Here is a 113,294-nt window from a genome sequence, read left to right as displayed (position 1 = left end):
CCCAGGCGTGGTTTGAGCAGGACGCCGAAGACGCGAAGGCGTGGTTGATCGAACGCGGGTTGCCAGTGGCGTAAGGCCGCGGGCGCGGTTGGCCACGGGCGCGTGGCGACGCGCCGAACCCTGCGGCGCCCCTCTTTTCACTCGGCGCGGTTCGAGCAGGACGCCGAAGACGCGAAGGCGTGGTTGATCGAACGCGGGTTGCCAGTGGCGTAAGGCCGCGGGCGCGGTTGGCCACGGGCGCGTGGCGACGCGCCGAACCCTGCGGCGCCCCTCTTTTCACTCGGCGCGGTTCGAGCAGGACGCCGAAGACGCGAAGGCGTGGTTGATCGAACGCGGGTTGCCAGTGGCGTAAGGCCGCGGGCGCGGTTGGCCACGGGCGCGTGGCGACGCGCCGAACTCTGCGGCGCCCCTCTTTTCACTCGGCGCGGTTCGAGCAGGACGCCGAAGACGCGAGAGTCTGGCTGATCGAACGTGGATTGCCGGTAGCGTGACGCGCCGCGAAACGGGGTCAGATCCCTTTTGCGCAGCAAAAGGGATCTGACCCCCTCACCCCTGCCCTGCCAGCGCACGCAGGGTGATGCCGACGATGTACGCCAGGTAGGTTCCGGTGGCGTACCCCATCGTTCCCAGCAGCACGCCTACCGGTGCCAATGCAGGATGGAAGGCGGCGGCCACCACGGGCGCCGAGGCCGGACCGCCGATGTTCGACTGCGAGCCGATGGCGAAATAGAAGAACGGCACCTTCAGCAACCGGCCCAGGCACCACAGCAGCACGATGTGCACGGCGATCCAGATCAGGCCGAGCAGGAACAGCCACGGACGGTCCAGCAATGCCAGCAGATCCATCTGCATGCCGATGCAGGCGATCAGGAAGTACAGCAGCAGCGACCCCAGACGTGACGCTCCCGCTCCCTCCAGCGTGCGCGCGCGGGTGAAACTCAGGCCCAGGCCCAGCGTGGTCGACAGCACCACCACCCAGACGAAGGGAGCATCCAGGCTGAACTGCGATGCCCAGCCGACATGGGCCTTGAACCAGGCCGCCAGCGGCGCGCCGATTGCATGCGCCAGACCGACGCCACCGAACGCAACGGCGACGATCAGCATCAGATCGGTCAGGCTGGGAATGCGCTCGTGTTCGGCCTGGAAGCGCGCGATGCGTTCCTTCAGTTCGTCGATGGCCGAGGTATCGGCACCGCTGCGTGCGTCGATCTTCGCGGCGCGCCCGGCGAGGAAGATCAGTGCCGCCATCCAGACGTAGCCGACACCCACGTCGACCACGGCGAACTGGCCGAAGGTGGTGGCGTTGACGTCGAATACTTCGCGCATCGCCAGCATGTTGGCGCCACCGCCGATCCAGCTGCCGGCCAGTGCGGCCATGCCGGCCCAGGTGTCGCCGGCAACGGTTTCCGGGTGCAGCGCGCGCATCAGCAGGAAGGCGACCACGGCACCGAGCATGATGCTGGCGGAGGCGCCCAGGTACATCAGTACCAGCTTCGGCCCCAGCCGCAGGATGCCCTTGATGTCCACGGCCAGGGTCAGCAGCACCAGCGCCGCCGGCAGCAGGATGTCACGCGCGACCGGGTTGTACAGCGCGGTGTTCTGCCCGTCGATCAGGCCGACGGTGTTGTAGATGCCAGGAATGAGATAACACAGCAGCAACGCCGGCACGAAGGTGTAGAAGCGCTTCCACGGCCCCTGCTCCCGCGAGGCGGTCCAGAACACGGCCCCCAAAGTGGCGGCGATCAGGCCGAAGACCACGATGTCGTTCTGGATCAGGGCGTTCGAAGTCATGCGGGCGCTCGGGTAGAGCCGAGCCATGCTCGGCTGCTGTTGGCGGGAAAGGAGGCACAGAGCAGCCGAGCATGGCTCGGCTCTACAAAAAGCAGAGCGCCGCCCTGGGGGGCGGCGCCGGACCGGCTTATTCGCCGATATGCTGCTTCAGCCAGCCATTGACCGTGTCATGCCACAGGATGCTGTTGTGCGGCTTGAGCACCCAGTGGTTCTCGTCCGGGAAGTACAGGAACTTCGACTCGATCCCCTGCCGCTGCGCCGCCGTGAATGCCGCCAGGCCCTGCTCGACCGGAATGCGGAAGTCCTGCTGGCCATGGATGATCAGGATCGGCTTCTTCCAGTCCGCCACGTGGTTGACCGGGTTGAACTTCTCGTAGTTCGCCGCCTTCTGGTACGGCGTGCCGCCCTGCTCCCACTCGGTGAACCACAGCTCCTCGGTGGCGTAGCCCATCATGCGCTGGTCGAACACGCCATCGTGGTTGACCAGGCACTTGAACGGGCCGTTCCAGTTGCCGGCGATCCAGTTGACCATGAAGCCGCCATAGCTGGCGCCCAGAGCACAGGCCTTGTCACCGTTGAGGAACGAATACTTCTTCAGTGCCGCGTCCCAGCCCTTCTGCAGGTCTTCCAGCGGACGATCACCCCAGTGCTGGCTGATCGCATCGGTGAATGCCTGACCGTAGCCGGTGGAGCCGTGGAAATCGATCATCACCACCGCGTAGCCCTGGCCCGCATAGGTCTGCGGATTCCAGCGGTAGCTCCAGCCGTTGCCGAAACTGCCCTGCGGACCGCCATGGATCAGGAACGCGACCGGGTAGGACTTGCCTTCCTGGTAGTTGTGCGGCTTGACCACATAGCCGTGCACGGTGTCGTTGTTCCAGCCCTTGAACGAGAACTGCTCGAAATCGCCGAAACTGACGTCCTTCAGCACGTCGCCGGCAGACGGTGTCAGCGCACGCAGCTCGCCCATCGGCTGGCCGGCGGCTGGCAGCAGGCCGACCAGTACCTGGTCGTTGCTCTTCAGGCTGTTGCGGGTGATCGCCACGCTGGTGCCGGCCACATCGACGGCGGTCACGCTGCCATCGCCGATCAGGCGGGTGGCCTTGCCGGTGGCGACATCGATCTGGAACAGCGGGTGCTCGCCCAGATCATCGGCGGTGGTATAGATGCTGGCGCCATCGGCGGACAGCACGATGCCACCCGCCGAGCGATCCCACTGCGGGGCGATCTCACGGCTCTTGCCGCTGGCCAGATCCATCGCCATCAGGCCGAAGCGATCAGCTTCAAAGCCGGGGCGCTTCATCGCACGGTAGAACAGCGTCTTGCCATCGGCACTGAACACCGGGCCCGCATCCCATGCCGGGTTGGAGGCGGTCAGGTTCACCGGTGCCTGACGACCGGCAGCATCGAAGCGATAGAGGTCGAAGTTGGTCGACCACGGTTCCTCGCGGCCCGCCACGCGGATGCTGGCGACCACGCTGCTGCCGTCCGGCGACCACACGAAGTCATCATTGCCACCGAATGGCTTGGACGGCGCATCGCCATCGAGGGTGGCGCTCAGCGCTGAAGCCCCCTTGACCGGGCCGGCCTGGGCGCCCGGCAGCGGCGCGACGAACAGGGTGTTGCGACGGCCGTCGTTCCAGGTATCCCAATGGCGCACGAACATCGAATCCCAGACCTGGCCACTGGCCTTGGCGTCCTTCTTCTCTTTCAGCTTCTTCTCGGTGCAGGCCAGGTCCGACGCGCAGGCCTGGAACACGCCGGCGCTGAACAGCACGCGGTCGTCCTGCGGCGAGACGTGGTAGCTGTCCACATCCACCGGGAAATCGGTCAGCTGGCGCGGGGCGCCGCCGTTGATCGCCTGCGCGTACAGCTGCTGGCTGCCGTTCTTGGCACTGAGGAAGTACACCGTCTGGCCGTCCGCCGACAGCGAGGCGGAATTGACGTTCCAGCCAGCTGGGGTGATCTGCTTCGGCGGTGCCGCGTCACGCGTGCGCAGGTTGCGTGCGTACAGGGCGGTGCTGGCCTTGAGGTTGGCGTCGGTGCTGCGCTTGGCGAACACCACGGTGCCGCCATCGGCGCTCAGCACCGGCGCGGAAACGCGATCCATGGCTACCATGTCGCGGATCTCCAGGCCACGGGCAGCGGCGACGCTGGGCAGAGCGGCCAGCAGGCTCAGTGGCAGCAGGGCATGACGCAGTTTCATCGGGATCTCCGCAGGACGGCAAAAAGGCGATGGTAGGCCCCGCAGCCCGGGGCTGCCAAGGCCATCGGTCATGGCCGTGATCAGGCAGCCGCCAGAAACAGCAAACCGCGCCGTAGCGCGGTTTGTGGGTGGACCCGGGGTCAGAGCCCTTCCCGGCGGGAAGGGATCCGACCCCGCGCATTACGCCTTGGCGTACTTGCCGGTGCGGTAGATCAGCCAGCCCACCAGGAACAGCACGGCCAGGCCGATCCACTGCGCGGCCGGCAGATGGAACGGCACGGCCAGCACATCGGCGCGGCTGCTGACCACGATCGGAATGGCGATGGCGATGCCCATCAGCGCCTCGCCGGTGATCAGGCCGGCGGCGAACAGCACGCCCGGCTTGTGCACGCGATCGCGGCCCTCTTCATCATCGGCACGCACCTTGTGGAAGCGCTCGACCAGGTAAGCGATCAGGCCGCCGAGGAAGATCGGCACCATCAGCTCCAGCGGCAGGTAGATGCCGATGGCGGCCGCCAGCACCGGCACCCGGAAGCGCGCGTTGCGCGCCTTCAGCCAGCTGTCGAAGGCGATGATGACGGCGCCAACCACCGCACCGATGCCGATGAAGGTCCACGGCAGCTCGCCACCGAACAGGCCCTTGGCCACCGACGCCATCAGGTTGGCCTGCGGCGCAGCCAGCGCGTTCGGGTGCAGCTCGGTCTTCACGCCGATGCCATAGGCGGTGGCCAGCAGGTTCAGCACCGGGGCCATGATCAGCGCGCAGGAGAACGCACCGATGCCCAGCATCAGCTGCTGCTTCCACGGCGTAGCGCCGACGATGTAACCGGCCTTGAGGTCCTGCAGATTGTCACCACCGACGGCGGCAGCGCAGCACACCACCGCGCCGATCATGATCGCCGCCACCGCACCCAGCGGTGCACCGCCGGTACCGACCGGCTTGAGGCCATCGGCACCCAGCAGCACGACCAGTACCGCCGAGGCGAACAGGATGGTGGAAATGGTGATGCCCGAGACCGGGTTGTTGGACGAACCGATCAGGCCGGCCAGGTAGGCCGAGACCGACACGAACAGGAAGCCGGCGACGATCATGATGATGGTCATCGGGATCGACACGTGCCACTGGCCGACGATGGCCTGGTACAGGGCCAGCAGCGGCAGCACGAAGACCACCAGGGCGACCAGCATCCACTTCATCGGCAGGTCGCGCTCGGTGTGCGCCAGCACCGGTCCGCCGCTCTTGCGGGCGGCGGCAAAACCGCTCTTGACGCCGTTGAGCAGCGACTTGCGCAGCGAAATCAGGGTCCAGATGCCACCGATCAGCATTGCGCCGACACCCAGGTAGCGCATCTTCGCGCCCCAGATGGCGAATGCGGCCTCGGTGGAGGATGCAGCGGCCACCGACGCGGCCAGTGCCGGATCGGTGTTCATGAAGAACGCCTGGTAGAGCGGGATGGCGATGTGCCAGGTCAGGATCGAACCAGACACCACCACGATGCCGACGTTGAGGCCGACGATGTAGCCCACGCCCAGCAGTGCCGGCGACAGGTTGGTGCCGATGAACGCGGTGACCTTGGAACTGCCCACGTAGGCCGAGGTGGCCCAGGCATCGGGAATCAGGCGCATGCCGCTTTCCGCGGCCAGCTTGACGAACGCGCCGATCACCGCCGACAGGCCCAGGATCTTCAGGCCCGGACCCGGGTTCTCACCGGCCTTGAGCACTTCCGCCGCCGCCTTGCCTTCCGGGAAGGGCAGCGGATCTTCGACGATCATCGAGCGGCGCAGCGGCACCGAGAACAGCACGCCCAGCAGGCCGCCCAGGCCGGCAATGCCCAGCACCCACCAGTACTTGAAGTCCGGCCAGTAGCCCATGATCACCAGCGCGGGGATGGTGAAGATGACACCGGCGGCGATCGAGGAACCGGCCGAGGCGCCGGTCTGCACGATGTTGTTCTCGAGGATCGAGCCACCGCCCAGCAGGCGCAGCACGCCCATGGAAATGACTGCGGCGGGAATCGCGGTGGCGATGGTCAGGCCTGCGAACAGACCGAGGTAGGCGTTGGCCGCGGACAGCACCACCGCCAGCACGATGGCCAGGGCCACTGCGCGGAAGGTGAGCTGCTTGGGCGCAGCGTCGTGGTTCATGGGAGCCCCTGCTGGCAAAAAATCCCTGCCACGCTAGCGTTCAGGGGGCGGCAAGTCCAGCACACCGCAGCATGACAAGCGCCAGCGGATCAGGCAGGACACGGATCAGGCACAGGCGGCAGACGCATCCGGCACATTCCGGCTGGGCATTCCGCAAACGATATGTTATATCTTTTCGATTGAACGACATCGCCGTCCGCATGCCCTCTCCGCCACCGGCCCGCCTCACCTCCATCGACCAGCTGCGCGGCACCGTCATGCTGTTGATGCTGCTCGACCACGTGCGCGAGACCTTCTTCCTGCAGCACCAGGTCAGCGACCCGATGGACGTATCCACGGTCTCCCCCGCGCTGTTCGCGTGCCGCCTGCTGGCCCACCTGTGCGCACCGGTGTTCGTGCTGCTGACCGGCCTGTCGGCCTGGCTGTACGGCCAGCGCCAGGCGGATCCGCGCCGGGCCACGGCCGCGTTCCTGCTCAAACGCGGGCTGTTCCTGGTGGTGCTGGAACTGACCCTGGTGAATTTCGCCTGGACCTTCCAGCTGCCTCCGGACACCGTGTACCTGCAGGTGATCTGGGCGATCGGCCTGAGCATGGTCGCGCTGGCCGGCCTGCTGTGGCTGCCACGCGCGGCGCTGCTGGCGCTGGCGGTACTGTTGGTGGCCGGCCACAACCTGCTCGACGGGGTGCGCGTGGCAGGCGACGGTGTGCTGCCGGTGCTGTGGAAGGTGCTGCACCAGCGGGACTGGATCGAGGCCGGTGCACTCCGGCTGCGCACGTCCTATCCGGTGCTGCCGTGGATCGGGGTGATCGCGCTCGGCTATCTGATGGGGCCCTGGTTCGCGGCGGACCGCATGCCAGCGCAGCGTCACCGCTGGCTGGTGTGGGCTGGGCTGGCAGCGCTGGGCATGTTCGCCCTGCTGCGGTTCGGCAACGGCTATGGCGATACGCCCTGGCAGTTCCAGCAGGACGCGCTGCGCACCTGGATGAGCGTGTTCAACGTGACCAAGTATCCGCCATCACTGCAGTTCCTGTTGCTGACCCTGGGCGTTGGCCTGCTGTGGCTGCGCCTGTTTGAGTGGCCTGCGATGGCACGGGCGTTGAGGCCGCTGGCAGACATCGGCGCGGCACCGATGTTCTTCTACCTGCTGCATCTGTATCTGCTGAAGCTGCTGTATCTGGCGGCGCTCGGGTTCTGGGGGCCGACCCACGGCAGCCTGTACGCTCTCGATTCGGTCGCCGGCCTGATCCTGGTGGCCTGTGCGCTGGCGGTGGTGCTGTACCCGCCGACGCGGGCATTCGCGCGGTTCAAGGCGCGTCGGCGCGACCTCGGCTGGCTGCGATACCTGTGACCCCGCTCGCCGGGCGCGACCTCATGCTGCCCGCCACGGGCGTGGCGGCGAGCCTATAATCGCGCCCTTTCCGCAGTGCCCGCCGTCGATGACCGTTGCCGCTCCCCCTTCCGACGACTTCCTTGGCCACCCCAAGGGCGTCTACGTCTGCTTCTTCACCGAAATGTGGGAGCGCTTCTCCTTCTATGGCATGAAGGCGCTGCTGCTGCTGTACCTGACCAAGTACCACCTGTTCGGCGACAAGGCCGGACTGGACCTGCTTGGCGCCTACGGTGGCCTGGTGTACTGCATCCCGGTGTTCGGCGGCATGCTGGCCGACCGCTGGCTGGGCATGCGCCGTGCAGTGCTGTTCGGCGGCATCCTGCTGGTGCTGGGCCATCTCGGCATGGCCTTCGAAGGCCACGCGGCATACCGGGTCAACGGTGAAGTGGTGCGCGACACCTCGGCGCTGGCGGTGACCTATCTGTCGCTGGCGCTGATCATCATGGGCGTGGGCTTCCTCAAGCCGAACATCTCCACCATCGTCGGCAAGCTGTACGCCAAGGACGATCCGCGCCGCGACTCGGGCTTCTCGCTGTTCTATGCCGGCATCAACCTCGGGGCGCTGTTCTCGTCGCTGGTGTGCGGCTTCCTCGGCGAGGCCTATGGCTGGAAGTATGGCTTCGGCGCGGCGGGCATCGGCATGCTGGCCGGGCTGGCGATGTTCCTGTGGGGGCAGAAGTACCTGCACGGGCATGCCGAGCCGCCACAGCCGGCCGCGCTGAAACAGCGGGTGCTGGGCCTGCCGCGTGAATGGCTGATCTATCTGTGCGCGGTGCTCGCGGTGCTGCCACTGGCGTGGCTGATGTGGGCCGCCGGTAACGGTGCGTTCGCTCTGGGCGGCGAAATCAGCCTGGCGTTGATGCTGATGCTGGTGGTGCTGGGAGGCGTGCTGGTCTGGTTCGCCTGGTTCACCGGCAGCCAGTGCACGCCGGTGCAGCGCCAGCAGATGATCGCGCTGATGGTGCTGATTTTCCTGGCGCTGGTGTTCTTCACCCTGTACGAGCAGTCCTATGGCTCGTGGGTGACGTTCACCGATCGCCTGCTGACCAAGGACATCGTTCCCTCGCTGGTGATCACCGACGGCACGCCGCTGCCCTGGTCGATCCTGTCGTTGCTGCTGGCGCCGCTGGGCTTCGTGGTCAGCGCGCGCCTGACCGAGCGTCGACCGGGGTCGGCTGCGCCGCGCCGGTTCTTCATTGCCATCGTCGCGCTGATGCTGGTCCTGCTGGTGCGCGACTGCCTGGTGATTCCGCAGACCGCCGGCTCCCTGACCTATCTGGGCGGACTGTTCCTGGTGCTGCTGGCGCCGGCCTTCGCCGCCCTCTGGACCTGGATGGACCGTCGCGGCTGGGAGCCGGGCAAGCCGGTCAAATCCGCCTGGGGCCTGGTGATCGGCGCGCTCTCGTTCGTCCCGCTCGCATTGGCCGCACAGCAGGTCGGCGCCACCGGCGAGATGGCCAGCGTGTGGTGGCTGGTCCTGGCCTACTTCCTGTTGGCCAGCGGTGAGATGTGCCTGTCGCCGGTGGGCCTGTCGGCCGTAACGCAGCTGGCCGTGCCGCGGGTGATGAGCCTGATGATGGGCACCTGGTTCCTGGCCACAGCGTTCTCCGAGACGCTTGCCGCGCTGTTCGGCAAGCTGGCGGCCATCGATGTGCCCGAAGGCGGCACGCTGGACATGGCGGCGGCGGCCGGTGCGTATGCGCACCTGTTCTGGCTGCTGATGTGGATCGGCCTGGGCTGCGCCCTGCTGGCCTTCATCGCCGCGCCGCTGCTGAAGCGGATGATGCACGGGGTCAGGTAACTGCACTGCGCGGCGGCGGATCGTGGATCCGCCGCCGCTCTGCGTTTACGGCGCCTTGCCCTTCCCTGCCGGCGCCGATGCCTGGGCGGTCTTGCCTCCCAGGCTGCGCGACAGGAATGCGAGCAGCTTGTCGTAGTACTCGGTGCGATGGGCCAGGGTGTAGAAGCCGTGCCCCTCGGTCTTGTAGTACAGGCTTTCCACCGGCGTCCCGGCACGCTTCAGTGCCGCTTCCATGCGCTCGGTGTGCTGGATCGGCGCACGCTTGTCTTCGCCACCGGCCGCGAGGAACACCGGCACCTTGATCTGCGTGGCCAGGTTCACCGGCGAAACCGCGCCCAGCTTGGCCGGATCACCCAGCCATTCGCGCAGGAAGGTCACGCCCGAGTCGCGCTCCTGCACATCGCCGCGGGCGAACATCAGCGGCAGGTCGTACACGCCGACATAGCCGGCCGCGCACTGGTACAGCCCCTGTTCGCGGGCAGCGCCCATCATCGCGGCGTAGGCCCCGTAACTGGCACCGTAGATGCAGATGCGTCTGGGATCGGCGATCCCCTGCGCGATCGCCCAGCGGGTGGCGTCGGTGACGTCATCCTGCATCGCGGCGCCCCATTGCTGGGCGCCGGCCTGGGCATGCGCGCGGCCATAGTTCCCCGAGCCACGGAAGTTGACCTGCAGTACGGCATAGCCGGCAGCGGCCAATATCTGCGTCTGGCGGTCGTACTGGCCATTGTCGAACACGTGGAACGGCCCACCATGCGGCATCACCACCATCGGCAGGTTGCGTCCGTCGCTGCCGGAGGGCACGGTGAGGAAGCCGTGCAGCGGCAGTCCGTCGCGCGCCTTGAGTGCCACCGGACGCACCGTTGCACTGCGATCGATGTCGATCCAGTCGCTGCGGCTGATCAGGTGCTCAGCCTTGCGGGCCTCCGTGTCGTACACATAGAAGTCGCCGGGATTGGTGCCTGACCAGGTCTCCACCAGCACCACGCGGCCATCCCGGGTACTGGAGGTGATGTAGACCGGACCTCCGAAGGCCGCCTCCAGGCTGCGGTACAGGCGCGCCTCCGGCGACTTCTCGTCGAAGAACCGGGTCCGTGGTGCGTCGCCCATGTACAGGGCGCCCACCGGCACATGGGTGCCGGGCCGGCGGATGATGCGGTACGGATTGACCACCTCGTCGCGCAGCACGACAGCGCGCTCACCGGTCTGCGGATTCCAGCTGAAGATGGCATCCGGCCCCTGCGCCTGCTCGGCCTGCAGGTACGCCAGGCTGCCATCCGCGGAGAAGCCGATCGCGGTCTCGATGCGCTTGCTCACTGCCTCATCGTTGATCATCTTCCAGCTGTCGCCCGATCGCTCGCGGTAGTACAGCTTGTTGACATTGTCGCTGCCAGACCCGTGGACGAACCGGACTTCGCCCTGGCCATCGGTGGTGAACTCACCGCGCCGCACCGGCGAGGAGGCCATGCGCACGCGCCTGCCGCTGGCCACGTCCATGCGTTCGACGCGGGTGAACGGATCCTCCGCGAACGGCCATACCGTCACCAGCACGTTGCGTTCGTCGCCGGGCAGATCATCGGCCAGGAACGCCGCGACCGCCTCGACTTTCTTCGGCTGGATGCGGGTACCCGGGCCCTTGCTTTCGACGCGGTAACCGACCAGCAGCTCGCCGCGATTGCCGTTGGCATCGATGGCGTAGAGCTCGCCGGTGGGATTGGGCTTATCCAGCGCGCCCCACTTCTCGGCCAGGCCGATCAACAGCCGTTCGTTGCTGACCCAGTCGAATTCGTAGGCGTGATTCTTCTGCGGCGGGCGGAAGCTGCCCACGAGCTGCTTGTCGGCCAGCCGCATCACCGCGATCGCGGTGCTGTCCTCCATCGGCACGGTGGCAGCGACATACTCGCCCCCCGGCGATATCTTGATGTCGGTGAAGGTTTCCTGGCGCAGGAACTGCGTCAGATCCACCGCCCATGCGCTGCCCGCGGCAACGCTACCCACGACGACCAGTGCGGCCGTCAACATCGTCCTGCGCATCCTTCCCCCTGCTCCGATGGACACCTTGTCCTGTACACGGATTCTAGGCAGGCGCCGTCTGTCCCGCCAGAGCCGGAAAAGACGACGGCACCGTTGCCGGTGCCGTCGTTGCCACTGCCTTGGAGAGAGAGTCAGGACGTGGGTTCGGGGGGCGTGCGCCGGGTCAGTGGACCCCGCGCACCGCCAGGGTGAGGGCCAGGATGCTGAGGATCACCGCGATGGTGCCGTCAAGCACACGCCAGGTGCTGGGCTTGGTGAACAGCGGCGCCAGCAGGCGCGCACCGAGACCCTGCGCGGTCAGCCACAGGCAGCTCGCGGTGACCACGCCGGCCGCGAAGGCCATGCGTGCGTGGCCGAAGTTCTCGGCAATGGAGCCGATGACCATCATGTCCAGCCAGAAGTGCGGGTTGATCAGCGAAAAGCCGACCGCCGCCATCAGCACCGCGCGGCGGCTGCCGTCGTCGCTGTCGGCTTCACCCATGCCACCGCCACCGGCAATGGCGCGGCGCGCCGACTTCATCGCGTACCAGGCCAGAAAAGCCACGCCGGTCCACAGCACGGCCGAGGTCAGCCACGGCAGCGCCGAGGTCAACGTGCGCAGGCCGGCCACGCTGGCGAAGATGAAGAACGCATCGATGGCCGCGCAGGTGGCGACCACCGGCACGATGTGCTTGCGCAGGATGCCCTGGCGCAGGATGAAGGCGCTCTGGGCACCGACCACGGCGAACAGGCCGATGCCGGTGGCTGCACCAGAGAACCAGGCACCGAGGCCGGTGCCGGCGGAGATGACCGAAAACATGGGATTCACTGCCTTGTCTTGCTGGGGGGACGGTGCCTCGCGAAGGCGGACAGCACCGGGTACGGGCGCCATTGTCGCGCCGCAACATAGAAAAGACGAGCTAAACTTCCTAAACCAACATTAGCGGAACTTAATACCATGCGCATCGACCATGCCCAGCTGCGCGCGCTCGCCGCCGTGATCCGCGAAGGCAGCTTTGATCGCGCGGCGCAGTCGCTGAATGTCACCCCCTCGGCCATCTCGCAGCGGGTCAAGGCGCTGGAGGATCGTGTCGGACGCCTTCTGGTGAAGCGTGGCGCACCCGCCACTGCCACCGCCGAAGGCCAGGTGCTGGTGCAGCTGGCCGAGCAGACGGCCCTGCTCGAACATGACGCCCTGCACCGGATGGGCCTGGCCGATGAAGATCTGCCCCAGGCCAGCATCCCGGTGGCGGTGAACCACGACAGCCTGGAAACCTGGTTTCCGCAGGCGGCGCAGCAGTTCGCACTGGGTACCGGCACCACGCTCGACCTGCGCGTGGAAGACCAGGACCACACCGTGGAGCTGCTGCGGCAAGGCACGGTGCTCGGCGCGGTGACCACCCTGGACGAGCCGGTGCAGGGCTGCCAGATCCATGCACTCGGCAGCATCCGTTACGCGGCCACCTGCACGCCGGAGTTCCGCGAACGGCACTTCGCCAAGGGCGTGACCGCGCAGGCGCTGGCACAGGCACCGGTACTGGTGTTCAACCGCAAGGACGAAATGCAGTCGCGCTTTGCCCGGCGCATGGCCGGCGATGACCTGCCCAGCACCGCGCCGACCTGGTGGATTCCCTCCACCCGTGCCTTCGTGCAGGCCAACCTGGGCGGCATGGGCTGGACCATGAACCCCCTGCCGCTGGTCAAGCGGCACCTGGATGCCGGCCGCCTGGTCTACGTGCGACAGCGCGCGTGGGAGGACGTGCCGCTGTACTGGCAGCACTGGAAGGGCGATGTACAGACCATGGCCCTGCTGACCCGCGCGGTGCTGGAGGCATCCTCGACGCTGGTGCGGCGCAGGCGCTGACACCGTATGCATCCCGTCCACAGCGGGCATGCCTCTACTGTGCGGAATCCGATGACAGGACGGGCCGATGCAGACCGATCCGCTGTTCCTGCATATCCGCGTGGTGATGGGCATCATCCTGGGCCTGTCGATCACGACCCTGCTGAAAGGGATTGCGCAGATCATCGAGCATCCGCAGCGACGCGGCTGCTCGGCACTCCATCTGTGCTGGGTGGCATGGACGCTGGTGTCGCTGGTCACCTTCTGGTGGTGGGAGTTCCGCCTGATCGAAGTCCACCGGTGGACGTTCGAGACCTATCTGTTCGTGATCTGCTACTGCGCGACCTGGTTCCTGCTCTGCGCCCTGTTGTTCCCGGATGACCTGCGCGACTACGGCAGCTACGGCAATTACCTGATGCAGCGCCGACGCTGGATATTCGGCGTGATCGGCGCGCTGACGCTGCTGGATCTGGTGGACACCGCGATCAAGGGCACAAGCCGGTGGCATCTGCTGGGCGCGGCGTATCCGGTCCACACCCTGCTGATGCTGCTGGTGGTCCTGCTGGGCTGGAAACTGCACTCCAGCCGGGCACAGCTGCGACTGGCCGCGGCCACCCTGCTCTACCAGATCGGCTATTTCACCGCCGAATACTTCACAATCGGCAACGATTGAACGAGACGGGCAGTTCCTTCAGCGCCCGGTCACAAGGAGGTGCCATGACCATCCGTTACCGCGATGCCCACCCCGACGATGCCGCCGCCTGCATCGACCTGCGCGGGCGTACCCGCGAGAATGCCTTCAGTGCAGCGCAGCTGGCCGAGCTGGGCATCACGACGCAGAGCTGGGCCGAAGGCATCTGCAACGGAGATTTCATTGGACGCATCGCCTGCGACGGCGAGCGCATGGCCGGCTACGGGTTTGCCGACCGCGAAAGCGGCGAGGTGCTGGTTCTGGCCCTGCTGCCGGAGTACGAGAATCTGGGCATCGGCCGACGTCTGCTGCAGGATGTGGTCAGCCTGGCCCGGGATGCCGGTCACCACCGGCTGTTCCTTGCGTGCTCGGCCGACCCGCGCTCGCGCTCGCATGGCTTCTACCGCCATCTCGGCTGGTGCCCGACGGGCGAGATCGACGAAACCGGCGACGAGATTCTCGAACTGCGTTGACCCCAAGCGGAGTGCCGGCCGCTGCGGTCAGTCGGCGTCGACCACGTGCAGCTGCGTCTGGACCACCTGCGCCTCGGCGCCGGTGGAACCGGGTGTCAGATTGATCGAGAACTGCAGGGTCACATCCATCGGGCGCAGGGCGAAGCGTGTCAGCTCCTGCGGCTTGATCGGGAAACCGATGCGCAGGGACTGGCCCGCGCGCAGCTCCTGCATCTGCTGCCGCAGCGCGGCCGAGGCCATGCCGCTGCGCAACGCCGTGGTCTTCTCGGAGTGGTTGTCCTTCACCCTGACCGACGGGCCACGGCTGCGGATGTACTCCAGCGGCAGCGACACAGGCTCGCTGCCGCTGTTGCGCAGTTCCAGTTCGACGTTGAGGGTGTCACCGCGGAAACGGCACTGGGCATCGTCCACGCAGCGCGCATGAAGTTCGATCATGGGAGGAAGCTCCTTGCTGTGGGCCGGCAGCGCTGCGGCAGCGGCAAAAGTGGCAATCAACGAAATCACTTGACGGTGCATGTTATCTCCCGGCCGATTTCCCGGCTCAGCAGTTCACGTACTTCCCGCGCGATGTTCCAGGCATGACGCGGCCGGGTCACCGCGCAGTCCACGGAATTCATGATGGTCGCCGCCGGATCGGTCAGCTCACGGGAATCCGGAACGGCAACCAGCACCTCCGGATCCAGAGTGCCATCGGGCTGGACGTAACGCACGGTCTCTTCGTCCGGGTCGTTATACGAATACTCGTCCGGCACGCCCAGGGTGTGGGCGAACTCGTGGGCGAAGGTCCAGGCCGTGGTCGACACGGAGACATCGATATCCGGGAATTCCACCTGCTCCCGGTCATAGGTGCGATGAACGATCAGCCTGTAGTCGCTGCCGCCCTGCACCCAACGCACCTCGTAGCGGATCGGGAAGCTGCGGGTGCCGCACGCGGGATCATGGACGTCCAGCGTGAACCGGCCGTTCCAGAACTGATCGATGCCGCGCTCCATGCGCGCCTTGACCGCCGCCACCTCGGCAGCGGTGACGCCGGGCTTGGGCATCACCTGCACCTTGATCGACACCACCACCTCGCCCTGGGCCTGCAGCGGAACATCGATGCGGTAGCTGACCTGGAAAGGATAGTCATGCTTGTCGCCATTGACGTCATAGGCTTCGTAGTAGCGCCCGTCCACGTCACGGTCGATCTGCGCATCATGGTCCGCCACCCAGCACTGCGGCGCGTCCTCGTCGCGCACGGCGGTGCCGGGCGCTGCGAAGGGGGGTGTCTGCAGGGTCGGCTTCAACAACGGCGCGACGATCGCTGCGATCGCCGCCACTCCGGCGCCTGCACCGGCGCGCCCTCCACCGCCGGCCACCACGTGGGCGCGCTGCTGCTTGCCCGATACCAGTGCGCAACCGCAGCTGGCCCTGTCGCCGTCGCGGGCGACCGGCTGGCCATCGATGACCAGGGTGGCATCGCCGGAAACGATCGAACCCGGACCATGGCGTGCACAGATGACACGGTCGCCGACACGCGCCACGGCGCGCCCTTCGATATCGGTATGCGGGGAACCTGTAAGGACCGAACCGCCCGTCTGCAGGGCGTCACCCACCACGATCAGCATCCGTGACATCGTTGCGCGGCCCCTCCGTGGCCGGTGGTCGTTCTGGAATCAGCCGGTAAGTCTACCCCGGAGCGACCGCCAGCAGGATGATGCATTGCACAAAAACCGGACCCGTTCCGGGTAGAATCCTCTGCAAGGATGCTGCAAGGCGTTGTTTCTTCACGCCCTTCCCCTGCCCAGCGCGCATCCTGATCTCCTCCCCTCCGCCAACGATCCCGCCCCCATGAAGAAATTTGGCAAGGCCCTGCTCGCCCTGCTCGTGCTGTTCCTGCTGGCTGCCGCCGTGTTCCTGTACTGGCCGCTGACCCAGCGCTCCGTACCCGCCGCCAGCAACGACAAGCCTGTCGACGTTGTGCTGGTCGGCGCCGGCATCATGAGCATCACCCTGGCCACCTACCTGCAGGAACTGCAGCCGGACTGGAACATCCAGGTCTATGAACGCCTCGACGGCGTCGCCGGCGAAAGCTCCGACGGCTGGAACAACGCCGGCACCGGCCACTCGGCATTCGCCGAGCTGAACTACACCCCGGAACTGCCCGACGGCAGCATCGAGACCAAGCGTGCGGTCGGCATCGCCGAATCGTTCGAGGTCTCGCGCCAGTTCTGGTCGCACCAGGTGAAGGAAGGCCGGCTCAGCGAGCCCAGCGACTTCATCAACCCCACGCCGCACATGAGCTTCGTCTGGGGCGATGACAACATCGCCTACCTGCATAAGCGCCAGCAGGCGCTGGTGAAGAACCCGCTGTTCTACGGCATGCAGTACTCGGAAGACCCGGCACAGATCCGGCAGTGGGCTCCGCTGATGATGGAAGGCCGCGATCCGAAGCAGAAGGTCGCTGCGACCTGGATGCCACTGGGTACCGACGTCAACTTCGGCGTGATCACCCGCCAGTTGACCGCCGGCCTGCAGCGCAGTCCGAACTTCAGCCTGCACCTGAACCACGAAGTCTCGGCACTGCGGCAGAACGCGGACAAGAGCTGGAACGTCACGGTGAAGGACCTCAAGGCCGGCACCGAGAGCACCACCCACGCCCGCTTCGTGTTCATCGGTGCCGGCGGCGCCGCGCTGAAGCTGCTGCAGATGTCAGGCATTCCCGAGTCGAAGGACTACGCCGGCTTCCCGGTGGGCGGCCAGTTCCTCGCCTTCCAGGGCCAGGACGTGACCTCGCGCCATGGCGTCAAGGCCTATGGCATGGCCGAGACCGGTTCGCCGCCGATGTCGGTGCCGCACCTGGATGCGCGCAAGCTGGACGGCAAGCCGGTGGTCCTGTTCGGACCGTTCGCGCTGTACAGCACCAAGTTCCTCAAGCACGGCTCGTGGTGGGACCTGTACTCGTCGGTGACCCACAACAACGTTGCGCCGATGCTGGAAGTGGGCAAGGACAACCTGGACCTGGTGCAGTACCTGATGAGCCAGGCGCGGCTGAATGATGCCGACCGCCAGGCCGAACTGGTCAAGTACTTCCCCAATGCCAAGCCGGGCGACTGGAAGCTGGTCACCGCAGGCCAGCGCGTGCAGATCATCAAGCGCGACCCGTTGAAGGGTGCGGTGCTGCAGTTCGGTACCGAGATCGTGACCGACAAGGACCACACCATCGCTGCGCTGCTGGGCGCTTCGCCCGGCGCCTCGACGTCGCCGCCGATCATGCTGGATCTGATGGCCAAGGCCTTCCCCGAGCAGATGAAGGCCGGCTGGGAAGCCCGCCTGCGTGAGATCGTGCCCTCCTACGGGCGCAAGCTCAACGACAGTGCGGCACTGGTCAACGAGATTCGTTCGATGACCAGCCAGACCCTGAAGCTGCCCTACCTGGAAGTGCCGGCCGATGCCACGGCTGCACCGGCCACACCGCCGACGCCGACGCCGGGCAAGGAAAAGCGCAACGCCAACGAGGAACTGCAGGCGCTCTGAGCCCGGGTCTTCGATGACACCTACGGACGGCCACCTTCGGGTGGCCGTTCGCATTCAGGGAGCTCGGCTCTGCCGGGGCTCGCGGTGCGTGTCCCAGGCATCGACCAGCCCGGGCGAATTGTAATGTTGTTAAGAACGATTTACATTTGCGCCTCGCGCGGACCGCCCGCGCTCACCAGACGGACCTGACCCAGCCCGAAGCCGCCGCCCCGGGTACCGCCCGGCTGTTGCCGCCCTTCCGACTCTCCCGCATCGAGCCCACCAAGATGTCCCTGCACTCCCCTACCCGCCCGCTCCGTCGCGCGCTGCTGCCGGCCGCGCTGCTCGCATCCCTGGCCCTGTCGACACCGTCAGCGTTCGCCGCCGGCGATGCCGCAGCCGATGCCAAGACCCTGGACCGCGTCAGCGTGCGCGCCGACCAGGCTGCGCCGCCCTCAAGCAGCACCCGCCTGCCGATCACCCTGCAGGAAACGCCGCAGTCGGCCACGGCCATCAGCCTGCAGCGCCTGCAGGACGAATCGCTGTTCAGCATCAACGACGTGCTGCGCAACGTCACCGGCGTCAGCGTGTCCTTCTATGACACCCAGCGCCCGCTGTACTACGCCCGCGGCTTTGCCATCACGGACTTCCAGGTCGATGGCATTCCGACCTACAGCGGCTCCACCAACCAGGAATACGACACCGCCTTCTATGACCGCATCGAAGTGATCCGCGGTGCCAACGGCCTGCTCAGCGGCGCGGGGGTGCCTTCGGCCACGGTCAACCTGCTGCGCAAGCGCCCCGGCAAGGACTTCGACGCCTCGTTCTCGGTGAGCGCCGGCAGCTGGGACTACCGGCGCATGGAGGCCGACGTCACCGCGCCGCTGACCGCAGATGGCCGGTTCCGCAGCCGCGTGGTCGCCGCCTATACCGATCGTGATTTCTATTACGACCGCTACAAGGAGAACAAGATGGCCGGCATGGCGGTGCTGGAAGGCGACCTGACCGACAGCACCACGGTCACCCTCGGCTACCAGACCCAGGACAACAACCCGGTCGGTTCGACCTGGGGTACCGTGCCGTTCTTCGACAGCCGCGGCGACTTTGCGCACCTGCCGCGCTCGACCAACCTGGCACCGAAATGGAGCTACTGGCAGCGCGAGACCAGCACGGTGTTCGCCAACCTGGAGCAGCGCTTCGGCGAGGACTGGCTGCTGAAGATCAACACCGCCCACACCCGTGGCAATGTGCAGAACATGCGCCTGTACGGCACCGGCAATCCCGATCCGGCCACCGGTGCGGGCATCTACCTGCGCACTGCCGCTGGCGACTCCGAGGACACCCGCCGCAACATCGATGCCTACCTGACCGGCACGTTCCCGCTGTTCGGCCGCGAGCATGACGTCACCCTGGGTGCCCAGTGGTCCGACCTGGAAGGCACCACCCACACCGTTGCCCTGAACTACCCGCGCGACTGGGCCACCTGCGGCCGCGAGCGCTGCTACTACATCCCCAACGTGTACGACTGGAACGGCGACATCTCCGAGGTGACCTACACCCGTACCGGCGCGCGCCGCGTGCAGAAGACCACGCAGAGCGGCGTCTACCTGGCCGCGCGCCTGCGCCTGGCCGATCCGCTGTCGTTGATCGCGGGTGCGCGCCTGAGCCGCTGGGAAACCCTCAGCCGCTCCTACAGCGTCGCCGGTGCGTATACCGGGACCAGCGGGGCCTACAAGGTCAGTGATGAAGTGACCCCGTACGTGGGACTGGTCTACGACGTCACGCCGCAGTTCTCGGTCTATGCCAGCTACACCGAGATCTTCAACCCGCAGAACTTCAAGGACCGCAACGAGAACCTGCTGGCGCCGGTGCAGGGCTCGAATCTGGAAGCGGGCATCAAGACGCAGTGGTTCGATGGGCGACTGACCGCCAACGCCGCTGTGTTCGAGGCCAAGCAGGACAACTATGCCGTGCGCGACATGGGAGTGCCGGAAGGCTCGCTCAGCGATGGCACCTCGGCCTACATCGGCGTCAACGGCACCAAGTCGCGTGGCTGGGAAATGGACGTCAACGGCGAGATCCTGCCGGGCTGGACGGTCAACGCCGGCTTCACCCATGTCAAAGTGACCCGCGCCGCCACCGACCTGCTGTACGCCAACCCGCCCGAAGACCTGCTGCAGCTCAACACGCAGGTGCGCCTGCGCGGTGCACTGGAACGCCTGAGCCTGGGCGCCGGCGTGCAATGGCAGAGCAAGGTGCAGGGCTACAACATCCCCTACCCGCTGGGCGGCACGGTAACCGTGAACCAGCCGGCCTACACGCTCGTGCAGTTCAACGCCAACTACCGCATCAGCGACAACTGGACGGCAACGCTGAGCGTGCGCAACGCGCTGGACAAGACCTACTGGGCGAACCTGGACTACAACAACTACGGCGAACCGCGCTTCGTCGCCGCCAGCCTGCGCTGGAAGTTCTGAGAACGACCGGCTGAAAGCCTGCAACCTGAATGGGCCCGCCATTGGCGGGCCCTTCTTTTTGCTGCGCTGCAGGTTGCGCCGCCTTCCGTAATTATGGCGTAATTATCTCAACGCCAATCGGAAGCCGGTCGATGAACCCGAGCTGGGACACGCTGGAACGCAGCCGCCAGGCACGTCTGCAGCGGGCTGCGCCCTGGAGCAGAGGCCGCGCAGTGGCCGCCGACGATGTGGGCGAGCTGCTGCACGCCCTGCTTGAACCCGGCGACAAGGTCTGCCTCGAGGGCAACAACCAGAAGCAGGCCGACTTCCTGGCCGAATGCCTTGCCGGGCTGGACCCCGCCCGCGTGCATGATCTGCACATGGTGCAGTCGGTGCTGTCGCTGCCCTCGCATCTGGACGTGTTCGAGCGGGGCATTGCCTCGAAGCTGGACTTTTCCTTCTCAGGCCCGCAATCGGTGCGACTGGCCAACCTGGTGGCCGAAGGGCGGATCCAGATCGGGGCCATCCACACCTACCTGGAACTGTTCGGCCGCTACTTCATCGACCTCACGCCGCGCGTGGCACTGGTCGCAGCGCAGGCCGCCGACCGCGACGGCAACCTCTACACCGGGCCGAACACCGAAGACACGCCGGTGATCGTCGAGGCGACCGCCTTCCGTGGCGGCATCGTCATCGCCCAGGTCAACGAGATCGTCGACACCCTCCCCCGCGTCGATATCCCCGCCGACTGGGTCAACTTCGTCGTGCAGGCACCGCGCCCGAACCACATCGAACCCCTGTTCACCCGCGACCCGGCACAGATCTCCGAGATCCAGGTGCTGATGGCGATGATGGCGATCAAGGGCATCTACGCCGAATACGGTGTGAACCGGCTCAATCACGGCATCGGCTTCGACACGGCCGCGATCGAACTGCTGCTGCCGACCTATGCCGAATCGCTGGGCCTGAAGGGCAAGATCTGCCAGCACTGGGCGCTCAATCCGCATCCGGCGCTGATTCCCGCGATCGAGTCGGGTTTCGTGAAGTCCGTGCACTCGTTCGGTTCGGAACTGGGCATGGAGAAGTACATCGCCGCGCGCGGTGATGTGTTCTTCACCGGCGCCGATGGCTCGATGCGCTCCAACCGCGCGTTCTCGCAGACCGCCGGCCTGTATGCGTGCGACATGTTCATCGGCTCGACGCTGCAGGTCGACCTGCAGGGCAACAGCTCCACCGCCACCCGCGACCGCATCGCCGGCTTCGGTGGCGCGCCGAACATGGGCTCGGATGCGCGCGGCCGCCGTCATGCCAGCGACGCCTGGATCAAGGCCGGCCAGCAGGCCGCACGCCCGGGCGAGATGCCACGCGGGCGCAAGCTGGTGGTACAGATGGTGGAGACCTTCCGCGAACACATGGCACCCGCGTTCGTTGACCGCCTCGATGCGTGGGCGCTGGCCGAACGCGCTGGCATGCCACTGCCACCGGTGATGATCTACGGCGATGACGTGAGCCATGTGCTGACCGAGGAAGGCATCGCCAACCTGCTGCTGTGCCGCACCGCGGAGGAGCGCGAACAGGCGATCCGCGGCGTGGCCGGTTACACCACGGTCGGCCTGGGCCGCGATCGCGCGATGGTGGAGAACCTGCGCGACCGGGGCGTGATCCGGCGACCGGAAGATCTTGGCATTTCGGTGCGCGACGCCAGTCGTGACCTGCTGGCCGCGCGCTCGGTGAAAGACCTGGTGCGCTGGTCCGGCGGTCTCTACGACCCGCCCAAGCGCTTCCGCAACTGGTAAGGGGCACGCGATGGAAACCCTCGACTATCGATTCGACGGAAGAACCCCGGTGCGGTTCCCGCACGACGCGGTGCTGGTGGGCGTGCTGGCGTCCGGCAATCTGGAAGTCCTGCTGGAACCTGCCGCGCAGGACGGCGCAATGACCGTACATGTCGTCACCGCCGCGCAGGGCTTCGGCACCATCTGGCAGGCGGTCATCGGTGATTTCGCCCGGCGGCATCCGCTGCGCGACGTGCGCGTATCGATCAACGATGCCGGTGCCACCCCAGCGGTGGTCAGCCTGCGCCTGGACCAGGCGGTGGAGACACTGCTCGCCGGAGAACCGCGATGAATCCGATGCCACGACGCAGCTACCACGAGGCCGATGCCCGTGCCCGTATCGCCGGGCTGGTCGATGCCGGATCGTTCACCGAGTATCTCGGGCCGGCCCGGCGCGCCATGAGCCCGCACCTGGCACAGCTGGACCAACCCGCCGCGTTCGACGATGGCATCGTGGTCGGTGCAGCCTCGCTGCGTGGCAGGCGTGTGCTGATTGCTGCACAGCAGGGCGAATTCATGGGGGGCGGTGTCGGCGAAGTGCATGGCGCCAAGCTGACCGGCCTGCTGCGCCGGGCCGCGCAACACAGGCCCGACGGTGTGCTGCTGCTGCTCGACACCGGCGGCGTGCGCCTGCATGAAGCCAATGCGGGCCTGATCGCCATTTCCGAGATCATGCGCGCGACCCTGGACGCGCGCGCCACCGGCGTGCCGGTGGTGGCCCTCATCGGCAGCGGCAACGGCGCCTTCGGCGGCATGGGCATCGTCGCCCGCTGCTGCACCACGGTGATCATGTCCGAGGAAGGGCGACTGTCGCTGTCCGGGCCGGAAGTGATCGAGACCGTGCGCGGCGTAGAGGAGTTCGACTCGCGTGACCGTGCCCTCGTATGGCGGGTGACAGGCGGCAAGCACCGCTACCTCATCGACCAGGCGCAGGTTCTGGTTCCCGATGCCATCGATGCATTCGCCCAGGCCGCATTCGAGGCGCTGCAGCCAGACGCCGCCAGCGCAGACGCCGATGCCGCGCTGGCCGCGCTGCAGCAGCGACATGCCGCCCTGCAGGACCGGGCAGAGGCCTGGGGGGACTGCCGCGATGGTCTGGAGATCTGGGCACGCCAGGGAATCGATCATCCCGAGCGCCTGCCGCTGCTGGACACCGACGCGTTCCTCGCCGCCACCGCCCACAGGAAACTGCCATGACCGCGCCGCTGCAGCCCCTGCTTGACGCGCTGTTCCCGCGCGGCCACGACGTAACCGTGCACGATTCCGTGCTGACGGGAAGCGCCAGTACCGAAGATGGCGAGGTCACGGTCATCGGCACCACTGACAAGCTGGAAGTCGGTGTCGATCATGCGCTGGCACTGGCGGCAACAGTACTCGCCAGCACCGCCGCACATCCGCAGCGACCGATCGTGATGCTGGTGGATACCGCAGGCCAACGCCTTTCGCGCCGCGACGAACTGCTCGGCATCAACGGTTACTTCGCCCACCTCGCGCAATGCCTGGACGTCGCGCGGCGACGCGGCGCACGGCTGGTGACCCTGGTCCATGGCGAGTCGGTCAGCGGTGGCTTCCTCTCGTTCGGCCTGATGGCGGACACGATCCATGCGCTGCCGGATGCCCAGGTTCGGGTGATGGACCTGCGGGCGATGGCTCGCGTAACCAAGCAACCGCTGGAAAAGCTGCAGGCGCTGAGCCTGACTTCGCCGGTGTTCGCACCCGGGGTGGAAAACTACGTGGCGATGGGTGCGGTACGGTCGCTGTGGTCGGGCGAGCTGGCGCAGGCCTTGCTGGATGCCCTGCGCGCGCCGGCCGACGGCGACCCCCGTGCCGCACTGGGTGCCGAACGGGGGGGCCGCCTGCAGGCGGCTGCCGTCGCGGGCGCGGTGGCCAACGGCGATGCCTGAACGTCTGGCCCGCCACACGCTGGTCTGGTTGTCGGCCCACGCCGACTGGCGGGCCGATGTGGCTGCGCAGGAACCGCGGCTCGCCGCATGGTTCGCGCAGGGATTGCCCGCAATGGTCGCGCGACGCGCGGCAGACGACCCCGATTCCCGCCTGCGGCTGGGTGTGCCGTTGCCACCGGGCGAAGGCAAACAGCGGCTTGCACTGCGGGTGCCGCTGCAGGATGTACAGCGTCGGCAGGCGCCGCCGGCACTGAGCGACATCCTGGCGGCAGGCGTATGCCCCGCCTGGCAGGCACCGTTGCACGCTCTCGCCACGCTCGCGCCGGCCCGTGTGTTCGGCGCATTCGCCTGGCAGCACGTTACTGGCCTGCCCTATGTGCATGACCGTTCCGATATCGACCTGCTCTGGGAGGTCCCGGATGCGGCACGGGCCGATGCGCTGGTGACTCGGCTGCGGGCGTGGGAAGCGCAGCATCCGCAGCGGGTCGACGGCGAGCTGTGCCTGGCCCGTGGCGCTGCGGTGAACTGGCGCGAGTACGCCGGCAGCAGCCGTCAACTGCTGGTCAAACGCCTTGACGGCGCAGCCCTGGAAGCACGCCACCGTCTATTCGAGGGCAGCGGGGTGGCCGCATGAACGCCGTCGCGCCGCGCCTTGCCGGCCGCAGCACCGCGCCCGACAGTGCACGCCTAGGCCGCATGGCGATCGCCGCGCTGCAGGCCGAGCTGGCCTGTGCGCCCAAGCCCGGCCTGGTCACGCCGTTCGACAGCGGCAGCCATGACGACATGGATGCCGGTACGTTCCTGCGCAGCCTGTTTGCCCTGCGCCACTATTTCACTGCGGTTGCCCGCGATGGCGCCGCCGAAGCGCCGTTCCATCGGCTGCGCGACCACGGCCTGGCCGCCGAAGCGGCGATGCTGCGCGCCACCGGCGGCGTCAACACCCACCGCGGAGCGATCTTCAGCCTGGGCTTGCTGGTGGCAGCGTCAGCCTCGTGCCGCACGCGTCTGGGCCGAGCCGCGACAGGTGAACAGGTATGCCAGGCGGTCTGCCAATGGGCGGACGCCTTCGCCACCTCGCCCCTGGATGTGAACAGTCCGGGGCAGCGCGCGCGCGCCCGTCACGGCGTGCCCGGCGTACGCGAGCAAGCGGCCGCTGGATATCCCCTGCTGCGTGGGCTGGCCCTGCCGGCACTGCGCCATGCGCTGGCCGCAGGGCTGCCACGCGAAGCTGCACTGGCCCATACCCTGATGCATCTGGTCGCAGAGGTCGAGGATCTGAACCTGCTGCATCGGGGCGGTGTTGCCGGACTGCGCTGGGCCCAGCAGCAGGCACGCGGATTCCTCGACGCCGGCGGTGCCTTTGCCGCCGGCTGGCGACCCCGCCTGCAGGACATCGGCGATGCCTTCGTCGCACGCCGGCTCAGCCCGGGTGGCAGCGCCGATCTGCTGGCCTGCAGCGTCTTCCTGCTGTTGCAGGAGCAGGCGTGATGCTGGCCCTGCTCTGCCCGGGACAAGGTACGCAGCATGCTGCGATGTTCGATCACGTGCGCGACAACGACGCCGCGCATGGCGTGCTGCTCGCCGCCAGCGAGGTGCTGCAGCGCGACGTGTTCACCGCTGCTGCGGCCGAGGACCGGTTCGACAATGCGCAGGCACAACCGCTGCTGTGCGCGGCCAGTCTGGCGCAGTGGCACGCCCTGCGCGATGCATTGCCGGTGCCGACCGTGGTGGCCGGCTACAGCATCGGCGAACTGGCGGCGCATGCCATTGCCGGCACCTTCGACGCTGGCAGCTGCCTGGCCCTGTCGGCACAGCGCGCGCATCTGATGGACGATGCCAGCGCGGCAGGCGCCGGCATGCTGGCGGTGCTGGGCCTGGATCGTACGACGTTGCAAGCGCTGTGCGATGCGCAGGGCACCCACATCGCCATCGTCAACGGCGAGGATCACTTCATTGTGGGAGGCATCCGGCACACCCTGCAGCCGCTGGCCGATGCGGCGCACGCGCTCGGTGCGCAGGTGCGTTCGTTGCCGGTCCACGTCGCCGCCCACACGCCCCTGCTGGCGGCTGCGGTGGCGCCCTTCGCCGCCGCGCTGGAGCGCTCGGGCATGCGGGCACCCCGCCTGCCGCTGCTGGCGGGCGTCGATGCACGGCCCGTGCGCGATGCCGCAACGGCGGTGCACAGCCTGTCGGCACAGCTGGCACAGACCATCGAGTGGGCACAGTTGATGCGGCAGGCCTTCGAGCGCGGCGCGCGGGTGTTCCTGCAGCTGGGCCCGGGCAATGCGCTCGCACGCATGGTCGCGCCGTCCTATCCCTGCTGCGAGTTCCGCGCGGTGGAAGAGTTCCAGAGCCTGCATGGCGCTGCGGCATGGGTCCGCAGTGCGCTGCAGCGCCTGCAGTAACGGGTTCGAGCAGTACGTATCACGCAACACTGCAGTACGTCGCCTTACCCCGGGGATGGCGGGTCTCCATCCGCGCTGTACGTGAGCCACGTGTCTGGGAGGGCGCATGAGTCCACAAATCGCAACGATCATCGGTCTGGTGATCATGTTCATCGTCGCCACCGCACTGCCGATCAACATGGGCGCAGTGGCCTTCGCACTGGCCTTCATCATCGGTGGTGTCTGGGTCGGCATGGGTGGCAAGGAAGTCCTCGCCGGCTTTCCCGGCGATCTGTTCCTGACCCTGGTCGGCATCACCTACCTGTTCGCCATCGCGCAGAAGAACGGCACCATCGACCTGCTGGTGCACTGGGCGGTACGCGCGGTGCGCGGCCACATCGTGGCCATTCCGTGGGTGATGTTCGTGGTCACCGCGGTGCTGACCGCCTTCGGCGCCCTCGGCCCGGCAGCGGTGGCGATCATCGGTCCGGTCGCGCTGCGCTTCGCCAAGCAGTACAACATCAACCCGTTGATGATGGGCCTGCTGGTCATCCACGGTGCGCAGGCCGGCGGCTTCTCGCCGATCAGCGTGTACGGCAGCATCACCAATGGCGTGGTGCAGAAGGCCGGGCTGGAGGTCACCGAGATGGCGGTCTTCCTGACCAGCCTCGGTTTCAACTTCATGATGGCGATCATCTGCTTCCTCGCCTTCGGCGGCATCGCGCTGATGCGACGTGGCTCGATCACCGCGGGCGGTGCGGAACTGGCAATGGCCGGTGGTCCGCAGGCGTCGTCGCGGCAGTTCGCCATCGAAGGCCATGGCGCGCTGGTGGCGGCCGGCGGCGGCACCCTGAGCAACGATCCGGCGGCGCTGGATGCAGTGGGTCTGACCCGGGAGCGGTTGTTCACCCTGGTCGGCCTGCTCGGCCTGGGCGTGGCGGCACTGATCTACAACCTCAACGTCGGCCTGGTGTCGATCACCGTCGCAGTGGCGCTGGCACTGCTCTCGCCGCAGAGCCAGAAGGGTGCGGTGGATGGCATCAGCTGGTCGACCGTTCTGTTGATCTGTGGCGTGGTGACCTATATCGGCGTGCTGGAGCATGCGGGCGCGGTCGACTTCATCGGCAACGGCGTCTCCAACATCGGCATTCCGCTGCTGGGCGCTCTGCTGGTGTGCTACGTCGGCGGTATCGTCTCCGCATTCGCATCGTCCGCGGCGGTGCTCGGCGCAACGATTCCACTGGCGGTGCCGTTCCTGATGCAGGGGCACCTGGGTGCAGCCGGCGTGATCTGCGCACTGGCAGTGTCGTCCACCATCGTCGATGTCAGCCCCTTCTCCACCAACGGTGCACTGGTCGTGGCATCGGCGGCGAAGGAAGAACGCGAGACGCTGTTCCGCCGCTTCCTGGTCTACAGCGGCCTGGTGGTGGCATTGGGGCCGCTGCTGGCCTGGCTGGTGTTCGTGGTGCCGGGCTGGATGTAGGCGATGACCGGTCGTGCCGGCTGACGGCCGGCACTACCGCCAGCGGGTACACTCTGCCAATGGCCATCGCCCCTGCTCCACGGTCCCCGAAGAAGCGCGCCCCTCTGTACGAGGAGGTCGCCGAACATGTGCGTGAGCGCATCTATGACTATCGCCTGCCCCCCGGCGAATGGATCGACGAGCCTGCGCTGTGCAGTGAACTGGGCATCAGCCGCACCCCGCTGCGCGAGGCGCTGAAGCTGCTGGCAGCCGAAGGCCTGGTGCAGATCGACGCCGGGCGCGGCAGCCGGGTAACCCGGCTGACGCTGGAGGACCTCAACCAGCTGTTCCCGGTGATGGCCATGCTGGAGGGCCGCTGCGCGCATGAGGCGGTCAGGCATATCGATGATGCGGGCGTGGCCCAGCTGGAATCCCTGCATGCCGCGATGGAAGCGGCGGCGGCTGACGGCAACATCGCCGAGTACTACCGCAACAACTACCTCATCCACGAAACCGTGCAGCACTATGCCGGCAATCCGTGGCTGATCCGCATCACCCACGACGTGCACCGCATCCTGAAGATGCATCGCGGCCGGCAGCTGCTGACGCCCGGACGCACGGCACAGTCGCTGGCCGAGCACCGCGAGCTGATGGAGTGCTTCCGTCGCCGTGATGCCGACGCGGCAGAACGCACGATGGAACGGCACCTGCTCAGCCAGGGCCAGGCGCTGGCCGCCTACGTGGCGGCCGGGGGCCTGCTGAACGTACCGGCGCCGCTGCCGACCGAAGGCGGCGCCTGAGCGAGCTGTCGCCCCGCCGGGCATGGCACGCAATGCGGGCGGTGGCTGACCCTGTTCCTGTGGCGTCAATCGCCGCAGCCGCCGCCGTCGCTGCCACCGCCGTCGCTGCCACAGTCCGCAGAGGGGGCATTGCCCTCGTGGGCGCCGTCGCTGGCCCAGATCGCGCCGTCCTGGCTGCGTGCCTGCAGTCCGAGCGGGCCCTCGGCGGCTGCCACCAGCAGGCAGACGACGGCGCCGATCAGCGGCAGCAGCCAGATCACCAGCACCTGCGCGGCCCGGTTGCCCGACGACAATTCCTGCCGACGCAGAATGACCCAGCTCGCCAGCAGATTCAGGCCCAGCACCAGCAGGACCAGCAGAAGGGTCACGATCAGCACCAGGCGTCTCCCGGCATGGATATCGACGCCATTATGGCCCGCCGCCCCGCCAATGGCCCTGCCTGTCATGAAGATGGGACAATGTAGCGCGCGCCGGCCTGCCTCTTGGCCGCCGGGCCCCCCGCACCACACGGAAGAAGAAGAACAACAACATGCTGAAAGTCATTTTCGATACCGACCCGGGCGTCGACGACGCCCTGGCCCTGCTGTACCTGCACAAGCATCCGCAGATCGACCTGATCGGCGTTACCACCACCTTCGGCAACGCCTCGGTGGAGTCCACCACCCACAACGCGCTGTACCTGAAGCAGGCCTGGGCGCTGACTGCGCCGGTCGCGCGTGGCGCGGCGGGCCCCCTGCAGCCCGATGCCACGCCGGAAGCCTGGCCGGTGCACATCCACGGCCACAATGGCCTGGGCAATCACCCGGTGCCTGCACAGCTGGACGTGACCGCCGACGCCCGTCCTGCGCACCAGCTGATCATCGATCTGGTGCGGGCCCATCCAGGCGAGGTCACGCTGGTCGCGGTCGGCCGCATGACCAACCTGGCCCTGGCCCTGCAGCAGGCGCCGGACATCGCCGGCCTGGTGCGTGGCGTGGTCATCATGGGGGGCGCCTTCCACGTCAACGGCAACATCACCCCGGCCGCCGAGGCCAATATCTGGGGCGATGCGGAAGCCGCCGACGTGGTGTTCACCGCACAGTGGCCGGTCACCGCGATCGGCCTGGACGTGACCACCCGCGTCGAGATGGACCGTGACGGCCTGGACAAACTGGCTGCGGTCGGGGGTGCCGATGCTGAACTGGTGCGTGCGCTGTCGCAGGATTACGTGGACTTCTACCTGCAGGCCGGCCACAAGGGCATGGTCGTGCACGATTGCTGCGCCTGCATCGCGCTCACCCGCCCGGAGCTGTTCCGCTTCGAGCGCGCAAGCGTGCGCGTGGCCACCGACGGCGTCGCCCGTGGCATGACCATTCCCAAGCCTGAAGGCCTGGCATTCGGCCCCAGCGTATGGGACGGCCACGTGGTGCAGTCGATTGCCATTGGCGTGGATGCCGCCGCCGTGCTGGCCGACATCGAGCAGACGCTGAAGGTGTGACCGGCTAGGATCCGCCCTGCTTGCCAGGGCGGGTCTTCCGCGTCGATGCCGTTTCCGGCAGCGTCCACAGCACCGGCAACACCAGCAATGCGACCAGCGCGATCATCGCGCCCGGTGCCGCCGCCCAGCCGCTGCGCTCCACCCACCACTGCGCCAGCCACGGTGTCGCCCCGCCGAAGACCGCCGTGGCCATGGTCACGCCCAGTGCCAGCCCGCTTACCCGGCCCTCGCCCGGAAACTGCTCGGCCGTGGCCGGTGCCGCGACCGCGCTCACGCCACCGGCCACGCAGGCCAGCAGCACCGCCGCCACGGCGATACCCGACGGCGTGGTATGCGCCATCCAGCCGAACAACGACAGCGGGAGCAACGCCGCCAGTACCGTCAGGCCCAACAGCAGCGGGCGCCGGCCGAAGCGATCGGACAACGCACCGCACAAGGGAGTGATGGCGATCACGGCCACCGCCGCGATCGTCGACAGCCACAGGGCATCGCCCTCGTCGTGCCCCTGTGCGTGCAGGAACGCGGGCACATAGGTGATGCCGACGTAGTAGGTGATCGAGCCCAGCGCGGAAATGGCGAAGGTGCGCGCTACCGCCTGCGGATGGTGGCGCAGCACGTGGCGCAGCGGCGTGGCAGGAATGCTGCCCTCGCGACGCTGCCGCTCGAACTCCGGCGATTCATGCATGCCCGAACGCGCGATCAGGATGACCAGCGCCAGTGCAGCACCGACGAAGAACGGAATGCGCCATCCCCAGCTGTCCAGTTGTACCTGCGGCAGCAGCGCGACCGTCAGTGCGGAGATCGCCACCGCCAGCAGCGCGCCCACTTCGCTGGCCGCCGAGGCCAACGAGGTCACCAGTCCACGCCGGCGTGCCGGAGCGCTTTCCAGCAGATAGGCGACTACGCCCGTGTATTCACCGCCCACCGAGAATGCCATCACGCACCGCAGCACCAGCAGCAGCACACCCGCCGTCGTGCCCGCCGTCGCGGCGGTAGGCAGCAGCGCGGTGGCCAGCATGGCTGCAGCCATCAGCGCCATCGAGGCCAGCAGCATCCAGCGCCGCCCCAAGCGGTCGCCGAGGTGACCGAAGCACAGCGCGCCGAGTGGGCGCATCAGGTAGGACACGGCAAATCCCGCAAGGGTGACCAGCATCGCCTGTTCGCCGCCGCCGAAAAACACCCGCGACAGCACCGTGGCGAAATAGAGGTACAGGGTGAAGTCGTACCACTCCACCACGGTGGACAGGCCGGCGACCCACATCGAGCGCTGCTGTGTCGCACTCATCGCCTGTTCGCCTTCGCCACCATCGTTTCCCTGTCTGCGGTCCGTGCGCAGGGTGCCACCACGCGGGTGACGGCACAGTGGACCCGCTGCACGACGGGCGCGGACCGCAGACGGCTCAGGGTGCGCGGCGCAGGGTGATCAGGGTGATCTCCGAGGGCACGCCGATGCGTGCCGGGAAGCCGGCCCACAGTCCCGCACCGTTGCTCACATACAGCGTCATGTCATCGACGCGGTACCGTCCGGAGACGAAACCGCCGTTGGCACGCTTCACCAGCTGGTCCATGCCGAGGATCTGGCCGCCATGGGTATGGCCGGACAGCTGCAGCTTGACCCCGCGTGCGGCCGCGTCCTTCGCATTGCGTGGGCGGTGGTCGAGCAGGATTACCGGGGCGGCCGGATCCGCACCCGCCAGCGCCGCCTCCAGATCGGGCAGCGGCAGGCCATAGCGCGCAGCCACCGGATCGGTAACACCGGCGATCGTCATCGCTGCATCCCCCCGCCGCACCTGCACGTGGCTGTTCTCCAGCACCTGCATGTGCAGCGCACGGAACGCCTGCATCCATTCGCTGTACTGGGCGTAGTACTCGTGATTGCCGGTGATGGCGATCACCCCGTCCGGCGCCCTCAGTTCACCCAGGGGCCGGAAGTCATTGCGCCGTGCCTGCACGGTGCCATCGATCAGGTCGCCGGTGATGACGACCAGGTCGGGCGTCAGGGCATTGCTTTCGGCCACGACCTGACGCACCCAGTCGCCGGTCAGCAGGCGGCTGGCGTGGATGTCGGTAAGCTGCAGTACGCGGTAACCCTCGAACGCGGCAGGCAGGCCGGCAATGGCCACCTCGATCTGTCGGGTCTTGGGCACCGCCATGCCCTGGCTCACGCCCCAGGCACTGACCAGCAGAGCCAGCAGGCCTGCGCCCGGGCGCAGCCACGGCGCGCGCAGCGCTGCGGTCACACGGGGCCTGCGCAGAACCCACGCGCCAAGCAGGCCCACGTCCATTACCAGCATCACCAGTGCCAGCAGCAGTACCGCAGTGGAGCCGGTGGCGAGCACGGCGATGGCCAGCTTGGGGATTTCCGGCGAGGCCATCGTGCCCCAGAACGTGGCCACGATCCGCAGCTGGACGGCGATGGCGACCAGCAGCAGGGACAGCAGTACTTTCAACCACACGGGCAGGCGCAGCGGCCAGAACAGGCGAAGGGCCACATACACGCCCATCAGCAAACCAATCGTACTCAGCACTGCGACGTTCCTGGACGAAGACAAGAGCCCGCCATGGTGACGGCTGCGGACAGCGTTGTGTAGAGCCGGGCCATGCCCGGCTGCTCAGTTCGCAGTCGAGCACGCTGGACGCTACGGAAGCCCGAGGCGCTCCACCCGCAGGCGGACAATGCGCCGCTTCTCCATGGCCAGTACGGTGATGCGGGCATCCGCTACTTCGACCGCATCGCCCACATCCGGCAGGCGGCCAAGCTGATCCAGCACCAGGCCGGAGATGGTCATGTAGTCGGCACTGCGGGGCAGCGACACGCCGGCCAGCCGTTGCAGGTCATCCAGCGTCAACGCGCCGTCGGCCTCCCATTGGCCCTCGTCCAGCGCCACTACGCCGTAACGCTCGTCCTGGGTATCGACCAGATCGCCCGCGATCGCCGCCAGCAGGTCATTGGCGGTCACCAGGCCTTCCACACTGCCGTACTCGTCCACCGCTACCGCCAGCGGTACCGGGTGCAGGCGGATCAGTTCAAGCGCCTGCAACGCGCTGGCGCTGGACAGCACGTACTGCGGCTGGCGCAGGTTGGCTTCCAGCTGCAGCGGCCTGCCCTGCAGCAGGTCGGCCAGCAGGTCGCGGCTCTGCACCACACCACGCAGGCTGTCCAGATCACCCTCGCCCACGAGCAGGCGCGTGTGCGGCGACGCCACCAGGCGCGCCACCACGTCGTCCTGGCCGCGCGCCAGATCGATCCACTGCACGTCGGCGCGCACGGTCATCACACTGGACACAGGCCGGTCAGCCAGGCCCAGCACGCTGCGGATCATCTCGTGCTCGGCCGGCTGCAGGCGTTCCTCCGGATCACCGTGGTCTTCTTCGCTGGCATCGTCGTGGCCATTGGCCGGACGGGCGCCCAGCAGGCGCAGCACGGCATCGGCAGTGCGCTGACGGAACGGCTGGCGACGCTCGTTGCGCTCGCGGTTGAAGCGCACCCACTGGTTGAAGGCTTCCACCAGGATCGAGAACGCGATCGCCGCGTACAGGTAGCCCTTTGGAATCTTGTAACCCAGCCCCTCGGCGACCAGGCTGAAGCCGATCATCAACAGGAAGCCCAAGCACAGCACCACCACCGTGGGATGCTTGTTGACGAAGCGGGTCAGCGGCTTGCTGGCCACCAGCATCAGTGCCATCGCGATGGTCACCGCGGCATACATCACGCCCAGGTTGTCGACCATGCCCACGGCAGTGATCACCGAGTCCAGCGAGAACACGGCGTCCAGCACTACGATCTGTGCCACCACCATGGCAAAACTGGCGTAGACCTTCTTGCCGTCTTCCTGGTGACTGCGGCCCTCCAGCCGCTCATGCAGCTCCATGGTGCCCTTGAACAGCAGGAACAGGCCACCGCCCAGCAGGATCAGGTCGCGTCCGGAGAAGCTGTGACCGAACAGCGTGACCAGCGGCTCGGTCAGCTTCATGATCCACGCCAGCGCGGCCAGCAGCACCAGCCGCATCAGCAGCGCCAGGGTCAGGCCGATCACCCGCGCACGGTCGCGCTGGTGCGGCGGCAGTTTGTCGGCAAGGATCGCGATGAACACCAGGTTGTCGATGCCGAGCACGATCTCCAGCACCACCAGGGTTGCAAGTCCCATCCATATCGAGGGGTCAGCCAACCATTCCATTTCGGGTCCGTTTCGTCAGTAGGTCAGGGGGAAAAACAAAAGCTTCAGTCGCCATCGTGCGCCTGCGTCGGGTCGTAGCCGAGCAGGTCGCCGGGTGTGCATTGCAACTCCCGGCAGATGGCATCCAGCGTGGAAAAGCGGATGGCGCGGGCCTTGCCGGTTTTCAGGATGGACAGATTGGCCAGCGTGATGTCGATGCGCCCCGCCAGCTCGGACAGGGTCATGCCACGCGCCTGCAGCATGCGGTCCAACGTGATCACTACGGCCATCAGGTCAGGTCCATCAGATCAGGCCATCCAGGTCGTCGCGCATCGCCGCGCCGACCGCGAACACGCGCGCCAGCACGAACAGCATCAGTACCGCGACCAGACCGGTGATGGACATGCCTCCGCCCACCTCCATCCAGGCGAAATCAGGCCCCATCCAGGCAGCGTAGAGGCCGATCACGATCGACAGCAGTTCCATCGCCAGCATCAACCAGGCCATGCGCTGCAGACGCCGGGCATTGGCATGGGTGAAGGGGCGTTCGCGGGCAGCGGACCTCAGCATCCGCGCGAGGTGTCGAAGGAACACCAGGCACAGCACCAGCAGGGCAACGATGGTGCCCAGGCCGATGCAGAAGTGCAGGAACAGATCGCCTCCGTGGGCGGCGGCAGTACGTGCATCATGCACGGCATCCAGCAGCCAGCGGCGGTCGTAGGCGACCAGCGGCACGGCCAGCAGTGCGGCCAGGATGCCCAGCCAGCACATGGCCCGCACGGCCTGCACGGCGGTCTGGGCCAGGGTGAACAAGCCTCGCGCGGGTCTGGCGCGGGCGGGACGAGCGGTCAAGCGGCCTCCGGTATTGGGGTGGCCCTGCCGCCCCGGGGTGGATTTATCGATAAACGATATACCACAGGAACCACGCGCCGTGGATGAACAGCGTGCTCCCGGCCCGCAGCAGTCCGCGACGGGCCCTTACCTCAACGCGCGTAGCGGAACACCAGATCGTCCGGATCGTTGCGCAGCGCGTCCGCATCCAGCACCCCGCCCAGCCGCCGGGCCACGGCCTGCGACGCGAGGTTGTCCGGCGCCATGTAGCTCACCAGCGTCGGCAGCCGCAGCGACGAAAACGCCCAGTCGCGCAGCGCCGCCGCGGCCTCGCTGGCGAAGCCCTGCCCTTCGTGGCCGTCGTACAACAGCCAGCCCAGTTCCTTTTCCGGAAACAACGGGCCGTGGTTGATGCCGACCTGTCCAATGCAGGCGCCGCTGTCGCGCCGTTCGATCATCAGCGCGCCGTGGCCGAACAAGGGCCAGCTGGCCAGGTCGTGACAGAACTGTCCCCAGGCCGCGACCTCACCAAATGGACCGCCCATGCCGCGCGCACGGGGCGATGCAAGAAAGCTCGCATAGGTGTTGAAATCCTCCAGCCGTTGCGGGCGCAGGCGCAACCGTGCGGTATGCAGCGTGGGAATCTCCAGCATCGCCACGGCCGATCTCACTGCACAGCCACACGACCATCACCGCGGCGCCGCAGCGACGGAGGGCGTGGCGCATCGGCGTCGGTGCGCGCCAGCACGGACGCCGGCTGCGCGCTGGCCAAGGCGGGATTGACGGACATGGCGGGCTCCTGCAGTGTCAGGCTGCAAGTCTAGGCCGCGCCCTGTGCGATGCAGATGAAGTGCGGCGCAAGGGGGCATGCTGCCCCTCCTGTACCGCCATGACCGGCATCGCCAGCGCCGTGGCACTCAGCGTGCACCGGCAATCCGTACCCGGTCGCGTCCCTGTGCCTTGGCCCGATACATGGCGGCATCGGCAGCACGCAGCAGGGAACGCCAGCCCAGTGCATCGGTGCTGCCCTCGGCCACACCGAAACTGGCAGTGACACGCAACACGCTGCCATTGCCCAGCACGATATCCGACTGCTGCAGTGCGACGCGCAGCGATTCGGCCAACCGGCCACCCGCGCCGAGATCCCCATCCGCCAGCAGCACAAGGAACTCCTCGCCACCGTAGCGGGCGATGCTGTCGGTGTGCCGCAGGTACCTGCGCAGCAGCTGCGCAACCTGCACCAGTACCTCGTCCCCTGCGACGTGGCCATGGCCGTCGTTGATCGCCTTGAAATGATCGACGTCGAGCAGGATCACCACCGCCATGCCGTTGCCTGCGGCGTGCCGCTGCTGCACGTGTTCGTCCAGCGCGCGCCGATTGAGCAACCCGGTCAGCGCATCGGTGCCGGCCAGCTGGCGCAGTTCGCTGGTCAGTGCGGAACGTTCACGTGAGGTCTCGCGCAGCACTTCAATCGCGTCGAACAGCCGCTGCATCTCTGCCAATGGATGAGTGACGTGCTGCGCGGGGCCCGGCGCGTCGGACGCGATCTGCACCACCTGTTCCTGTGCCTGCAGCAGCGGCCGGAGGATCTGCCGGTGGGCGATGCGCAGGGCCACGCCCAGCACCGCCAGCGTGCCCAATGCGGTGGCCCACAACACGGCCAGCCGCGTGGCCTCGCGATTCCGCGCCTGTTCGAAGCGCTCGATGGACACGCTCAGGTAGCCGTCGCGCAGCGCCTCCAGCGACTGCAGCGTCGGAACGTAGCGCGCCGTGAACTCCGCGGTGTTCCACGGCGGAGGCCGTCCACGGCGACCTTCCTCGATCAACTGTTCGATCATCGGCAGCGACTCGGCGAAGAACTGCCGGCGTGCCATGTCCCAGTGCCAGGACAGCCCAGGATCACTGCGGAACACCGACTCGTGACTGGCTGCCAGCCGCCACAGCTCGAGCAGGCGGCCCTCGGTCTGCTGCGCCGCGCGTACCTGCCGGACGCGCCAGGCCCCGGGAACCGCCACCGGCGCCATCACATTCGACGCCAGTCGGCCGCCATGCTCGCGCAGGTCCATCAGGATCTGGCCCTGGATCGCCGGAATCGCCGCTTCGCGGCCGGTGGCCACCAGCACGTTGATCTGCGCCGAACCCAGGCGATGCAGGCGATCGGTCACCATGAACATGCTGTTGATCGCATGCTCCACGTCGTCGACCGTCCGCGCGGCTGCGGGCTTTGCCACGACCCGGTCCACCGCCGCGCGCGCCTGGCGGAGCTGATGCTGGGCCTCGAACAGGGTGCGGCGCTCGTCAGGCAGGGAGGGCCCGGCCAGGATCACGGCATCCATCTGCGTCATCGCCATGTCGACCCGCCTTCGCGCCTGTGCCAGCCCTCCCGCCAGCCGCGCGCGTTCGTCGGTGTCGGCGCAATCGCTGCCGAGCAGGCTGTTGGCAGGCCCGCGCTCGGCCGAGGCCAGATTGGCCAGATCAAAGGTCTGTCGCAACCGGTGCAGGCTGACGAGGTTGTCCTCCGCTGCGGTGTAGCGCAGCGTGCCCTGGACCAGGGCGATGACCATCAAGGGCAGCGTGCAGACCACGAACAGCCCGGCCAGGATCCAGACCCAAGTCCGTAACCCGATCGGCGACACCTTGCGGGCCATTCACCATTCCCCTGAAGTGCCGGTCACTGTAGCTGCCGGCTGGCGGCACCCACAAGCGCCCACCGTGGCCCTGCAGTGGCGCCCGCTGGCACCGGCAACTGTCAGATCCAGCGCTGGTCCACCAGTTCCCGTTTCACATAGGCATAGAACACCGGCGCAGCGACCAGCCCCGGCAGGCCGAAGGCGGCTTCCATCACCAGCATCGACAGCAGCAGTTCCCACGCACGGGCCTGGATCTCGCCACCGACGATGCGGGCATTGAGGAAGTACTCGAGTTTGTGGATCACCACCAGGTACAGCAGCGCCACCACCGCAACGTAGAACGATACCGACAGGGCAACGATGGTGATGACGGTATTGGAGATGATGTTGCCCACCACGGGCAGCAGGCCGGCGATGAACGTGATCAGTACCAGCGTCTTCGACAGGGGCAGGTGCACGCCGAACAGCGGCAGCACCCCCAGCAGGAAAATCGCGGTGAACACGGTATTGAGCAGGGAGATCTTCACCTGCGCGAACACCACCTGGCGGAATGCGGTCGCCAGGCGGCCAGTACGGCCGATCAGTTCCTGCGCCAGCGGCCCCATCGTCGGCAGCGGAAGCTCGTCGTACAGCGCGATCATCGCCCCCAGCACCATGCCGATCAGCACGCGCACGCCGATCTGCACCGCCGATGTGCCGGCGACGCCCAGCTGCCGCTGATGCTCTGCCGCCCACTCGTTCAATGCCGCACGCAGTGCCGGCATGTCCTCGGGAATATAGGGCTGCAGCAGTGCCGGCACCTGGTGGCGCGAGGTGTTGAGGATGTCCATCAGGCGCGCCAGCAGCGCATCCGGCCCGCCGGTTTCGGTGCGGAAGAAGGACGCCACGCCGATGCCGGCCAGCACGAGCACGCCGATGATGACGGCCGAAAGCACGATCACCGCGATCGCACGCGCGCGCCCGGGCGGCAGGCGCCCCTCCACTGTCGACGCCAGCAGGTGGGTCAACTGGAACACCAGCAGGCCCGACAGCAGCGTCACCACCAGGCCCAGCTTCAGTACCAGCCACATCCCCAGCAGCATCAATGACCAGGCCGCGATCCTTGCAACGGGAGGCCGGGGCTGGGCAACGAGGGCGTCTTGCATGGCATGAGTCCGGGCGGGGTGGCCCATGGTAGTGGAACGCTCCGGACACCGAAATGAATGGAGTTGGGGCCAGCGCTTGCGATCACAGGCAATGAAACGTCCCCGGCAGGCGCAGGCCTGCCGGGGTTCCTGCCTGCTGCCTTCACCTGTGCCCGGGCGACGCTGTCGAGCCACGCAGCATCAGACTGAAGTCCAGCGTCTGCTGAAGCGGGACATCGACACCTTCGATGATGGCGAGCAGCAGTTTGACTGCGCGGTCGCCGATCTCCCGCATGGGCTGCCGGATGGTCGTCAACGGCGGCGTGAGGTAACGCGACGACGCCAGGTCGTCGAAACCGACGATGGACAGCTCCTCGGGCACGCGGACGCCCAGTTCCCGGCAGGCCGCCAGGGTTCCCAGTGCCATCTGGTCACTGAAGCAGAAGATCGCGGTCGGCGCCGACGCGGCGGCCAGCAGTGCCGTCGCCGCCGCATGGCCGGATTCGACGGAGAAGTCACCCGGCACAACACTCAACTGGCGCAGTCGGCCGCGCGCCCTGCCCGCCGCCCGTGCCCCTTCCAGCCGCTGCTGGTGCAGGGGGTTGTCGGGGGGCCCGCCCACCACGGCGATCCGCTCATGTCCCAGTCCGTACAGGTGCTCCATCACCGCACGCGCGGCGGCAGCGTTGTCGATGTGGACACTGGGGAGGCCCAGCGCGGGGTCGAATTCACAGCCGTTGACCACCGGCGCGGCGGCGCCCTGCTGCTCGACGATCGCGCGCGCGGTAGGCGGCAGGCGATGGCCCAGTACGATCAGGCCATCGGCCTCGTTGCGACGGAGCATCTGCGCATAGCGCTCCTCGCGGTCGGGTCGATGCTGGGTGTCACCCAGCAGGACCGCGTAGCCGACGGCCTGGGCCGCGTCTTCGGCACCCTGCAGGATCTGTGCGAAGAACGGGTTGGCAATGTCCGGCACGGTCACCAGGATCTTGCCGCTGCGCTGCGTCTTCAGCGTGCGGGCGACCGTATTGGGCACATAGCCCAGCGCGGCGGCGGCCTGTTCGATGCGCGTGCGCGTCGCCGGCAGCACCTTGTCCGGCCGGGACAGCGCCCGCGACACCGTACCGGCGGAGACGCCGACGTGCTTGGCGATGTCGTAGATGGTGGCCATGGCGTCAGTTCTTGTTTCCGCTGTGCAGTGCACAACAGGGTTTGCGGGAGACCCTGCTAGGGTAATGCAATCGATTGCATCGCGGGCGAACCACGTTGAAGACGCTCAAGGGTCCGGCGCTGTTCCTGGCGCAGTTCATCAGCGAAACACCTCCTTTTGATCGGCTGGACACGCTGGCCGGCTGGGCCGCGGGCCTGGGCTATTGTGGCGTACAAGTGCCGACGAACGCGCCGCATCTGTTCGATCTGGCCGAGGCCGCGCGCAGCCAGGCGTACTGCGACGACATCAGCGGCATGCTGGCCGACCATGGCCTGCAGATCACCGAGCTGTCTACCCATCTGCAGGGACAGCTGGTCGCCGTCCACCCCGCCTACGACAGCCTGTTCGACGGCTTCGCGCCGGTGGACAAGCGCGGCAATCCCGCCGCGCGCCAAGCCTGGGCGGTGGAACAGTTGAAGCTGGCCGCCCGCGCCAGCCAACGCCTGGGATTGACCGCGCATGCCACGTTCTCCGGCGCGCTGGCCTGGCCCTACTTCTATCCCTGGCCGCAACGCCCACCGGGACTGGTGGAAGAAGCCTTCGCCGAACTCGGCCGGCGCTGGCGCCCCATCCTGGAGGCGTTCGACGCCAGCGGCGTGGACCTGTGCTTCGAGATCCACCCGGGTGAGGATCTGCACGACGGTGCCACCTTCGAGCGCTTCCTCGATGTGGTGGACCACCACCCACGCGCGAAGATCCTGTACGACCCCAGCCACCTGCTGCTGCAGCAGATCGACTACCTGGGCTTCATCGACCGGTATCACGATCGGATCGGCATCTTCCACGTCAAGGACGCGGAATTCCGGCCCAGCGCGCGCAGCGGCGTCTATGGCGGTTACCAGGACTGGATCGACCGGCCGGGGCGCTTCCGCTCGCTCGGCGACGGCCAGATCGACTTCAAGGCGATCTTCTCCCGGTTCGCGCAGTACGATTTCCCGGGCTGGGCAGTCGTGGAGTGGGAGTGCTGCCTGAAGCACCCGGAGGACGGCGCACGCGAGGGAGCCGCCTTCGTCCGTGACCACATCATCCGCGTGACCGAACATGCCTTCGACGACTTCGCCGGCAGCGGCACGCCGCCGGAATCACTGCGCCGCATGCTGGGACTCTGAGCCACTACCGCCCCGGGAGGGCAAGCCATGACGCACGCCATGTCGCGCTTGGGCGCGATGATGTTCCTGCAGTTCTTCATCTGGGGCGCGTGGTTCGTGACCCTGGGGACGTATCTGGTGCAGGGCCCGCTGCAGGCCAGCGCCAGCCAGGTGGCCACCGCCTTCCTCAGCCAGTCCATCGGTGCCATCGTCGCCCCGTTCCTGGTCGGCCTGATAGCCGATCGCTACTTTGCGGCGCAGCGCATTCTCGGGGTGCTGCACCTGGCCGGTGCGGTGCTGATGTGGTTCGCATCCACGGCGACGGACTTCAACACGTTCTTCGCTTGTGTCATGGGTTACATGCTGCTTTTCATGCCGACGCTGGCCCTGGCCAACAGCGTGGCGATGCGCCATATGCAGTCGCCTGAGAAGCAGTTCCCGCTGGTGCGCGTGGCCGGCAGTGTCGGCTGGATCGTGGCCGGCGTGCTGATCGGCTGGCTGGGCTGGGAGCAGGCGCATCGGCTCGAACTGACCTTCCGCATGGCGGCGATGGCGTCGCTGGCCCTGGGTCTGTATGCCTTCACCCTGCCGCACACACCGCCGCTGGCCAGGCAGCGCGATGCGGGACTGGGGCAGATCCTGGGCCTGGACTCGCTGCGGCTGCTGAAGTCGCGCTCCTACCTGGTGTTCTTCCTCGCCTCCATCGCCATCTGCATTCCGTTGGCGTTCTACTACAACTTCACCAATCCGTATCTCAACGACCTCGGCGTGCGTGGCGCGGCCGGCCTGCAGTCGCTGGGCCAGGTCTCGGAAGTGCTGCTGATGCTGGCCATGCCGTTCCTGTTCCTCCGCCTGGGGGTCAAGACGATGCTGGCGGTGGGCATGGCCGCGTGGGTGGTGCGCTATGTCATGTTCGCCTTCGGCGACGCGGGCGGTGCGTTCTCCCTGCTGGTGATCGGCATCGTGCTGCACGGCATCTGCTACGACTTCTTCTTCGTCACCGGCCAGATCTATACCGACGCACACGCCGGCCCCGACGCGCGCAGCAGCGCGCAGGGCTTCATCACCCTGGCGACGTACGGCGTAGGCATGCTGATCGGCACGTTCCTGTCCGGTGCGGTGGTGGAGCACTTCACCACGGCGGCGGGTCCGGACTGGCAGCAGATCTGGCTGTTCCCGGCCGGCGTCGCACTGGTGGTGCTGATCGCCTTCCTGCTGCTGTTCCGCGACCGCCCCGCTGTCGCGGCCGCTCCCACCGCACCCTGAGGATCCCATCGGATGTCCAAGCTTGGAATCGCCATCGTCGGCACAGGCATGATCGGTGCGGTGCATCGCCGCGCGGCACTGCTGGCCGGGGCCGAGGTCCGCGGCGTGGCGGCCTCTTCCCCGCAGCGCGCACAGGAGGTGGCGCAGGCGTGGAACGCCGCGCATGCCTACCGCGATATCGAGGAGGTGGTCAGCGATCCGCAGGTGCAGGTCGTGCATGTGTGCACGCCCAACCATCTGCACCGCGCCATGGCGCAGGCCGCGCTGGAAGCCGGCAAGCACGTGATCTGCGAGAAGCCACTGGCCACCACCCTGGACGACGCCCAGGCATTGGCCGCGTTGGCCGCCAGGACCGGTCTGGTCGCTACGGTCCCCTTCGTCTACCGCTATCACCCGGTGGTCCGCGAGGCACGCGCACGCATCGCGCAGGGCGAGCTGGGGCCACTGCACCTGATCCACGGCAGCTACCTGCAGGACTGGCTGCTGGATCCGGCCAGCAACAACTGGCGTGTCGACCCCTCGCTGGGCGGCACCTCGCGCGTGTTCGCCGATATCGGCTCGCACTGGTGCGACCTTGTGGAATGGGTCAGCGGCGAACGCTTCGCCGAGGTCAGTGCCGCGTTCGCCACCGTCATCGCCGAGCGCGGCGCGGTCACCGGGCAGAGCTTCACCACGCCGGCCGCCGGCGGCACGACGCAGGCTGTTTCCAGCGAGGATGTGGCCACGGCGATGTTGCGCACGAGTGCGGGTACGCTCGCCTCGTTGACGGTCAGCCAGGTTTCGGCCGGACGCCACAACCGGCTGTGGTTCGAGATTGACGGCGCCAGGGCCAGCGTGGCCTTCAACCAGGAAGATGCCGAGCGGCTGTGGATCGGCCGGCCCGACCAGCGCGAGGATAGCTTCGTGCGCGGGCCCGGTGCCGGCAGCGCCGAACAACGCAGATTGTCGGTCTTGCCGGCCGGACACGCGCAGGGCTATGGCAACTGCTTCGAAGCGTTTGTCGCCGACACCTACCGTGCCATTGCAGGCAAGCAGCCGGAGGGCCTTCCCACCTTCGATGACGGCCTGCGCTCGGCGCGGATCGTCACACGTGTCATCGCATCCGCCAGGTCACGTGCCTGGACGGCCATCGATTGAATTCCCGGAGGACTGCCTGATGAACATCCGTATCCGCAGGACCGCAAGCCTTGCACTGCTGCTGCTCGTTGCCCTGCCCGCCTTCGCGCGCGATGCCAGCGACCTGCACACGCCCATCGCGGTGCAGATGTACACGTTGCGCAATGCCGGCTCGCTCGACCAGCAGCTGAAGATCGTCCACGACGCCGGCGTGCGCGCCGTGGAAACAGTCGGTACGCAGAATGTCAGCGCTGCCGAACTCAAGCAGCTGCTCGACAAGTATTCGATCAAGGCGATTTCCTCGCACACGCAGCTGGCCGATCTGCGCAGTGACCTGGATGGCGTGGTCGCCTTCAACCGGGCCATCGGCAACACCACGCTGGTAGTGCCCTATCTGGCCGAGAAAGACCGCCCCACCGACGCTGCCGGCTGGACGGCGCTGGGCAAGGAACTGGGCCAGCTCTCGAAGCAGGCCCGTGCCAAGGGCATGCGCCTGGCCTATCACAACCACGACTCCGAGCTGGTCGACTTCAATGGCACGACCGGACTGGAACTACTGTTCGCCGCGGCCGGCCCCGATCTGCAGACCGAGCTGGACCTGGCCTGGGTCGCACGGGCCGGCCATGACCCGGTGGTGATGCTGGGCAGATTCAAAGGCCGCCTGTTCGCGGTGCACGCCAAGGACAATGCCCCGAAGGGCCAGGCTGAGGATGAAGGCGGCTTCGCCGCCGTGGGCCAGGGCGTCCTGGACTGGAAGGCGATCCTGCCCGCCGCCGCGACGGCCGGCGTGCAGTGGTACATCCTCGAGCACGACCAACCCCGCGATCCAGCCACCGTCATCCGCACCGGTGCGGACTATCTGCGTGAACACCTGACTGCCCGCGTGCCTGCCGGTGCACCGCGCTAGCCCGCGAAGGAGCCCAGCTTGAAAACGATTCTGAAAGTGACTGTCGCGCTGTGCGGCACCCTGCTGGCCGCTGCGGCGTGGTGCAAGGAAGACCCTGCTGCCGGAGCGCAGCTCTACGCAACGCACTGCGTGGCCTGCCACGGTGCGGAGCGCGCCGGCGTGCCACCGACGTTCCCTGCGCTCACCGACGTCAGCAAACGGCTTCAGCCTGCGCAGATCAAGGACAAGATCAAGCAGGGCGGCGGCTTGATGCCCCCCTTCCCGCAGCTGTCGCAGCAGGAGATCGACAACATCGCCAGCTACCTGGCGAAGTAGGCATGAGGGTGCGCTACAGCTCGCGCACCCAGATGTTGCGGTAGCTCACCCTGGCGTCGTGCTCCTGCAGGTACAGCGGCGCACAGGCATGTGGCGCGTAGGAAGGCGCGCCGATGTACTCGGTCTTGCCCGCCAGCACCGTGTCGTCCTGCACCAGCACACCGTTGTGCAGCACGGTGATGCGGGCCGGCGAGGTGAGCCCGCCGCCTGCCGAGAAGCGCGGGGCCTTCCAGATGATGTCGTAGGCCTGCCACTCGCCGGGCGCACGCGAGGCATTCACCAACGGAATGGCCTGCTTGTACATCGATCCGGCCTGGCCGTTGGCATAGGTCGGGTTGTTGTAACTGTCGAGCACCTGCAGTTCGTACACCTCCTGCAGGAAGATGCCACTGTTGCCGCGGTGCTGACCGTCGAATCCGGCGGTCGCGGTGGGCGTGCGCCACTCGACATGCAGCTGGACATCGCAGAAGCGCTGCCTGGTGCGGATGCCCTTGCTGCCGGGCACCACGGTCAGCGCGCCATCGGCAACGGTCCAGGGCACGGGTCCGCCCTGCTCCGACTCCCAGCGCGACAGATCCTTGCCATCGAACAGCACGATCGCATCGGAGGGCGCGCGGCCTGGCGGCGTCGCTACGACCGCGGGAACCGGCGTCCACACTTCGGTCTTCGCCGGATCGCGCGCAGGGTCGCCGCCGTCCTGCGCGAACACGGGTGCGGTGCCCAGCAGGCAGGCCACTGTCAGGAGAGGTCGGTTCATCGTGCTTCCGGATCAAGGTGGGGGGTCGAGGCGTGGAGGCCCATCAGCTGGTCCCCCACGCCGGCGTGCCGGGCGTATAGGCAAGATCGCCGTCATAGCGACCCGGCACCGCAACGTACTTCAGCACTTCGGTCGCACCGACCTTCGAGGTGAAGAAGCCGAAGATGACCAGCTGCTTGATCATCGTGAAGTAGTGCGGCGCTGCCTCCCCCTCTTCCGCGGCACCGGTCTCGGTGACCTCGACGACGTGCGCCCGGGCTTCCGCATCCAGGGTGCGCAACAGTTCGCTGCGGGCCTGCGAGGGGAGCGACACGAAGCGGCCACCGGCACGCTTGTCGATATCGACCAGGCCGGCGCGGAATATCGCCTGCTGCCGGGGGGTGTAGCAATCGGTGACGAACAGCGCCATGAACGGGCCCACGCCGGCATCCTTCGCGCCCGGCGTTGTGGTTCGCGGCAGGATGGTTTCAGCGATCTCGTCCAGCATGCTGATGTCAGCGGCAGAGAACGCGGCCTTCGATCCTGTCGTCGCGCTCTGCCCTGCGGCCAGTGCGGGCAGGCCCACCATGGCCGCGCCGGTGGCGGCGAGGATCATCTTCAACAGTTCGCGACGGTCCATCACAGGTTCCCCGCTTTCAGTTCGCGTACGGCATGGTCGGCGGCCCGTGCCGTCAGCGCCATGTACGTCAGCGATGGATTCACGCACGCGCTGGAGGTCATGCAGGCGCCATCGGTCACATAGACATTCGGCGCATCCCAGACCTGATTATGCTGGTTGAGCACGGAGCTTCTGCGATCGCGGCCCATGCGGGCCGTGCCCATTTCATGGATGCCCTTGCCCGGGGCGTAGTCGTTGTCGTGCATCTCCACGTCCTTGACGCCGGCTGCCTCCAGCATCTCGGCAGCATCGGCCGCCATGTCCTTGCGCATCGCCAGTTCGTTCGAGCGCATCGAAACGTCCATCGCCAGCACCGGCAACCCCCACTTGTCCTTGCGCTGCGGATCCAGGCGGATCGTGTTGTCGTGGTGCGGCAGCATCTCGCCGAATCCGGTCATGCCGATGCGCCAGTCGCCCGGCAGCGTCAGCGCCTCCTTCAGGTCGGCACCGATGTTCAGCTCGGCGATCTCGCGCGACCACCCGGTGCGGCTGGCACCGCCCTGGTAGCCGAATCCGCGCAGGTAGCTGCGCTTGTCCGCAGCGACGTTGCGGAAGCGCGGAATGTAGAAGCCGCAGGGGCGGCGACCGAAGTAGTACTTGTCGTCGTAACCCTCGACCCGGCCGGAGGCACCGGCACCAAAATGATGGTCCATCACGTTGTGCCCCAGCTCGCCGGATGACGACCCCAGACCGCCCTCCCAGACATCGGTGGCCGAGTTCATCAGCATCCAGGTCGAGTTGAAGGAGGATGCGTTGAGGAAAATGACCTTGGCCGTGTACTGATAGGTCAACCCGGTCTCGGCATCGATGACCTCCACACCGCGCGCGCGCTTGCGGTCCTTGTCGTACAGCACTTCCTTGACGATCGAGAAGGGCCGCAATGTCAGATTGCCCGTTTTCATCGCCGCCGGCAGCGTCGCCGCCTGGGTCGAGAAGTAGGCACCGAAGGGACAGCCCAGGATGCACTTGTTGCGGTACTGGCAGTTGACGCGCCCCTGCTCGGGCATGGGCTGGGTGATGTTGGCGGTACGCGAGTGGATCATGTGCCGCGTTCCGCCAAACGCCTTCCTGATCCGCGCGGCCACATCCTTCTCGACGATGTTCAGCGGGATCGGCGGCAGAAATTCACCGTCCGGCAGCACGTCCAGTCCCTCGCGCGTACCGGCGATGCCGGCGAACTTCTCCACATGGTCGTACCAGGGGGCGATGTCGGCGTAGCGGATCGGCCAGTCAGTAGCGATGCCGTCCTTGAGGTTGGCTTCGAAATCCAGGTCGGAGAAGCGGTAGCTCTGCCGCCCCCACATCAGCGAACGGCCGCCTACGTGGTAGCCACGGAACCAGTCGAAGCGCTTGGTCTCGACGTACGGCGATTCCTGCTCATTGGCCCACATCCCTTCCAGATTCTCGGCCAGGCCGTAGTCACGCATCAATACGGGAAAGGCGGCCTTCATCGCCTGTGTCGGCCGGTTGCGGTGCGGGAAATCCCACGCCTCCTTCATCGCATTGACGTAGTCCTTGACGTGCTCGATGTTGCGCCCGCGTTCCAGCATCAGGACCTTCAGGCCCTTCTCGGTCAGTTCCTTCGCCGCCCAACCGCCACTGATTCCCGAGCCAACAACGATGGCGTCGTAATGATTGTCTGCCATGGGTCTACTTCACCTGGGTGGATATCGTTTCAGACGTCGCAGAGGCGGATCGCCTCGCGCAGCGAGCCGACGGGATCGGGTGCCGCAGGCATGAACTCCTGCGCCAGATACCCCTCGAAGCCGGTGTCGCGGATCGCGCGACAGATGGCTGGATAATGCAGTTCCTGCTGGTCACCGATCTCGTGCCGGCCTGGCACACCTGCGGTGTGGTAGTGCTTGAAGAAGCGGTGATGCCTGCCGATGGTGGCGATGATGTCGCCCTCCATGATCTGCATGTGATAGATGTCGTACAGGAGGCCGAAATTGTCCGATCCGAGCCGCTGGCACAGCTCGACGCCCCATGCGGAGTGATCGCACAGGTAATCGGGATGATCGACCCTGGAGTTCAGCAGCTCCATCACCAGCACGACACCACGCTTCTCGGCATGGCCGAGGATGCGCTTCAGCCCGGCTTCGGCATTCTCCAGGCCTTCCCGCGGATCCATGCCGTCACGATTGCCGGAGAAGCAGATGAGGTTGCGGTAGCCGGCATCGGCCACCAGATCGATGTGCCGCGCGTAGCGCTCCACCAGTGCATCGTGATACTGGCGGCCGGCAAAGCCTTTGGTCAGGCTGATCTCGGCGCCGTTGCACATGGAGCTGTAGACGCCATGCGCCTTCAGTGTGGGCCAGTCCGCCGGCCCCACCAGATCGATGGCGGCGAAGCCGATATCCTTCACCGTCTGGCAGAGCTGGGCGACCGACTGCTGCGGGAACGTCCAGCGGGCGACGGAATGCTTCAAGTTGCCCTTGAGTGGGGCCTGGGCGGCGAACGAGGGCAGCGCGGCTGCCGCAGCCAGGCCAAGGCCGCCAGCGAATGCCATGCGCAACGCATCGCGCCGCGTAAGCCCCGATGCCGGTCCGATCGAATGGATGGACATCCATCTGCCGGCCTCCCAACCGGTATCAAACGCAACGATTCACAGCAATGCAATCGATTGCACCATAAGGGAGGAATTCTTTTTTTTGCAAGACGCGGTGCACGAAAAATCCATGCTGCGCGGCACAACGCCGGCCTGCCGTGGAAAAAAGAAAAGCCCCGCATCGGCGGGGCTTTCTGTTTCCTGCGGACGCGCGTCCGATCAGAACGGAATGTCGTCGTCAGCAAAATCGTCCATCGGCGGCGCCGACTGCTGCGGCTGCGGGCGCGGGTTGCCGCCCTGGTTGCCGTAACCGCCACCCTGGTTGCCGCCCTGGTTGCCATAGCCACCGCCCTGTCCACCACGCTGGCCACCACCACCGCCGTACTCCTGGCGCGGTGCCTGCTGGCGCTGCGGACGATCACCGCCGTAGTTGCCGCCACCGCCACCACCGCCTTCACCGCGGCCGCCCAGCATCTGCATCTCATCGGCGACGATATCGGTGGAGTACTTCTCCACGCCGTCCTGGCCGGTGTACTTGTCGTAACGCAGGCTGCCTTCGACGTAGACCGAGCTGCCCTTGCGCAGGTACTCGCCGGCGATCTCGCCGAGCTTGCCGAAGAACACCACGCGGTGCCATTCGGTGCGTTCCTGCTGGTTGCCATCCTTGTCCTTGCGGACGCTGGTGGTGGCCAGGCTGATGCGGGTGATCGCCATGCCGCTCTGGGTGTACTTCACGTCCGGGTCGTTGCCGAGATTGCCGACCAGGATGACTTTATTGATGCCGCGCGCCATAGGTACCTTCGTCCGTTGTCCAGGGGCAGTCGACCAGTGATAGCACAGCCCCGGCCGGGGGTGCAGGACACTGGGCCGCCCCCGATGAATTTGGGGGAATGCAAGAACACCGCATCTTAGCACTGCCGCCGCTCCGTGCCCGGCCAGAAGCGACGAAAGACACCGAAAGATCCTACTGAAATCCTTGTAAGGCAATGACTTAGCCATCCGCGCCGGACATCCCGGCGCGGCCGGCCGCAGTGACGGCCGGCGCTGCGATGGCGCCCCCATGGCATCATGCCGGGGCATCTACTCATTCGTTCGCGCGCTTCCCCCATGACCATCAAAGGCAAAGCCACCTCCCTGGACATCGCCCATCTGGCCGGCGTCTCCCAGCCGACGGTGTCGCGGGCCCTGCGCGGCAGCCCGATGGTCAATGCGGAGACCCGAGAACGCATCCTGCGCATCGCCCGCGAGCTGAACTACAAGGTGGACAAGAACGCCTCCAGCCTGCGCCTGCGCAATGCCGGCACGCTGGCCCTGCTGTTCTTCGAGGACCCGACCAACGACGATTCGCTGATCAACCCGTTCTTCCACTCGATGCTGGGTTCGATCACCCGCGCCTGCGCGCTGCACGGGCAGGATCTGCTGGTGTCGTTCCAGCAGCTGTCGACCGACTGGCAGGCCGACTACGAGGACAGCAACAAGGCCGACGGCATCATCCTGCTGGGCTATGGCGACTACCACGAATCGCGCGACCGCCTGCAGCGGCTGGTCGAACAGGGCACCCACTTCGTGCGCTGGGGTGCGGCCCTGCCCGGCCAGCCCGGGGTGTCGATCGGCAGCGACAACTTCCAGGGCGGGCACGACATCACCACCCATCTTCTGCAGCAGGGCTGCCGGCGCATTGCCTTCCTCGGCCACGCCTCCAGCCATTACCCGGAATTCGAGGAGCGCTACCGCGGTCACGTGGCAGCCCTGCGCGATCACGGGCTGCATGCCGAACCGGCCCTGCAGCACGATGCCATCACCACCGAAGCGTCCGGCCAGGAAGCCTGCCAGGCGCTGCTGGCGCGAGGCGAACCGATCGATGCGATCTGCGCCGCCAGCGACCTGATCGCCATCGGTGCGATCCGTGCACTGCGCGAGGCCGGGCTGCGGGTGCCGCAGGACGTGGCGGTCACCGGGTTCGATGACATCCCGCTGGCCGCATCTGTATCGCCGGCATTGACCACCGTGCAGCAGGACACCAAGCAGGCCGGGCAGCTGCTGGTGGAACGGCTGCTGGCCTCGATCAGCCGGCAGCCGGTGGAGAGCCAGAGCATCCCGGTGAAGCTGGTGGTGCGGGAATCATCGCTGCGCGGCTGAAACAGCGGACGTGATCGGACGGGACTACGCAGTGAACCCGGCCTGCGGGCACCGGACCGGGTGCCGCAAGGCCCGCAGGTGGACGGCCCCGTCGGGTGGCCTCAGCCCTGGGCGAAATCCTTCAGGATCTCGCCAATGCCGCTGGGCGAAATCTCGAAGCCCAGCGAGGTACCCGGGTTGATCACCACGCCGTAGCCCCCCGGCACGCGGCGCAGCACGTCCAGCATCAGCCAGCGGATCTGGTGTTCAGCCTGCTGGCTGTAGATGCCCACCCGCGATGGATCGGTGAACACGGCCACGTGCAGCGTGCCCTGCTTGTCGAACAGCAGTGGGTCGAAGCCGCTGCCGTCGGGGGTAACCAGGCTGCCGGTCAGCAGCAGCACCTCGGAGGCGACGAAGGCCTCCATGAAGGCGCGGATCGGCACCGCCCCGTCCATCGCCGCCTTCAGCAGGGTTTCGATCGGGGTCTGCGGGGCGAGGTCGGACATGGTTCAGCGGTGCCGTAAGGGCCCGATAGTGTAGCGCGACGCCGGGCATGGCCCGGCGCTACCGACCCCACCCGGGTAGTCTCAACGGCGCAACCGCTGGTCGCGCTCGCGCTGATCGGCCATCGCCCTGTCCAGTTCGGCCTGCAGTTCAGGCTGTGCCACTGCGGCATCGAGCACATAGACCTTCGCGCCGTGCGCGGGCACCACCGCTTTCAGTGCGCCGTCCACCCTCACCGTGCCGCCGTCCAGCGCGTCGCGCCAGCGGCCCGCCTGCAGGTAGCGCTCCACCTGGAAAACCGTCGCCTTGTCGCCCTTGTTCAACAGCACCAATGCGGTCTGTGCCACATCCCCCTGCTGCAGCACACGGAAGAACACCGCCTCATTGCCACGCAGGCGCTCGTTCACCTGCAGGCCGCGCTGCAGCGCCGGGGTGGCCTGGCGCAGCTGGGCGATGCGCCGCAGGGGCGCGAAGATCGGGCTCTGCGGTGCGGCATCCACCCGCGCCTGGCCGAAGTAGGCACGGTTGCCGGCATGCTCGGCACGGCCCCGCATGAAGCCGGTTTCCGAGCCGTAGTAGACCACCGGGATACCACGGGCGGTGAACAGCCAGTTGTGTGCGTCGATGAAACCGTTGTCGCTGGCCTGCAGGCGTGGCATGTCGTGGTTGTCGTAGAAGCTCATCAGCTCGTACGGATTGGCATAGGGGCCGCCGGTCAGGTGCAGCGGCTCGGCCAGCGTCTCGAAGCCCTTGCCGGCGGTACCGAAGGTCTGTTCCAGCGCGCCACGCAGCGGGAAGTCGAGCACGCTCACGTTGGCGTTGCCCGGCCAGGTGTGCTCGGCAATCCTGCTGGCGTCGTAATCGAAGGCCTCGCCGAACATGAACATGTTCGGATGCTCGGCACGGATGCGGTTCACGAACTCGTGCCACCACGGGTGCGGCAGCCAGCCGATGGTATCGATGCGCAGTGCGTCCACGCCCTGCGCGGTCCACTGCAGGTACGCGCCGACGAGGTAGTCCATCACCGCCGGGTTGTTCTGGTTGAAGTCGGACAGCTCGGCCAGGTTGCCATCGAAGATCGAGCCTTCCTTGCTGTCGACCGGGCCGATGGTGTTGTAGAACGCGTGCAGCGGGTTGTGCTTTGGATCCAGCTTCTGCGGGGGCAGGTTCTGGTGGTCGGCGATCAGCTTTCCCTCCTTGTCGAAGATCTGGCCGAACTGCGGCTGCCGCGTCGGCATGGTCCAGGCCGGCGAACCGTGGTTGCCGACGATGTCCAGCACCACCTTCAGGCCGGCACCATGCAGGCCCTTGGTCAGGCCTGCAAAGTCCAGGTCCTTGCTGGGCAGGTGCTCGTCGAGTTTATAGAAGTTGATGCCCCAGTAACCGTGGTAGCCGGTCTTGCCGCGGTCGGTCAGCGTGCTGGTGCAGCTGATCGGCTTGCTGCCGGTGAACGCCTCATCCGGATTGTCGACGATCGGCGTGATCCACACCGCACCGAAGCCGAGCTGACGGATGTAGTCGGCGTTGTCGAGCACGCCCCTGAAGTCGCCGCCGAGGTAGCCGATGTTGCCGTCCACCTTGTCCGGGCAGGGCACCGGAATGTCGAACGTGCGGTGGCTGCCCCCCTGATCGCGATGATCGTTGGACGGATCACCGTTGACGAAACGATCAGTCACCACGAAGTACACGGCATCGCTGGCGAACGGTTCGAGCGTGCCCACGTAGTCCGGGCGCGATGCGGCCTGTACCGCCGTGGCGAGCAGGGCCAGCGACAGCCCCAGCGACATTCTGGAATACACATGCATCACGCACTCTCCTGATGGGCCGGCACGCGAAGCACGCACAGCCCGGCAATGAACAGACTCACTCCACCCAGCACCAGCACGTGCAGGGGATTTCCGCCCAGCCACTCGCGCAGTGCGAAGCCCAGCCCGCTGGCCGCGACCAGCTGCGGAATGACGATGAAGAAATTGAACAGGCCCATGTAGATGCCCATCTTCGCCGCCGGCACGCTGTCGGACAGCAGGGCGTACGGCAGCGACAGGATCGAGGCCCAGGCGAAGCCGACGCCGGCCATGGACAGCAGCAGCCAGGTGGGATCCTTGATGAACATCAGCGAGATCAGGCCCAGCCCGCCGAGCCACAGGTTCACCAGGTGGCTCCAGCGCAGGCCGATGGCGCGCACCATCGGCGGGATCAGCAAGGCGGCCAGTGCGGCGAAGCCGTTGTAGGCGCCGAACAGCACACCGACCCAGTTGGCACCCTCGTTGTACGCCGCCGACTGCGGGTCGGTGGAGCCGAAATGCGTGCCGGCCACCGCTGCGGTGGTGTAGATCCACATCGCAAACAACGCAAACCACGAGAAGAACTGCACCCAGGCCAACCGGCGCATGGTCACCGGCATCGCCCGCAGATCACCCACGATCGCCGCCAGCATGTGCGCCTGCGGCAGCGTACGGGCCAGCGCAAGAAGCACACCATAGCCCGCGCAGAGACCCGCCAGCACGTAGAGCATCCTGTCGCCCTGGCGCGCGGCGATCACAGCGGCCAGCAGCACGCCCGCCCCCAGCCACAACGCCACCTGCGCCCACGGTGCGGGGCCACTCGCAGCGGCGGCGGCATGGTGCGCCGGCGGCTCGGCGTCATCGAACCCGGCCAGTTCTGCCGGTGAATACTCGCGGGTACTGACCACGGTCCAGGTGATCGCCGCCAGCAGCACTGCCGCACCGAAATAGAACGCATAGCGCACCGTATCCGGCACCTCGCCGGCAGCGGCTGTGTTGGCCACGCCGAAGTGGGCCAGGATGAACGGCAGGAAGCTGGCAACGATGGCACCGACACCGATGAAGAAGCTCTGCATCGCGTAACCGGCCGGTCGCTGGCGCGGTGCCAGCTGGTCGCCCACGAAGGCACGGAACGGCTCCATCGACACGTTGATCGAGGCGTCCAGCACCCACAACGTGCCCGCCGCGATCCACAACGCAGGCGAGTTGGGCATGACCAGCAGGGCCAGCGTGGTCAGCACCGCACCGATCATGAAGAACGGGCGACGCCGGCCCCAGCGCGTCCACGTGCGGTCGGAGAGATAACCGATCACCGGTTGCACCAGCAGGCCGGTCAACGGTGCGGCGATCCACAGCCCGGGCACCGACTCCATGTCCGCGCCAAGCGTCTCGAAGATGCGGCTGGCATTGGCGTTCTGCAGGGCAAAACCGAACTGGATGCCGAGGAAGCCGAAACACATGTTCCAGATCTGCCAGAACGACAGCTGCGGTTTGGCAGGGCGGTTCATCGTGCGTCCTCCGCCGTGGCGACCGGCGCCAGCGTCAGCGCCTTCACCTGCGCCTGGTTGAGCACGCCTTCGCGCCCGCCCTTTCCGCCGGTGTAGTGCGCGAAATGCTGCAGCGCGCTCATGTTGAAGCCTTCTTCAAGCACGACCGTGCACGGCCCCTTGGGCACAGCGAACGTTGCCGAGGTCGAGTCCTGCACGGCCACGCTGTGCGGCATCGCAACCGTATGCCGCTGCAATGGCTGGCCCGGGCACTGCAGCACCAGTTGCTTGACCGCAGCCGTGACGCCGGTGTTGATCGGCCCGTTCGGGTTGCGGTACTGCAGGCGCAGGCGCACCTGCCCGGCCTTGGCCGAGGTGAACTGCCAGCGTTCCTCGCCCTTCAGCACCTGCTGCGGACCGACGCAGAGCATCGGGCTGTGCAGCGATTCCAACGTGCCTTCGCGCCGGGTCAGGCTGAGGCAATGCTGTAGGCCATCGTCGCTGATGCGCGCCACGCCGTTGCTGTCGGTGACCGCCTTGCCGTCCTTCCACAGCACCTGATCGGCTGCCACCGGAACGTTCCAGCCCGCGCCCTTGCGCAGGGCCTGCGGCGCAACCGGCGTGGCCGGCGCACGCACGTTGGCATCCGCGGTCGTGACAGCGAAACCGGTTGCCGCCGGGGCGGCGACCAGCTGCACCGTGGTGGTGCTGCCACGCATGGTGGTTCTGCCGGCCACCAGCAGGCCATCGCCCACGTTCTGCGGGCGCTCCAGCACATAGCGCTTGCCGTTGGCTTCCAACGTGATACGGGGATGTGTGCCGAACAGTTCCGGCACCAGCGCGGCCGGCAGCTTGGGCTGCACGCGGCCATCGTCCTGCACGCCGAACACGCCTTCGGTGACCATGGCCAGATAGCCGGCCACCGACCACAGCTGGCGCTCTGAATTGACCACCGGCCCGCTCAGCGCGCCTTCGTCCACATGCACGGCCTGGCTGACCAGCTCGTAGTTTTCCATGTTGGAACCAGCCAGTGCCGCCCCCTGCATCAGCGAGCGGATCTCGGCGGCGATGCGCGGCGCGTCGTCCAGCTGTCGCGCAGCACGCAGCGAATACGCACTGACGAACGGCCAGATCGCACGGTTGTGGTAGATCGGCTGCTGGGCTTCCTGTGGCCACACCACCGGGCTGCCGGCCGGCCCCATCGGGTAGTTCGCCAGCGCGCGGCGCGCCCGCGCCTCGGGCAGCACGTCGGCCAGGATGCCCAGCGACAGGCCCAGCAGGTCGACCTTGGCGTAGGGCACCGGATGCGCCGCCTCACCGATGTAGCTCATGTACTGGCCCATGTCGTCGCGCCAGAAGCGCGCATCGATCCGTACCGCCAGTTCATCGGCCCACGCCTTGTACTGCGCACGGCGATCATCGCCCCGCTGCGCGGCCATCTGCTCTGCCAGCCGCAGTGCCTGGTAGTGCAGGACGTTGGTGGACAGCGCGTAGGAATCACCGATGAAGCGCACGTTCTCCCGGGTCCAGTCCGGATACGTCTGTTCACGCCAGTCGAGGAACGAGGTTTCGCCGCGATAGAGGCCCATCTGTGGGTCGAACACCATCGCCCGGTCCTGCGCCAGCGTGCCCTGCAGCGCCTGCCAGACCTGTTCGGCAAAAGCAGGATCATCCAGCAGGTGGCGTGCGGCCAGGAACCACACCACACGGTCGCTGCTGATCGGCCAGCTGCCGCCGGAGCCGGTATCCTGCGCGACGAACAGGCCGGGCGTGCGCCCATCGCGGGCAGCCGACAACTTGAACTGCAACGACTGACGCGTGCGCTGCGGATCCAGCCGCGCCAACGCCAGGTCGGCGGCGAAGCTGACATCTCGGGTCCACACGTAGGGCCAGCGGGCGCCGGTCTGGAAGCAGTCGCATGGCACCGGCCGCCCTTCGTCAAAGGCGGGGTCGCGGATCGCATCGACCCGGTCCTGCGCCATCTCCTGCTGGGCCAGCGCGAACAGCGCGTCGAACATCACGCTTCCGGTCTGGCTGCGCATCGGCGCGGCGGCAATCGGCACAGCGCCGTTCGGCGTGTGCAGCACGAAGCTGCCCTTGGCAGCCGCTTCGGCACGCGCATGGCGGCCGTCGAATTCCAGGTCGGCCGCATGCGCGGTCGTCCCCAGCGCTGCCCCCAGGGCAGCGGTCAGGCAAATGATCTTCAGCATCGAAGCGGCAGACCGGCTTGCGCCCGTCGACCTCCCTCCCTCTCTGCACCGTTTATAGGTCCGCGCAGCCGTGACCGGCGCGCGGGCGCGGCGCCTCCCTCAAGGTGCCTTGGGCCCATGGTAGACGCGGGGCTGTCGCCTGCGTCCAGCTGCATACGTATTCATGCACCGACGCGGCAGTACGCCCGCCGGGCTGGCTTATGGTCCGGGTCTGCCAACGGCGCCTTGGGAGGGGAAATGCCGATGTCATCCAGTGTTGTACGTGCGGTGTTCGCGCGAATCATGGGCGTTGCGCTGCTGGGCCTGGCCACGCTGGCGCAGGCCGCCCCGCAGATCACCAGCGTCCAATCGCCCGGCGGCGTGCTCAAGGTCAGCCTGGTGCTGGACGGCGGCACCGCCCGCTACCGGGTGGAGCGCTTCGGTGAAGCCGTAGTGGAGGATTCCAGGCTTGGCTTCGAACTGCGCGATGGCCGCCTGGACCGGGATTTCATCCTGCTCGGGCAGCAACGACGCAGCGTCGATGAGACGTGGGAACAGCCGTGGGGGGAACGCCGCCTCACCCGCAACCACTTCAACGAGCTGACCGTGCAGTTGGCCGAAACCACCAGCAGCAAGCGCCGGCTGGATGTGGTGTTCCGCGTCTACGACGACGGCCTGGGCTTCCGCTATGTGTTCCCTGAGCAACCGAACCTGCGCGAAGCGATCATCGACGACGAGCTGACCGAATTTGCCATCGCGGCAGACTCCACAGCATGGTGGATCCCCGCCGGCGAACCGATCCACTACGAGTATCTCTACCAGCGCACGCCGCTGCGCGAGATCCCGCTGGTGCACACGCCGATGACGCTGCGCAGCCGCGATGGCCTGCACGTTGCGATCCATGAGGCTGCGCTGGTGGACTACGCCGGCATGTGGCTGCGCCGCACCGAAGGCCAGCGCCTGAGCGCGCAGCTCTCGCCCTCGGCCGAAGGGTGGAAGGTGCGCCGTGCCCTGCCCTTCGTCACGCCCTGGCGCACGCTGCAGATCGCCGACCGCGCCGGCGGCCTGGTCGAGTCCGACCTGATCCTCAATCTCAACGAGCCCAATGCACTGGGCGATGTGAGCTGGGTGAAGCCGGCCAAGTACCTGGGCGTGTGGTGGTCGATGCACCTGGACAACGAAAGCTGGGCGACCGGACCGAAGCATGCGGCGACCACCGCCAAGACCAGGAGGGTGATCGATTTCGCCGCCGCGCACGGCTTCCGTGGCGTCCTGGTGGAGGGCTGGAATCCCGGCTGGGACGGCATGTGGGTGGGCAATGGCTACGACTTCGACTTCACTCGCGCCACGCCCGATTTCGACATTGAAGCGCTTTCGGCATATGGACTGAAGAAGGGCGTGCACCTGATCGGCCACCATGAAACCGGCTGTGCCATCGAACACTATGAGGCGCAGCTCGACGCCGCGCTGGACCTGTATGCGCGGCTGGGCGTGGACCAGTTCAAGACCGGCTACGTCTGCGACGACGGCCAGGTCGACCGCCGCAACCCGTCGGGTGGCCCGCTGTGGCGAGAGTGGCACGACGGCCAGTTCATGGCGCGCCACCACCTGCATGTCGTGCAGGAAGCCGCGCGCCGGCACCTGTCGGTGAATCCGCACGAGCCGATCAAGGACACCGGCCTGCGCCGCACCTATCCCAACTGGATCTCCCGCGAAGGCGCGCGCGGCATGGAGTACAACGCATGGGGCCAGCCGCCGAACCCGCCCGAACACGAAGTCAATCTGGTGTTCACCCGGATGCTGGCCGGACCGATGGATTACACCCCCGGCATCCTCAGCCTGAAGGGCCGCCACGGCCAAGCCATCCCCAGTACCCTGGCCCGTCAGCTGGCGCTGTACGTGGTGCTGTACAGCCCGATCCAGATGGCCGCCGATCTGCCCGAACACTACCTGCAGCATCGGGAGGCGTTCCGCTTCATCGAAGACGTGGCGGTGGACTGGGAGCAGAGCCGCGTGCTCGATGGTGAAGTGGGCGACTACGTGACGATCGTGCGCCGCGACCGCAACAGCCGTGACTGGTTCCTGGGCAGCATCACCGACGAGCATGGCCGCGTGCTGCCGGTGTCGCTGGGCTTCCTGGAGCCGGGCGTGCGCTACCGCGCGGAAATCTATCGCGATGGCGACGGTGCGGACTACCGCAGCAATCCGTTCGCGTTCACGCGGCAGACGCGTGAAGTGACCAGCGCCGATGCACTGACCCTGATGCTGGCGCCGGGCGGCGGGCAGGCCATTCGGTTCACGCCATTGGAGTGATGAATGCCCCCGCGTGACGTTCGCCGGGCATGGCCCGGCGCTACCGTGGCGGGGATCTGAAAGCGATTACAACCCTGCAAACGTCATTGAATACGTATGCAGGGTGATTCCCGCGGAGAACCCGCTGCCTACCATAGCGGCGACGACAGCGGCCACCGCGTCGCACGTTCACGGCGTTGCCGGAACGACCTCGAAATGAACAACAACATTGCCTGGGAGGGGAAAATGTTGAACCACAAGCGCAGCGCGCTGAGCATCGCGCTGGCCGTTGTCCTGGCGCCGTCACTGGCGGCGGCACAGACCACGCAGAGCACCACCACGCCGGCCGGCACCGCCGCCACCAACCTGGATACGGTGCAGGTCACCGGTATCCGCCGCGGCATCGAGAACGCGATCGCGATCAAGCAGGACGCCACCTCGGTGGTGGAAGCGATCTCCGCCGAGGACATCGGCAAGCTGCCCGACGTCAGCATTGCCGAATCCATCTCGCGCCTGCCCGGCCTGGCCGCGCAGCGCGTCGCCGGGCGTGCACAGGTGATCAGCGTGCGCGGCCTGTCCCCGGACTTCGCCACCACCCTGCTCAACGGCCGTGAGGTCGTCAGCACCGGCGACAACCGTGGCGTCGAGTTCGACCAGTATCCATCCGAGCTGGTCAACGGCGTGACGGTGTACAAGACGCCCGATGCGGCACTGGTCGGCCAGGGCCTGTCGGGCACCATCGACATGCAGACCGCCCGTCCGCTCAGCTTCCCCGACCGGGTGATCGCCGTCAGCGGGCGCCTGCAGAAGAGCTCGCTCGGCGATGCGGCCAACGTCGATGAGTTCGGCAACCGCTTCAGCGCCAGCTACATCGACCAGTTCTTCGACAAGACCCTGGGCATCGCCATCGGTTACGCGCACAGCGACAACCCGATCCAGGAAAACCAGGTCGGCCTGTACGAGCCGTGGACCACCCAATACACCACGGACGGAAAACGTCCCGGCGTTGCTGCAGGCACCTATTTCTCCGACGGCATCAAGGCGCTGCGCCGTACCGGCAACAACAAGCGCGATGGCGTGATGGCCACGATCCAGTTCCGGCCCAACAACAGCTGGAGCAGCACCTTCGATGCGTTCCACACCGAAGCCGAGCAGATCGACACCGCCAACCAGTTCGAACTGAACCTCAGCAACTACAACGGCAATTACCTGCCGGGCCTGCTGATCAGCAATCCGCAGATCAACGCCGATGGCACCTTCACCGGCGGTACCGCCAGCGGCGTGTACCCGCTGGTGCGCGGCATGTACAACAAGCGCAAGGACAAGATCGACGCGTTCGGCTGGAACAACGAATTCAACTTCGGCAGCGTCAAGCTGGTCGCCGACCTGAACTACTCCAAGGCCACGCGTGACGAGCTGAACCTGGAGAACAATCTGCAGCTCACACCCATGCCGCAGCTGGATACGGTCGGCGTGCAGATCCGTCAGAACGGCTTCTCGCAGATCAGCCCGGGGCTGAACTACTCCAATCCCGATGCCCTGTTCCTGACCAATACCATCTATGGGTCCGGCTACGGCAAGGTGCCGAAGGTGGAAGATCGCCTGAAGGGCGGCAAGCTGGCGGCGACCATCGCCCTGCCCGAAGCGATGGCGTCGTGGGCACCGGACCTGGACATCGGCGTGAACTATGCCGATCGCCGCAAGGTCAAGACCCAGTCCGAGGGCAACATCCTGCTCGGTGCCCAGGGCGATGCCAACATCGCGGCGGACCTGCAGTACGACCCGGTGAACCTGGGCTTTGCCGGCCTCGGTACCATCCCGGCCTGGAACGTGCCGGCGGCGGTCGCCCGCTACATGACCTTCGATCCGGTCGACAACCTGGACTACCTGATTCCCAAGTCGTGGACGGTGCAGGAGAAGATCACCACCGCCTGGGCGCGCCTGAACATCAACACCGACATCGGCGTTGTCGGCGTGCGCGGCAACATCGGCGTGCAGATGCAGCGCACCGATCAGAGTTCGGACTCCCGCTACTGGGACGCGTCGCAGCCCGCCGGCAGCAACGTGCAGCCCTACTCCGACGGCCGCAAGTACAACGACTGGCTGCCGAGCCTGAATCTGGCCTTCATGTTCCCGCACGAACAGACCCTGCGCTTCGCGGCAGCCAAGCAGGTCGCGCGCCCACGCGTGGACCAGATGCGCGCCGGCCTGGAGTTCGGCGTGGATACCTCCACCGGCCGCCCCGGCGGCAGCGGCGGCAATCCGCGGCTGGACCCGTGGCGCGCCACCGCGCTGGATCTGTCCTATGAGAAGTACTTCGGCGAGAAGGCCTACGTCGCTGCGGCGATCTTCTACAAGGACCTGAAGAGCTACGTCTACACGCAGTCGGTGGACAACTACGACTTCAGCGGGCTGCTCGGCAACTACGTGCCGCCGCCGGGCATGGTGGTGCCCGTGCTGCCGACCGGCACCTTCTCCACGCCGGTGAACGGTGAGGGCGGTACCCTGCGCGGCCTTGAGCTGACCGGTTCGTTCCCGCTGGAGATGCTCACCGACAGCCTGCGCGGCTTCGGCGTGCAGGCCAGTGCCACGTTCAACGACAGCGACATCAAGATCCTCGACCCGGAAAGCGCCTCCAGCGTGGGTACCGATCCCATCAGCCTGCCGGGCCTGTCCAAGCGTGTGTACAACTTCACCGCGTACTTCGAGCGCAATGGTTTCGAGGCCCGCGTGAGCCAGCGCCGTCGTTCGGACTTCATCGGTGAAATCGGCAACTTCAACGGCAACCGCACCCTGCGTTATGTGGTGGGCGAGAACGTGACCGATGCGCAGATCAGCTACACCTTCAGCGACAGCAGCGCCCTGCGCGGGCTGACCCTGCTGCTGCAGGGAAGCAACCTGACCAACGAGCCGTACCGCACCTACGCTGGCACCAAGGATCGCCCGCTGGAATACATCGAGTGGGGTCGAACCTACGTGCTGGGCGTGAACTACAAGTTCTGACCCTCACCGGGCAATGCCGGCCCCAGGCCGGCAACCGCCCATCGAATGCCGGACGCTGCCCGGCAACCGCTCCATCGGTAGCGCCGGGCCATGCCCGGCGGCGAGGACCGCAGGCATGACCGGAAACCCGCTGCGCATCTGCAGCGGGTTTTCTTTTGGGCGCGACCCGCCAGCCACGGCACCGCCCATAAAAAAGGGACGGGGCGCTTCGGCCCCGTCCCCGCAAGTACCGCCACCGGAGAAATCGATCAGCTGCGTCGTGCGCAGAACACCGCACGCGGCGGCAGCTGGAGTTCGCCACCCTGCACCGTGCCCGCATCCGGGCCCGGCACATCCATCTGCTGCCAACGGCCGGCCGGCAGCGGATGGGTCACCGCCTCGCCCGACAGGTTGAAGGCCAGCAGGAGGGTTTCATCTGCAAGCATACGCTCGAACAGCAGCACTGGCTCACTGCTGTCAAGGAACCGGATGCTGCCATGCTGCAGGACGGGCTGATGGCGACGCCAGCCCAGGAATGCCCGGAAGGCCGCCAGCACCGACTGCGGGTCAGCGTCCTGCACCGCGACGGCCGCTGCCCGGTGCCCGGCCGGAATCGGCAACCACGGCTGGCCGGTAGTGAAACCGGCCAGTGGCGCATCCGTCCACGGCATCGGAGTGCGGCAGCCATCGCGGCCCTTGAAGTTCGGCCAGAAGGTGATGCCGTAGGGATCCTGCAGCGCCTCGAACGGCACCTCGGCCTCGGCCAGGCCCAGTTCCTCGCCCTGGTACAGGCAGACCGAGCCGCGCAGGCAACTCAGCAGCGCCACCAGCATGCGCGCCAGGCGCGGATCGGCCGGATGGCCGCCCCAGCGGGTGACCGCGCGCTCCACATCGTGATTGGACACCGCCCAGCACGGCCAGCCTTCAGTCATCGCGGCTTCCAGGCGCGAGACAGTCTCGCGGATGTAGGCCGCGCTGTAGTCGTCCACCAGCAGTTCAAAGCTGTAACCCATGTGCAGGCGGCCATCGCGGGTGTACTCGGCGGTGGTGGCCAGCGAATCCTCCGAGGAGATCTCGCCCAGGCTGACCGCACCGGGGTACTGGTCGAGCAGCGCGCGCAGCCGCTCCAGGAACGGCAGGTTCTCCGGCTGCGTGTTGTTGAAGTAGTGGTACTGGTATGCGTACGGGTTGTCCGGGCTGAAGCCGCGGCCAACGCGCTTGTCAGCGGGCTTGGCCGGGTTGTCGCGCAGCTGCGCGTCATGGAAGCAGAAGTTGATCGCATCCAGGCGGAAGCCATCCACGCCACGGTCCAGCCAGAACCGCACGTTGTCCAGCGTGGCCTGCTGCACCTGCGGGTTGTGGAAGTTCAGGTCCGGCTGGTCGACCAGGAAATTGTGCAGATAGTACTGTTCGCGGCGCGGTTCCCACTGCCAGGCGCAGCCGCCGAACAGCGACAGCCAGTTGTTGGGCGGCGTGCCGTCCTCACGCGGGTCGGCCCAGACGTACCAGTCGGCCTTCGGATTGCTGCGATCCTGGCGGCTCTCGCGGAACCACGCGTGCTCAATCGACGTATGGCTGAGGACCTGGTCGATCATCACCTTCAGCCCCAGGCCGTGGGCCTTGGCCAGCAGGCGGTCGAAGTCCTCCAGACTGCCGAACAGCGGGTCGACGTCGCGGTAATCGGCGATGTCATAGCCGAAGTCGGCCATCGGCGACTTGAAGAACGGCGAGATCCAGATGGCATCCACACCCAGCGTGGCGATGTGGTCCAGGCGCTGGATGATCCCTGGCAGGTCACCGACCCCGTCGCCGTTGGCGTCAAGGAAACTGCGCGGATAGATCTGGTAGATGACGGCTCCGCGCCACCATGGATAGTGCGACATCGACAGCCCCCCTCCGGGCATGCGGGACCCGCCGGAAGCGGGCCGAAAACCAAGTCCCGCAAGCTTAGCGGTGCCTCCCCGGGGATGGCGCCACCTGCATACGTATTCACGCCAGGCAGTCACGGACGGCCGGGGCGATCAGACCCGCAGGCCGGTTTGCGCCCGAATTCACGGGCAGCGCCTATAATCATCGACGAGCCTGAAAGCCTGATCGCATGACCATCACCGAAGACACCCGCCCCGCCCTGGGCCTGCCCCAGATCCAGTCGCTTGCTGCGGCCGACATGGCCGCCGTCGACGCCCTGATCCGGCGCCGGCTGTCCTCGGACGTCGTGCTGATCAACCAGATCGCGGACCACATCATTTCCGCCGGCGGCAAGCGCCTGCGGCCGATGCTGGTGATGCTGGCCGGTCATGCGGTCGGCCATGCCGGCCCCGAGCACCACCAGCTGGCGGCGATCATCGAGTTCATCCACACCTCCACCCTGCTGCACGATGACGTAGTGGACGAATCCAGCCTGCGGCGCGGCCGCAGCACCGCCAATGCCCTGTGGGGCAACGCACCGAGCGTGCTGGTTGGCGACTTCCTGTACTCGCGCAGTTTCCAGCTGATGGTCGAGCTGGACCGCATGCCGGTGATGCGGATCCTGGCCGACACCACCAATCGCATCGCCGAAGGCGAAGTGCTGCAGCTGCTGCACGTGCATAACCCGGATACCGACGAAGCGGCCTACCTGCGCGTGATCGAGCGCAAGACCGCCGTGCTGTTCGCTGCCGGCACCCGCCTGGGCGCGCTGGCCAGCGGCGTGGACGAAGCCACCCAGCAGGCGCTGTACGACTACGGCATGCATCTGGGCTACGCCTTCCAGATCGCCGATGACGTGCTGGATTACTCGGCCAACGCCGAGGAGCTGGGCAAGAATCTGGGCGACGACCTCGCCGAAGGCAAGGCAACGCTGCCGCTGATCCATGCCATGGCCCACTCCGACGACGCCACCCGCGAGCGCCTGCGCACCATCGTGCAGGAAGGCGATGCGTCGGCAATGCCGGAAGTGCTGGCCGCGATCCACGCCACCGGCGGCCTGGACTACAGTCGCCGCCGGGCCGAGGAATACGCAGAGCGCGCCGAGCGTGCGCTCGACGGGCTGGGCGACAATGATGCCGTCGCCGCTCTGCGTGGACTGGCCCGCTACGCGGTGCAGCGCACGCATTGACCGCGCTCGCCGGGCATGGCCCGGCGCTACCGGGTGCCGCTTCGCTCGCCGGGCATGGCCCGGCGCTACCTGATGCCGCTGCGCTCGCCGGGCATGGCCCGGCGAACCCGGTGCCTCAGCGCTTCTCGAAGCGCTCCTCGAAGAACTCATTCAGTGCCTTCCACGCGCGCTTCGCCGCCCGTTCGTTGTACTGGCACCCCGGCGGATTGTTGGCATCACGCTCGGCAAAGCAATGCACGGCACCGCTGTAGTTGGTGAACTCCCAGTCGACCTTGGCGGCATTCATCTCGTTCTGGAAGCTGGCGATGTCGGCCGCGGTCACGCTCCTGTCATCGGCACCATTGAGTACCAGCACCGAGGGATGCGCTCCACCGGCCTGCGCCGGCAGCGGCGAGCCCAGCCCACCATGCAGGCTGACCACGCCGGCCAGCGGCGCGCCCGCGCGGGCCAGCTCCAGAACGGTGGTACCGCCGAAGCAGAAGCCGACCGCACCGATGCGGCTGGCATCCAGCGGCACCTTGCCGGCCTGTGCCTTGAGCACATTCACCGCCTCCAGCGCACGCGCACGCAGCAGCGGCCGGTCGTTGCGCAACGCGGTGGCGACCGGCCCTGCCTCGGCATCGGTCTTCGGCCGCACACCCTTGCCATAGACATCGGCCACCAGCACCACGTAATCATCGCCGGCCAGCTGCTTGGCCTTCTCGACCGCCGATTCGTTCACACCCTTCCAGTTCGGCACCATCACCAGTCCGGGGCGCTTGTCACTGTCCCCGTCGTCATAGACCAGCACCCCGCTGAAGGTCGTGCCCTGGTGCGTCCACTCCACCGGCTGGGTCTTCATCGCCGCCCACGCCGGCAGCGCCGCCAGACCCAGGACCATCGCCACACCGCAACGCCATGCATTCATGCGCCTGCTCCAGAGAAAAGGAAACAGAGGGGTCGCCTGATGTCCCCCTCCCGTCCGCATTCTGCATTGGCGGCGTGACGCAGGTGTGGTTGGATACGCCCTGATTCCGCCCAGCCCCTGTTTGCGAATGAACCTTGTCGATCAATTCCTGTCCGGCCTGATGCCGCGCCTGCCCGCCGACGATGCTGCGCAATGGACGCATGTCCAGGGCGCCAGCGCCGGAGACCTGCAACGCCTGCGTGCGCAGTGGCTGCAGGTACCTGACAGTCTGGTTGCGCTGCTGTCGCGCGTGGATGGCACGCATTTCCGCCGGTATCCCGAGGGCGAGGTCTGCGTGCTGATGCTCGGCTCGGACGTGGAAGGCGGCGGATACCCCTACTACCTGCGCTCGGTCGCACAGATCTTCGAGGATCACCGGCACTGGGACGACAGCATCCGCTCGATCTACGAAGAATGGCTGGACGACGAACCGGAGATTCTCGGCGACGGCATCGATGCCGACGTACCGATGAGCCGCCGCCTGTGCTTCTCGCACTGCATGAACAACGGCGGCACCTCGATGCTGTACCTGGATTTCGACCCGGCACCGGGTGGCTCCGTCGGCCAGGTGGTGCGCTACCTGCATGATCCGGACAGCTATGCGGTCATCGCGCCCGGCTTCGATGCGTATCTCCAGCAGTTGATTGACGGCGACTACGCGTTCATCGAGGAAGCGTAGATCCACGCCTGCGTGGATGAATTTGCCGGTGGGTTGCCGGCCGGGATCCCGCCGGGGTCAGAGCCCTTTCCTGCGGAAAGGGATCCGACCCCCTCAGGCGATGCCCAGGCCCGGAATCGCGCTGATGCTGTCCGGATCGAATCCGGCCAGCTCGGCGAAGTGACGTCCGCGCGCAACGTAATCGCGGTAGGCCCCAAAACTTGGTGCGCCCGGCGACAACAGCACCACCCCGCCCTGCTCGCCCAGCGCAGCGCGTGCCAGCGCCATGGCGTCCGGCAGGTCGACGGCCGCATGCAGCCCGAATCGACCTGCATCGGCCAGCGGCTGCAGCATCGCGTGGATGCGCGGGCCGTTGCTGCCCATGGTCACGATCTCCACCGGCGGCACATCGTGCGCCATGTGCTGCATGAAATCGGTCCAGTCCAGGCCGCGGTCATGCCCGCCCACCAGCAGCGCGATGCGCTGGCCGCTGAAGCACTCCAGCGCCGCCAGACTGGCGTGCGGCGTGGTGCTGATCGAATCGTTGATGTAGGTCAGCCCATCGGCCACGCCGATGCGCTGCAGCCGGTTGGGCAGCGGACGGAAATCCTGCACGGCCGGCGCCAGCGCCGCCGCGTCCAGGCCCAGCGCTTCCAGCGCGGCCAGCACCGCACACAGGTTGCCGCGGTTGTGGCGGCCCGGCAGCGGCGTATTGCGTGTATCGAACACCGCCTGTTCGCCACGATGCACGATGTCGCCACGCATGTGCCAACCCTGCGGCTGGTTGAACCAGACCACCTGGCTGTGCGGCAGCGTCAGTTCCGCCAGATGCGGATCGGCGGCATTGAGCACGGCGATGCACGGAGCGGCATCGGTGACCAGCTGCAGCTTGTCCTCGATATAGCGCTGTTCGCTGCCATGCCAGTCCAGATGTTCGGGGAACAGGTTCAGCACCACCGCCACCTGCGGTCGCGCGCCACTGCGCGCCACTTCGCCGGTCTGGTAGCTGGACAGTTCCACCGCCCAATACTCAGGCGCCGGCTGCGGGTCCAGCACTTCCAGCAGCGGCAGGCCGATGTTGCCGACCAGGCCGGTGCGATGACCGGCCGCACGCAGCAGGTGCGCGACCAGCGCGCTGGTGGTGCTTTTGCCCTTGGTACCGGTCACGCACACGGTGTCATGGACGATGCCGTCGTCAGCGGCATGCTCGGCGAACCAGAGCGCGGTGCCCCCGATGAAACGCGTGCCCCGTGCCGCCGCGGCCACCGCGATCGGCTGGTAGGGACTGATGCCGGGTGACTTGATCACCACGTCGAACGCGGCCAGCGCCTCGGCCGAAGGCTCGCCACGCACCTCCAGTGACCCCTGCGTTTCCGCGCGCGCCGCATCGGCTTCGGCGGCCGGACAGAACAGGCTCAGCGGCAACGTCGGCAGGCGTGCACGCAGCACCGTGAATGCGGCACGGCCCTCACGCCCCCAGCCCCACAGCGCGACGCGCTTTCCTTCAAGCTGAGAAATCTTCACGCACCCGTTCCCACAGCGCAGCCGGAATGCGGTGCTCGCCCTGCAGCTGCAGCATCGGCGCCAGCTCCAGTTCGGCCGCGTCGAGCTGCGGCTGGATCTCGTTGCAGAAGCGCTTCACCAGCGCATCTTCCTTCCACTCCGGTCGCTGCGCCAGGGTCGCCATTGCTGCACGCGATTCACGACCTTCGCCCACGCACTCGAACGGCTTGTGATCCTGGAACTCCAGCAGCGCGTCGAAGCCACCGGCCTGCTCGACATCGTCCAGCAGATTGCGACCGAAGATGCGCACGAGGCGGGTCTTGGGCATGAACGGCGCCAGCGCCAGAAACACGAAATGGCACTTCGGGCAGACGCCGCACCAGCGGTTCACGGGGCGCTCGCCGAGGATATGGAAGTTGCGGTTGCAGCTGGAGAAATGCGCGTCGTAGAAGTCGCTCTTGGCAAACTGGCGGGCCACCGCCAGTTCCGACATCGGTCGCAGCAGCGAGTAGTACTGCAGGTCTGCGGCCACGTGCGCCTGCACATGGCTGCCGAAGGCCTGCTCGAACGCCCAGCCCTTGGACCACTGGTGGTTCACCTCGCCGGTGCCCGGAATCTGGCTGCCGTAGCTGGCCGAGCGTTCGTTGGAGAACACCACCTGGTCCACGCCCTGCAGCAGGGCTGCCAGCACCATGATCGCCGAGTTCACCGCGGTCACCGGGATATGGCCGTTCCACGCCCCTTGGCGGTTGAGCTCGAACAGCTCCGGCGCCAGCGCGCGGCCCAGGTTCAGCGTCGGCAGGCCGGTGCGTTCGGCGCAGGCACGGATCAGCTGCGAACCGCCGATCCAGGTGACCGTCTCGTCCACACCAGCCCGTCGCAGCGCTTCGATGCTGACCAGCGAATCCTTGCCGCCACCGATGGCGACCAGCGCATGCGGCTGCAGGCCCACCTCCGGTGCCTGCACCGGCTCGCCCTGCACCGGCAGGCGGAAGCGGCCACGCAGGTTGAGGCCGTTGCGGTAGGCGAACTCGCCCAGGCCGTTGAGGTAGATCGCTTCCACCAGCGCCGCGGTATCGGCATCGATGGCGTAGCTGTCGATGCTGACGATCTCCGGCACGCCGGCCTTGTAGTAGCTGACGCCGGCGATCAGGTGCAGCAGCTGCAGCGCTCGCTGCACGGCAGCGGCGCGCGCCGGGTCGAGGATGAACGGGGCGCCGGGAACGGTGATGGTTTCCACCATCTCGGGGCCATCATCGAAGGCATAGACCAGCCGTGCCACGCCGCTGTCCGCAGCAAATTCGCAGCGGACGAAGCGGAAACGGGAGACCTGGTGTTTGTCGAAAGCAGTCATGGTGTATCCGGTCAGGCACGGACCCGCGCGGTGGCGCGGGGCGTGTCGGTGGGCGGGTGCAGCGCGCGCAGGGCGATCACTCGATCACATCCTCGCGCGGCAGCGCCCGCTGGTTGTAGGTGTTGGACATCACGTAGCCATAGGCGCCAGCGTCAGCAATCAGCATCACGTCGTCCGGCGCGGTGGACACCGGCAGCTTGCGCCGCTTGCCGAACACATCGCTGGACTCGCAGATCGGGCCGACGACATCGAATGCCGCCTCGGCGTACCCGCCCTGGCGGCTGAGGTTCTCGATGTCGTGCCAGGCGTCGTACAGGGCCGGACGCATCAGCGTATTCATGCCGGCATCCAGGCCGACGCGGCGCACGCCGTCCTTCTCCACCACCTGGGTGGCATGGGTCAGCAGCACGCCGGACTCGGCCACCAGGTAGCGCCCCGGCTCGATGGCCAGGCGGAATGCGGGGTGCAGCGCCTTGACCTCGGCCAGGCCGGCAGCCCACGCGTCCAGATCGAAGGGCTCGTCCTCGTCGCTGTACGGAATCGGCAGGCCACCGCCGATGTCGATCGTCTGCACGCTGCCGATGCGGCGGGCGAAGCCTGCCAGCTCATCGCACATCAGGCGCCAATGCTGCGGGGTTTCCACGCCGCTGCCCAGGTGGGCGTGCAGGCCGACCACCCGGCTGCCCAGTTCGGTGGCGGCACGGACGAACTCATCGACGCGGGCGATCGGCAGGCCGAACTTGGACTCCTTGCCGCCGGTGCGGACCTTGGCGTGGTGGCCTTCGCCGCGCCCCAGGTCCACGCGCAACCACAGCTCGCGGTTGCGGAACAGGTCCGGCCAGCGCTGCAGGGCTTCGACGTTGTCGACGGTGACGGTCACGCCCAGTGCGAACGCGGCCTCGTACTCACTGCGCGGGCAGAAGCTGGGGGTGAACAGCACACGCCTGGGCGAAAGTTCCGGCAGGTGCTGGAACACATGCTTCAGCTCGCCATGCGAAACGCACTCCAGGCCGAAACCCTCCGACTCCAGCAACTGCAGGATGGCCGGGTGGCTGTTGGCCTTGATCGCGTAGTAACGCTGGTCGATCGGCTTGATCGCAGCCAGCGCGCGGGCACGCGCCCGCACGGTCGGCAGGTGATAGACGTAGCGCGGGGTTCCCGCGTCGGCCAGCTGCAGCAGGTGTGCCCGCTGGCCGCGCCACCAGGGCGTGCCGCGCGGGCGAACCGTGCCGGCGATCTCGCGCCAGCGCGGGCCGAACACCTCGGTTTCCTCCACCGGCATGGCGCCGCTGTCGATCAGTTCCGCATGCAGGATCGGCAGCAGGCCATCGGCATCGGCCTCATCGATGACGAAGGTCAGGTTCAGGTCGTTGGACGACTGCGAGATCATGTGCACGCGCTCACGGCCGAACGTGGCCCACACATCCGACAGCTTGTGCAGCAGCGAGCGCATGCCCAGCCCGACCAGGGTGATTGCCGCACAGGGCACGATCACCTTGACCTTGCACACCTGCGACAGGTCGGCCGACAGCGCGGCCAGCACATCGGTGTTGACCAGGTTCTCCGACGGATCCAGCGACACGGTGACATTGGTTTCGGCCGAACCGATCAGGTCCACCGACAGGCCGTGCTTCTTGAACAGGGCGAACACATCGGCCAGGAAGCCGACCTGTTGCCACATGCCGATGCCTTCCATCGACACCAGCACGATGCCGTTGCGACGACTGATCGCCTTCACGCCCGGTACCGGCGCGGCATTGCCGTCGATGCTGGTACCCGGAAGCTCGGGGCGCTCGGTGTCGAGGATCGCCATCGGTACACCGGCATCGCGGCACGGCTTGATCGAGCGCGGATGCAGCACCTTGGCACCCGTGGTGGCGATTTCCTGCGCCTCGTAGTAATCCAGGCGGGTCAACAGGCGCGCGTCCGGCACATCCTTGGGATTGGCGCTGAACATGCCCGGCACGTCGGTCCAGATTTCCACCCGGCTGGCACCGAGCAGCGCACCGAAGTACGCCGCCGAGGTGTCCGAACCGCCACGGCCGAGGATGGCAGTGCCACCGTCCGCGTGCCGCGAAATGAAGCCCTGGGTGATCAGAAGGCGGGTCGGCTGCGCACGGAAGCGCTGCGCCCAGTCCGCATCCGAGCGCCACTGGCAGTTCACCGACAGGCGTTGCGACCAGTCGCTCTGGTTCGGCTGCGGCGGCAGTGCATCCAGCCAGTGCCGGGCATCCATCCAGCCCATGTCCAGCCCGGACGCGCGCAGGTATGCAGCGCCCACGGTCGAGGACAGCAGTTCACCCTGGCCCAGCACGTCGGCCTGCCAGTCCAGCGGTCGGGTGGCCGCGCGCGGATCGTCCAGCAGGCCCTGCAGGGCGGCCAGACGCTCGGCCAGCACTTCGCGGCCTAGGCCCAGCTCGACCAGGAATGCCTCGTGGCGTTCGACCAGCGCGGCGACGCGATCACGGCTGTCCGCCGCGCCGTCGGCGATCGCGGTCAGCTCGTTGGTTACTCCGGACAGTGCCGAAACCACCACCAGCACGCGCGAGCCGGTCTCTTCCGCGCGTTTTTTCGCCAGCTTCCCGATCGTGTCCCAGCGATGGCGACGCGACACCGAGGTGCCGCCGAACTTCAGTACGATCCAACGATCGACAAGGGGGGAAGCTGACATGGATTGGCTATGTGTATTGTGGGGAAGCCGCCCCTGGGGGCGGAACCTTCGATTCTAAGCCCAATATCCCCGCCATGACCGCCTATCGTTACCTGCAGCTCGATGTCTTTGCTCCCCGTCCCGGCACGGGCAACCCACTGGGTGTCGTATTTGACGCGGACGGGCTTTCCAGCGACCGCATGCAGGCGCTGGCCGCCTGGCTGAACCTGTCCGAGACAGTGTTCTTCATCCGCCCCACCGCGCCCGGTGCCGACTACCACGTACGCATTTTCACCCCGGGCAGCGAGCTGCCGTTCGCCGGCCACCCCAGTGTCGGTGCCGCCTGGGCAGCGGTGACCAGCGGCCTGGCCGTGCCGCGCGACGGTGCCCTGGTGCAGCAGTGCGCCGCCGGGCTGTTGCCGGTGCGCGTGTCCGGCCCGGCTGCCGCACCGACGATCCAGCTCGCCAGCCCCGCAGCACGGCACCTGGATGCCGCTCCCGGGGCGGTGCCGGAAGCGCTGCTGGCCCAGGCCTCCGAGGGCCATGTGGCCGAGTTGTGGGACAACGGTCCACGATGGTGGCTGCTGCCCCTGCGTGATGCCGCCAGCGTGCGCTCCCTGGCGCCGGACATGGCCGCCGTGCGCGACTGGACCAATGCCACCGGCGCCACCGGCGTGGCCGTGTTCGCACCGGAACAGGCTGCTGCGCACGCGCTCGTGGTGCGCGCTTTCTGCCCCGGCGATGCGGTGAACGTGCCCGAGGATCCGGTGACCGGCAGTGCCAATGCGCTGATTGGCGCCTGGCTGCGGCAACGCAGCGCGCTGCCGGGCACGGACGCCGGCTACGTGGCCAGCCAGGGCCGCGAAGTGGGCCGCGATGGTGAGGTCCAGGTCCAGGTCGATGCGCAGGGCACGGTGTGGATCGGCGGCCAGGTGCAGCCGGTGATCGATGGGCAGATTCACTGGTAGCCCCCGCGATACCCTATGCCGCCTTGCCGGTAGCGCCGGGCCATGCCCGGCGACTCGCCGCGCTGCGCGCTCGCGGAGCATGGCCCCGCGCCACCGTCCCATCGTTTCCTGGAGTTGTCACTGATGTCCGCACGCCGTTTCCTGCAACTGGATGTGTTCTCCCCGCGCGCCGGTGCCGGCAATCCGCTGGCCGTGGTGCTGGATGCCGACGGACTCGACGACGACACCATGCAGGCCATCGCCCGCTGGACGCGGTTGCCCGAGACAACCTTCGTGTTCCCGCCGCAGACGGCGGGAACCAGCTACCGCCTGCGCATGTTCAGTCCGCAGAAGGAAGTCCCGTTTGCCGGCCACCCCAGCGTAGGCACCGCGCATGCCGTGCTGCAGGCGGGCCTGGCGGAGGCGGTGGATGGCCTGCTGGTGCAGGACGGGATTGCCGGTGCGCTGCCGCTGCGGGTCAGCGGCGAAGGCGCGCAGCAGCGCATTGCCATCCGCACCCCGCGCGCGCAGCTGGCCGAAACCGCGCGGGCGGACGATCCGCGCCTGCAGGCGGCCCTGAAGGGCTGGCCACTGGGTCGGTTGCCGCCAGCACGCATGCAGGGCGGGCGCAGCTGGTGGGTGGTCCAGGTTGCCGATGAATCGGCCCTGCGCGCGCTGCGCCCGGACTGGGACGCGGTGGCTGCGCTGGCCGAATCCACCGACAGCATGGGCGTGTTCGCCTATGCATTCGCCGACGGCAACGAAGGCTTCGATCTGGCCGTGCGCGCGTTCGTCGGCAACGGGCGCCGCTTCGAGGATGCCGCCTCCGGCGCCGCCAACGCCGTGCTGGCGGCATGGCTGGACCTGCGCGGCGCCCTGCCGCGGGGCCGCGAGGCATTCGACGTCAGCCAGGGCCGGGAGGTCGGGCATGACGCACGCCTGACCCTGCGCGTGGACGAGGCCGGCGAGGTCTGGTCCGGCGGTCAGGTGCAGACGGTGATCGCCGGCACCCTTGATTGGTGATGGGTGGTTGCCCTGGAACGCCGGGCATGGCCCGGCGCTACCGACCTCAGCCCAGCTCGGCCTCCAGGCTGATGGGCACCGCGCTCAGTGCCTTGGACACCGGGCAGTTCTGCTTGGCATCGTCGGCGATGGCACGGAACTGCGTCGCATCGATCCCGGGCACCACGGCCTTCACTTTCAGCCGGATCTGCGAAAGCTGTGGGCCACCTTCCATCGACAGATCCACCTTCGCCTCGGTATCCAGCGACGTCGGAGTGAAACCGGCCTCGCCGAGCTTGGCCGACAGCGCCATGGTGAAACAGCCGGCATGCGCGGCGGCGATCAGCTCTTCCGGGTTGGTGCCCTTCTCCTCGCCGAAACGGCTGTTGAACCCATAGCGGGTCTTGTCCAGCAGGCCACTCTGCGGCGTGCTCAACTGGCCCTTGCCGGACTTCAGATCGCCTTCCCAGTGCGCGGTGGCGTGTCGCGAGATTCCCATTTGCTGCTCCTGTGTGGCGGTGATGAACGGTCACCCTCGCATGGCGCACGTTATGCCTGCGTCGCTCTGCCGCATTGCAGCGTGCCCGGCACGCGTGCTCCGGTTGCTTCGCGTCAGCTCCGCGCCATGCCGTTTTTCCCTTGTTTTCAGCGGTTTCGCACTTCCACCCGGCGAAAGGGCCGGCGCTTTCCTGCCCCTCCGGGTGCCCCTGCCCCCTACCGCCGGCCATGTACTGAATCGGCCTGGATATGAAAAAACATGCACTTTCCGCGCTCCGGGCTATTGGCGGCGCCCGAGAGTTGCCCTACATTGCGCTTGCCGACGGGGTTCGGCGCCGACCAAACAACCAACCGTTCACGGAACAGGAAACCATGGCAAAGACCGCTAAGAAGGCTGCCCCGAAGAAGGCAGTGAAGAAAGTCGCGACGAAGGCTGCCGCCAAGCCGGCCGCTCCGAAGCCGATCAAGGAAGTGCTGACCAAGTCCGGCCTGGTTGCACACATCGCTGAAGCCTCCGGCGTTGTCGCCAAGGACGTGCGCGCTGTGCTGGCCTCGCTGGAAGGCGCTGTCGCCTCTTCGGTGCACAAGAAGGGCGCTGGCTCCTTCACCCTGCCGGGCCTGCTGAAGATCACCACCGTCAATGTGCCGGCCAAGCCGAAGCGCAAGGGCATCAACCCGTTCACCAAGGAAGAGCAGTGGTTCGCCGCCAAGCCGGCCACCACCAAGCTGAAGGTTCGTCCGCTCAAGAAGCTGAAGGACGCCGCGCTGTAAGCGCGCGCCATTCGGCGGATGCATGACGGGACGGCCCAGGCCGTCCCGTTTTTTTTTGGCGCCCCCGGCGGTTCCGCGCAGGCAGCGACCATCTTCCGGGCACGGCGCCGGGCATCGCAACACAGCGTTGCCCCAGCAGCGCAATCGGCCTCCCAGGCCCGCCACCAAAGGCTGCGGCCACGCTTCCCCCGCACTTCGTCCAACCGGGTGGAACACTGCGTGCAGCGCCGGCCGTCGCCGCCGGCGGCGGCCTTGCCTATGGTGGGCACATTCCCCCACAGCAACGGCGAGCACCTCTCATGGCCAGCCCCTCCACCCGCTACCGGATCTCGGTGACTCCGATCGAAAAGGACGGGTTGCAGTGCACCGGGCGCTGCACCATCGAACTGGAACATCGCGCCAGTCGCGACCTGATGCGACTGCTCGAAGCGGCACCGCGCACCGCAGGACTCAGTGGCGACGAGCGCGCCACGCTGGTGGTCGCCACCCAGTTGCTGCGCGACATCGTGCAGCGTCATGCCGACACCGACGGTCATGCACTGGCCGCACTCGCCGCCCAGGTCCTGCCGGCGCTGGATGCGCTGGATCAGCTGCCATCTTCCCGCTGAAGACCCCGTAGTCGATACACTGCCGTCCTCCAGGTCGCCTCGGGGAGGAGGCACCATGCGCAGGACCCTGCTGTTGCTGATGCCGCTGGTCGTGCTGGGCTGTTCCCGGCCGCCCCCCGCAGTGGATATCACCGCCCCGGTCGCCACCAGACCGGATGATGTACACCGGCAGCCGACGGCCGTGGGCGATGAGGCTGCATCGCTGCGGCCACCCTCCGTCCAGCCGTTGCTGGCCGCAGTGGCCGACGACGCTGAGCCGCCCGGGGACATGCTCAGCCGGTACATGACCGACCTGCTCAATCGCGACCACGCCGCGAGCGACGCTGCCTGGACCTTCCCCCCCGCCGACCCGCGGCGGGCGGATGACGCCGCGCTGCGCCAGCTGGACAACGTGCGCGCCCTGCGCCTGCGCAGCCAGACGCCGGTCGCCGTCGACGGCAAGCATCCGCCGCAGCTGCTGGAAGTTCCGGTGCAGGTCCGCGCCGTGACCGCCGACGGCACCTTCCGCTTTGGTGGCTGGTATCGCGTGCAGCCCAACGCCGACGGCAGTGCCTGGCAGATCCAGTCGGCGCAGCTGCGGCCCTCTTTGGACTGAACCGCTGCAACGGCATGCACGCTCGATTCAGCCTGCAAAGCTACTCTGTAGCCACCCCGCCCTTTCCGGTCACCGCCATGCGCCTGCGTCCCCTGATGACCCGCCTCGCCGCCGCCACCGTCCTGATCGCCGCTGCGATCGGCGCGCAGGCCGCACCTTCGATTTCCGGCCGCGAACTCTCGGTTGGCGCCAGCGACGTGCAGCAGTACCTGGACGGCAGTTTCCCGCGTACCCAGGATGTACTTGGCGGCCTGATCGCGCTGACGATGAGCCATCCGCAACTGAGCCTTCCCGCAGGCGAACGCCTGAACCTGGGCATGGACGTGGCGCTTGCGACCGCCGGCGGCAGTCCGGCCAAGCTCGGTACGGTCAAGCTCAGCAGCGGCCTGCGTTATGACGCCCAGACCCAGGGCTTCCACCTGCAGCAGCCGAGCGTGGACGATTTCACCCCGGCCAATCAGGGCGGCCGCCTCGATTCACGTACCCGTGGGCTGCTCAATGCCTGGCTGAGCGACTATGCGCAGCGTGAACCGATCTACAAGCTTGATCCGGCCGTGGCCGGCATGCTCGGTGCGCTGCAGGTGCAATCGGCACAGGTGAAGAACGGCAAGCTGGTCGTCACCTTCAACCAGAACCTCGGCAACCTGGTACCTGCGGGCCTGCTCGGCAACTGAGCCGAGCTGCAACACGGTGCCCGGCGGCGTCCAGCGGCCGGGCACGCCACGATGTCAGCTTCGAATCGTCAGGCGGCCAGCGCGCGGACGACGGCCTCGCTGAAGGCGGGAATGTCGTCGGGCTTGCGGCTGGTGATCAGATTGCCGTCCACCACCACCTCGGCATCCTGCCAGCGCGCACCGGCGTTGAGCAGATCCTGCTGCAGTGACGGCCACGAGGTGACCTCGCGGCCGTTGGCCAGATCACTGTTGATCAACAGCCAGGGGCCGTGGCAGATCGCCGCGACCGGCTTGCCGGCCGCCGCCACGTCGCGGATGAAGTCCACGGCGGCCTGATCCGTGCGAAGCGTGTCCGGATTGATCACGCCACCGGGCAACACCAGCGCATCGAACCCTGCCGCGTCGGCTTCGCTCAGGGGGATGTCCACCGCCACCGCCTCGCCCCAGTCCTTCTCTTTCCAGCCTTTGATGGTGGCTTCCTTCGCCGGCGATATCACGCTGACCCGGGCGCCTTCCGCTTCAAGCAGGCGCTTGGGTTCAATCAGTTCGGACTGCTCGAAGCCGTGGGTGGCCAGGATGGCGATCTGCCTGCCTTTGAGGCGCTGGGCCATGAGTGCACTCCCGTTGGTGAGGATGAGCACCCAGCGTGCGGCAACGTGCATTGAAGCGGAGTGACCCGCGTGTCGATGGCAGGTGCATGTCCGCGATGCGGCCGGCGATCGGCCGGCCGTACCCGGTGCCGGTCAGCGCTTGGGCTGCAGCATGGTGCCGGTGCACTTGGGGGAACCGCAGCGGCACTCCCAGATCTTCTTCAGCTTGGCCGTATGGCGCTCGGCCAGGACGATGCCGTAGTTGTAGGTCAGCTCCTCACCGGCGGCGATATCGCGCAGCGCTTCGATGAACACCTTGTCACCACGGCTGTCGCCGTCCGCATCTTCCTCGATCACCGCCTCGCAGTTGGGGTCGCAGCTGTGGTTGATCCAGCGCGCATCGTTGCCCTTGTAATTGGCATCGATCACCCAGTCGTCGTTGAGGGTGAACAGGAAGGTGTGGCCGCTTTCGACGTCACCGCTGTCATCGGCATCGACGTCGCCATGGCTGCGCAGCAGGCCCTTGTACTGGATCACGCGCTCGCCCTGCTTGATCGGGGCCACGGCGAACACACCGTTGCCATGGATGGCGGACTTGCGGGCTTGGATCTTCTTCGGCATCGGCACGGGCTGTTTGCAGCGAAAGGAACCCGGATTCTCGCCCATTCCGGGCAATTGCGAAAATCGTCCCGATGCTCCAGCATGTCGCCCCGATCGTGACTGCGGGTGAACGGCCCCGGCCAGGGTCTCCCAGCGCCGGCTGAATGCCCGGGTTGGATGCCGGCGAAGAAAAGCGTACAATTTCAGTCCGCTTTAAGAACCGCTCGCATCCCCCATGTTGCGCGTCACCAAACTCACCGATTACGCCACCGTCGTGCTGACCGTGCTCGCCGCCCGTCCGGGCGAAGTGCTCAGCGCCACCGAGCTGGCCGAATTCACCGGCCTGGAGCCGCCCACCGTCAGCAAGGTCCTCAAGCCGCTGGCACAGGCCGGCCTGGTCGAGGGCCTGCGCGGCGTCCGCGGCGGCTATCGGCTGACCCGGCCCGCCGTGGAGGTCTCGCTGTTCGAAGTGGTGGAAGCAATGGAAGGGCCGCTGGCCCTGACCGAGTGCAGCCACGACCACCACCAGTGCGGCATGGCGCCCAAGTGCGGCGCGCGCAGCAGCTGGCGGCTGATCAACGACGTGGTCTCCGAGGCCCTGCGCGATGTCAGCCTGGCGCAGATCCTGCCCCCTCTTCCCCTTGTCGATGACGAACAGCGCCGCACCATCGCTGTCGACGTCGTCTCCTGATCCGTAGGCAGCCCCCCCATGGCCACCGAAACCATCGAAACCGTCGCCCACGACGACACCCCCAACCGCGAGATCCATGAGCAGCTCGGCCGCAAGTACTCGGCCGGCTTCGTCACGGACATCGAATCGGACTCGCTGCCCCCGGGCCTGGACGAGGACACCATCCGTGCGCTGTCCGCCAAGAAGGACGAGCCGGAATGGATGACGCAGTGGCGCCTGGACGCCTACCGCCATTTCCTGACGATGCCGATGCCGAACTGGGCCAAGCTGCAGATCGCCCCGATCGACCTGCAGGCGCTCAGCTATTACTCGGCACCGAAGGGCCCGAAGTACGCCTCGCTGGATGACGTGCCCAAGGAACTGCTCGATACCTACGACAAGCTGGGCGTGCCGCTGCACGAGCGCGCCAAGCTGGCCGGCGTGGCGGTGGACGCGGTGTTCGACTCGGTCTCGGTCGGCACCACGTTCCGCAAGGAACTGGCCGAGAAGGGCATCATCTTCTGTTCGATGTCCGAAGCCATCAAGGAACATCCGGAACTGGTGCGCCAGTACCTGGGCACCGTGGTGCCGGTCGGTGACAACTACTTCGCCGCGCTCAACTCGGCGGTGTTCTCCGATGGCAGCTTCGTGTTCATTCCCAGGGGCGTGCGCTGCCCGATGGAGCTGAGCACCTACTTCCGCATCAACGCCGGCCACACCGGCCAGTTCGAGCGCACCCTGATCGTGTGCGAGGACAAGGCCTACGTGTCCTACCTGGAAGGCTGCACCGCGCCGATGCGCGACGAGAACCAGCTGCACGCCGCGGTGGTCGAGCTGGTGGCGCTGGAAGATGCGGAGATCAAGTACTCCACGGTGCAGAACTGGTATCCGGGCGACGAGAACGGCGTCGGTGGCATCTACAACTTCGTCACCAAGCGCGCCGAGTGCCGCGGTGCACGCAGCAAGGTTACCTGGACCCAGGTCGAGACCGGCTCGGCGATCACCTGGAAGTATCCGTCCTGCGTGCTGCTGGGCGATGACTCGGTCGGCGAATTCCACTCCGTCGCGCTGACCCACCATCGCCAGCAGGCCGACACCGGCACCAAGATGATCCACGTCGGCAAGCGCACCAAGAGCAAGATCGTCAGCAAGGGCATCAGCGCCGGTCGTGGCCAGAACACCTACCGCGGCCTGGTCAAGGTCGACCGCAATGCCGAGGGCGCACGCAACTACACCCAGTGCGATTCGCTGCTGATCGGCAAGCAGTGCGGCGCCCACACCTTCCCCTACATCGAGGTGAAGAACCCGGGCGCCACCGTCGAGCACGAGGCCACCACCTCCAAGATTTCCGATGACCAGCTGTTCTACTGCCGCGCCCGTGGCATCAGCCAGGAAGACGCGGTGTCGATGATCGTCGACGGCTTCTGCAAGCAGGTGTTCCGCGAACTGCCGATGGAATTCGCAGTGGAGGCCAAGAAGCTGCTGGAAGTCTCGCTGGAAGGTTCGGTGGGCTGAGCCCTGCCCTCGCAACGCATTCTTTTTATCGGCGGGCTGCGGCCCGCCTCACGGAAATTCCCACCATGCTGAAGATCGAAAACCTCCACGCCCGCATCGGCGACAAGGAAATCCTCAAGGGCCTTTCGCTGGACGTCCAGCCCGGCCAGGTGCACGCCATCATGGGCCCGAACGGCGCCGGCAAGTCCACCCTGGGCAACGTCCTGGCGGGCCGCGACGGCTATGAAGTGACCGAGGGCAGCGTCCGGTTCGACGGGGTCGATCTGCTCGACCAGGACCCGGAAGCGCGCGCCGCTGCCGGCCTGTTCCTGGCGTTCCAGTATCCGGTGGAAATCCCGGGCGTGAACAACACCTACTTCCTGCGCGCGGCACTGAACGCACAGCGCAAGGCACGCGGCGAGGACGAACTCGATTCCATGCAGTTCCTCAAGCTGGTACGGCAGAAACTGGCCGTGCTGCACCTGAAGGACGAACTGCTGCACCGTGGCGTCAACGAAGGCTTCTCCGGTGGCGAGAAGAAGCGCAACGAGATCTTCCAGCTGGCCGTGCTGGAACCGAAGCTGGCGATCCTCGACGAAACCGATTCGGGCCTGGACATCGATGCGCTGAAGAGCGTGGCCGACGGCGTCAATGCGCTGCGCGCCGCCGACCGTTCGTTCCTGGTCATCACCCACTACCAGCGCCTGCTGGACTACATCAAGCCGGACGTGGTGCACGTGCTGGCCGACGGCCGCATCGTCAAGAGCGGTGGCCCGGAACTGGCGCTGGAACTGGAAGCGCACGGTTATGACTTCCTGAAGGACCGGGTCGTGCCCGAGGCGGCGGTCTGATGAGCGCCCTGCTTGATTCCATGGCCCAGGCCTTCTGCGGCAGCGATGCGCGCCGCGAAGTGCTGGATGCGGCCCTGCGTGATGGCCTGCCGGCCGCCCGCAACGAAGCCTGGAAGTACACCTCGCTGCGCCAGCTGGAGCGCCGTGCCTTCGCCGCCGCGCCGCTGTCGCCGCCGGTGCTGGATGTGGCCGTGCTGGAAGACATCCCCGCGCCGCGCCTGGTGTTCGTCAACGGCCGCCTCAGCGACGCACTGAGCGACACCCACGGCCTGCCGGCCGGCGTGCAGCTGGAACCGCTGTCCTCGGCGCTGGCCGCCGGTGAGGATGCCGCGCGTTTCCTCGGCCGCCGCTACGAGCGCAGCGACGAAGTGTTCGCCCGCCTGAATGCCGCCCTGGCCGATGAAGGCGCGGTGCTGCGCGTGGACGACGGCGTGCAGGTCGAGGCACCGCTGCAGCTGGTGTTCGCCAGCGTCGCCGGTGACACCGATCTGGCCTGGCACCACCGCCACCTGATCGAACTGCGTGCCGGCGCCAGCCTGGGCGTGGTCGAACACCGCTTCAGCGTCGGTGACTCCGCCCACCTGGACAACACCGTGCTGCACGTCCACGTTGCGCGCGATGCCGTGCTCAAGCATGCGCGCGTGCAGGCCGGCAGTGCACGCCAGACCAGCATCCTGCGCACCGACGCGGTGCTGGCCCGTGACGCGCAATATCACCGCGTGGACCTGGAACTGGGCGCCGCGCTCAGCCGCCATGAACTGAACGTACGGCTGGAGGGCGACAACGCGCAGCTGACCGCCAATGGCGTGCTGCTCGGCAATGGCCGCCGCCACGTCGATACCCGCCTGGGCATCGACCACATCGCTCGCGATACCCGTAGCGAGCTGCTGTGGCGCGGCGTGGCCGCCAACCGCAGCCGCGTGGTGTTCCATGGTGGCATCCAGATCCGCGAAGGCGCCGACGGCACCGACGCGAACCTGTCCAACAAGAACCTGCTGCTGTCGGCCGACGCCGAGATCGACACCCAGCCGGTGCTGGTGATCGATGCCGACGAAGTGAAAGCCGCACACGGTGCGACCGTCGGCCAGCTCGATGCGAACGCGCTGTTCTACCTGCGCTCGCGTGGCCTGCCGCAGGCACAGGCGCAGGCACTGCTGAGTGCCGCGTTCTGCCATGAGCCGCTGAAGGTACTGCCGGACGCGCTGCGCGAGCAGCTGGCACGCCGCCTGGACAAGGCCCTGGCCGAGGCGGGTGTGGCATGAATCTCTCCACCCCGCGCCCGATCGAAGAACGCGCCAGCGCCCCTGACTGGGATCGCGTGCGTCTCGACTTCCCGCTGCTGATGCGTGAAGTGCATGGCAAGCCGCTGGTCTATTTCGACAACGCCAACACCGGCCAGAAACCGGTGCAGGTGATCGGCGCGGTGGATGAGTTCTATCGCCGCTACAACGCCAACGTCAGCCGCGCGGTGCATGCCCTGGGCAGTGAAGCCACCGATGCCTACGAAGGTGCGCGCAACAAACTGGCGCGCTTCCTCAACGTGCGCCCCAGCGATCTGGTGCTGTGCAGCGGCACCACCTTCGCCATCAACCTGGTGGCATACTCGTGGGCGCTGCCGCGATTGAAGTCCGGTGATGTAATCCTGGTCTCGCGCATGGAGCACCACGCCAACATCGTGCCGTGGCAGCTGGTCGCGCAGCGTACCGGCGCCACCCTCCGCGTGGCCGAGATCACCCCGGATGGCGCGCTCGACCTTGATGCGCTGCGTGCGGCCATGACCCCCGAGGTCAAGCTGCTGGCGGTCACCCACGTGTCCAATGTGCTCGGCACGGTCAACCCGGTGCGCGAGATCTGCCGTGAGGCGCGCAAGCGCGGCATCATCACCGTGGTGGACGGTTCGCAGGCCGCGCCACACCGCAAGGTCGACGTCGCCGCGATCGGCTGCGACTTCTATGCCATCACCGGCCACAAGATGTGCGGACCGACCGGCACCGGCGCCCTGTGGGCACGCCGCGAGCATCTGGACGCGATGCCGCCGTTCCTCGGCGGTGGCGAGATGATCAAGGAAGTCAGCTTCGAGGGCACCGTGTTCAACGATGCCCCGCACAAGTTCGAGGCTGGCACCCCGAACATCGCCGGCTTCATCGGCCTGGGCGTGGCCGCCGACTACCTGCAGGACATCGGCCAGGAGCACGTGGAGGCGCGGGAAGCCGAGCTGCTCGCTCACTTCACCGAAGAGCTGCGCCGCGTCGAGGGCCTGCGCATCATCGGTGAAGCGCCGGAGAAGGCGGCCGTGGTCTCGTTCCTGATCGACGGCGCGCATGCACACGACCTGGCCACCCTGCTCGACCTGGAAGGCGTGGCCGTGCGTTCCGGCCAGCACTGCGCACATCCGTTGCTGCAGTACTTCGGTGTCGCAGCCACCTGCCGTGCCTCGCTGGCGTTCTACAACACGCACGCCGAGATCGAGCGATTCATGACCGCGCTGACCAAGGTACGTAAGTTGCTCGGCTGAGGATTCGCCGGAGCCAGGGAAATACGGGAACGCCGCAGGGGACTGCGGCGTTTTTTTATGCGCGTGGGACGCAAGCCAGCAGAGGTGAAACTGGGAAATGCAGAGTGATGCCAGGAACGGGCAATTTCATCGTAATGCCGAACCATTCCACCATCAGCGGCCTTGAGGCACCGCCTTCTACATGCCAACAAGCATGGATACCCCGGAAGCAATCAAGAAGACGTACATCATCACGACGCCCCTCAACACCCACCGTTCACCCTGATGGAGCGCCTGCCCTTTGGAAGTGAGGGCAAGCACTGCGATACCACGCAAGCATCCAAGCCACCAATCAACTTTCATGATTCCGGCTGCAGCAAGTACTTCTGGTCGTTCGCGCTCGATTTTCAGCAACATCCTGTGAGCCGCAAATGCGTTTATCCACATGGCACCTAGAATGATGGAAGCCCAAACGGGGTAACTCTCAACAAGGCTTTTCATCGCCCCTCACGTTGGCACTGCACTGTAAAAATTCTCCAGACACACTCCACCGCTCACATCAATCCGCAACTTCCGCTGTACGGCAAACCCTCCACCCACATCCGCCTCAACCTTGACATAGAGATTGTTTGTAAAATACAAATCTCCATAGCAAACCACACGGGCATTATTCTCGTAGTACGTTACAACAAGCGAGGAATCAGCAGCGATCTCCGGTTTTGCAGCCCTGCTTTCACCGACAGGAATTGCCCCCAGGTCAACCACACCACCGCCGACCTCCAAGCTGATGTCATGAATCACGTCCCTTTCAACATTCTTTACAACAATCACAGGATCCGACAACCAATCACAACCTTGCAGCCCAGTGAAATGACCACAGCTGCCAGGCATGAGCGGATTCGACACAGTGATGTACAGCCGTCGGTAGCAACATGACCCCAACCGTGCTGCAGCAGCAGTTGGAGTGAATCAGCGAGCTGCCGAAGGCCAAGCAGAAGATGGTGAGCGAGGTTCCGGACTCGCTGTCGGCGCATGCTGGGCGATAATCCACCCGATCTCCGCAATGAGGACAAGGCCCGCAATGTGTGGCCTGGTATTCCATAGGCTGTCAAGGGCCAATCTTGGATCACTTTCCGACTTTCGATTTATGGAGCATCTCTCGACGGATAGTCAAACACCAATGCAAATTCTCCCTCAGAATCGCTTTGAGGCAACTCAAACCTGAACTTCTTCAATGTTTCTCTAGCAGCAACATCGATCGCCCTATTTCTAGAGCTCTTGTCAATGCTGACATTGATCGGCTCCCCACGCTTATCAATCTGGAATCGAATTCTGACACAGGCGGCTTCGTATTCAGACCCCACTGGATCTCTCGGCACCCTAAATGACTCCCTGTGCAAAACGAGCGCTTCAGTCTTCTGAACCACTTGTGCCCAGCCACCGGATCTGCAATCGCATCCCACGCCAGTCGCAACAAGCATTAGGAAAGCCGTGGTAATAGGAAACATCTTACTGCCCTCCAAGCAATGGCTCTGGCACGGAAATTCCAGAGTAATGCGTTCTTAGCGGCAATCCCAAATGCCGCCTGTATGGATTCTCTAAAAATCGCACCGCATTGAACTCATCGGCATTGGCATCAGAGGTCGCTGGGCTATAGCCGAAGACCGCTCCAGCTATTGGCGTATGACCAATCTCATGTGCAAGAAGCACATCTAATCCAGCACCAGAGAACTCTCTTCCAAATCTATTGGACGCCAAAAATTGGCGCCACTCAAGACTATAAGTAACGATATTAGTACCCGCATACCCACCCGAGAATACTGGAGGGTATCCGGAGCTTGGGAGGATTTGCTCCATGTCAATCTTCTGACCACTCAGCACCGCATGCCTGCCAATCGCCCCTCCCACAGATGACCCCAGGAACTTGCTCAAAGCAGAACGAGTTTCCTTTGGGAATTCGGACGGAGTTGCTTGCCCACCCAATGACGACACAGACGAATGTGTAAAGACCTTATCAACATTTCTCGCGTCCAAGCTTCTTGCAGATGAAGCCTTTGTTGTGAACTCACCTGTGCTCGCACATGTCCCATCACCATTTTTGATCCTCGATCCCGTGCATCGACCATCTGGATCATAGAAGCGATACGGATTGCTATTTGCGTACCGATAGCGGTTGAACATCGCAGCGGGGCTCTTGTAAACCGTGACCGGATCCACACTAAGAAATAGCCCAATCTGCGGATCGTAGTAGCGCTGCTGCATATAGCTCAGCCCCGTACCTGAGTCTGTCACATGCCCCGTATACCCCGGCCCATCCTTCAACGGCCGATTGACCACCGCCCCGTACGGCTCATACACCGTACGCTCGATGATATTTCCGCTGGCATCGGTGATCGCCACTGGTGAACCGAGCGCATCTGTGTGGATGTACTCGACTACTTCCTGAGCTGCCGCTGGCGCTGCGCCGACCACCAGTGCACCCGACACGAGCGCCACGCGGATCAACATCGCAGAGAATCCGTTCATGTCTTACTCCCAAAGTACGCCGCGGGTGACCGGGAAGCTTGCCGACCAATCTGAACAACCGCCGGCATTGCACGCCCGCACCCGGTAGCTGCTGGCGCAGTACGTACCATTCCTTGACTGCACATAGGTCTTTGGACCTGCATACAGAGTCTTGCCGCCGGACGCCGGCTCCAGCTGGTACTCCGTCGCGCCGGCCGAGGCGACCCAACCCACCGTGCATTGGATCTGATAAGGCGCCGTCTTGCTGCTCAACCATTGAGCCTCAAAGAGATAGGTTGCCCCCGGTGGCAGCACCACGGACACCGTCGCCACTCCGGAGTTCAGGCTGCACCCTGCGAAGTTGCAGGCACGTACGCGATATGCGTAGCTGCCATTTCCACGGCTTGCACCAAAGCTGTTTCCGACGCCGTTATGCACCACCGTCCAGCCACCTCCGTTGGCGCTTTCCTCCAGCACGAAGCTCTCGCTGTTGGGCGGTATCGACCAGCTCAGGCTGTACTGCGGCACGTTCACCAGGCCCGGAGCACTGATTACCGGCTCGATCGTCGGTGCCCCGATCACCGCAACCGTCGCGGTGGCCGACCATGGCCCGCAGCCCGCGCCGTTACAGGCAGCAACCCGATAGCCATAGCTGCCCACGCCGCGCGCAGCGGTGGCATAGGAGCTGGCGTTGCCGTCGAACAGTGTGACCCATCCCCCACCATTGCTGCTTTCCTGCAGGGTGTAGCGTGTGGCACCGGCCACTCCATTCCAGCCAATGCCGATACTGCCTGGTGCAGATCGCGCCGGCGCGGAGACGCTTGGCGCAGCGGCAGGCGGATACACCACTGCCACCGACGCCGTGGCGCTGTATCCGGTGCATCCCACCGGATTACATGCGCGGATCCGGTAGCTGTAACTTCCTGCGGCCTTACCACTGAATGCCTTGGACTGACCGGCTGCGTTATGAACCTGACCCCATGCACCTCCGTTGGCGCTTTCCTGCAACTCATAGCGCTCGGCGCCAGACGCTGCGGACCACCCCACGTTGTAAGTGCCATTGAAGGCTGTGGCGGGCACCGTCAGTGCGGGCACCGTGGACGGTGCCAGCGCCACAGCCACTGACGCGACGTTACTCCATCCGCCGCACACCGCGCGGCAGCCGCGCACCCGGAACTGATAGGTGCCGGTAACCAGGCCAGTGCTGGTGAACGACTGCGCCGCGCCATCGAAGACCGTACTCCAAGTGCCGGTCAGCGCACGCTGCAGTTCATAGCGGTTGGCCCCACCTGCCGGACTCCAGGTCAGGTTCACGCTGCCCTGGGTGATGTAGCCCGGCGCACTCAGTGCCGGAACGCTGGGCGCCGCCTCGCCATGCACCTGTGCCAGCAGGCTGCCGGACAGATAGAGATAGTCCGTCTGCTTGCCCGTGCGCTCGTTGCGCTGGAAACGCAGCACGCCGCCATTGTCGTAGAAGGAATAGATCGCCCCCTTGCCGCTCGCGCTGGCTTTCACGCGGCGGCCATGGGCGTCGTACTCGTAGCTTTCCACCGTGCTCGCGGCACGCAGCCGGTTGCCGTAGTCGAACGAGAAAGCCTGACCGTTGCGGACAGACAGATTGCCCTGGGCGTCATAGCCCAGGCCGGTCACAGTTGCGCCCGTTGCGGTTTCGATCACATTGATCAGGCGATTGGTCGGGTCGAAGTAATGTGTGCGATCCCGGCTGCCGACTTTCGCACGACGCAGGTTGTCCAGCGCGTCATACTCATACAGTGCGTTGCCAAAGGCCGGCGCAGTGACCGTCCGCAAGCGGTCCAGGCCGTCATAGGTCATGTCGCGGTTGCCGGGTGCGCCGGGGAGGCCATCGGATATGGCCATCACGTTGCCACTGGCGTCGTAGTCGTAGCTGTCATCCAGCACCGCCGCCGCTGCCGTGGCGTCGCGACTGCGGTCCGGCAGGCCGCGGGCGTTCTGGGTCAACGTGTGCACGACCCCGTTGCCATACACGAAGCGCGCCAGCGCACCGTTGGCGAAGTAACTGGCTTCCTTCGCATAGCCGCCGACCGTCGTGGCCCGGCCCAGCGCATCCGGCGTGTAGCTGACGACACGTCCGCCCGGATAGGAATGGCTGGCCAGCGTGCCGTTGGCATCGTAGCCATAGGCCAGGCTCAGGTTGCCCAGATCCGGATGTTGCAGGGTTTCGCCACTGAGCAGACGGCGGCGGTTGTACTGGTACCGGTTGACGACCATCGGTCGGGTCGGATCATTCTGGGTACTGATCTCGGCCGGCAAGCCATCCGGCGTGTAGGACCAGCTTTGGTTTCCGCGGCCATCCGGGAAGATCAAGGTCAACAGGCGGTTGGCGGCGTCATAGCTGCGCTTCACCGCACGCCCGCTGGCCAGCGCCTCGCTGCGATTGCAGTCAGTGGTGCTCGCCAACGTCATGCCAGCCGCCGACCAGAGCACGTTGCCCGCCGCGTCGTAGTCCTGCACCGTCGCACCGGTTTCCGGCTCGATGGTCTTGCACAGCTGCTGATAGGCATCATAGACGTAGCGGCGGGTCAACGACTGGCTGCCGTTCGCATTGCGGCGGGTAATCGCCAGCGGCTTGCCCAGTGGATCGCGCTGGATCTCGGTCACCACGCTTTCCGGGTGCTGCAGCGTCACAGGCATTTCGTAGGTGGGCTGGTCGTAGGCGAGATGACGTGTGGTTGTGGATTGACCGCGCGGACTGGTCACCTTCACCGACAGGTTGCCCACGTATTCGGTACGTGTGACCAATGTGCCGAGCTCGGACGATTGACTGACCGCGATGGGACGTCCCAACGCGTCGTACTGCGTCGCGGTGCCGGTCAGGGCCGCGTTGATATCGGAGAGCTGCCGCGTGGGATATGACACAAACACGGTCTTGCCACTGGCGTCGTAGCGGGTCACCACGGCGCTGTCCAGCATGTTGTTGGCGTTCTCGGTCACCAGTACGGGGCGGAACATCGCATCCAGGTAGGTGTCCGTGCGCCGCCCGCCCTGCGTGCGTGAATGCTTCCACGCACCGGCCGGGACGCCCAGCTGCGCGCTCCCAAGCCGCTGCAGGTCCATGCTCACGCCATTCCAGTTCACGGTGTCGCCGCTCGGGAACTGCTGGCTGCGCAGACGCCCCATGCTGTCGTAGCTGAAGCTGGTGGTTGCGCCGGTCTCGTCGGTCAGCGAGGTGATCCAACCGTTGTCGTCGACGGCAACAGTGCGCAGCGCGCCATTTGGCGCCTCGGCTGTGGCCGGCATCCGCAGTTGCTGCGGAACACCGCGCTTCCACCCCGACAGATGGCTGGTATTGCCGCGGCCATCGGATACCGACGCGACGGTGCCGTCGGCCGCATAGGTCACCTGCTGTGCCAGACGACCGAATGCATAGGCGCGCAAAGGCAACGCTTTGGCCATGTCGAACTCGGTGCGGGACTGTTCAATGCCATTGAGGACGCTACGCGCGGACTGACCGTTTACCCATAGCGCGGGATTGTCGTAGTAGGCCGTGGTGCTGGTGCGACTCTGTCCGGCGGAATTTGCTTCAACGACGGTGACTTCACGTGCAAATGCATCAAAGGTCTGCACGGTCCGGCTGAACTGCACACCGTCCTGCTCCACAACAGTGGACTGGACAGGGCGGTTGTAGTGCGCCTTGAGGTCATTCGCACCGTACTTGAAGTCCTTGCCGGCTTCCTTCGGGAAGGGCGCCGCGTCCAGCTGGGCATCCGGATAGTAGTTGTTGCGGTCAACGCGCACGACCGAACTACCCGATCGCGTCGTCGTCGACAGTAGAAGACCATCGTTATAGGCGACTTCCTTGCCGAATTCGTATACGCGTACGACGCCATCCGGCAGCGTCTCGGTGGTGATCTTCGGCTCTGCCTGGCCTGCAGGGATTACCGGACCGCCCAGATCCTGTGCGTAAGCCCCGTTGAGATTGGTGTACTGATAGGTCCACTGCGCGGTGGGAATGCCAGGACCACTGATGGTCTTGGCCACCAGCGACATCGCATCACGGTAGACCGGTGTGTAGTTCCAGCCTTCTGCGATGAGATGATTGTCGCCAGAGGTCTGGCAGTCCAGAGTGACGTTCTTGCGCCCATGGCGGAATGGGCGGAACTGGAACGTTCCCAGTGCACCCGATGGATGCTGGACGGTCATGGTGATTTCGCTGGGCACGATCTTGTTCACACGCGAACAGGTCGCCGGGTATTCCATGTAGTCCCAGATGTTCTGCCCGGTGTACTCGGCGTACTTGTGCGTAACCGATAGCGGCGGCAGGCTGTAGGTCCACTGGGTTCCATCGGGCAGCGTCACCGTCCGCAGGATGTCGGCATCCGTATAGCCGTAAGTCCAGGTGCGCCCGGCGGCAGTTGCAGAGGCGATCAACCCGTTCGATTGGTACGCAAGGCTGATTTCGCGGCCATCGCTTGCGGTGATGCGCTGGAGTCGGGTACCGGACCATTCATAGCGCACCCAGTTTCCGAAACGATCAACAATCTGCGATGGATACAGGTGAACTCGCTTGCGCCCCAACTGGGCGTTGCTTTCCGGTCCGAACGGCTGCAGGGTCGCGGAGCTGTTGGGGCGAGCCACCATCCAGTCAAAATAGTATTTGGTCCCATCCGGTGCATGTCCCAGGAATCCTTCGCCGGCCTGTCCGCTTTTCAATGCGGCCAAGCAGGTGAATACCCAACCGCCTTTTGTATTCCATGGCGCGGGCTGTCCCAGCTGCGGCCGGGGTTGCCGCGCATCGCCATTGCCGCCCAGCAGTGGTTCGCCCCCACCTCCGGGCAGCGAAAGCCGCACGCCATCCCAATAAGTGTGTGGATTGAAGTTGACCTTCTGAGTGTTCCGGCGGTTCCAGACCTCCAGCGTTGGCGGGGCACCGACGGTGGTACAGCGCGCGGCCGGCATCCAGTGCCCTTGAGCTGCAGTCTCGGGGAGATCGCCATAGACACCTGACAGCGACGGAACATCCAGATCCCAGTCGCCAAGAGGACTTTCACTGCTGCCGTCGCTGGCTGATCGGCTGCGACTAAGCGCGACCGGGAGTCCGCTGTTGCCCGGCAGCGAGATATCGGTAGCCTTGAAGCTGATCGAGCCGTCATAGAGATTGACCTGCTCGCCGAAGATCTCGCCCTTCAGCGGCTCGACGAGATCACCGTACTTCAGGCGCTTGTCGTACTCCTGCCGCCAGGTCGGGACGATCTGCGCCAAGCCCACTGAAGGAAGCCCGATCGCGGCCAGCAGCAGAAGAAGCGTCGAAAGGCCGGCCGGGCCAGACTGGCGCGGGCGGAGCGTGGCACGAGACCGCATGGGAGCCTCCTTGGATCGTCCGTTCCTTGAATGCGTGCACGTACGCGACAGTCGCAACGCTGGCCGTGCCACGCTTTATTTATGAACATGAAATGAAGGCGGCGTCAAGGCTCCGTTCACGACAGTACTTCCATCGGCGGTCGAATGCCCGGCTCGCATCGCCAATGCAGAAGGGCGTGCGGCCTGACCCACGCCCCACCTAGAATGGCGCCATGAGCACCCTGACCTTCCGCGCCGCCACGTCGGCCGATATCCCTGCCCTGATCTCGCTGGTGACCTCCGCCTACCGGGGTGACGCCAGCCGGGTCGGCTGGACCACCGAAGCCGACCTGCTGGACGGCGCCCGCATCGATGCCGAAGGCATCCAGACCGACCTCGACCGGCCCCGCTCGACCATCCTGCTGGCGGAGCGCGAGGGCCGCCTCGTGGCCTGCGCCCACGTCGCCGATGTCGACGGCAAGGGCTACTTCGGCATGTTCTCGGTCGATCCGGCCCAGCAGGGTGGCGGCGTCGGCAAGCAGCTGATGGATGCGGCCGAAGCCCACGCCGCGCGCGAATGGGGCGTGCCGGTGATGCAGATGACCGTGATCGACGTGCGCGACGAACTGATCGCCTTCTACGAGCGCCGCGGCTACCGCCGCACCGGCATCAAGAAGCCGTTTCCCTACGGCGACGAGCGCTTCGGCATTCCCAAGCGCGACGATCTGCGCTTCGAGATCCTGGAAAAGCCGCTTGTGGGAGCCACCGCATGAGCGATGCGTGGACCTTCGTCTGCGCCGGCAGCGACCTGCTGCCGGGTGAAATGAAGAGCGTGTTCGACGAGGTTACCGGTACGCCGATCGTGGTGTTCAACCTCGACGGCGAGCTGTATGCCCTGGAAGACCAGTGCACGCACGAGGAATTCGAGTTGTCCTCCGGCGAGTTCAACACCACCGAAGGCAGCGTCGAGTGCGTGCTGCACGGTGCCCGCTTCGACGTGCGTGATGGCCGTGCCCTGTGTGCCCCCGCGTACAGCCCGGTCCCCAAGTTCCCGGTCAAGCGCGAGCACGACGCCATCTGGACCCGCGACGACCGAGACTGACCGGGACGACACCCGCCCCCGGGAAGGCCCCTGCAGGCGCGCACAGGGCCGCGAGGAGCCAGACACGGGCCTCCCGCAACACCGAAGATGCGAATCATTATCGTTGCTGTTACTCTACGTAACATCTTCGTAATGCCCACCGCCGCGCCATGGCCTCGCCCGCGCCCATCGCTACGCTCTGCCAGCTTGCCCGCAAGGGCGGGCCGCTGTTGGCTGCGCTGTTGCTGGCACTGCTGCTGGGATGGTCGGCGCTGCATGAAGGGACGCGCAGCTCGCAGGTCACCACGCCGACGCTGCAGGCGCAGGACAGCCTGCCCGCAGCGCCTTTCGGCACGCCTCTCCTGGAACAGGCCATGCCGCGGGCGGAAGCCGAGCCCGATGACAGTCGGAGCATCAAGTCCCCCCTGCTGCGGCGGTTGTGTGGCCCGCTTCCGGTGCCGCCACTGGTGCCGGCAGCCGCGCCGTCGCCCTACCCGGCCCCGGCGCTGCCGTCGCGCTACCAGCATCCCCCCGGCCAGGCGCCTCCGTCCCTGCTGAGCTGACGCTTCCCCCGGCCGCGCCCGGGCGTCCGGCGCTGCCCGGACCTCCACCTCCGATCCCGCTTCAAGTCCGCTTCCGATCCTGCCTGCCGCGCCGTCATCCGGCACCGGCGGATCGTTCCTGTCCCGCTACCCACCCAGACCCATGAACCCGATCAAGAGCCGCAAGCACGCCTCCCCACTCCGCAACCTGCCGCTGGCGACCGCCAGTCTGGCCGCCGGCCTCGGCCTGGCCACGCTGCCCGCGCTGGCCCACGCCGAAGCGACCGACAATGCCCGCACGCTGGACAAGATCGACGTGCACGCCACGCGTGGCTACAAGGCCGACAAGGTCGCCTCGCCGAAGTTCACCCAGCGGCTGCAGGACACCCCGCAGACCATCCAGGTCATCACCAGCGACCTGTTCAACCAGCAGGGCGCCACCACCCTGACCGAAGCGCTGCGCAACAGCCCGGGCGTGGGCACCTTCTATGCCGGCGAGAACGGCAACACCACCACCGGCGATGCGCTGTTCATGCGCGGCTTCGACACCTCCAACAGCCTGTTCGTCGATGGCGTGCGCGACCTCGGCTCGATCTCGCGCGACGTGTTCAACATCGAACAGGTGGAAGTGACCAAGGGGCCAGCAGGGACCGACAATGGTCGCTCGGCGCCGACCGGCGCCATCAACCTGGTGAGCAAGCAGGCCACCCTGCAGGACGCCACTTCGGCCAGCGTTTCGCTGGGCAGTGACCAGCAGCGCCGGACGACCGGTGACTGGAACCAGTCGCTGAGCGCGACCAGCGCGCTGCGCGTCAACGCGATGTGGCAGGACAGCGACCAGCCCGGCCGCGATCACGTGCAGAACAAGCGCTGGGGCCTGGCCCCGTCGCTGGCGTTCGGCCTGGGCACGGCGACCCGCTACTACCTCAACCTGCTGTACGTGAAGCAGGACAACGTGCCCGACGGCGGCGTGCCGACCCTGGGGCTGCCGGGCTGGACGCCGCAGCCGACACTCGAAGCCCTGGCCGGGCATCCGGTGGATCCGGAGAACTTCTACGGTACCCGCGCCGACCACGACGACGTGACCGCGAAGATGGCCACGTTCCGCTTCGAACATGATTTCAACGACAGCGTGCGCCTGACCAATACCGCGCGTTGGGGCCGCACCGAGCAGGACTACCTGCTCACCGCCTTCATGGGTACCGGCGCGCTCGGCGCCAATGGTCGTCCGACCGGCAACATCGGCTACACCAACCCCGCCGACCGTTCGACCTACACGATCGCGCGCAGCCTGCCGACCTTCAAGGAGCAGCGCAACACCATCCTGACCGACCAGTTGAACCTCCGGGCCGACTTCAGCACCGGCGCCATCGGCCATGCCCTGAGCGCAGGCCTGGAGTTCACCCGCGAAGAACTGGACAGCTACGGCCAGGCGGCCACCGGCGGCACCAGCTGGCCTGCCGCGAACCTGTACGACCCGGACTGGAACGTGACCGGGCTGACCTGGGCGCATAACGGCGCCGATGCCCACGGCAAGACCACCACGTCCTCGGCGTATCTGTTCGACACGCTGGCATTCGGCGACAGCTTCCTGCTGACTGCCGGCGTGCGTGCCGACCACTACAAGACCGAGTACGCCAGCGCCTCGGTCTGCGGCGGCCGGAGTGGCCCCGCCTGCGGCGGCAATCCGGCCGGCACCGTGCTGCGCAACCCCACGCTGGAGGCCTCCGACACTCTGTTGAACTGGAAGCTGGGCGCGCTGTACAAGGTGGGCGACACGGTCAGCGTGTATGCCAACTACGCGATCTCGCAGCAGCCCCCGGGCGGTGCCAACTTCCAGCTGAGCAGCTCGGCCAGCAGCGCCGACAACCCCAAGCTGGACCCGCAGAAGGCCAAGACCTTCGAGGTCGGCAGCAAGTGGGCATTCCTGGAGGATGCACTGGCCTTCAACCTGGCGTTGTTCCAGACCGACGTCGACAACGAGATCAATACCACCGTGCTCGACGAGGCCGGCAACCCGACCCAGACCGGCAGCAAGCGCGTGAAGGGCGTGGAGCTGTCCGCCGTGGGCCGCCTGACCGACAACTGGTCGGTGTCGGCCGGCTTCAGCCACCTCGACACCGAAGTGAAGGAAGGCGCCAAGGTCGCTGCCGACGGCACCACCAACCTGACGTACACGCCGGACGATACGTTCACCGGCTGGACCAGCTACACGCTGGCCCACGGCATCACCGTCGGGGGTGGCGTGCGCTACGCCGCCGGCATGCATCGTGGCACCGACGGTGCTGTCGGCACGCCGTCATTCACCAAGTCCTATGTGGTGTACGACGCCGTGGTGTCGTGGGCGGTCAACGAGAACATCTCGCTGCGCTTGAACGGCTACAACCTGTTCGACAAGGCCTACGTGGCCAGCATCAACAAGAGCGGCTACCGTTACACCCCGGGTGCCCCGCGCACCTTCCTGCTCAGCGCGGACATCCGCTTCTGATGTCCTGGCGCGGGGGAGCCCGGCTCCCCCGCGCAACGACGAGGCAACACCATGCTGCTGCACATTCCCAACGTGCTCACCGCTGATGAAGTGGCACAGGTCCGCCAGCAACTGGACACCGCCGACTGGACCGATGGCCGCGAGACCGTGGGTGCCCAGGGTGCGCAGGTGAAGCACAACGAACAGCTGCCGGACGCGTCACCAGTGAAAGCCGAGCTGGGTGCCGGCGTGCTCGCCGCACTGCGGCGCAGCCCGCTGTTCTTCGCTGCGGCACTGCCGTTGAAGATCCTCCCCCCACGCTTCAACCGCTACCGCGGCGGCGGCACCTACGGCTTCCACGTCGATGGCGCAGTGATGAACCTGGGCAACGGCGAGCAGCTGCGCTCGGACATCTCCTGCACCCTGTTCCTGTCGGCGCCGGACGAGTACGACGGCGGCGAGCTGATCATCAGCGACACCTACGGCGAGCACGAGGTGAAGCTGCCAGCCGGCGACCTGATCGTCTATCCCTCCAGCAGTCTGCACCAGGTCAATCCTGTTACCCGGGGCGCGCGCGTGGCGTCGTTCTTCTGGGTGCAGAGCATGATCCGCGACGATGTACAGCGTCGCCTGCTGTGGGAAATGGACACGTCCATCGAGCGCCTGCGACAGACCGGAGGCGACGCTGATGCGGTGCTGCAGCTGACCGGCGTGTATCACAACCTGCTGCGACGCTGGAGCGAGGTCTGAGCCACTCCAGGCCGCGCCCTACATTTTAGCAATCATTCTCATTTGCATACGCTAACAGCTCTCATTACAATCACGCCCCGTTGATGCTGGCCGTTGCCGGCAAACCATCTGGGGACCCCCGCTTGCTGCGCCCGCTCCGCCCTCGCCCACTCATCCATCGCAAGATGGGCACCGCCATGCGCGGCCAGCGTCCCGCGCTGGCCAGCCTGCTGGCATGGGTGGCGATGCTGGCGTTGCTGCTGGGCACCCTGCCGCTGCTGCCGCACCCGGCCACAGCGATGACCTTGCAGATGCCGCTGGAAGAACGTGGCGGCGAAGGCCCGTTGCAGGAAGAAGCCCCGGCCAAGCTGCGCCGCTGTGCCTCCGCCCCGGTAAAAGCGGCCGAGAAGGCGCCGCCGCTGCTGCTGGCCAGCCAGTGGCTGCGTACCGAACTTGAACTCGTACCCGCCACGCCGGCCATGTCCGGTGTGCGCCCGGACTGGCCACTGGCCGCTCCGGACACGCCTTGGGCCGACGCGCCCGGGCGTCGCCAGCAACGCGGTCAGGCGCCGCCGCTCGCCTGATCCACGGCCCGACGTGACCGCCTGCGCGGTCGCGTCCACACGCCGCTGACTGCTTCTTCCCTGCCGCCCCTGACCGGGCTTTCCCTGCCTGCCGTGTGCGCTCCGCACCCGGCATCGCGCTGCCTTACATCCTTCGAGGTATCTGCCATGGCCCAGCGCCATCGTGTCCGTTCGTCCCTGTCCCGCCCCCTGCTGACCAGCGCCGTGCTTGCGGCGATGGCGGCCCCTGCTTTCGCCCATGCAGAGATCGCCGGAGCGCCGCAGACCCTGGACAAGGTGGTCGTCACCGCCTCCGGCTTCGAACAGAAAATCACCGATGCCCCGGCCAGCATCAGCGTGGTCAGCCGCGAGGAACTGAGCAAGCGCCCCTACACCAGCCTGGTCGATGCGCTGCGCGATGTGGAAGGCATCGACGTCGGCCTGGAAGCCACCGACAAGAATGGCCGCGCCACCGTCTCCATGCGTGGCCTGCCCTCGGAATACACCCTGGTACTGATCGACGGCCGCCGCCAGAGCAACGTCGGCCAGCTGTATCCCAACAACTTCGGTGGCGGACAGTTCTCCTACCTGCCGCCGCTGGATGCGATCGAGCGCATCGAAGTGGTGCGCGGCCCGATGTCCACGCTGTACGGCTCGGATGCGATGGGCGGTGTCATCAACATCATCACCCGCCGCAACCAGGACAGCTGGCACGGCGCGCTGACCCAGGGCTTCACCGTGCAGCAGGACGACCAGTTCGGCGATGCCCGCAGCACCGACGTGTACCTGAGTGGTCCGTTGCTGAAGGACCGCCTGGGCCTGTCCGTGCGCGGCAGCTACTACGATGCGAAGGCGTCCAATCCGGAATGGGATGCGCTGCCGTTGCCCGATGGCACCCTGTGGGAACGCAGCATCGGCTTCGGAGGTGGCGGCAAGTCGGTGGCCAACACCAACTGGAACACGGGCGTGCGCCTGAACGTCCACGTCAATGACGACCACGAACTGTGGCTGGACTACGACGTGTCGCGGCAGAAGTACGACAACAGCGAGGGCCAGACCGGCACGCTCGACAGCCTGGCCAGCCTGTGGCGCGTCGGCAATGCGGTCATCCCCGATCCGGATGGCGGCGGCACCATCACCCGCCGCGTGGTGCAGCCGCGCGTGGGCTACACCGCCTACCAGCGCTATGAGCGTGACCAGGTATCGCTGACCCATCAGGGCCGCTACAGCTTCGGCACCTGGCAGACCTCGCTGACCCACAGCAAGAGCAGCAACCTCGGCCGTTCGCTGCCACTGACCCTGGACGAGCGCGCCAACCTGCAGACGCTGTGGAATGACGTCTGCCGCCGCACCGGCGCCGCCAACAACTGTGCGGCCGGTCGTGGCAATGCGCTGTCTGCCCTCGACCCGAGCGAGATGGCGCGCCTGCAGGCGTTCCTGCCACGTCCGCTGCGCACGATGGAGCTTGAGGGTTACGTGCTCGACACGATGCTCGACCTCGATTTCGGCGCGCACAAACTGACCGTTGGCGGACAGTACAACGACACCGACATGGTCGACGGCGTGTTCGGCATGGATGGCGCCGGCTACCGCAGCAACACCCGGCAGAAGCACCGCATGTGGGCCCTGTTCGCGGAGGACAACTGGGCACTGACCGATACCCTCACGGCGACCTTCGGCCTGCGCTACGACGACCACAACGTGTTCGGCAGCCATGTCAGCCCGCGCGGCTACCTGGTGTGGAATGCGAGCGATGCATGGACCTTCAAGGGCGGTGTCAGCACCGGCTACAAGACACCGCGCCCGGACCAGCTGTTCCCGGGCATCACCGGCTTCGGTGGGCAGGGCGTGCTGCCGCTGGTGGGTTCGCCGAACCTCAAGCCGGAAACCAGCACCAACTACGAGCTGGCTGCCTACTACGAAGGCCAGCGCTGGGGCTTCAACGTCACCGGCTTCTTCAACCGGTTCGACGACAAGATCGCCAGCGGCGGCACCTTCCCGAACTGCGAGGTGGCTCCGGCCGGCAGCGGCTACTGCGTGGACATCGGGCCGGGCTGGGCCTCGCTGGGCTACAGCACCTTCACCCAGAGCGTGAACATCGACAAGGCCGAAACCCGTGGCGCCGAACTGGCCGCGCACGTCGATCTGCTGGAAACCCTGCAGCTGCGGGGCAACTACACCTGGACCCGCAGCGAACAGACCAGTGGCCCGCAGAAGGGACTGCCGATCAGTGGCACCATGCCGGCCCGGCATATGGCCAACGCCAGCCTCAACTGGCAGGTCAGCGACGCGGTCAGTCTGTCGCTGATCGGCGAAGGCCGCTACGACCGCTACCGCGATACGATCCTCGATGCGGCCGGCAACAGCCACGACCGCGTCTACGAGGACTACACGATCTTCCACCTCGGCGGCAGCTGGAAGGCCAACGCATGGCTGACCGTCAACGCACGCGTCAACAACCTGCTCGACAAGGACTTCGTCTCGCAGTCGTGCCTGCTGATCAGCCAGAGCGAGTTCAGCTGCGTGGACGATTACGCGACCAAGGACCAGCGCCGCAGCTACTGGATCTCGCTCAACGCGAAGTTCTGAGGCGACCCTGACCGGTGCCGGCCTTGGCCGGCACCGGGATACAGAACGATACGCAATTGCGAGCTATTCTCATCAATGATGTAATGCGCAGTCCGCATCCGTCCTGAATCCCCGTCGTGAGCCGTTCCGTTCCCTCCAACGTGCAGCAGCAACAGAGCCGCGGCTTCTGGCTGCGGACGCTGCACCAGTGGCACTGGATCAGCTCGGCGGTGTGCCTGATCGGCATGCTGCTGTTCGCGGTGACCGGGCTGACCCTCAACCACGCAGCGAAGATCGAAGCCAAGCCCGAGGTGCAGAACCAGCAGCTGCAACTGCCGGCCGATCTGCTCGGCCAGCTCGACACGCGCGAGGACGGCCACGCGCCGATCCCCCGCCCGGCCCGGCAATGGCTGGATACGCAGCTGGGCATCGCCATCGGCGGTCGCCCGGCCGAGTGGTCGGCCGAGGAGATCTACTTGTCGTTGCCGCGACCCGGCGGCGACGCCTGGCTCAGCATCGATCGCGAAACCGGCGCGGTGGAATACGAATCAACCTCCCGCGGCGTGGTGTCCTACCTCAACGACCTGCACAAGGGCCGCAACGCGGGCCCGGCGTGGGGCTGGTTCCTGGACCTGTTCGCCGTGGCCTGCCTGGTGTTCTGCATCACCGGCCTGTTCCTGCTGCACCTGCATGCACGGCAGCGGCGCATGACCTGGCCGCTGGTCGGCCTCGGCCTGATGATCCCGCTGTTGATCGCCCTGCTGCTGATCCACTGAACCATCGAATCCCCTTCACCGGAGCCGCCCCATGCGCGTCACCCTGACCATCGCCCTCAGCGGCCTGCTGGCCACCTCGCCGGCCTATGCCGCCACGCTCGACATCAACGTCGAGGTGCCCAAGCTCAATGTCGCCGAGTATCACCGTCCCTACGTAGCGGTGTGGCTGGAAGGTGCCGACCAGAAGGTGGCCGCCAACCTGTCGGTCTGGTACCAGCAGACCAGCAACAACGAAGGCCATGGCACCAAGTGGCTGCCCGACCTGCGCCAGTGGTGGCGCAAGAGCGGCCGCACCCTGCAGGTGCCGGTGGACGGCGTGACCGGCCCAACCCGCCCGGCCGGCAAGCACGCGCTGTCGTTCAACGACAAGCAGCCGGCGCTGAAGCAGCTGGCCCCGGGCAACTACACCCTGGTGGTGGAAGCGGTGCGCGAAGTCGGTGGCCGCGAACTGCTGAAGATCCCCTTCACCTGGCCGGCCACCGCCGCACAGAACGGCAAGGCGCAGGGCGCCACCGAACTGGGCCAGGTCACCCTCGCCATCAAACCGTAACCGCCTGAGCCGGGGGCAGAGCCCTTTCCGTTGGAAAGGGGTCCGACCCCGGGGTCGGATCCCCTCCACAGGAAGGGCTCTGACCCCACCCATCCAACGTCCCTGGAGTCTTCCGCATGAAGCGCATGCTCGTCCTCGCCGCCGCTCTGGCCGCTGCCCTTCCCTTTTCCGCACTCGCCCACAAGGCCTGGCTGCTGCCTTCGCAGACCGTGATCGCCGGCAATGCGCCGTGGATCACTGTTGATGGTGCGGTCTCCAACGACCTGTTCTACTTCAACCACGTGCCGCTGCGCCTGGAATCGCTGGTGATCACCGCGCCGGACGGCAGCACCGTGCAGCCGCAGAACGCCTCGACCGGCAAGTACCGCAGCGTGTTCGATCTGGAGCTGAAGCAGCAGGGCACTTACCGCATCGCTTCGGTCAATGACGGCCTGTTCGCCACCTACGAACAGAACGGCGAGCGCAAGCGCTGGCGCGGTACCGTCGCCACCTTCGGCGAACTGCCCAAGGGCGCGGAGAAGCTGGAAGTGAGCCAGTCGGTCGGCCGCGTGGAGACGTTCGTGACCAATGGCGCGCCGAACGATACCGCACTGAAGCCGACCAACCGCGGCATCGAGCTGGTTGCGGTCGGTCACCCGAACGACCTGTTCGCCGGCGAGGAAGCCACTTTCCGCGTGCTGGTCGACGGCAAGCCGACGGCTGGCCTTGCCTTCGAGATCGTGCGCGGCGCCACCCGCTACCGCAACGCGCAGGACGAACTGAAGGTGACCAGCGACGCCAAGGGCGAGATCAAGGTGACCTGGCCGGAAGCTGGCATGTACTGGCTGGAAACCGGTACTGAAGACAACAAGACCTCGGTGAAGCAGGCCGCCAAGCGTCGCCTGAGCTACGTGGCCACGCTGGAAGTGCTGCCGCAGTAATGGGGACCGCGATGCCGGGCACGCCCCGGCATCGCAGCCGCCACGCCCCGTCATGACCAATACCCTGCTCGACATCGCCCGCCTCGGCGGCACCACCATGGGCACCACCTGGAGCGTGTCGCTGGTCGCGCCGCGCCAGCGCGACCTGCACCCGCTGCACGCCGGCATCCAGGCGCGCCTGGATGATGTGGTCGCGCAGATGAGTACGTGGGACGCCGGCTCGGACCTCAGCCGCTACAACAGCGCCGATGCAGGCCAGTGGTGCACCCTGCCTGCCGAAACCCGTCACGTCCTGTCCTGCGCGCAGTCCATCGCTGCCGCCAGCGACGGTGCGTTCGATCCCACCATCGGCCCGCTGGTGGCACTGTGGGGTTTCGGTGCACGTGCCGGCGAACGCCGCCAACCCGATGCCGCCACCGTGCAGGCCACGCGCGAGCGCTGCGGTTGGCAGCGGTTGCAATGGCGCGGCGATGCGCTGCTGCAACCCGGCGGACTGGAACTGGATCTCTCTGCGATCGCCAAGGGGTTCGGCGTCGATCACGTGGCCGCGTGGCTGCGCGATCAGGGCATCGCTGCTGCACTGATCGAGGTCGGTGGCGAACTGGCCGGCTACGGCCGCAAGCCCGATGGCCAACGGTGGCGCGTGCTGGTGGAATCGGCGCCGGAAGAAGACGCGCACGCCAAAACACCACCGCGGGTGCTGGCGCTGGACGGCAAGGCGGTCGCTACCTCCGGCGATCGCTGGCATCACTATCAGGCCGATGGCGAGGCCTACAGCCACAGCCTCGACCCGCGCACCGGCAGGCCGGTACGCCAGGTTGCAGCGGCGGTGACGGTGGTCGCCGACGACGCGATGCATGCTGATGCCTGGGCCACCGCACTCACCGTACTCGGCCGCGAGCACGGCATGGCGCTGGCCGAACGCGAAGGACTGGCCGCACGCTACCTGCATCGCGCAGCGGATGGCCCGCACGAGTTTCTCAGCAGCGCCTTCCAGCGTCTGCTCGACGAGCGGGACGCATGAGCGCACGGCCGTCGCGCGCGCTGCTCGGCAACGCGCTTGTACTGATCCTGCTGGCGCTGATCGGCTGGGCGCTGCTGCGACTGCATCTCGGCGAAGCCTGGTGGCAGGGCGCACCGCCGGCGCGGCAATCGCAGATCGCCATCATCGCCACCGCGCTCTATGCGCTGGTCTGCACCGCACTGTGGTGGCGTGGGCGACCGCGCGACGATGCTGCCTCTGGCGACGTCGCGCCGATCCTGCTGGTCTGGTCCAGCCAGACCGGCTTCGCCCGCGAACTGGCCGAACGCAGTGCCGAGGCATTGCGTGGTGCCGGCGTGCCGGTGCGTGTGCGCGGTCTGCATGAGGTCGACGCCACGTTGCTGGCCGGCAGCCAGCGTGCACTGTTCATCGCCAGTACCACCGGCGAAGGCGACCCGCCCGATCATGCAGTGCCCTTCCTGCGCCATGTGATGGCCCTGCCGTCATCGCTGCAGCATCTTTCGTACGGCGTTCTCGCCCTGGGTGATCGCAGCTACGGTCACTTCTGCGCCTTCGGTCACCAGCTCGACGACTGGCTGCGCCAGCACGGCGCACATGCCCTGTTCGACGCCATCGAGGTCGACAACGCCGATCCCGCTGCACTGCGGCACTGGCAGCAACTGCTCGGACAACTTGCCGGTGGCGCCAGCGAACTGCCCGACTGGAGCCCGGCCGAATATCAGCCGTGGACGCTGCTGCAACGCCGGCACCTCAATCCCGGCAGCCAGGGCGGACCGGTGTACTGGCTGCGCCTGCAGGCGCCTGCCATCGACGGCGTGCGCTGGCAGGCCGGCGACATTGCCGAGATCGGCCCGCAGCACGCGCGGCACAGCGCGCGGGCCTGGCTGGAATCACAGGGTTTCGATCCGCAGACGGTGCTCGAGGACGGCCAGACGCTGCTGGCCCGTGTCGAACGCTCGCACCTGCCCTCACTGGTGCCACCGGGTGATCTGCCCGCCCTGCTGGCGGCCCTGCAGCCGCTGCCGCATCGTGAGTACTCCATCGCTTCGGTGATGGACGATGGTGCGGTGGAACTGCTGGTGCGCCGGCAGCTGCGTGCCGATGGCACGCCCGGCATCGGCAGTGCCTGGCTGTGCGACCACGCCGTCATCGGCGAGCCGGTACAACTGCGCCTGCGCCGCAACGACAACTTCCACGGTGCCGCCGTTGCGGCGCCGCTGCTGCTGATCGGCAATGGCACGGGCATCGCCGGCCTGCGTGCACACCTGCATGAGCGCGCGGCCGTCGGCGCGCACCGCACCTGGCTGCTGTTCGGCGAGCGCTCGGCCGCGCACGACTTCCATTTCGGTGACGAACTGCGGGCGATGCTGGCGGCCGGCACGCTGCAGCGTCTGGATACGGTGTTCAGCCGTGACGGCGGCAGCCACCGTTACGTGCAGGACCGCCTGCTGGCGGAGGCGGCAACGCTGCGGCAATGGGTCGATGAAGGTGCCACGATCCTGGTCTGCGGCAGCCTGCAGGGCATGGCGCCAGCCGTGGATGCGGTCATCGAGCAGGTGCTGGGTACCGACGGCAAGGAGGCCCTGCTGGTGGCCGGCCGTTACCGCCGTGATGTGTATTAGCCCAGGCAGCGCCCAGCGCATGCGCGGATGATGCCCATCGGCGCATGCGAATCATCAGTCCGCGGCGCTCACCCGTATCGCCAGCAGCTCGCCACTGCCCTGCAGCGCATGCCGCTGGCGCTCGCCGGCCGCCAGCCATGCAGTGTCGCCTGCCTGCATCGGCGGCAAGCCACTGTCCGCGGCAAAGCCGGCCTCACCCGCCAGCAGGTGCAGCGCCCAGGCCACGCCTGGCTCGCAGAAGAAGAACATCGACCCCACCAGCGGCCGGTGCAGCAGCTCGGCGTGCAACTGCCCGCGCTTCCACATCAGGTTGAAATCATGGGTGGTGCCATCGACCAGTTCGCCGTGCAGTGCCTCCTCGCCGGCAAAGCGCACGCGACCATGCGGCGGCAGCACCTCCGCCACCCGGCCATCGGCGAAGCGCAGGCGCACACCGTTGCCCTGCAGCAGCACCAGTTCGCGCTCCACGCCCGGAAATGCGGAGAACGCGGCATCCTGCTCGATCTCCGCCACGGACAGGCGCAGGGCCCAGTCGTCCCCGTGCGCCGGCAGCCGCAGGATTTCGCGGGTCCAGCCCAGGCCATTGCGCCAGCGTTCGCGGCGGTAATCCAGGCGGGCAATCACCTGGCTCGGAGTCTTCAGCAGCGCATCGATATCCATGCCTGCATTGCACCACGCCACGTGCAATCGCGCATCAGCGCGTGGCGACCGTACCCTGCGCGCCGCACTGGCCACCCAGCAGCTGCGAATGCTTCAGCCAGTCCTGGTCGGGGTAATAGGCGAACACCATCGTGCCACCACGCAACGCGTCGATCAGCGGCCTGGCCACCGACAGCCGCACCGCCGGACACCCCAGGCTGCGGCCCAGCCGACCCTGCAGCTGGGCGGTCGCCGGATTCACGTAGGGGGCGCCATGGATGACGATCGCACGCTCGCGCGCGCGGTCGTTGAAGCCCGGTTCCAGCCCGGCCAGCCGCAATGAGTAGCCGTTGCCGCCCATGTAGGTTTCCTGCGCGGTGAACACACCGAGGCTGGACATGTAACTGCCGTCGCGATTGGAAAAATGCTCGGTCCGGTTCTCACCACTGTTGCGGCCGTGCGCCACCCATTCCTCGAACAACAGCCGCTGGTGCGCCAGGTCGAACACCCACAGGCGCGGCTCGGTGGAGGGCCGCGAATAGTCGATCACGCTCAGGCGTTCGCCGCTGATGCCCAGCTCCGGTCGCAACAGGGCGCAGCGCATGGCCTGCGCCGCCAGCTGCAGCACATGGCGATCGGCCTTCGGCGCGGTGCGTGCCAGCAGGGCGGCCAGATCCTCGGCACGGGTCGCGATGGCGGGCGTCTGCGCCAACGCGGGTGCGCTGGCCGAGGTTGCCAGCAGGCCAAGCGTGGCCAGCCGGCAAAGGCGGGATGCGGTCATGGACGGGACACAGGACTCAGTTGCCTGTGAGAGTGGACCCTGCCGGCTCGGATTCCAAGACCGGCTGCAGGCCGGATTCAGCCGGGCTTGGGCGCACGGCGGGCAGCGAGGTCACCAGCAGCGTCGTGCCCGGCACCAGCACCTGGTACAGCTGGCGGGCGAAATCGGCCGGCAGCGCCAGTGGCAGCGACGGCGTGGCCAACAGGTCCGGGGTCGCCTGCGCACGGTCCTGGCCCAGCAACGGATAGGCCGTCCATTGATGCAGGCGCTGCTTCGCATCGAGCGGGCTGGGAACATCGCTGTAGCCCTGCCCCATCACGAACAGCGTGGTGCCCTGGAAGGCTGGCAGCGCATCGGCTTTCAGCGGCGATTCGCCGATCATCACGCCGTCGCGCAGGACGTACAGCCGCTGGTCGTGCAGGCTGACCAGGATGCCGACCTGCCCGGCCGGCGCCGCGCTGTCGTTCCACCAGGCCGCCGCCACACTGCCGTCGCCGGTTTCGGGCAGGGCCTCGCCGCGCGCGTTGACCGGCGCCAGTACGGCGGGATAGGCCAACGTCATCGGCGCGCTCTTGGCATCGGCCACCACCACCGTATCGCCGCGCCGGGTCTCGCTGAACAGCTTCTGCGCGAACGCCTGGGGCAGCCGTACGCAGCCATGCGAGGCCGGATGCCCCGGCAGGCTGCCGCCATGCAGGGCGATGCCGTCCCAGGTCAGCCGCTGCATGTACGGCATCGGTGCGCTGTTATAGAGGTTGGAGCGGTGGTCCTTGTCTTTCTGCAGGATCGTGAACACCCCGGTCGGCGTCTCGTGTCCCGCCTTGCCCGAACTGATCGTGGTCAGCCCGATGGCGATCCCGTTGCGATACACGTAGGCGCGCTGCTCGTCCAGACTGACGACCAGCACGATCGGGCCGGCCGGGGAAATCTCCGGATGCCAGAGGAATTCGCCCGGCTTGAGATCGGTAGGCCCGCGTTCGGCGGCCACCGGCCCGGACGGGTCGATCGAGTGCGAAGACGGCGGCCCGGCCTGCACGGTCAGCGGCAGTGCCAGGACAAGGGAGAGCATCAGGGACGGACGGTGCAGACGCATCCAGCGGAGGTTCCATTCCATGCGAAGCGGTCACCGTACACCATCGCGCCGTAGCGAACGCGCCAAAAGAGAATGCCCGGCGACACAACCCTGTGTCGTACCGGGCAATCGTCACGTCCTTGTCGGCCTGCTGCCTCCCCCGCGCGTCCTGCGAAGTGGGGGTGGCGTTGCATCCTGCACGCGGCCGCGTCTGTCCTGCTTGTATCTCAGCCCCTTCCACAGGTCTGTGATGCCACCGTCCTGGTGATTGGTGCCGCATCCTGCGACGGTCGGTGAACACAGCCTCCCTGGCGGTGCCCGGTGGACCGGCCTCCTGCGGGTCCCGACGATTCCTGTTGTCAACGCCTTGGTACGGTCCGCACCGGTACCGATCCGGGTACCGGATCCGCGGGCAACAGCCTGTCGCCTACGGTGATCCGCTGTCGATTCCGTTCGACGATCACTGTCCCTATCCCCTTCACCTGCGTCAGATCCTCGACGCGCTTGAAGGGCCCGTGTCTGCGCCGGTGCTCGACGATCGCCGCAGCCTTCCTGGCTCCGACCATCGTCAATCCCTGCTGCAGCGCCTGGACATCGGCCCGGTTGATGTCGATCGGTTCGGCGGCATGCGCCCCTGCGATCCCCATTGCCAGTACCAGTGCCCTCAACACGACTAACCAAGGCACGACGTATAACTCCTTGTGGTTCTGGCCGCCCCGACCGGCAATCCCGTCGGTAGGAACAGTGTCCGTCACCACATACACACAGACTATCGGTTTCGTGGATTTCTAAAAGCCAGCCAAATACCCGACGTGATGTAGGAAAAACCCTACCCCCGGCGCAGGCGTAGAATGGCTGGATCAGCCATGCAACCGGAGTTTCAGATGGACAGCGCCAAGCTCGGCCAATTCGTGAATGACAAGTGGGACAGCGAAATCGTCCCGCAGTTGGTCGACTACATCCGCATTCCCAACAAGTCGCCGATGTTCGACGCCAATTGGGTGCAGAACGGCTACATGGAACAGGCGGTCACCCTGATGGAGACCTGGGCCAAGGCACAGGAGCTGCCGGGCCTGAAGGTCGAAGTGGTCCGCCTGGAAGGCCGTACCCCGCTGATTCTTCTGGAAATTCCCGCCACCGGCAGTGAAACCGGCGACGACACCATCCTGCTCTACGGGCACCTGGACAAGCAGCCGGAAATGACCGGCTGGGACGACGACCTGGGCCCGTGGACCCCGGTCCTGCGTGGCGACAAGCTCTATGGCCGCGGCGGCGCCGACGATGGCTACGCGATCTTCGGTTCGCTGGCCGCCGTGCTGGCCCTGCAGGCCCAGGGCCTGCCGCACGCGCGCTGCGTGGTCCTGATCGAAGCCTGTGAAGAGTCCGGCAGTTACGACCTGCCCGCCTACGTGGACCATCTGGCCGACCGCATCGGCAAGCCGTCGCTGGTGGTCTGCCTGGATTCGGGCTGCGCCAACTACGACCAGCTGTGGTGCACCACGTCGCTGCGCGGTCTCACCGGGGGCAACTTCACCGTCAAGGTGCTCAACGAAGGCGTGCATTCCGGCGATGCCTCCGGCGTGGTGCCGTCCAGCTTCCGCCTGCTGCGTCAGCTGCTGTCGCGCATCGAGGACCAGGACACCGGCCGCATCCTGATCGACGGCATGAACGTGGAAATCCCGGCCGAGCGCCAGGAACAGGCCAAGCGTGCCGCCGAAGTGGTCGATACGGCCATCTTCGAGAAGTTCCCGCTGGTCGATGGCCTGCGCCCGATGAACGAAGACCTCACCGAGCTGGTGCTCAACCGCACCTGGCGCCCGGCGTTGTCGGTCACCGGAATCGGCGGCATGCCGCCGCTGGAATCGGCCGGCAACGTGCTGCGCCCGCAGACCTCGGTGAAGCTGTCGCTGCGCCTGCCGCCCACCGCCGATGGCAAGACCTGCGGCGAGCTGCTGAAAGAAGCGCTGCTGCGCGATCCGCCGAACGGTGCGCAGGTCACCCTGGATCTGGAAAAGGCCTCCACCGGCTGGAATGCCCCGGCCATGGCGCCGTGGCTGACCCGGGCCATCGACGAAGCCAGCCAGACCTTCTTCGGCAAGCCGGCGATGTACATGGGCGAAGGTGGCTCGATTCCGTTCATGGGCATGCTGGGCGAGAAGTTCCCCGGTGCCCAGTTCATGATCACCGGCGTGCTTGGCCCGCACTCGAATGCGCACGGCCCGAACGAGTTCCTGCACATTCCGATGGGCAAGAAGGTCACCGCCTGCGTGTCCAAGGTGATCAGCGAGCACTACGCCGCCAGCCTGCGTGGCGAGACCAGTGGTTCGCCGGTGGCCGCCGACAGCGGCACGCGGCATGGCGACCACGGCTGCTGCTGATCCGGCACACCGTGACGGACGCAGCCCGGCCTTGCTAGGCTGCGTTCTTCTCAAGCGGAACGCACACGCATGAATGGTCTGTTCGGCAGCAGCAGCTGGCTGTACATCCTGCTGGTCGGCTTCTTCGTCGGCCTGCTCGGGCGCTTCTTCATGCCGGGCAACAACCGCATGGGCTGCCTGCTGACCATCGTGCTGGGCATCCTCGGTGCCCTGCTGGCCGGCTGGTTCGGCCAGTACATGGGCTGGTACGCCCCCGGCGAACCGGCTGGGTTCCTCGGTGCCGTGGTCGGCGCGGTGGCCGTGCTGGCGATCCTGCGCCTGTTCAGCGGTCGCCGCTGAAACGGCCCCACCTTTCCCTCCTGTCCCCGACGTCGGCGCGCCCCGCGCGCCCGGATATGCCCGCATGACCGAACCCGCCTCCGATCCCCAGCGCAGCGCGCAGCGACTGCAGTGGGCCCGTATCCAGCTTGGCGATGCACAGGCCGTGGTTGAACGTGCCTCGGTCGATGCGGGCATGCGCAGCTACTGGCGCGTCACCGGTACACGCGGCAGCCACATCGTGATGGATGCTCCGCCGGGACTGGAAGACCCCCGCCCCTGGCTGCGCATACGCGGCCTGCTGCACGACCATGGCCTGCGTGTGCCGGCCCTGCTTGCGCAGGATCTGGACGCCGGCTTCCTGCTGCTGGAGGATCTCGGCGGTCCGACCCTGGCGAGAATCCTCGACGAGCGCAACGCCGACGAATGGTTCGGCCGCGCCATCGATCAGCTGCTGCGCCTGCAGGCGATCCCGGTGCCGGCCGACTTCGGCCAGTTCGGCGAAGCCCTGCTGCAGCGTGATGCCGGCCTGTTCGACGAATGGTTCCTGCAGCGCCATCTCAACCTGCAGCTGGACTGCGGCGAAATCGAGGGCCTGCAGCTGGTCCATCGCCGGTTGATGGACAACGCACTGGGCCAGGCGCAACTGATGACCCACCGCGACTACATGCCCCGCAATCTGATGCCCGTTGCCGACGGTCCGGCCGTGCTGGATTTCCAGGATCTGGTGCGGGGCCCGATCGCCTACGATGCCGTGAGCCTGTTCAAGGACGCGTTCCTGAGCTGGCCGCTGCAGCGCGTGGACGAGTGGCTCGCGCAGTACCACGCGCGCGCGCACGCTGCGGGCCTGCCGGTGCCCGACCGTGCGACCTTCCTGCGTGACGCGGACTGGATGGGCATCCAGCGCCACGTGAAGATCCTGGGCCTGTTCTGCCGCCTGCGTTACCGCGACAACAAGGGTCATTACCTGGACGATGCGCCGCGCTTCATCACCTATCTGGACGAAGTACTGCCGCGCTACCGCGAGCTGGCCCCCCTGCGGCAGCTGCTGGACACACGCATCAAGCCGGCGCTGGCCGAGCTCGGCGCACCGATGCGCATGGCCCGATGAAGGCGCTGATCTTCGCCGCCGGTCTGGGCGAGCGTATGCGCCCGCTGACCCTGCACACACCCAAGCCGCTGCTCGCAGTGGCCGGCAAGCCGCTGATCGTCTGGCACCTGGAGCGCCTGGCCGCCTGCGGCGTGCGCGATATCGTGGTCAATACCGCGTGGCTGGCGGAACAATTCCCGGCGATGCTCGGCGATGGCAGCCGATGGGGTGTGCGCCTGCACTTCATGCATGAAGGCGATACCCCGCTGGAGACCGGCGGAGGCATTCTCAATGCTCTGCCGGCACTGGGTGAGGATCCGTTCCTGGTGGTCAACGGCGACATCTGGACCGATTTCGATTTCGCCACACTGCCGCGCGAGCCGCGGGGCCAGGCGCATCTGGTGCTGGTCGACAACCCCACGCAGCATCCGCACGGTGATTACCGGCTGGACACGCAGGGCCTGCTGCACCATGACCGCGAAGGACCGTGCCTGACCTATGCCGGCATCGGCGTGTACCGCCCTTCAATCGTGGCCGACTGGCGCACGGTGATTGGTGATGCGCCGGGCAGCGAGCGGCTGCCGCCGAAGTTCTCGGTGGTGCCACTGCAGAAGCACTTCATGGCGCAGGGATTGATGACGGGGCAGCACCATCGCGGGCGCTGGACCGACGTCGGCACGGTGGATCGCCTGCGCGCGCTGGATGTTGAGTTGGCGGCGAACGGCTGAGGCCCTCGTGGTTGGTCGCGTAGAGCGGATCGCGTGTTCGGCCGGGCGGGTGGGCCATGCAGGGGACGCTGCAAGTACGTCCCTGTAAGCTCGATGGCGCCATCCATGGCGCCAACGCCCCTGCATGGCCCACCCGCCCGGCCTCTGACAGTTTCCTTGCGCGTCCAGCCACGGAAGAAAGAAAGAAAAGCAGAAGCAGGTCGCTTCGCTCACGAAGCGAAAGCGCATCCACGCGTAGCGTGGCTCTACCGTGTCGACCAAGGTCGACACCCACCAACAGCAGTGCAGTACGCAATCCCGGCAGATTGCGGGAACCTGTCGAAGGCGGGGTGGCTCAGGTTGCGGGGGCGTGAGCGCCGTGGATGGCGCGACCGAGGCTACATGGACGTACTTGCGCCGTCCCCCGCAACCTGAGCCACCCCGCCTCCCCTGAGGAAGCCAGCGTTTGACGTTGACGTTGCTCCGGCTTCGGCACTGGCTTCGGCGGGTGCAGGGCGGCAGCCCTGCAAAACAAACCCCAACCTCAGTAGCGAGGGCGGCCTTCTTCCAGCACCTGGCGCAGGAACGGCACGGTGATCCGACGCTTGGCCGCCAGCGATTCGCGGTCCAGCCAGTCCAGCAACGTGATAAGCCCGCCCAGCTCGCGCCCGGTGTGCGACAGCAGCCACTCGATCGCGGCCTCGTCGATGGCCAGCCCCCGTCGCAGCGCGCGCTCGCGCAGCACCGCCGCGCGTCCTTCCTCGTCCAGCGGCTGCAACAGCACCCGCACGCACTGGCCCAGCCGCGAGCGCAGGTCCGGCAGCACCAGTCCGAGTTCGGCCGGCGCCTTCTGCGCCGTGTAGAGCACGGTCACGCCGGCAGCGCGCGCACGGTTATGGAAATCGAACAGGGCAATCTCGTCCTCGCGGTTGCCGGCAATCTCGTCCAGTCCGTCCAGCGCGACCAGCTCGCGCGCCTCCAGCCCCTCCAGCGCTGCACGCACACGGCCGGCCGCACTGGCCAGCGGCACATAGGTTGGCAGCCGCCCGGCCTGCTCGGCGCTGGAACACATCGCCAGCGCCTGATGCGTCTTGCCCGTGCCTGCCGCGCCTTCCAGGTAGACCCAGTCGTGGCTGGCACCGACCGCGATCGCGCGCAGCTGCGCCAGCGCACCATCCGGTGCGCCGATGAAGGTCTCCAGGCGCTGGTCCCGCGGGTAGTGCAGGGCCAGCGGCAATTGCGGCACACCCATCACTTCAGGTCGGGGCCCTTGTCGTTCGTGTCGAGGATGATGTGGGGCGGCTCGACCACCCCGTCAAGCACGATCGCCGATTTCTCACCCGCGTAAAGATCGCTCTGCCGATAGCGCTGGTGCGCATAGCGCAGCAGCACGTTGGACACGGCAGCCACCGGCAGCGCCAGCAGCATGCCGAGGAAGCCGAACAGCTGGCCGCCTGCCATCACCGCGAAGATCACCGCCACCGGATGCAGGCCGATCTTGTCGCCGACGATGCGCGGCGTCAGTACAT

General features: G+C 66.7%; 100 protein-coding genes (2 of these 100 only partly in view). 55 read left to right on the top strand and 45 right to left on the bottom strand.

From position 1 onward, the window contains the following. Window positions 1-74: the 3' portion of a hypothetical protein gene (locus IMX13_RS11655; RefSeq protein WP_193396413.1), read on the top strand. The gene continues 406 nt to the left of window position 1, outside the view; only the last 74 of its 480 coding nucleotides appear in the window; its start codon lies beyond the left edge, outside the window; it ends in the stop codon at window positions 72-74. 472 nt (window positions 75-546) lie between these two features. On the opposite strand, the gene IMX13_RS11650 is transcribed toward IMX13_RS11655, so the two are convergent. The 3 genes from IMX13_RS11650 to IMX13_RS11640 all read right to left on the bottom strand — a co-directional run bounded on the left by IMX13_RS11650 (window position 547) and on the right by IMX13_RS11640 (window position 6,142). Then, window positions 547-1,791 (bottom strand): DUF819 family protein, encoded by a 1,245-nt coding sequence (locus tag IMX13_RS11650; RefSeq protein ID WP_193396412.1) that lies wholly within the window; start codon window positions 1,789-1,791, stop codon window positions 547-549. 127 nt (window positions 1,792-1,918) lie between these two features. Then, window positions 1,919-3,997: a S9 family peptidase gene (locus IMX13_RS11645; protein WP_053516182.1), complete on the bottom strand. Its 2,079-nt coding sequence runs from the start codon at window positions 3,995-3,997 to the stop codon at window positions 1,919-1,921. A gap of 180 nt (window positions 3,998-4,177) precedes the next feature. Continuing rightward, window positions 4,178-6,142 carry an oligopeptide transporter, OPT family gene (locus IMX13_RS11640; protein WP_053516183.1) on the bottom strand — a complete coding sequence of 655 codons (1,965 nt, stop codon included), beginning with the start codon at window positions 6,140-6,142 and terminating at the stop codon, window positions 4,178-4,180. A gap of 200 nt (window positions 6,143-6,342) precedes the next feature. Between IMX13_RS11640 and IMX13_RS11635 the strand changes: the two genes are divergently transcribed. Together IMX13_RS11635 and IMX13_RS11630 are read left to right on the top strand one after the other, a co-directional pair. After that, a complete protein-coding gene (locus IMX13_RS11635; RefSeq protein WP_065182373.1) occupies window positions 6,343-7,491 on the top strand; it encodes a heparan-alpha-glucosaminide N-acetyltransferase domain-containing protein in 1,149 nt (382 codons plus the stop codon). Window positions 7,492-7,579: 88 nt separating this feature from the next. After that, window positions 7,580-9,334, top strand: a complete 1,755-nt coding sequence (locus IMX13_RS11630) for an oligopeptide:H+ symporter (RefSeq protein ID WP_193396411.1) — start codon at window positions 7,580-7,582, stop codon at window positions 9,332-9,334. A gap of 45 nt (window positions 9,335-9,379) precedes the next feature. On the opposite strand, the gene IMX13_RS11625 is transcribed toward IMX13_RS11630, so the two are convergent. Both IMX13_RS11625 and IMX13_RS11620 read right to left on the bottom strand, forming a co-directional pair. Beyond that, complete coding sequence (locus IMX13_RS11625; protein ID WP_193396410.1) at window positions 9,380-11,368, bottom strand: alpha/beta fold hydrolase; 1,989 nt, start codon at window positions 11,366-11,368, stop codon at window positions 9,380-9,382. Window positions 11,369-11,531: 163 nt separating this feature from the next. Further along, complete coding sequence (locus tag IMX13_RS11620) at window positions 11,532-12,167, bottom strand: LysE family transporter (RefSeq protein ID WP_053516190.1); 636 nt, start codon at window positions 12,165-12,167, stop codon at window positions 11,532-11,534. Between the two features lie 138 nt (window positions 12,168-12,305). Here IMX13_RS11620 and IMX13_RS11615 point away from each other — a divergent pair, with 138 nt between their 5' ends. The 3 genes from IMX13_RS11615 to IMX13_RS11605 all read left to right on the top strand — a co-directional run bounded on the left by IMX13_RS11615 (window position 12,306) and on the right by IMX13_RS11605 (window position 14,354). Further along, entirely contained in the window at window positions 12,306-13,211 is a 906-nt protein-coding gene (locus IMX13_RS11615; RefSeq protein WP_053516191.1) for a LysR family transcriptional regulator ArgP, read from the top strand. Between the two features lie 67 nt (window positions 13,212-13,278). After that, a complete protein-coding gene (locus IMX13_RS11610; protein ID WP_053516192.1) occupies window positions 13,279-13,863 on the top strand; it encodes a hypothetical protein in 585 nt (194 codons plus the stop codon). Window positions 13,864-13,907: 44 nt separating this feature from the next. Further along, window positions 13,908-14,354 carry a GNAT family N-acetyltransferase gene (locus tag IMX13_RS11605; protein WP_065182375.1) on the top strand — a complete coding sequence of 149 codons (447 nt, stop codon included), beginning with the start codon at window positions 13,908-13,910 and terminating at the stop codon, window positions 14,352-14,354. Window positions 14,355-14,381: 27 nt separating this feature from the next. On the opposite strand, the gene IMX13_RS11600 is transcribed toward IMX13_RS11605, so the two are convergent. Together IMX13_RS11600 and IMX13_RS11595 are read right to left on the bottom strand one after the other, a co-directional pair. Further along, complete coding sequence (locus IMX13_RS11600; protein ID WP_193396409.1) at window positions 14,382-14,789, bottom strand: hypothetical protein; 408 nt, start codon at window positions 14,787-14,789, stop codon at window positions 14,382-14,384. 65 nt (window positions 14,790-14,854) lie between these two features. Then, complete coding sequence (locus IMX13_RS11595) at window positions 14,855-15,970, bottom strand: PAAR domain-containing protein (protein WP_080375221.1); 1,116 nt, start codon at window positions 15,968-15,970, stop codon at window positions 14,855-14,857. Window positions 15,971-16,184: 214 nt separating this feature from the next. Between IMX13_RS11595 and mqo the strand changes: the two genes are divergently transcribed. The 11 genes from mqo (at window position 16,185) to IMX13_RS11540 (ending at window position 28,690) form a co-directional block, all read left to right on the top strand. Beyond that, window positions 16,185-17,870, top strand: a complete 1,686-nt coding sequence (mqo, locus tag IMX13_RS11590) for a malate dehydrogenase (quinone) (RefSeq protein WP_065174589.1) — start codon at window positions 16,185-16,187, stop codon at window positions 17,868-17,870. A 266-nt stretch (window positions 17,871-18,136) separates the two neighbouring features. After that, window positions 18,137-20,326, top strand: a complete 2,190-nt coding sequence (locus tag IMX13_RS11585) for a TonB-dependent siderophore receptor (RefSeq protein ID WP_053516245.1) — start codon at window positions 18,137-18,139, stop codon at window positions 20,324-20,326. Between the two features lie 131 nt (window positions 20,327-20,457). Continuing rightward, window positions 20,458-22,101, top strand: a complete 1,644-nt coding sequence (gene mdcA, locus IMX13_RS11580; RefSeq protein WP_065174588.1) for a malonate decarboxylase subunit alpha — start codon at window positions 20,458-20,460, stop codon at window positions 22,099-22,101. A gap of 10 nt (window positions 22,102-22,111) precedes the next feature. Then, window positions 22,112-22,432, top strand: coding sequence for a malonate decarboxylase acyl carrier protein (gene mdcC, locus IMX13_RS11575; protein WP_053516201.1), 321 nt, complete (start codon window positions 22,112-22,114; stop codon window positions 22,430-22,432). After that, a complete protein-coding gene (locus tag IMX13_RS11570) occupies window positions 22,429-23,337 on the top strand; it encodes a biotin-independent malonate decarboxylase subunit beta (protein WP_193396408.1) in 909 nt (302 codons plus the stop codon). Before mdcC ends, IMX13_RS11570 begins: the two co-directional genes overlap by 4 nt. Beyond that, on the top strand, window positions 23,334-24,044 hold the full coding sequence (gene mdcE / locus IMX13_RS11565; protein ID WP_193396407.1) for a biotin-independent malonate decarboxylase subunit gamma: 711 nt from the start codon (window positions 23,334-23,336) through the stop codon (window positions 24,042-24,044). Before IMX13_RS11570 ends, mdcE begins: the two co-directional genes overlap by 4 nt. After that, window positions 24,037-24,678 carry a malonate decarboxylase holo-[acyl-carrier-protein] synthase gene (gene mdcG / locus IMX13_RS11560; protein WP_053516207.1) on the top strand — a complete coding sequence of 214 codons (642 nt, stop codon included), beginning with the start codon at window positions 24,037-24,039 and terminating at the stop codon, window positions 24,676-24,678. Before mdcE ends, mdcG begins: the two co-directional genes overlap by 8 nt. After that, window positions 24,675-25,532, top strand: a complete 858-nt coding sequence (mdcB, locus tag IMX13_RS11555; RefSeq protein ID WP_193396406.1) for a triphosphoribosyl-dephospho-CoA synthase MdcB — start codon at window positions 24,675-24,677, stop codon at window positions 25,530-25,532. The genes mdcG and mdcB overlap by 4 nt, the downstream gene beginning before the upstream one ends. Further along, a complete protein-coding gene (gene mdcH, locus IMX13_RS11550; protein ID WP_193396405.1) occupies window positions 25,529-26,449 on the top strand; it encodes a malonate decarboxylase subunit epsilon in 921 nt (306 codons plus the stop codon). Before mdcB ends, mdcH begins: the two co-directional genes overlap by 4 nt. A gap of 106 nt (window positions 26,450-26,555) precedes the next feature. Continuing rightward, entirely contained in the window at window positions 26,556-27,911 is a 1,356-nt protein-coding gene (locus IMX13_RS11545) for an SLC13 family permease (RefSeq protein ID WP_053516216.1), read from the top strand. A gap of 59 nt (window positions 27,912-27,970) precedes the next feature. Then, window positions 27,971-28,690, top strand: a complete 720-nt coding sequence (locus IMX13_RS11540; RefSeq protein WP_193396404.1) for a GntR family transcriptional regulator — start codon at window positions 27,971-27,973, stop codon at window positions 28,688-28,690. A 65-nt stretch (window positions 28,691-28,755) separates the two neighbouring features. Here the strand turns inward: IMX13_RS11540 and IMX13_RS11535 are convergent, their stop codons facing one another. After that, a complete protein-coding gene (locus tag IMX13_RS11535; RefSeq protein ID WP_193396403.1) occupies window positions 28,756-29,067 on the bottom strand; it encodes a hypothetical protein in 312 nt (103 codons plus the stop codon). Between the two features lie 152 nt (window positions 29,068-29,219). Between IMX13_RS11535 and IMX13_RS11530 the strand changes: the two genes are divergently transcribed. After that, entirely contained in the window at window positions 29,220-30,167 is a 948-nt protein-coding gene (locus IMX13_RS11530; RefSeq protein WP_053516220.1) for a nucleoside hydrolase, read from the top strand. A 4-nt stretch (window positions 30,168-30,171) separates the two neighbouring features. Here the strand turns inward: IMX13_RS11530 and IMX13_RS11525 are convergent, their stop codons facing one another. The 10 genes from IMX13_RS11525 to IMX13_RS11485 all read right to left on the bottom strand — a co-directional run bounded on the left by IMX13_RS11525 (window position 30,172) and on the right by IMX13_RS11485 (window position 40,080). After that, entirely contained in the window at window positions 30,172-31,452 is a 1,281-nt protein-coding gene (locus tag IMX13_RS11525; RefSeq protein WP_193396402.1) for an MFS transporter, read from the bottom strand. Between the two features lie 115 nt (window positions 31,453-31,567). Then, window positions 31,568-32,695 (bottom strand): metallophosphoesterase, encoded by a 1,128-nt coding sequence (locus tag IMX13_RS11520; RefSeq protein ID WP_319637185.1) that lies wholly within the window; start codon window positions 32,693-32,695, stop codon window positions 31,568-31,570. Between the two features lie 111 nt (window positions 32,696-32,806). Next, window positions 32,807-34,345 carry a TerC family protein gene (locus IMX13_RS11515; protein WP_065174578.1) on the bottom strand — a complete coding sequence of 513 codons (1,539 nt, stop codon included), beginning with the start codon at window positions 34,343-34,345 and terminating at the stop codon, window positions 32,807-32,809. 44 nt (window positions 34,346-34,389) lie between these two features. Next, a complete protein-coding gene (locus IMX13_RS11510) occupies window positions 34,390-34,614 on the bottom strand; it encodes a helix-turn-helix transcriptional regulator (protein ID WP_053516228.1) in 225 nt (74 codons plus the stop codon). 13 nt (window positions 34,615-34,627) lie between these two features. Further along, on the bottom strand, window positions 34,628-35,095 hold the full coding sequence (locus IMX13_RS11505; protein ID WP_065174736.1) for a DUF2975 domain-containing protein: 468 nt from the start codon (window positions 35,093-35,095) through the stop codon (window positions 34,628-34,630). 212 nt (window positions 35,096-35,307) lie between these two features. Then, the gene (locus IMX13_RS11500) at window positions 35,308-35,808 is read right to left on the bottom strand and encodes a GNAT family N-acetyltransferase (RefSeq protein WP_193396401.1); all 501 of its coding nucleotides are present in this window, start codon (window positions 35,806-35,808) and stop codon (window positions 35,308-35,310) included. Window positions 35,809-35,822: 14 nt separating this feature from the next. Then, complete coding sequence (locus IMX13_RS18995) at window positions 35,823-35,945, bottom strand: hypothetical protein (protein ID WP_264464677.1); 123 nt, start codon at window positions 35,943-35,945, stop codon at window positions 35,823-35,825. 127 nt (window positions 35,946-36,072) lie between these two features. Further along, window positions 36,073-37,803, bottom strand: coding sequence for a GGDEF domain-containing protein (locus IMX13_RS11495; protein WP_193396400.1), 1,731 nt, complete (start codon window positions 37,801-37,803; stop codon window positions 36,073-36,075). A 101-nt stretch (window positions 37,804-37,904) separates the two neighbouring features. After that, window positions 37,905-38,930: an AI-2E family transporter gene (locus IMX13_RS11490; protein ID WP_053516238.1), complete on the bottom strand. Its 1,026-nt coding sequence runs from the start codon at window positions 38,928-38,930 to the stop codon at window positions 37,905-37,907. 142 nt (window positions 38,931-39,072) lie between these two features. After that, the gene (locus IMX13_RS11485) at window positions 39,073-40,080 is read right to left on the bottom strand and encodes a LacI family DNA-binding transcriptional regulator (protein ID WP_111186026.1); all 1,008 of its coding nucleotides are present in this window, start codon (window positions 40,078-40,080) and stop codon (window positions 39,073-39,075) included. Between the two features lie 95 nt (window positions 40,081-40,175). Between IMX13_RS11485 and IMX13_RS11480 the strand changes: the two genes are divergently transcribed. Genes IMX13_RS11480 through IMX13_RS11460 form a run of 5 tightly spaced genes read left to right on the top strand, consistent with a single transcriptional unit; the run spans window position 40,176 to window position 44,811 of the window. Beyond that, window positions 40,176-41,228, top strand: coding sequence for a sugar phosphate isomerase/epimerase family protein (locus tag IMX13_RS11480; RefSeq protein WP_193396399.1), 1,053 nt, complete (start codon window positions 40,176-40,178; stop codon window positions 41,226-41,228). Between the two features lie 27 nt (window positions 41,229-41,255). Next, window positions 41,256-42,473, top strand: coding sequence for a nucleoside permease (locus tag IMX13_RS11475; RefSeq protein ID WP_111186025.1), 1,218 nt, complete (start codon window positions 41,256-41,258; stop codon window positions 42,471-42,473). Between the two features lie 12 nt (window positions 42,474-42,485). Beyond that, window positions 42,486-43,610, top strand: coding sequence for a Gfo/Idh/MocA family oxidoreductase (locus tag IMX13_RS11470; protein ID WP_193396398.1), 1,125 nt, complete (start codon window positions 42,486-42,488; stop codon window positions 43,608-43,610). Window positions 43,611-43,629: 19 nt separating this feature from the next. Beyond that, entirely contained in the window at window positions 43,630-44,496 is an 867-nt protein-coding gene (locus tag IMX13_RS11465) for a sugar phosphate isomerase/epimerase (protein ID WP_193396397.1), read from the top strand. An 18-nt stretch (window positions 44,497-44,514) separates the two neighbouring features. Continuing rightward, window positions 44,515-44,811, top strand: coding sequence for a cytochrome c (locus IMX13_RS11460; protein WP_053516691.1), 297 nt, complete (start codon window positions 44,515-44,517; stop codon window positions 44,809-44,811). A 13-nt stretch (window positions 44,812-44,824) separates the two neighbouring features. Here IMX13_RS11460 and IMX13_RS11455 read toward each other — a convergent pair whose 3' ends face one another. From IMX13_RS11455 to IMX13_RS11435, 5 genes are all read right to left on the bottom strand, one after another. Beyond that, on the bottom strand, window positions 44,825-45,568 hold the full coding sequence (locus tag IMX13_RS11455) for a DUF1080 domain-containing protein (RefSeq protein WP_065182393.1): 744 nt from the start codon (window positions 45,566-45,568) through the stop codon (window positions 44,825-44,827). 43 nt (window positions 45,569-45,611) lie between these two features. Continuing rightward, window positions 45,612-46,187 carry a gluconate 2-dehydrogenase subunit 3 family protein gene (locus IMX13_RS11450; protein ID WP_065182394.1) on the bottom strand — a complete coding sequence of 192 codons (576 nt, stop codon included), beginning with the start codon at window positions 46,185-46,187 and terminating at the stop codon, window positions 45,612-45,614. Continuing rightward, the gene (locus IMX13_RS11445) at window positions 46,187-47,872 is read right to left on the bottom strand and encodes a GMC family oxidoreductase (protein WP_111186020.1); all 1,686 of its coding nucleotides are present in this window, start codon (window positions 47,870-47,872) and stop codon (window positions 46,187-46,189) included. Before IMX13_RS11445 ends, IMX13_RS11450 begins: the two co-directional genes overlap by 1 nt. Window positions 47,873-47,901: 29 nt before the next feature. Then, window positions 47,902-48,792: a TIM barrel protein gene (locus IMX13_RS11440; RefSeq protein WP_180875414.1), complete on the bottom strand. Its 891-nt coding sequence runs from the start codon at window positions 48,790-48,792 to the stop codon at window positions 47,902-47,904. A 201-nt stretch (window positions 48,793-48,993) separates the two neighbouring features. After that, window positions 48,994-49,566, bottom strand: a complete 573-nt coding sequence (locus IMX13_RS11435) for a single-stranded DNA-binding protein (protein WP_065182396.1) — start codon at window positions 49,564-49,566, stop codon at window positions 48,994-48,996. A gap of 315 nt (window positions 49,567-49,881) precedes the next feature. On the opposite strand from IMX13_RS11435, the gene IMX13_RS11430 reads away from it, so the two are divergent. Next, window positions 49,882-50,913: a LacI family DNA-binding transcriptional regulator gene (locus IMX13_RS11430; RefSeq protein WP_053516684.1), complete on the top strand. Its 1,032-nt coding sequence runs from the start codon at window positions 49,882-49,884 to the stop codon at window positions 50,911-50,913. A gap of 101 nt (window positions 50,914-51,014) precedes the next feature. On the opposite strand, the gene IMX13_RS11425 is transcribed toward IMX13_RS11430, so the two are convergent. From IMX13_RS11425 to IMX13_RS11410, 4 genes are all read right to left on the bottom strand, one after another. Beyond that, window positions 51,015-51,401 carry an SseB family protein gene (locus IMX13_RS11425; protein WP_053516683.1) on the bottom strand — a complete coding sequence of 129 codons (387 nt, stop codon included), beginning with the start codon at window positions 51,399-51,401 and terminating at the stop codon, window positions 51,015-51,017. 81 nt (window positions 51,402-51,482) lie between these two features. After that, on the bottom strand, window positions 51,483-53,198 hold the full coding sequence (locus IMX13_RS11420) for an alpha-amylase family glycosyl hydrolase (protein ID WP_193396428.1): 1,716 nt from the start codon (window positions 53,196-53,198) through the stop codon (window positions 51,483-51,485). A gap of 5 nt (window positions 53,199-53,203) precedes the next feature. Continuing rightward, window positions 53,204-54,691: an MFS transporter gene (locus IMX13_RS11415; protein ID WP_193396396.1), complete on the bottom strand. Its 1,488-nt coding sequence runs from the start codon at window positions 54,689-54,691 to the stop codon at window positions 53,204-53,206. Further along, window positions 54,688-56,880, bottom strand: coding sequence for a Six-hairpin glycosidase-like protein (locus IMX13_RS11410; RefSeq protein ID WP_193396395.1), 2,193 nt, complete (start codon window positions 56,878-56,880; stop codon window positions 54,688-54,690). The genes IMX13_RS11415 and IMX13_RS11410 overlap by 4 nt, the downstream gene beginning before the upstream one ends. Before the next feature lie 237 nt (window positions 56,881-57,117). Here IMX13_RS11410 and IMX13_RS11405 point away from each other — a divergent pair, with 237 nt between their 5' ends. Continuing rightward, window positions 57,118-59,172: a glycoside hydrolase family 97 protein gene (locus IMX13_RS11405; protein WP_193396394.1), complete on the top strand. Its 2,055-nt coding sequence runs from the start codon at window positions 57,118-57,120 to the stop codon at window positions 59,170-59,172. Between the two features lie 225 nt (window positions 59,173-59,397). Next, window positions 59,398-62,154, top strand: coding sequence for a TonB-dependent receptor (locus IMX13_RS11400; protein ID WP_065174735.1), 2,757 nt, complete (start codon window positions 59,398-59,400; stop codon window positions 62,152-62,154). A gap of 248 nt (window positions 62,155-62,402) precedes the next feature. Here the strand turns inward: IMX13_RS11400 and IMX13_RS11395 are convergent, their stop codons facing one another. Then, the gene (locus tag IMX13_RS11395; RefSeq protein WP_065174564.1) at window positions 62,403-64,016 is read right to left on the bottom strand and encodes an alpha-glucosidase family protein; all 1,614 of its coding nucleotides are present in this window, start codon (window positions 64,014-64,016) and stop codon (window positions 62,403-62,405) included. 215 nt (window positions 64,017-64,231) lie between these two features. Between IMX13_RS11395 and IMX13_RS11390 the strand changes: the two genes are divergently transcribed. Further along, window positions 64,232-65,230: a polyprenyl synthetase family protein gene (locus tag IMX13_RS11390; protein WP_065174563.1), complete on the top strand. Its 999-nt coding sequence runs from the start codon at window positions 64,232-64,234 to the stop codon at window positions 65,228-65,230. A 115-nt stretch (window positions 65,231-65,345) separates the two neighbouring features. Here IMX13_RS11390 and IMX13_RS11385 read toward each other — a convergent pair whose 3' ends face one another. Then, complete coding sequence (locus tag IMX13_RS11385) at window positions 65,346-66,137, bottom strand: dienelactone hydrolase family protein (RefSeq protein WP_193396393.1); 792 nt, start codon at window positions 66,135-66,137, stop codon at window positions 65,346-65,348. Window positions 66,138-66,264: 127 nt separating this feature from the next. On the opposite strand from IMX13_RS11385, the gene IMX13_RS11380 reads away from it, so the two are divergent. Continuing rightward, entirely contained in the window at window positions 66,265-66,855 is a 591-nt protein-coding gene (locus IMX13_RS11380) for an SMI1/KNR4 family protein (protein WP_193396392.1), read from the top strand. Window positions 66,856-66,948: 93 nt separating this feature from the next. On the opposite strand, the gene murD is transcribed toward IMX13_RS11380, so the two are convergent. From murD to IMX13_RS11365, 3 genes are all read right to left on the bottom strand, one after another. Beyond that, window positions 66,949-68,358: a UDP-N-acetylmuramoyl-L-alanine--D-glutamate ligase gene (gene murD, locus IMX13_RS11375; protein ID WP_193396391.1), complete on the bottom strand. Its 1,410-nt coding sequence runs from the start codon at window positions 68,356-68,358 to the stop codon at window positions 66,949-66,951. Next, complete coding sequence (gene murL, locus IMX13_RS11370) at window positions 68,339-69,691, bottom strand: UDP-N-acetyl-alpha-D-muramoyl-L-alanyl-L-glutamate epimerase (protein ID WP_193396390.1); 1,353 nt, start codon at window positions 69,689-69,691, stop codon at window positions 68,339-68,341. Before murL ends, murD begins: the two co-directional genes overlap by 20 nt. Before the next feature lie 76 nt (window positions 69,692-69,767). Beyond that, window positions 69,768-72,362, bottom strand: coding sequence for a bifunctional aspartate kinase/diaminopimelate decarboxylase (locus IMX13_RS11365; RefSeq protein ID WP_053516666.1), 2,595 nt, complete (start codon window positions 72,360-72,362; stop codon window positions 69,768-69,770). A 74-nt stretch (window positions 72,363-72,436) separates the two neighbouring features. On the opposite strand from IMX13_RS11365, the gene IMX13_RS11360 reads away from it, so the two are divergent. Both IMX13_RS11360 and IMX13_RS11355 read left to right on the top strand, forming a co-directional pair. Then, window positions 72,437-73,309: a PhzF family phenazine biosynthesis protein gene (locus IMX13_RS11360; RefSeq protein WP_193396389.1), complete on the top strand. Its 873-nt coding sequence runs from the start codon at window positions 72,437-72,439 to the stop codon at window positions 73,307-73,309. A 123-nt stretch (window positions 73,310-73,432) separates the two neighbouring features. Continuing rightward, window positions 73,433-74,311 (top strand): PhzF family phenazine biosynthesis protein, encoded by an 879-nt coding sequence (locus IMX13_RS11355; RefSeq protein ID WP_164151754.1) that lies wholly within the window; start codon window positions 73,433-73,435, stop codon window positions 74,309-74,311. A gap of 46 nt (window positions 74,312-74,357) precedes the next feature. Here IMX13_RS11355 and IMX13_RS11350 read toward each other — a convergent pair whose 3' ends face one another. Further along, window positions 74,358-74,789, bottom strand: a complete 432-nt coding sequence (locus IMX13_RS11350; protein WP_053516662.1) for an OsmC family protein — start codon at window positions 74,787-74,789, stop codon at window positions 74,358-74,360. A 371-nt stretch (window positions 74,790-75,160) separates the two neighbouring features. On the opposite strand from IMX13_RS11350, the gene IMX13_RS11345 reads away from it, so the two are divergent. From IMX13_RS11345 to IMX13_RS11330, 4 genes are all read left to right on the top strand, one after another. Then, window positions 75,161-75,559 (top strand): HU family DNA-binding protein, encoded by a 399-nt coding sequence (locus tag IMX13_RS11345; protein WP_053516661.1) that lies wholly within the window; start codon window positions 75,161-75,163, stop codon window positions 75,557-75,559. A 299-nt stretch (window positions 75,560-75,858) separates the two neighbouring features. After that, window positions 75,859-76,167 (top strand): DUF3861 family protein, encoded by a 309-nt coding sequence (locus tag IMX13_RS11340; protein ID WP_053516660.1) that lies wholly within the window; start codon window positions 75,859-75,861, stop codon window positions 76,165-76,167. A 55-nt stretch (window positions 76,168-76,222) separates the two neighbouring features. Further along, complete coding sequence (locus IMX13_RS11335; RefSeq protein WP_193396388.1) at window positions 76,223-76,762, top strand: hypothetical protein; 540 nt, start codon at window positions 76,223-76,225, stop codon at window positions 76,760-76,762. Between the two features lie 77 nt (window positions 76,763-76,839). After that, complete coding sequence (locus tag IMX13_RS11330) at window positions 76,840-77,436, top strand: DUF1439 domain-containing protein (protein WP_193396387.1); 597 nt, start codon at window positions 76,840-76,842, stop codon at window positions 77,434-77,436. A 68-nt stretch (window positions 77,437-77,504) separates the two neighbouring features. On the opposite strand, the gene IMX13_RS11325 is transcribed toward IMX13_RS11330, so the two are convergent. Further along, window positions 77,505-78,047, bottom strand: coding sequence for a type 1 glutamine amidotransferase domain-containing protein (locus IMX13_RS11325; protein WP_111186009.1), 543 nt, complete (start codon window positions 78,045-78,047; stop codon window positions 77,505-77,507). A gap of 132 nt (window positions 78,048-78,179) precedes the next feature. After that, window positions 78,180-78,647, bottom strand: coding sequence for an SET domain-containing protein-lysine N-methyltransferase (locus IMX13_RS11320; RefSeq protein ID WP_053516698.1), 468 nt, complete (start codon window positions 78,645-78,647; stop codon window positions 78,180-78,182). A gap of 214 nt (window positions 78,648-78,861) precedes the next feature. On the opposite strand from IMX13_RS11320, the gene IMX13_RS11315 reads away from it, so the two are divergent. The 5 genes from IMX13_RS11315 to IMX13_RS11295 all read left to right on the top strand — a co-directional run bounded on the left by IMX13_RS11315 (window position 78,862) and on the right by IMX13_RS11295 (window position 84,156). Then, the gene (locus IMX13_RS11315) at window positions 78,862-79,317 is read left to right on the top strand and encodes an SUF system Fe-S cluster assembly regulator (protein ID WP_053516656.1); all 456 of its coding nucleotides are present in this window, start codon (window positions 78,862-78,864) and stop codon (window positions 79,315-79,317) included. A gap of 18 nt (window positions 79,318-79,335) precedes the next feature. Next, window positions 79,336-80,811 carry a Fe-S cluster assembly protein SufB gene (gene sufB / locus IMX13_RS11310; protein WP_065182413.1) on the top strand — a complete coding sequence of 492 codons (1,476 nt, stop codon included), beginning with the start codon at window positions 79,336-79,338 and terminating at the stop codon, window positions 80,809-80,811. 65 nt (window positions 80,812-80,876) lie between these two features. Beyond that, window positions 80,877-81,641 carry a Fe-S cluster assembly ATPase SufC gene (sufC, locus tag IMX13_RS11305; protein ID WP_053516654.1) on the top strand — a complete coding sequence of 255 codons (765 nt, stop codon included), beginning with the start codon at window positions 80,877-80,879 and terminating at the stop codon, window positions 81,639-81,641. Then, the gene (sufD, locus tag IMX13_RS11300) at window positions 81,641-82,903 is read left to right on the top strand and encodes a Fe-S cluster assembly protein SufD (RefSeq protein WP_065182414.1); all 1,263 of its coding nucleotides are present in this window, start codon (window positions 81,641-81,643) and stop codon (window positions 82,901-82,903) included. Before sufC ends, sufD begins: the two co-directional genes overlap by 1 nt. Beyond that, window positions 82,900-84,156 (top strand): cysteine desulfurase, encoded by a 1,257-nt coding sequence (locus IMX13_RS11295; RefSeq protein ID WP_193396386.1) that lies wholly within the window; start codon window positions 82,900-82,902, stop codon window positions 84,154-84,156. The genes sufD and IMX13_RS11295 overlap by 4 nt, the downstream gene beginning before the upstream one ends. Before the next feature lie 177 nt (window positions 84,157-84,333). Here IMX13_RS11295 and IMX13_RS11290 read toward each other — a convergent pair whose 3' ends face one another. The 4 genes from IMX13_RS11290 to IMX13_RS11270 form a co-directional block, all read right to left on the bottom strand. After that, a complete protein-coding gene (locus tag IMX13_RS11290; RefSeq protein WP_193396385.1) occupies window positions 84,334-84,636 on the bottom strand; it encodes a hypothetical protein in 303 nt (100 codons plus the stop codon). Between the two features lie 6 nt (window positions 84,637-84,642). Then, window positions 84,643-85,026 (bottom strand): hypothetical protein, encoded by a 384-nt coding sequence (locus IMX13_RS11285; protein ID WP_193396384.1) that lies wholly within the window; start codon window positions 85,024-85,026, stop codon window positions 84,643-84,645. A 618-nt stretch (window positions 85,027-85,644) separates the two neighbouring features. Further along, the gene (locus tag IMX13_RS11275; protein WP_193396382.1) at window positions 85,645-86,661 is read right to left on the bottom strand and encodes an RHS repeat-associated core domain-containing protein; all 1,017 of its coding nucleotides are present in this window, start codon (window positions 86,659-86,661) and stop codon (window positions 85,645-85,647) included. 3 nt (window positions 86,662-86,664) lie between these two features. Beyond that, entirely contained in the window at window positions 86,665-92,037 is a 5,373-nt protein-coding gene (locus IMX13_RS11270; protein WP_227255409.1) for an RHS repeat domain-containing protein, read from the bottom strand. A 155-nt stretch (window positions 92,038-92,192) separates the two neighbouring features. Here IMX13_RS11270 and IMX13_RS11265 point away from each other — a divergent pair, with 155 nt between their 5' ends. The 12 genes from IMX13_RS11265 (at window position 92,193) to IMX13_RS11210 (ending at window position 104,780) form a co-directional block, all read left to right on the top strand. Then, a complete protein-coding gene (locus IMX13_RS11265; RefSeq protein ID WP_074900552.1) occupies window positions 92,193-92,732 on the top strand; it encodes a GNAT family N-acetyltransferase in 540 nt (179 codons plus the stop codon). Next, entirely contained in the window at window positions 92,729-93,061 is a 333-nt protein-coding gene (locus IMX13_RS11260; RefSeq protein WP_053516647.1) for a non-heme iron oxygenase ferredoxin subunit, read from the top strand. The genes IMX13_RS11265 and IMX13_RS11260 overlap by 4 nt, the downstream gene beginning before the upstream one ends. A 149-nt stretch (window positions 93,062-93,210) precedes the next feature. After that, complete coding sequence (locus tag IMX13_RS11255) at window positions 93,211-93,603, top strand: hypothetical protein (RefSeq protein WP_193396430.1); 393 nt, start codon at window positions 93,211-93,213, stop codon at window positions 93,601-93,603. 142 nt (window positions 93,604-93,745) lie between these two features. Further along, window positions 93,746-96,070: a catecholate siderophore receptor Fiu gene (locus IMX13_RS11250; RefSeq protein WP_193396381.1), complete on the top strand. Its 2,325-nt coding sequence runs from the start codon at window positions 93,746-93,748 to the stop codon at window positions 96,068-96,070. Window positions 96,071-96,121: 51 nt separating this feature from the next. Then, window positions 96,122-96,799 (top strand): Fe2+-dependent dioxygenase, encoded by a 678-nt coding sequence (locus IMX13_RS11245; RefSeq protein ID WP_193396380.1) that lies wholly within the window; start codon window positions 96,122-96,124, stop codon window positions 96,797-96,799. A 164-nt stretch (window positions 96,800-96,963) separates the two neighbouring features. Continuing rightward, entirely contained in the window at window positions 96,964-97,362 is a 399-nt protein-coding gene (locus IMX13_RS11240; RefSeq protein ID WP_193396379.1) for a hypothetical protein, read from the top strand. Window positions 97,363-97,509: 147 nt separating this feature from the next. Then, window positions 97,510-99,930 (top strand): TonB-dependent receptor, encoded by a 2,421-nt coding sequence (locus tag IMX13_RS11235; protein ID WP_193396378.1) that lies wholly within the window; start codon window positions 97,510-97,512, stop codon window positions 99,928-99,930. Between the two features lie 116 nt (window positions 99,931-100,046). Beyond that, on the top strand, window positions 100,047-100,685 hold the full coding sequence (locus tag IMX13_RS11230; RefSeq protein WP_193396377.1) for a PepSY-associated TM helix domain-containing protein: 639 nt from the start codon (window positions 100,047-100,049) through the stop codon (window positions 100,683-100,685). A 31-nt stretch (window positions 100,686-100,716) separates the two neighbouring features. Continuing rightward, the gene (locus IMX13_RS11225; RefSeq protein ID WP_065174546.1) at window positions 100,717-101,235 is read left to right on the top strand and encodes a DUF2271 domain-containing protein; all 519 of its coding nucleotides are present in this window, start codon (window positions 100,717-100,719) and stop codon (window positions 101,233-101,235) included. 116 nt (window positions 101,236-101,351) lie between these two features. Then, the gene (locus IMX13_RS11220) at window positions 101,352-102,155 is read left to right on the top strand and encodes a DUF4198 domain-containing protein (protein ID WP_193396376.1); all 804 of its coding nucleotides are present in this window, start codon (window positions 101,352-101,354) and stop codon (window positions 102,153-102,155) included. A gap of 52 nt (window positions 102,156-102,207) precedes the next feature. Next, complete coding sequence (locus tag IMX13_RS11215; RefSeq protein WP_193396375.1) at window positions 102,208-103,179, top strand: FAD:protein FMN transferase; 972 nt, start codon at window positions 102,208-102,210, stop codon at window positions 103,177-103,179. Then, entirely contained in the window at window positions 103,176-104,780 is a 1,605-nt protein-coding gene (locus IMX13_RS11210; protein ID WP_164151734.1) for a sulfite reductase subunit alpha, read from the top strand. The genes IMX13_RS11215 and IMX13_RS11210 overlap by 4 nt, the downstream gene beginning before the upstream one ends. A gap of 54 nt (window positions 104,781-104,834) precedes the next feature. On the opposite strand, the gene IMX13_RS11205 is transcribed toward IMX13_RS11210, so the two are convergent. The 4 genes from IMX13_RS11205 to IMX13_RS11190 form a co-directional block, all read right to left on the bottom strand. Next, window positions 104,835-105,440: a HutD family protein gene (locus tag IMX13_RS11205; protein WP_193396374.1), complete on the bottom strand. Its 606-nt coding sequence runs from the start codon at window positions 105,438-105,440 to the stop codon at window positions 104,835-104,837. Between the two features lie 34 nt (window positions 105,441-105,474). Further along, window positions 105,475-106,200 carry a murein L,D-transpeptidase catalytic domain family protein gene (locus IMX13_RS11200; protein ID WP_053516633.1) on the bottom strand — a complete coding sequence of 242 codons (726 nt, stop codon included), beginning with the start codon at window positions 106,198-106,200 and terminating at the stop codon, window positions 105,475-105,477. A gap of 16 nt (window positions 106,201-106,216) precedes the next feature. Continuing rightward, window positions 106,217-107,293 (bottom strand): L,D-transpeptidase, encoded by a 1,077-nt coding sequence (locus IMX13_RS11195; RefSeq protein ID WP_193396373.1) that lies wholly within the window; start codon window positions 107,291-107,293, stop codon window positions 106,217-106,219. Window positions 107,294-107,631: 338 nt separating this feature from the next. Continuing rightward, the gene (locus IMX13_RS11190; protein ID WP_227255415.1) at window positions 107,632-107,919 is read right to left on the bottom strand and encodes a helix-hairpin-helix domain-containing protein; all 288 of its coding nucleotides are present in this window, start codon (window positions 107,917-107,919) and stop codon (window positions 107,632-107,634) included. Window positions 107,920-108,156: 237 nt separating this feature from the next. On the opposite strand from IMX13_RS11190, the gene IMX13_RS11185 reads away from it, so the two are divergent. The 4 genes from IMX13_RS11185 to murU all read left to right on the top strand — a co-directional run bounded on the left by IMX13_RS11185 (window position 108,157) and on the right by murU (window position 111,786). Further along, on the top strand, window positions 108,157-109,650 hold the full coding sequence (locus IMX13_RS11185; RefSeq protein ID WP_193396426.1) for a M20 family metallopeptidase: 1,494 nt from the start codon (window positions 108,157-108,159) through the stop codon (window positions 109,648-109,650). Window positions 109,651-109,719: 69 nt separating this feature from the next. Continuing rightward, a complete protein-coding gene (locus IMX13_RS11180) occupies window positions 109,720-109,989 on the top strand; it encodes a GlsB/YeaQ/YmgE family stress response membrane protein (RefSeq protein WP_053516629.1) in 270 nt (89 codons plus the stop codon). A 64-nt stretch (window positions 109,990-110,053) separates the two neighbouring features. Next, window positions 110,054-111,079, top strand: a complete 1,026-nt coding sequence (locus IMX13_RS11175) for a phosphotransferase (RefSeq protein WP_193396372.1) — start codon at window positions 110,054-110,056, stop codon at window positions 111,077-111,079. Next, complete coding sequence (gene murU / locus IMX13_RS11170; protein ID WP_053516627.1) at window positions 111,076-111,786, top strand: N-acetylmuramate alpha-1-phosphate uridylyltransferase MurU; 711 nt, start codon at window positions 111,076-111,078, stop codon at window positions 111,784-111,786. Before IMX13_RS11175 ends, murU begins: the two co-directional genes overlap by 4 nt. Before the next feature lie 523 nt (window positions 111,787-112,309). Here murU and hda read toward each other — a convergent pair. Both hda and IMX13_RS11160 read right to left on the bottom strand, forming a co-directional pair. Next, window positions 112,310-113,017, bottom strand: coding sequence for a DnaA regulatory inactivator Hda (gene hda, locus IMX13_RS11165; protein WP_065182429.1), 708 nt, complete (start codon window positions 113,015-113,017; stop codon window positions 112,310-112,312). Beyond that, window positions 113,017-113,294, bottom strand: partial view of an AI-2E family transporter gene (locus IMX13_RS11160; RefSeq protein ID WP_065174539.1) — the 3' portion only. Its footprint extends 895 nt past the window's final position; only the last 278 of its 1,173 coding nucleotides appear in the window; the start codon falls outside the window, past its right edge; its stop codon occupies window positions 113,017-113,019. Before IMX13_RS11160 ends, hda begins: the two co-directional genes overlap by 1 nt.

Source organism: Stenotrophomonas sp. B2 (assembly GCF_014947095.1).
In the GTDB taxonomy this organism is placed as follows: Bacteria; Pseudomonadota; Gammaproteobacteria; order Xanthomonadales; family Xanthomonadaceae; genus Stenotrophomonas; species Stenotrophomonas maltophilia_P.
Note: the sequence above shows the minus strand (reverse complement) of the source record. Positions and strands in the feature narration are given on the sequence as shown.

What these genes read in the sequence shown, in the direction of transcription:
- IMX13_RS11650 (WP_193396412.1), bottom strand. Translation starts at nt 1,791, where the DNA reads ATGACTTCGAACGCCCTGATCCAGAACGACATCGTGGTCTTCGGCCTG.
- IMX13_RS11645 (WP_053516182.1), bottom strand. Translation starts at nt 3,997, where the DNA reads ATGAAACTGCGTCATGCCCTGCTGCCACTGAGCCTGCTGGCCGCTCTG.
- IMX13_RS11640 (WP_053516183.1), bottom strand. Translation starts at nt 6,142, where the DNA reads ATGAACCACGACGCTGCGCCCAAGCAGCTCACCTTCCGCGCAGTGGCC.
- IMX13_RS11635 (WP_065182373.1), top strand. Translation starts at nt 6,343, where the DNA reads ATGCCCTCTCCGCCACCGGCCCGCCTCACCTCCATCGACCAGCTGCGC.
- IMX13_RS11630 (WP_193396411.1), top strand. Translation starts at nt 7,580, where the DNA reads ATGACCGTTGCCGCTCCCCCTTCCGACGACTTCCTTGGCCACCCCAAG.
- IMX13_RS11625 (WP_193396410.1), bottom strand. Translation starts at nt 11,368, where the DNA reads ATGCGCAGGACGATGTTGACGGCCGCACTGGTCGTCGTGGGTAGCGTT.
- IMX13_RS11620 (WP_053516190.1), bottom strand. Translation starts at nt 12,167, where the DNA reads ATGTTTTCGGTCATCTCCGCCGGCACCGGCCTCGGTGCCTGGTTCTCT.
- IMX13_RS11615 (WP_053516191.1), top strand. Translation starts at nt 12,306, where the DNA reads ATGCGCATCGACCATGCCCAGCTGCGCGCGCTCGCCGCCGTGATCCGC.
- IMX13_RS11610 (WP_053516192.1), top strand. Translation starts at nt 13,279, where the DNA reads ATGCAGACCGATCCGCTGTTCCTGCATATCCGCGTGGTGATGGGCATC.
- IMX13_RS11605 (WP_065182375.1), top strand. Translation starts at nt 13,908, where the DNA reads ATGACCATCCGTTACCGCGATGCCCACCCCGACGATGCCGCCGCCTGC.
- IMX13_RS11600 (WP_193396409.1), bottom strand. Translation starts at nt 14,789, where the DNA reads ATGATCGAACTTCATGCGCGCTGCGTGGACGATGCCCAGTGCCGTTTC.
- IMX13_RS11595 (WP_080375221.1), bottom strand. Translation starts at nt 15,970, where the DNA reads ATGTCACGGATGCTGATCGTGGTGGGTGACGCCCTGCAGACGGGCGGT.
- mqo (WP_065174589.1), top strand. Translation starts at nt 16,185, where the DNA reads ATGAAGAAATTTGGCAAGGCCCTGCTCGCCCTGCTCGTGCTGTTCCTG.
- IMX13_RS11585 (WP_053516245.1), top strand. Translation starts at nt 18,137, where the DNA reads ATGTCCCTGCACTCCCCTACCCGCCCGCTCCGTCGCGCGCTGCTGCCG.
- mdcA (WP_065174588.1), top strand. Translation starts at nt 20,458, where the DNA reads ATGAACCCGAGCTGGGACACGCTGGAACGCAGCCGCCAGGCACGTCTG.
- mdcC (WP_053516201.1), top strand. Translation starts at nt 22,112, where the DNA reads ATGGAAACCCTCGACTATCGATTCGACGGAAGAACCCCGGTGCGGTTC.
- IMX13_RS11570 (WP_193396408.1), top strand. Translation starts at nt 22,429, where the DNA reads ATGAATCCGATGCCACGACGCAGCTACCACGAGGCCGATGCCCGTGCC.
- mdcE (WP_193396407.1), top strand. Translation starts at nt 23,334, where the DNA reads ATGACCGCGCCGCTGCAGCCCCTGCTTGACGCGCTGTTCCCGCGCGGC.
- mdcG (WP_053516207.1), top strand. Translation starts at nt 24,037, where the DNA reads ATGCCTGAACGTCTGGCCCGCCACACGCTGGTCTGGTTGTCGGCCCAC.
- mdcB (WP_193396406.1), top strand. Translation starts at nt 24,675, where the DNA reads ATGAACGCCGTCGCGCCGCGCCTTGCCGGCCGCAGCACCGCGCCCGAC.
- IMX13_RS11545 (WP_053516216.1), top strand. Translation starts at nt 26,556, where the DNA reads ATGAGTCCACAAATCGCAACGATCATCGGTCTGGTGATCATGTTCATC.
- IMX13_RS11540 (WP_193396404.1), top strand. Translation starts at nt 27,971, where the DNA reads ATGGCCATCGCCCCTGCTCCACGGTCCCCGAAGAAGCGCGCCCCTCTG.
- IMX13_RS11530 (WP_053516220.1), top strand. Translation starts at nt 29,220, where the DNA reads ATGCTGAAAGTCATTTTCGATACCGACCCGGGCGTCGACGACGCCCTG.
- IMX13_RS11525 (WP_193396402.1), bottom strand. Translation starts at nt 31,452, where the DNA reads ATGAGTGCGACACAGCAGCGCTCGATGTGGGTCGCCGGCCTGTCCACC.
- IMX13_RS11515 (WP_065174578.1), bottom strand. Translation starts at nt 34,345, where the DNA reads ATGGAATGGTTGGCTGACCCCTCGATATGGATGGGACTTGCAACCCTG.
- IMX13_RS11510 (WP_053516228.1), bottom strand. Translation starts at nt 34,614, where the DNA reads ATGGCCGTAGTGATCACGTTGGACCGCATGCTGCAGGCGCGTGGCATG.
- IMX13_RS11505 (WP_065174736.1), bottom strand. Translation starts at nt 35,095, where the DNA reads ATGTGCTGGCTGGGCATCCTGGCCGCACTGCTGGCCGTGCCGCTGGTC.
- IMX13_RS11500 (WP_193396401.1), bottom strand. Translation starts at nt 35,808, where the DNA reads ATGCTGGAGATTCCCACGCTGCATACCGCACGGTTGCGCCTGCGCCCG.
- IMX13_RS18995 (WP_264464677.1), bottom strand. Translation starts at nt 35,945, where the DNA reads ATGTCCGTCAATCCCGCCTTGGCCAGCGCGCAGCCGGCGTCCGTGCTG.
- IMX13_RS11495 (WP_193396400.1), bottom strand. Translation starts at nt 37,803, where the DNA reads ATGGCCCGCAAGGTGTCGCCGATCGGGTTACGGACTTGGGTCTGGATC.
- IMX13_RS11490 (WP_053516238.1), bottom strand. Translation starts at nt 38,930, where the DNA reads ATGCAAGACGCCCTCGTTGCCCAGCCCCGGCCTCCCGTTGCAAGGATC.
- IMX13_RS11485 (WP_111186026.1), bottom strand. Translation starts at nt 40,080, where the DNA reads ATGGCCACCATCTACGACATCGCCAAGCACGTCGGCGTCTCCGCCGGT.
- IMX13_RS11475 (WP_111186025.1), top strand. Translation starts at nt 41,256, where the DNA reads ATGACGCACGCCATGTCGCGCTTGGGCGCGATGATGTTCCTGCAGTTC.
- IMX13_RS11470 (WP_193396398.1), top strand. Translation starts at nt 42,486, where the DNA reads ATGTCCAAGCTTGGAATCGCCATCGTCGGCACAGGCATGATCGGTGCG.
- IMX13_RS11465 (WP_193396397.1), top strand. Translation starts at nt 43,630, where the DNA reads ATGAACATCCGTATCCGCAGGACCGCAAGCCTTGCACTGCTGCTGCTC.
- IMX13_RS11455 (WP_065182393.1), bottom strand. Translation starts at nt 45,568, where the DNA reads ATGAACCGACCTCTCCTGACAGTGGCCTGCCTGCTGGGCACCGCACCC.
- IMX13_RS11450 (WP_065182394.1), bottom strand. Translation starts at nt 46,187, where the DNA reads ATGGACCGTCGCGAACTGTTGAAGATGATCCTCGCCGCCACCGGCGCG.
- IMX13_RS11445 (WP_111186020.1), bottom strand. Translation starts at nt 47,872, where the DNA reads ATGGCAGACAATCATTACGACGCCATCGTTGTTGGCTCGGGAATCAGT.
- IMX13_RS11440 (WP_180875414.1), bottom strand. Translation starts at nt 48,792, where the DNA reads ATGTCCATCCATTCGATCGGACCGGCATCGGGGCTTACGCGGCGCGAT.
- IMX13_RS11435 (WP_065182396.1), bottom strand. Translation starts at nt 49,566, where the DNA reads ATGGCGCGCGGCATCAATAAAGTCATCCTGGTCGGCAATCTCGGCAAC.
- IMX13_RS11430 (WP_053516684.1), top strand. Translation starts at nt 49,882, where the DNA reads ATGACCATCAAAGGCAAAGCCACCTCCCTGGACATCGCCCATCTGGCC.
- IMX13_RS11425 (WP_053516683.1), bottom strand. Translation starts at nt 51,401, where the DNA reads ATGTCCGACCTCGCCCCGCAGACCCCGATCGAAACCCTGCTGAAGGCG.
- IMX13_RS11415 (WP_193396396.1), bottom strand. Translation starts at nt 54,691, where the DNA reads ATGAACCGCCCTGCCAAACCGCAGCTGTCGTTCTGGCAGATCTGGAAC.
- IMX13_RS11410 (WP_193396395.1), bottom strand. Translation starts at nt 56,880, where the DNA reads ATGCTGAAGATCATTTGCCTGACCGCTGCCCTGGGGGCAGCGCTGGGG.
- IMX13_RS11405 (WP_193396394.1), top strand. Translation starts at nt 57,118, where the DNA reads ATGCCGATGTCATCCAGTGTTGTACGTGCGGTGTTCGCGCGAATCATG.
- IMX13_RS11400 (WP_065174735.1), top strand. Translation starts at nt 59,398, where the DNA reads ATGTTGAACCACAAGCGCAGCGCGCTGAGCATCGCGCTGGCCGTTGTC.
- IMX13_RS11395 (WP_065174564.1), bottom strand. Translation starts at nt 64,016, where the DNA reads ATGTCGCACTATCCATGGTGGCGCGGAGCCGTCATCTACCAGATCTAT.
- IMX13_RS11390 (WP_065174563.1), top strand. Translation starts at nt 64,232, where the DNA reads ATGACCATCACCGAAGACACCCGCCCCGCCCTGGGCCTGCCCCAGATC.
- IMX13_RS11385 (WP_193396393.1), bottom strand. Translation starts at nt 66,137, where the DNA reads ATGAATGCATGGCGTTGCGGTGTGGCGATGGTCCTGGGTCTGGCGGCG.
- IMX13_RS11380 (WP_193396392.1), top strand. Translation starts at nt 66,265, where the DNA reads ATGAACCTTGTCGATCAATTCCTGTCCGGCCTGATGCCGCGCCTGCCC.
- murL (WP_193396390.1), bottom strand. Translation starts at nt 69,691, where the DNA reads ATGACTGCTTTCGACAAACACCAGGTCTCCCGTTTCCGCTTCGTCCGC.
- IMX13_RS11365 (WP_053516666.1), bottom strand. Translation starts at nt 72,362, where the DNA reads ATGTCAGCTTCCCCCCTTGTCGATCGTTGGATCGTACTGAAGTTCGGC.
- IMX13_RS11360 (WP_193396389.1), top strand. Translation starts at nt 72,437, where the DNA reads ATGACCGCCTATCGTTACCTGCAGCTCGATGTCTTTGCTCCCCGTCCC.
- IMX13_RS11355 (WP_164151754.1), top strand. Translation starts at nt 73,433, where the DNA reads ATGTCCGCACGCCGTTTCCTGCAACTGGATGTGTTCTCCCCGCGCGCC.
- IMX13_RS11350 (WP_053516662.1), bottom strand. Translation starts at nt 74,789, where the DNA reads ATGGGAATCTCGCGACACGCCACCGCGCACTGGGAAGGCGATCTGAAG.
- IMX13_RS11345 (WP_053516661.1), top strand. Translation starts at nt 75,161, where the DNA reads ATGGCAAAGACCGCTAAGAAGGCTGCCCCGAAGAAGGCAGTGAAGAAA.
- IMX13_RS11340 (WP_053516660.1), top strand. Translation starts at nt 75,859, where the DNA reads ATGGCCAGCCCCTCCACCCGCTACCGGATCTCGGTGACTCCGATCGAA.
- IMX13_RS11335 (WP_193396388.1), top strand. Translation starts at nt 76,223, where the DNA reads ATGCGCAGGACCCTGCTGTTGCTGATGCCGCTGGTCGTGCTGGGCTGT.
- IMX13_RS11330 (WP_193396387.1), top strand. Translation starts at nt 76,840, where the DNA reads ATGCGCCTGCGTCCCCTGATGACCCGCCTCGCCGCCGCCACCGTCCTG.
- IMX13_RS11325 (WP_111186009.1), bottom strand. Translation starts at nt 78,047, where the DNA reads ATGGCCCAGCGCCTCAAAGGCAGGCAGATCGCCATCCTGGCCACCCAC.
- IMX13_RS11320 (WP_053516698.1), bottom strand. Translation starts at nt 78,647, where the DNA reads ATGCCGAAGAAGATCCAAGCCCGCAAGTCCGCCATCCATGGCAACGGT.
- IMX13_RS11315 (WP_053516656.1), top strand. Translation starts at nt 78,862, where the DNA reads ATGTTGCGCGTCACCAAACTCACCGATTACGCCACCGTCGTGCTGACC.
- sufB (WP_065182413.1), top strand. Translation starts at nt 79,336, where the DNA reads ATGGCCACCGAAACCATCGAAACCGTCGCCCACGACGACACCCCCAAC.
- sufC (WP_053516654.1), top strand. Translation starts at nt 80,877, where the DNA reads ATGCTGAAGATCGAAAACCTCCACGCCCGCATCGGCGACAAGGAAATC.
- sufD (WP_065182414.1), top strand. Translation starts at nt 81,641, where the DNA reads ATGAGCGCCCTGCTTGATTCCATGGCCCAGGCCTTCTGCGGCAGCGAT.
- IMX13_RS11295 (WP_193396386.1), top strand. Translation starts at nt 82,900, where the DNA reads ATGAATCTCTCCACCCCGCGCCCGATCGAAGAACGCGCCAGCGCCCCT.
- IMX13_RS11290 (WP_193396385.1), bottom strand. Translation starts at nt 84,636, where the DNA reads ATGAAAAGCCTTGTTGAGAGTTACCCCGTTTGGGCTTCCATCATTCTA.
- IMX13_RS11285 (WP_193396384.1), bottom strand. Translation starts at nt 85,026, where the DNA reads ATGCCTGGCAGCTGTGGTCATTTCACTGGGCTGCAAGGTTGTGATTGG.
- IMX13_RS11275 (WP_193396382.1), bottom strand. Translation starts at nt 86,661, where the DNA reads ATGAACGGATTCTCTGCGATGTTGATCCGCGTGGCGCTCGTGTCGGGT.
- IMX13_RS11265 (WP_074900552.1), top strand. Translation starts at nt 92,193, where the DNA reads ATGAGCACCCTGACCTTCCGCGCCGCCACGTCGGCCGATATCCCTGCC.
- IMX13_RS11260 (WP_053516647.1), top strand. Translation starts at nt 92,729, where the DNA reads ATGAGCGATGCGTGGACCTTCGTCTGCGCCGGCAGCGACCTGCTGCCG.
- IMX13_RS11255 (WP_193396430.1), top strand. Translation starts at nt 93,211, where the DNA reads ATGGCCTCGCCCGCGCCCATCGCTACGCTCTGCCAGCTTGCCCGCAAG.
- IMX13_RS11250 (WP_193396381.1), top strand. Translation starts at nt 93,746, where the DNA reads ATGAACCCGATCAAGAGCCGCAAGCACGCCTCCCCACTCCGCAACCTG.
- IMX13_RS11245 (WP_193396380.1), top strand. Translation starts at nt 96,122, where the DNA reads ATGCTGCTGCACATTCCCAACGTGCTCACCGCTGATGAAGTGGCACAG.
- IMX13_RS11240 (WP_193396379.1), top strand. Translation starts at nt 96,964, where the DNA reads ATGGGCACCGCCATGCGCGGCCAGCGTCCCGCGCTGGCCAGCCTGCTG.
- IMX13_RS11235 (WP_193396378.1), top strand. Translation starts at nt 97,510, where the DNA reads ATGGCCCAGCGCCATCGTGTCCGTTCGTCCCTGTCCCGCCCCCTGCTG.
- IMX13_RS11225 (WP_065174546.1), top strand. Translation starts at nt 100,717, where the DNA reads ATGCGCGTCACCCTGACCATCGCCCTCAGCGGCCTGCTGGCCACCTCG.
- IMX13_RS11220 (WP_193396376.1), top strand. Translation starts at nt 101,352, where the DNA reads ATGAAGCGCATGCTCGTCCTCGCCGCCGCTCTGGCCGCTGCCCTTCCC.
- IMX13_RS11215 (WP_193396375.1), top strand. Translation starts at nt 102,208, where the DNA reads ATGACCAATACCCTGCTCGACATCGCCCGCCTCGGCGGCACCACCATG.
- IMX13_RS11210 (WP_164151734.1), top strand. Translation starts at nt 103,176, where the DNA reads ATGAGCGCACGGCCGTCGCGCGCGCTGCTCGGCAACGCGCTTGTACTG.
- IMX13_RS11205 (WP_193396374.1), bottom strand. Translation starts at nt 105,440, where the DNA reads ATGGATATCGATGCGCTGCTGAAGACTCCGAGCCAGGTGATTGCCCGC.
- IMX13_RS11200 (WP_053516633.1), bottom strand. Translation starts at nt 106,200, where the DNA reads ATGACCGCATCCCGCCTTTGCCGGCTGGCCACGCTTGGCCTGCTGGCA.
- IMX13_RS11195 (WP_193396373.1), bottom strand. Translation starts at nt 107,293, where the DNA reads ATGCGTCTGCACCGTCCGTCCCTGATGCTCTCCCTTGTCCTGGCACTG.
- IMX13_RS11190 (WP_227255415.1), bottom strand. Translation starts at nt 107,919, where the DNA reads ATGGGGATCGCAGGGGCGCATGCCGCCGAACCGATCGACATCAACCGG.
- IMX13_RS11185 (WP_193396426.1), top strand. Translation starts at nt 108,157, where the DNA reads ATGGACAGCGCCAAGCTCGGCCAATTCGTGAATGACAAGTGGGACAGC.
- IMX13_RS11180 (WP_053516629.1), top strand. Translation starts at nt 109,720, where the DNA reads ATGAATGGTCTGTTCGGCAGCAGCAGCTGGCTGTACATCCTGCTGGTC.
- IMX13_RS11175 (WP_193396372.1), top strand. Translation starts at nt 110,054, where the DNA reads ATGACCGAACCCGCCTCCGATCCCCAGCGCAGCGCGCAGCGACTGCAG.
- murU (WP_053516627.1), top strand. Translation starts at nt 111,076, where the DNA reads ATGAAGGCGCTGATCTTCGCCGCCGGTCTGGGCGAGCGTATGCGCCCG.
- hda (WP_065182429.1), bottom strand. Translation starts at nt 113,017, where the DNA reads ATGGGTGTGCCGCAATTGCCGCTGGCCCTGCACTACCCGCGGGACCAG.